Origin of the sequence: Paenibacillus lupini, from assembly GCF_011761355.1 — a bacterium.
Classification (GTDB): domain Bacteria; phylum Bacillota; class Bacilli; order Paenibacillales; family Paenibacillaceae; genus Pristimantibacillus; species Pristimantibacillus lupini.
The window spans coordinates 1-115,343 of record NZ_JAASRW010000011.1 but is presented as its reverse complement, the minus strand read 5'-3'; the positions used below and the strand labels follow the sequence as shown (position 1 = coordinate 115,343).

At 47.0% G+C, this 115,343-nt stretch carries 99 protein-coding genes and 1 pseudogene (1 of these 100 running past the window's edge); 31 read left to right on the top strand and 69 right to left on the bottom strand.

Translation table 11 applies throughout. From position 1 onward, the window contains the following. From pheS to FHS17_RS27750, 3 genes are all read right to left on the bottom strand, one after another. Window positions 1–387, bottom strand: the beginning of a protein-coding gene (pheS, locus tag FHS17_RS27760; protein ID WP_167282285.1) for a phenylalanine--tRNA ligase subunit alpha. 645 nt of this gene lie to the left of the window's left edge; 387 of the gene's 1,032 nt are visible here — the first part of the coding sequence; the start codon lies at window positions 385–387; the stop codon falls past the left edge of the window. A gap of 408 nt (window positions 388–795) precedes the next feature. Then, window positions 796–1,503 carry a response regulator gene (locus FHS17_RS27755; RefSeq protein WP_167282284.1) on the bottom strand — a complete coding sequence of 236 codons (708 nt, stop codon included), beginning with the start codon at window positions 1,501–1,503 and terminating at the stop codon, window positions 796–798. Next, window positions 1,496–2,344 (bottom strand): sensor histidine kinase, encoded by an 849-nt coding sequence (locus FHS17_RS27750; protein ID WP_167282282.1) that lies wholly within the window; start codon window positions 2,342–2,344, stop codon window positions 1,496–1,498. Before FHS17_RS27750 ends, FHS17_RS27755 begins: the two co-directional genes overlap by 8 nt. 196 nt (window positions 2,345–2,540) lie before the next feature. On the opposite strand from FHS17_RS27750, the gene FHS17_RS27745 reads away from it, so the two are divergent. From FHS17_RS27745 to FHS17_RS27735, 3 genes are all read left to right on the top strand, one after another. Further along, window positions 2,541–2,687, top strand: a complete 147-nt coding sequence (locus tag FHS17_RS27745) for a hypothetical protein (RefSeq protein WP_167282113.1) — start codon at window positions 2,541–2,543, stop codon at window positions 2,685–2,687. 277 nt (window positions 2,688–2,964) lie between these two features. Further along, window positions 2,965–3,420, top strand: coding sequence for a MarR family winged helix-turn-helix transcriptional regulator (locus FHS17_RS27740; protein WP_167282280.1), 456 nt, complete (start codon window positions 2,965–2,967; stop codon window positions 3,418–3,420). 70 nt (window positions 3,421–3,490) lie between these two features. Then, on the top strand, window positions 3,491–4,771 hold the full coding sequence (locus tag FHS17_RS27735; protein WP_167282278.1) for an MFS transporter: 1,281 nt from the start codon (window positions 3,491–3,493) through the stop codon (window positions 4,769–4,771). A gap of 57 nt (window positions 4,772–4,828) precedes the next feature. Here FHS17_RS27735 and FHS17_RS27730 read toward each other — a convergent pair whose 3' ends face one another. The 8 genes from FHS17_RS27730 to FHS17_RS27700 all read right to left on the bottom strand — a co-directional run bounded on the left by FHS17_RS27730 (window position 4,829) and on the right by FHS17_RS27700 (window position 11,436). Further along, a complete protein-coding gene (locus tag FHS17_RS27730; RefSeq protein WP_243865574.1) occupies window positions 4,829–5,968 on the bottom strand; it encodes a methyl-accepting chemotaxis protein in 1,140 nt (379 codons plus the stop codon). Between the two features lie 15 nt (window positions 5,969–5,983). Further along, the gene (locus FHS17_RS30755; RefSeq protein ID WP_243865573.1) at window positions 5,984–6,520 is read right to left on the bottom strand and encodes an MCP four helix bundle domain-containing protein; all 537 of its coding nucleotides are present in this window, start codon (window positions 6,518–6,520) and stop codon (window positions 5,984–5,986) included. Window positions 6,521–6,676: 156 nt separating this feature from the next. Next, window positions 6,677–6,865 carry a hypothetical protein gene (locus FHS17_RS27725; RefSeq protein ID WP_167282276.1) on the bottom strand — a complete coding sequence of 63 codons (189 nt, stop codon included), beginning with the start codon at window positions 6,863–6,865 and terminating at the stop codon, window positions 6,677–6,679. 103 nt (window positions 6,866–6,968) lie between these two features. Continuing rightward, window positions 6,969–7,385: a gamma-glutamylcyclotransferase family protein gene (locus FHS17_RS27720; RefSeq protein WP_341805929.1), complete on the bottom strand. Its 417-nt coding sequence runs from the start codon at window positions 7,383–7,385 to the stop codon at window positions 6,969–6,971. After that, window positions 7,378–8,175 (bottom strand): LamB/YcsF family protein, encoded by a 798-nt coding sequence (locus FHS17_RS27715; protein ID WP_208420601.1) that lies wholly within the window; start codon window positions 8,173–8,175, stop codon window positions 7,378–7,380. Before FHS17_RS27715 ends, FHS17_RS27720 begins: the two co-directional genes overlap by 8 nt. Window positions 8,176–8,194: 19 nt before the next feature. Then, complete coding sequence (locus tag FHS17_RS27710; RefSeq protein WP_243865572.1) at window positions 8,195–9,289, bottom strand: 5-oxoprolinase subunit C family protein; 1,095 nt, start codon at window positions 9,287–9,289, stop codon at window positions 8,195–8,197. 21 nt (window positions 9,290–9,310) lie between these two features. Beyond that, the gene (gene pxpB, locus FHS17_RS27705) at window positions 9,311–10,006 is read right to left on the bottom strand and encodes a 5-oxoprolinase subunit PxpB (RefSeq protein ID WP_167282273.1); all 696 of its coding nucleotides are present in this window, start codon (window positions 10,004–10,006) and stop codon (window positions 9,311–9,313) included. 143 nt (window positions 10,007–10,149) lie between these two features. Continuing rightward, window positions 10,150–11,436, bottom strand: a complete 1,287-nt coding sequence (locus FHS17_RS27700) for a VWA domain-containing protein (protein WP_167282271.1) — start codon at window positions 11,434–11,436, stop codon at window positions 10,150–10,152. Between the two features lie 151 nt (window positions 11,437–11,587). Here FHS17_RS27700 and FHS17_RS27695 point away from each other — a divergent pair, with 151 nt between their 5' ends. Together FHS17_RS27695 and FHS17_RS27690 are read left to right on the top strand one after the other, a co-directional pair. Next, a complete protein-coding gene (locus tag FHS17_RS27695; RefSeq protein WP_167282269.1) occupies window positions 11,588–11,890 on the top strand; it encodes a hypothetical protein in 303 nt (100 codons plus the stop codon). Between the two features lie 37 nt (window positions 11,891–11,927). Further along, window positions 11,928–12,356 carry a GNAT family N-acetyltransferase gene (locus FHS17_RS27690; RefSeq protein ID WP_208420600.1) on the top strand — a complete coding sequence of 143 codons (429 nt, stop codon included), beginning with the start codon at window positions 11,928–11,930 and terminating at the stop codon, window positions 12,354–12,356. 811 nt (window positions 12,357–13,167) lie between these two features. On the opposite strand, the gene FHS17_RS27685 is transcribed toward FHS17_RS27690, so the two are convergent. The 3 genes from FHS17_RS27685 to FHS17_RS27675 form a co-directional block, all read right to left on the bottom strand. Beyond that, window positions 13,168–14,130: an aldolase catalytic domain-containing protein gene (locus tag FHS17_RS27685; protein ID WP_167282267.1), complete on the bottom strand. Its 963-nt coding sequence runs from the start codon at window positions 14,128–14,130 to the stop codon at window positions 13,168–13,170. Window positions 14,131–14,231: 101 nt separating this feature from the next. Beyond that, window positions 14,232–15,224: a hypothetical protein gene (locus FHS17_RS27680; protein ID WP_167282265.1), complete on the bottom strand. Its 993-nt coding sequence runs from the start codon at window positions 15,222–15,224 to the stop codon at window positions 14,232–14,234. A gap of 123 nt (window positions 15,225–15,347) precedes the next feature. Beyond that, a complete protein-coding gene (locus FHS17_RS27675; protein WP_167282263.1) occupies window positions 15,348–16,088 on the bottom strand; it encodes a GTP cyclohydrolase II in 741 nt (246 codons plus the stop codon). A 292-nt stretch (window positions 16,089–16,380) separates the two neighbouring features. Between FHS17_RS27675 and FHS17_RS27670 the strand changes: the two genes are divergently transcribed. Beyond that, window positions 16,381–16,713 carry a winged helix-turn-helix transcriptional regulator gene (locus FHS17_RS27670; protein ID WP_167282261.1) on the top strand — a complete coding sequence of 111 codons (333 nt, stop codon included), beginning with the start codon at window positions 16,381–16,383 and terminating at the stop codon, window positions 16,711–16,713. A 229-nt stretch (window positions 16,714–16,942) separates the two neighbouring features. Further along, a complete protein-coding gene (locus FHS17_RS27665; RefSeq protein ID WP_167282259.1) occupies window positions 16,943–18,304 on the top strand; it encodes an arsenic transporter in 1,362 nt (453 codons plus the stop codon). 78 nt (window positions 18,305–18,382) lie between these two features. Here FHS17_RS27665 and FHS17_RS27660 read toward each other — a convergent pair whose 3' ends face one another. The 3 genes from FHS17_RS27660 to FHS17_RS27650 are packed head-to-tail and all read right to left on the bottom strand — an operon-like array spanning window position 18,383 to window position 21,155. Beyond that, the gene (locus FHS17_RS27660) at window positions 18,383–19,144 is read right to left on the bottom strand and encodes an ABC transporter permease (protein WP_167282257.1); all 762 of its coding nucleotides are present in this window, start codon (window positions 19,142–19,144) and stop codon (window positions 18,383–18,385) included. After that, window positions 19,141–19,893, bottom strand: coding sequence for an ABC transporter ATP-binding protein (locus tag FHS17_RS27655; protein WP_341805928.1), 753 nt, complete (start codon window positions 19,891–19,893; stop codon window positions 19,141–19,143). The genes FHS17_RS27660 and FHS17_RS27655 overlap by 4 nt, the downstream gene beginning before the upstream one ends. A gap of 26 nt (window positions 19,894–19,919) precedes the next feature. Then, a complete protein-coding gene (locus FHS17_RS27650) occupies window positions 19,920–21,155 on the bottom strand; it encodes a DUF445 domain-containing protein (RefSeq protein WP_167282252.1) in 1,236 nt (411 codons plus the stop codon). A gap of 82 nt (window positions 21,156–21,237) precedes the next feature. Between FHS17_RS27650 and FHS17_RS27645 the strand changes: the two genes are divergently transcribed. From FHS17_RS27645 to FHS17_RS27630, 4 genes are all read left to right on the top strand, one after another. Further along, window positions 21,238–22,599, top strand: coding sequence for a TrkH family potassium uptake protein (locus tag FHS17_RS27645; protein ID WP_167282250.1), 1,362 nt, complete (start codon window positions 21,238–21,240; stop codon window positions 22,597–22,599). Between the two features lie 156 nt (window positions 22,600–22,755). Beyond that, window positions 22,756–23,982, top strand: coding sequence for an aspartate aminotransferase family protein (locus tag FHS17_RS27640; RefSeq protein WP_167282248.1), 1,227 nt, complete (start codon window positions 22,756–22,758; stop codon window positions 23,980–23,982). A gap of 51 nt (window positions 23,983–24,033) precedes the next feature. Next, on the top strand, window positions 24,034–24,426 hold the full coding sequence (locus FHS17_RS27635) for an acyl-CoA thioesterase (protein WP_167282246.1): 393 nt from the start codon (window positions 24,034–24,036) through the stop codon (window positions 24,424–24,426). A 292-nt stretch (window positions 24,427–24,718) separates the two neighbouring features. Further along, on the top strand, window positions 24,719–25,012 hold the full coding sequence (locus FHS17_RS27630; protein WP_167282244.1) for a CD3324 family protein: 294 nt from the start codon (window positions 24,719–24,721) through the stop codon (window positions 25,010–25,012). 76 nt (window positions 25,013–25,088) lie between these two features. Here FHS17_RS27630 and FHS17_RS27625 read toward each other — a convergent pair whose 3' ends face one another. Further along, the gene (locus FHS17_RS27625) at window positions 25,089–26,537 is read right to left on the bottom strand and encodes a TolB family protein (protein WP_167282242.1); all 1,449 of its coding nucleotides are present in this window, start codon (window positions 26,535–26,537) and stop codon (window positions 25,089–25,091) included. Between the two features lie 70 nt (window positions 26,538–26,607). Between FHS17_RS27625 and FHS17_RS27620 the strand changes: the two genes are divergently transcribed. Both FHS17_RS27620 and FHS17_RS27615 read left to right on the top strand, forming a co-directional pair. Further along, window positions 26,608–27,624, top strand: coding sequence for an N-acetylglucosamine kinase (locus FHS17_RS27620; protein WP_243865571.1), 1,017 nt, complete (start codon window positions 26,608–26,610; stop codon window positions 27,622–27,624). Window positions 27,625–27,639: 15 nt separating this feature from the next. Further along, window positions 27,640–29,268, top strand: coding sequence for a glycosyl hydrolase (locus FHS17_RS27615; RefSeq protein WP_167282240.1), 1,629 nt, complete (start codon window positions 27,640–27,642; stop codon window positions 29,266–29,268). A gap of 171 nt (window positions 29,269–29,439) precedes the next feature. Here FHS17_RS27615 and FHS17_RS27610 read toward each other — a convergent pair whose 3' ends face one another. Genes FHS17_RS27610 through FHS17_RS27595 form a run of 4 tightly spaced genes read right to left on the bottom strand, consistent with a single transcriptional unit; the run spans window position 29,440 to window position 33,901 of the window. Further along, the gene (locus tag FHS17_RS27610; RefSeq protein ID WP_167282238.1) at window positions 29,440–29,868 is read right to left on the bottom strand and encodes an RbsD/FucU family protein; all 429 of its coding nucleotides are present in this window, start codon (window positions 29,866–29,868) and stop codon (window positions 29,440–29,442) included. A 26-nt stretch (window positions 29,869–29,894) separates the two neighbouring features. Continuing rightward, window positions 29,895–31,379, bottom strand: a complete 1,485-nt coding sequence (locus FHS17_RS27605) for a rhamnulokinase (RefSeq protein ID WP_167282236.1) — start codon at window positions 31,377–31,379, stop codon at window positions 29,895–29,897. A gap of 40 nt (window positions 31,380–31,419) precedes the next feature. Continuing rightward, window positions 31,420–32,079: a class II aldolase/adducin family protein gene (locus FHS17_RS27600; RefSeq protein WP_167282234.1), complete on the bottom strand. Its 660-nt coding sequence runs from the start codon at window positions 32,077–32,079 to the stop codon at window positions 31,420–31,422. A gap of 31 nt (window positions 32,080–32,110) precedes the next feature. After that, complete coding sequence (locus FHS17_RS27595) at window positions 32,111–33,901, bottom strand: L-fucose isomerase (RefSeq protein ID WP_167282232.1); 1,791 nt, start codon at window positions 33,899–33,901, stop codon at window positions 32,111–32,113. 135 nt (window positions 33,902–34,036) lie between these two features. Between FHS17_RS27595 and FHS17_RS27590 the strand changes: the two genes are divergently transcribed. Next, window positions 34,037–35,050, top strand: a complete 1,014-nt coding sequence (locus tag FHS17_RS27590; RefSeq protein ID WP_167282230.1) for a LacI family DNA-binding transcriptional regulator — start codon at window positions 34,037–34,039, stop codon at window positions 35,048–35,050. 36 nt (window positions 35,051–35,086) lie between these two features. Here the strand turns inward: FHS17_RS27590 and FHS17_RS27585 are convergent, their stop codons facing one another. Further along, window positions 35,087–36,964 (bottom strand): PAS domain-containing sensor histidine kinase, encoded by a 1,878-nt coding sequence (locus tag FHS17_RS27585; RefSeq protein ID WP_243865576.1) that lies wholly within the window; start codon window positions 36,962–36,964, stop codon window positions 35,087–35,089. A gap of 114 nt (window positions 36,965–37,078) precedes the next feature. On the opposite strand from FHS17_RS27585, the gene FHS17_RS27580 reads away from it, so the two are divergent. From FHS17_RS27580 to FHS17_RS27565, 4 genes are all read left to right on the top strand, one after another. After that, window positions 37,079–38,059 (top strand): substrate-binding domain-containing protein, encoded by a 981-nt coding sequence (locus tag FHS17_RS27580; protein WP_167282226.1) that lies wholly within the window; start codon window positions 37,079–37,081, stop codon window positions 38,057–38,059. Continuing rightward, entirely contained in the window at window positions 38,056–39,516 is a 1,461-nt protein-coding gene (locus FHS17_RS27575; RefSeq protein ID WP_167282224.1) for a sensor histidine kinase, read from the top strand. Before FHS17_RS27580 ends, FHS17_RS27575 begins: the two co-directional genes overlap by 4 nt. Then, on the top strand, window positions 39,517–40,875 hold the full coding sequence (locus tag FHS17_RS27570) for an AraC family transcriptional regulator (protein ID WP_167282222.1): 1,359 nt from the start codon (window positions 39,517–39,519) through the stop codon (window positions 40,873–40,875). A 290-nt stretch (window positions 40,876–41,165) separates the two neighbouring features. Then, entirely contained in the window at window positions 41,166–42,506 is a 1,341-nt protein-coding gene (locus FHS17_RS27565) for a sugar porter family MFS transporter (RefSeq protein ID WP_208420605.1), read from the top strand. Window positions 42,507–43,210: 704 nt separating this feature from the next. Here FHS17_RS27565 and FHS17_RS27560 read toward each other — a convergent pair. The 8 genes and pseudogenes from FHS17_RS27560 to FHS17_RS27525 form a co-directional block, all read right to left on the bottom strand. Continuing rightward, window positions 43,211–43,843 (bottom strand): annotated as a pseudogene (locus tag FHS17_RS27560) (hypothetical protein); the annotation flags it as partial. 103 nt (window positions 43,844–43,946) lie between these two features. Beyond that, complete coding sequence (locus FHS17_RS27555; protein ID WP_167282220.1) at window positions 43,947–45,341, bottom strand: glycoside hydrolase family 32 protein; 1,395 nt, start codon at window positions 45,339–45,341, stop codon at window positions 43,947–43,949. A 112-nt stretch (window positions 45,342–45,453) separates the two neighbouring features. Further along, complete coding sequence (locus tag FHS17_RS27550; RefSeq protein ID WP_243865570.1) at window positions 45,454–46,305, bottom strand: GNAT family N-acetyltransferase; 852 nt, start codon at window positions 46,303–46,305, stop codon at window positions 45,454–45,456. Between the two features lie 226 nt (window positions 46,306–46,531). Next, window positions 46,532–47,986 (bottom strand): ABC transporter substrate-binding protein, encoded by a 1,455-nt coding sequence (locus FHS17_RS27545; RefSeq protein WP_167282218.1) that lies wholly within the window; start codon window positions 47,984–47,986, stop codon window positions 46,532–46,534. A 115-nt stretch (window positions 47,987–48,101) separates the two neighbouring features. Next, window positions 48,102–48,974, bottom strand: coding sequence for a carbohydrate ABC transporter permease (locus tag FHS17_RS27540; RefSeq protein WP_167282216.1), 873 nt, complete (start codon window positions 48,972–48,974; stop codon window positions 48,102–48,104). Continuing rightward, window positions 48,971–49,894, bottom strand: a complete 924-nt coding sequence (locus tag FHS17_RS27535; RefSeq protein ID WP_167282214.1) for a carbohydrate ABC transporter permease — start codon at window positions 49,892–49,894, stop codon at window positions 48,971–48,973. The genes FHS17_RS27540 and FHS17_RS27535 overlap by 4 nt, the downstream gene beginning before the upstream one ends. A gap of 96 nt (window positions 49,895–49,990) precedes the next feature. Continuing rightward, the gene (locus FHS17_RS27530; protein WP_167282368.1) at window positions 49,991–51,325 is read right to left on the bottom strand and encodes a response regulator; all 1,335 of its coding nucleotides are present in this window, start codon (window positions 51,323–51,325) and stop codon (window positions 49,991–49,993) included. Beyond that, the gene (locus tag FHS17_RS27525; RefSeq protein ID WP_167282212.1) at window positions 51,318–53,126 is read right to left on the bottom strand and encodes a cache domain-containing sensor histidine kinase; all 1,809 of its coding nucleotides are present in this window, start codon (window positions 53,124–53,126) and stop codon (window positions 51,318–51,320) included. Before FHS17_RS27525 ends, FHS17_RS27530 begins: the two co-directional genes overlap by 8 nt. A gap of 268 nt (window positions 53,127–53,394) precedes the next feature. On the opposite strand from FHS17_RS27525, the gene FHS17_RS27520 reads away from it, so the two are divergent. Then, complete coding sequence (locus FHS17_RS27520) at window positions 53,395–53,994, top strand: DJ-1/PfpI family protein (protein WP_167282210.1); 600 nt, start codon at window positions 53,395–53,397, stop codon at window positions 53,992–53,994. Between the two features lie 72 nt (window positions 53,995–54,066). Here FHS17_RS27520 and FHS17_RS27515 read toward each other — a convergent pair whose 3' ends face one another. Further along, on the bottom strand, window positions 54,067–54,909 hold the full coding sequence (locus FHS17_RS27515; RefSeq protein ID WP_167282208.1) for an AraC family transcriptional regulator: 843 nt from the start codon (window positions 54,907–54,909) through the stop codon (window positions 54,067–54,069). 201 nt (window positions 54,910–55,110) lie between these two features. On the opposite strand from FHS17_RS27515, the gene FHS17_RS27510 reads away from it, so the two are divergent. Both FHS17_RS27510 and FHS17_RS27505 read left to right on the top strand, forming a co-directional pair. Then, window positions 55,111–55,626: a hypothetical protein gene (locus tag FHS17_RS27510; protein WP_167282206.1), complete on the top strand. Its 516-nt coding sequence runs from the start codon at window positions 55,111–55,113 to the stop codon at window positions 55,624–55,626. Window positions 55,627–55,653: 27 nt separating this feature from the next. Further along, a complete protein-coding gene (locus FHS17_RS27505) occupies window positions 55,654–56,853 on the top strand; it encodes an MFS transporter (protein ID WP_167282204.1) in 1,200 nt (399 codons plus the stop codon). Between the two features lie 129 nt (window positions 56,854–56,982). Here FHS17_RS27505 and FHS17_RS27500 read toward each other — a convergent pair whose 3' ends face one another. The 21 genes from FHS17_RS27500 to ilvB form a co-directional block, all read right to left on the bottom strand. Then, window positions 56,983–57,690 (bottom strand): DNA alkylation repair protein, encoded by a 708-nt coding sequence (locus tag FHS17_RS27500; RefSeq protein ID WP_167282202.1) that lies wholly within the window; start codon window positions 57,688–57,690, stop codon window positions 56,983–56,985. A gap of 119 nt (window positions 57,691–57,809) precedes the next feature. Next, window positions 57,810–58,934 (bottom strand): NADH-dependent flavin oxidoreductase, encoded by a 1,125-nt coding sequence (locus tag FHS17_RS27495; RefSeq protein WP_167282200.1) that lies wholly within the window; start codon window positions 58,932–58,934, stop codon window positions 57,810–57,812. Window positions 58,935–59,116: 182 nt separating this feature from the next. Further along, complete coding sequence (locus FHS17_RS27490) at window positions 59,117–60,676, bottom strand: glycoside hydrolase family 43 protein (RefSeq protein WP_167282198.1); 1,560 nt, start codon at window positions 60,674–60,676, stop codon at window positions 59,117–59,119. Window positions 60,677–60,788: 112 nt separating this feature from the next. Further along, complete coding sequence (locus tag FHS17_RS27485; protein ID WP_167282196.1) at window positions 60,789–62,852, bottom strand: alpha-glucuronidase family glycosyl hydrolase; 2,064 nt, start codon at window positions 62,850–62,852, stop codon at window positions 60,789–60,791. A 92-nt stretch (window positions 62,853–62,944) separates the two neighbouring features. Then, window positions 62,945–63,865 carry a carbohydrate ABC transporter permease gene (locus FHS17_RS27480; protein WP_167282194.1) on the bottom strand — a complete coding sequence of 307 codons (921 nt, stop codon included), beginning with the start codon at window positions 63,863–63,865 and terminating at the stop codon, window positions 62,945–62,947. A gap of 38 nt (window positions 63,866–63,903) precedes the next feature. Next, window positions 63,904–64,851 carry an ABC transporter permease gene (locus tag FHS17_RS27475; protein ID WP_208420604.1) on the bottom strand — a complete coding sequence of 316 codons (948 nt, stop codon included), beginning with the start codon at window positions 64,849–64,851 and terminating at the stop codon, window positions 63,904–63,906. A 109-nt stretch (window positions 64,852–64,960) separates the two neighbouring features. Next, entirely contained in the window at window positions 64,961–66,673 is a 1,713-nt protein-coding gene (locus FHS17_RS27470) for an ABC transporter substrate-binding protein (RefSeq protein WP_167282190.1), read from the bottom strand. Window positions 66,674–66,806: 133 nt separating this feature from the next. Then, on the bottom strand, window positions 66,807–68,540 hold the full coding sequence (locus FHS17_RS27465; RefSeq protein WP_167282188.1) for a sensor histidine kinase: 1,734 nt from the start codon (window positions 68,538–68,540) through the stop codon (window positions 66,807–66,809). A 15-nt stretch (window positions 68,541–68,555) separates the two neighbouring features. Then, complete coding sequence (locus FHS17_RS27460; protein ID WP_167282186.1) at window positions 68,556–70,124, bottom strand: response regulator; 1,569 nt, start codon at window positions 70,122–70,124, stop codon at window positions 68,556–68,558. A gap of 334 nt (window positions 70,125–70,458) precedes the next feature. After that, the gene (locus FHS17_RS27455; RefSeq protein ID WP_167282184.1) at window positions 70,459–71,973 is read right to left on the bottom strand and encodes a leucyl aminopeptidase; all 1,515 of its coding nucleotides are present in this window, start codon (window positions 71,971–71,973) and stop codon (window positions 70,459–70,461) included. An 80-nt stretch (window positions 71,974–72,053) separates the two neighbouring features. Continuing rightward, the gene (locus tag FHS17_RS27450) at window positions 72,054–73,433 is read right to left on the bottom strand and encodes an ATP-binding protein (protein ID WP_167282182.1); all 1,380 of its coding nucleotides are present in this window, start codon (window positions 73,431–73,433) and stop codon (window positions 72,054–72,056) included. A 164-nt stretch (window positions 73,434–73,597) separates the two neighbouring features. Beyond that, window positions 73,598–74,875 (bottom strand): anti-sigma factor domain-containing protein, encoded by a 1,278-nt coding sequence (locus tag FHS17_RS27445; RefSeq protein ID WP_167282180.1) that lies wholly within the window; start codon window positions 74,873–74,875, stop codon window positions 73,598–73,600. Next, window positions 74,872–75,666: an RNA polymerase sigma factor SigI gene (gene sigI, locus FHS17_RS27440; protein ID WP_167282178.1), complete on the bottom strand. Its 795-nt coding sequence runs from the start codon at window positions 75,664–75,666 to the stop codon at window positions 74,872–74,874. The genes FHS17_RS27445 and sigI overlap by 4 nt, the downstream gene beginning before the upstream one ends. Before the next feature lie 233 nt (window positions 75,667–75,899). Beyond that, entirely contained in the window at window positions 75,900–76,316 is a 417-nt protein-coding gene (locus tag FHS17_RS27435) for a hypothetical protein (RefSeq protein ID WP_167282176.1), read from the bottom strand. A 377-nt stretch (window positions 76,317–76,693) separates the two neighbouring features. Continuing rightward, window positions 76,694–77,242, bottom strand: a complete 549-nt coding sequence (locus FHS17_RS27430; protein WP_167282174.1) for a peroxiredoxin — start codon at window positions 77,240–77,242, stop codon at window positions 76,694–76,696. Between the two features lie 147 nt (window positions 77,243–77,389). Further along, window positions 77,390–78,469: a 3-isopropylmalate dehydrogenase gene (gene leuB, locus FHS17_RS27425; protein WP_167282172.1), complete on the bottom strand. Its 1,080-nt coding sequence runs from the start codon at window positions 78,467–78,469 to the stop codon at window positions 77,390–77,392. Window positions 78,470–78,604: 135 nt separating this feature from the next. After that, window positions 78,605–79,024, bottom strand: a complete 420-nt coding sequence (locus FHS17_RS27420) for a secondary thiamine-phosphate synthase enzyme YjbQ (protein WP_167282170.1) — start codon at window positions 79,022–79,024, stop codon at window positions 78,605–78,607. Between the two features lie 85 nt (window positions 79,025–79,109). Then, window positions 79,110–80,654, bottom strand: a complete 1,545-nt coding sequence (locus FHS17_RS27415) for a 2-isopropylmalate synthase (RefSeq protein WP_167282168.1) — start codon at window positions 80,652–80,654, stop codon at window positions 79,110–79,112. Window positions 80,655–80,785: 131 nt separating this feature from the next. Then, on the bottom strand, window positions 80,786–81,778 hold the full coding sequence (gene ilvC / locus FHS17_RS27410) for a ketol-acid reductoisomerase (RefSeq protein ID WP_167282166.1): 993 nt from the start codon (window positions 81,776–81,778) through the stop codon (window positions 80,786–80,788). A 142-nt stretch (window positions 81,779–81,920) separates the two neighbouring features. After that, window positions 81,921–82,406 carry an acetolactate synthase small subunit gene (gene ilvN / locus FHS17_RS27405; protein WP_167282164.1) on the bottom strand — a complete coding sequence of 162 codons (486 nt, stop codon included), beginning with the start codon at window positions 82,404–82,406 and terminating at the stop codon, window positions 81,921–81,923. Continuing rightward, complete coding sequence (ilvB, locus tag FHS17_RS27400; RefSeq protein ID WP_167282162.1) at window positions 82,403–84,148, bottom strand: biosynthetic-type acetolactate synthase large subunit; 1,746 nt, start codon at window positions 84,146–84,148, stop codon at window positions 82,403–82,405. Before ilvB ends, ilvN begins: the two co-directional genes overlap by 4 nt. Before the next feature lie 520 nt (window positions 84,149–84,668). Here ilvB and FHS17_RS27395 point away from each other — a divergent pair. Beyond that, window positions 84,669–85,130 (top strand): GNAT family N-acetyltransferase, encoded by a 462-nt coding sequence (locus FHS17_RS27395; RefSeq protein WP_167282160.1) that lies wholly within the window; start codon window positions 84,669–84,671, stop codon window positions 85,128–85,130. On the opposite strand, the gene FHS17_RS27390 is transcribed toward FHS17_RS27395, so the two are convergent. The 5 genes from FHS17_RS27390 to FHS17_RS27370 all read right to left on the bottom strand — a co-directional run bounded on the left by FHS17_RS27390 (window position 85,131) and on the right by FHS17_RS27370 (window position 91,511). Further along, window positions 85,131–85,508 carry a hypothetical protein gene (locus tag FHS17_RS27390; RefSeq protein ID WP_167282158.1) on the bottom strand — a complete coding sequence of 126 codons (378 nt, stop codon included), beginning with the start codon at window positions 85,506–85,508 and terminating at the stop codon, window positions 85,131–85,133. It lies immediately after the preceding gene. A 202-nt stretch (window positions 85,509–85,710) separates the two neighbouring features. Further along, on the bottom strand, window positions 85,711–87,765 hold the full coding sequence (locus tag FHS17_RS27385) for an alpha-galactosidase (protein WP_167282156.1): 2,055 nt from the start codon (window positions 87,763–87,765) through the stop codon (window positions 85,711–85,713). A gap of 120 nt (window positions 87,766–87,885) precedes the next feature. Further along, window positions 87,886–89,517, bottom strand: a complete 1,632-nt coding sequence (locus FHS17_RS27380; RefSeq protein WP_167282154.1) for an ABC transporter substrate-binding protein — start codon at window positions 89,515–89,517, stop codon at window positions 87,886–87,888. A 105-nt stretch (window positions 89,518–89,622) separates the two neighbouring features. After that, window positions 89,623–90,510 carry a carbohydrate ABC transporter permease gene (locus FHS17_RS27375; RefSeq protein ID WP_167282153.1) on the bottom strand — a complete coding sequence of 296 codons (888 nt, stop codon included), beginning with the start codon at window positions 90,508–90,510 and terminating at the stop codon, window positions 89,623–89,625. A gap of 26 nt (window positions 90,511–90,536) precedes the next feature. Continuing rightward, window positions 90,537–91,511, bottom strand: a complete 975-nt coding sequence (locus FHS17_RS27370; protein WP_167282151.1) for an ABC transporter permease — start codon at window positions 91,509–91,511, stop codon at window positions 90,537–90,539. A gap of 174 nt (window positions 91,512–91,685) precedes the next feature. Here FHS17_RS27370 and FHS17_RS27365 point away from each other — a divergent pair, with 174 nt between their 5' ends. Both FHS17_RS27365 and FHS17_RS27360 read left to right on the top strand, forming a co-directional pair. Continuing rightward, window positions 91,686–93,326: a response regulator gene (locus FHS17_RS27365; protein ID WP_167282149.1), complete on the top strand. Its 1,641-nt coding sequence runs from the start codon at window positions 91,686–91,688 to the stop codon at window positions 93,324–93,326. Window positions 93,327–93,343: 17 nt separating this feature from the next. Then, on the top strand, window positions 93,344–95,086 hold the full coding sequence (locus FHS17_RS27360; RefSeq protein WP_167282146.1) for a sensor histidine kinase: 1,743 nt from the start codon (window positions 93,344–93,346) through the stop codon (window positions 95,084–95,086). Between the two features lie 261 nt (window positions 95,087–95,347). Here FHS17_RS27360 and FHS17_RS27355 read toward each other — a convergent pair whose 3' ends face one another. Both FHS17_RS27355 and FHS17_RS27350 read right to left on the bottom strand, forming a co-directional pair. Next, a complete protein-coding gene (locus FHS17_RS27355) occupies window positions 95,348–98,389 on the bottom strand; it encodes a carbohydrate-binding protein (RefSeq protein ID WP_167282144.1) in 3,042 nt (1,013 codons plus the stop codon). 182 nt (window positions 98,390–98,571) lie between these two features. Continuing rightward, a complete protein-coding gene (locus tag FHS17_RS27350) occupies window positions 98,572–100,896 on the bottom strand; it encodes a glycoside hydrolase family 95 protein (RefSeq protein WP_243865569.1) in 2,325 nt (774 codons plus the stop codon). Between the two features lie 196 nt (window positions 100,897–101,092). Between FHS17_RS27350 and FHS17_RS27345 the strand changes: the two genes are divergently transcribed. Further along, window positions 101,093–101,962, top strand: a complete 870-nt coding sequence (locus tag FHS17_RS27345; RefSeq protein WP_167282140.1) for a helix-turn-helix transcriptional regulator — start codon at window positions 101,093–101,095, stop codon at window positions 101,960–101,962. A gap of 98 nt (window positions 101,963–102,060) precedes the next feature. On the opposite strand, the gene rplT is transcribed toward FHS17_RS27345, so the two are convergent. The 5 genes from rplT to FHS17_RS27320 form a co-directional block, all read right to left on the bottom strand. Next, window positions 102,061–102,420, bottom strand: coding sequence for a 50S ribosomal protein L20 (gene rplT / locus FHS17_RS27340; RefSeq protein WP_167282138.1), 360 nt, complete (start codon window positions 102,418–102,420; stop codon window positions 102,061–102,063). Between the two features lie 53 nt (window positions 102,421–102,473). Then, window positions 102,474–102,674 (bottom strand): 50S ribosomal protein L35, encoded by a 201-nt coding sequence (rpmI, locus tag FHS17_RS27335; protein WP_091186665.1) that lies wholly within the window; start codon window positions 102,672–102,674, stop codon window positions 102,474–102,476. A 20-nt stretch (window positions 102,675–102,694) separates the two neighbouring features. Further along, window positions 102,695–103,192, bottom strand: a complete 498-nt coding sequence (infC, locus tag FHS17_RS27330; protein ID WP_167282366.1) for a translation initiation factor IF-3 — start codon at window positions 103,190–103,192, stop codon at window positions 102,695–102,697. Between the two features lie 295 nt (window positions 103,193–103,487). Next, entirely contained in the window at window positions 103,488–104,726 is a 1,239-nt protein-coding gene (locus tag FHS17_RS27325; RefSeq protein ID WP_167282136.1) for a glycosyltransferase family 2 protein, read from the bottom strand. A gap of 350 nt (window positions 104,727–105,076) precedes the next feature. Next, window positions 105,077–106,255 (bottom strand): glycosyltransferase family 4 protein, encoded by a 1,179-nt coding sequence (locus tag FHS17_RS27320; protein ID WP_167282134.1) that lies wholly within the window; start codon window positions 106,253–106,255, stop codon window positions 105,077–105,079. Between the two features lie 313 nt (window positions 106,256–106,568). Between FHS17_RS27320 and FHS17_RS27315 the strand changes: the two genes are divergently transcribed. Then, window positions 106,569–107,132 (top strand): phosphatase PAP2 family protein, encoded by a 564-nt coding sequence (locus tag FHS17_RS27315; protein ID WP_167282132.1) that lies wholly within the window; start codon window positions 106,569–106,571, stop codon window positions 107,130–107,132. Window positions 107,133–107,138: 6 nt separating this feature from the next. Here the strand turns inward: FHS17_RS27315 and trmB are convergent, their stop codons facing one another. Then, window positions 107,139–107,894 carry a tRNA (guanosine(46)-N7)-methyltransferase TrmB gene (gene trmB, locus FHS17_RS27310; RefSeq protein ID WP_167282130.1) on the bottom strand — a complete coding sequence of 252 codons (756 nt, stop codon included), beginning with the start codon at window positions 107,892–107,894 and terminating at the stop codon, window positions 107,139–107,141. A gap of 159 nt (window positions 107,895–108,053) precedes the next feature. Then, complete coding sequence (locus FHS17_RS27305) at window positions 108,054–108,260, bottom strand: hypothetical protein (protein ID WP_167282127.1); 207 nt, start codon at window positions 108,258–108,260, stop codon at window positions 108,054–108,056. Window positions 108,261–108,545: 285 nt separating this feature from the next. Here FHS17_RS27305 and mnmL point away from each other — a divergent pair, with 285 nt between their 5' ends. The 4 genes from mnmL to FHS17_RS27285 all read left to right on the top strand — a co-directional run bounded on the left by mnmL (window position 108,546) and on the right by FHS17_RS27285 (window position 112,676). Further along, window positions 108,546–109,511, top strand: a complete 966-nt coding sequence (gene mnmL / locus FHS17_RS27300; protein ID WP_167282125.1) for a tRNA modification radical SAM protein MnmL/YtqA — start codon at window positions 108,546–108,548, stop codon at window positions 109,509–109,511. Window position 109,512: 1 nt separating this feature from the next. Continuing rightward, window positions 109,513–110,091: a tRNA 5-(aminomethyl)-2-thiouridylate-methyltransferase MnmM gene (gene mnmM, locus FHS17_RS27295; protein ID WP_167282123.1), complete on the top strand. Its 579-nt coding sequence runs from the start codon at window positions 109,513–109,515 to the stop codon at window positions 110,089–110,091. 305 nt (window positions 110,092–110,396) lie between these two features. Continuing rightward, window positions 110,397–111,443 (top strand): ROK family transcriptional regulator, encoded by a 1,047-nt coding sequence (locus FHS17_RS27290; protein ID WP_415639923.1) that lies wholly within the window; start codon window positions 110,397–110,399, stop codon window positions 111,441–111,443. A 6-nt stretch (window positions 111,444–111,449) separates the two neighbouring features. After that, the gene (locus FHS17_RS27285) at window positions 111,450–112,676 is read left to right on the top strand and encodes an MFS transporter (RefSeq protein WP_167282121.1); all 1,227 of its coding nucleotides are present in this window, start codon (window positions 111,450–111,452) and stop codon (window positions 112,674–112,676) included. A 54-nt stretch (window positions 112,677–112,730) separates the two neighbouring features. Here FHS17_RS27285 and FHS17_RS27280 read toward each other — a convergent pair whose 3' ends face one another. Together FHS17_RS27280 and FHS17_RS27275 are read right to left on the bottom strand one after the other, a co-directional pair. After that, window positions 112,731–113,414, bottom strand: coding sequence for a deoxynucleoside kinase (locus FHS17_RS27280; RefSeq protein ID WP_167282119.1), 684 nt, complete (start codon window positions 113,412–113,414; stop codon window positions 112,731–112,733). Window positions 113,415–113,614: 200 nt separating this feature from the next. Beyond that, the gene (locus FHS17_RS27275) at window positions 113,615–113,929 is read right to left on the bottom strand and encodes an ArsR/SmtB family transcription factor (protein ID WP_167282117.1); all 315 of its coding nucleotides are present in this window, start codon (window positions 113,927–113,929) and stop codon (window positions 113,615–113,617) included. Window positions 113,930–114,110: 181 nt separating this feature from the next. Between FHS17_RS27275 and FHS17_RS27270 the strand changes: the two genes are divergently transcribed. Further along, window positions 114,111–115,298, top strand: a complete 1,188-nt coding sequence (locus tag FHS17_RS27270) for an MFS transporter (RefSeq protein ID WP_167282115.1) — start codon at window positions 114,111–114,113, stop codon at window positions 115,296–115,298. The last annotated feature ends 45 nt before the right edge of the window (window positions 115,299–115,343 follow it).

Below are 115,343 nucleotides of genomic sequence, written 5' to 3'. Positions count from 1 at the left end.
TGCAATAGAGTAACCAAGGCCTACGAATACATCTTCGATTTCTTGCGCCACTTTGTTCAGTGGATGTACAGCGCCAGTAGGCAAAGCTTTACCTGGCAGTGTCACGTCGATCGTTTCTGCGCGAAGACGGTTTTCTGTCTCAGCCGCAAGGAAAGCATTTTGCTTCTCATCAATAACGGACTCAATCGCTGCGCGAACCTCATTCCCCACTTGACCAATCACTGGACGCTCTTCAGCACTAAGGCCGCCCATACCGCGCAAAATCTCAGTAAGTGCACCTTTTTTCCCTAAGTATTTGACACGCAAATCATTCAACTGCTGCGGATTATCGACCTGCTGCAGCTCTTGCAGCGCTTCGCCGCGTAGGGCTTCCAAACGTTCTTTCATCGTAAAATCTCGCCTCCATCTTGGATTATAAAAAACAAAAAAAGGCCTTCCTCCCCGTAAGGGACGAAAGACCGTGGTACCACCCTAATTTGGATTGCTGTTCCTCGCTTAACTATAAGCAAACAACACAATCCCTTAAGCCCCGTTAACGGCGGGAACCGGACCTCCCCTACTCACGCTTTGGCAACATGCCGCGGCGGTTCAGGTGTCTGCTCCGGAGTGAACTTCAGCAGCCTGGCTATCGTAAAGACGCTCGCAATCCATGGCGTCTTCTCCCTGTCCGGCAGTTCTGCTTACTTATCTCCATCAAAGCTTTACTCATTTTAAAATATTATAGACACAATAATGCATATTATATGCTTTTCCTTATTTCCTTGCAACTCATGAGTTAAACAAACATGAACTGCCTTACTTTTTCAGCAGCCCTTGCTCGTAAGCATAACGGGTAAGCTGAACTCGGTTATCGAGATGAAGCTTCTGCAAAATGTTCTTCAGATGATTCTTGACCGTATGCTCGGATAATCCAAAAGCCGTTGCAATTTCCTTATTCGACTCCCCCGTCACTACACGCTCAAGAATATCCTTCTCCCTCGAGGTAAGAGGTGTGGTCAGCACAGAAGAATCACTTATTCCCGGCTTAGCCCTGCTGCTTCCGTTCGCCGTGCTGCCCGTTACAGCAGATGAAAACTCCTGCAGCAGCTTAAAGGCAATCTCCTTCGACATAGGCGCTTCATCAACCACAACAGCCCGCAGGTATTCCTTCCAAGCCGAAGGGGCTAAGTTTTTAAACAGATAGCCCTGTGCCCCCCGCTTTATCGCTTCGAACAGATGGGTTATATCATCGGATACCGTGACCATGACAATCTTTAAGGAAGGGTATAGAAACTTTAACTGCTGCGTCGCTTCAAGTCCTCCCATCCCCGGCATATTGATATCCATCAGCACGAGATCAGGTAAAACATCATCGATGCGGGCAATCGCTTCCTCACCACTCGCGGCTTCGCCAACAACGATGAAGTCTGGATCAGAACCAATAATCTCCCGCATACCCTCTCTTCCATGAGGATGATCATCCACCAGAAATACCCGGATTAATGCTTCCTGCTCCTTATTCATTCTTATCCCCTCCTGACATAATACGAATCCGTGTCCCTTCTCCCTTGGCACTTGTAATGTAGAACGACCAGTCCATCTGCTCCGCCCGGTCCTTCATCATTCGGATGCCATAGCGATCCTTCGCTTCGATTTCGCTTGACTCTGCCCCTACTCCGTTATCTCTTATTTCACAGTCAAAATTCCCGTCATCATCGAGCTGATGGCAAATGACCTGTACTTCTGTCGCCTGCGCATACTTCCTGACATTCATCAGTGCTTCCCGAATAATAGCTTGAAGCTCTACCATCTGTTTATTCGTCAAGACTCCTTCCGGAAGCTGCCAGTCAAGCTGAACGTGGACGCCGCTGTTTTGCAGCAAATCAGAGGCAGCACTATGGATTGCATTCAGCCAGGAATCATCTACAACAACAGCCGGAGACTGCAAATTTGCAATCGATTGACGGACATCCTCATACACATGCTTAACCGTCTTACGGATCTGTTCTGTCGTTTCTCTTGCCTCATCATTTAGCTCTGTATGCTCAAGCCGATCAAGCTTCACCGAAAGTAAAAATAAGGATTGCGAAATGCCGTCATGCAGTTCGCGCGCCAGCTGCTCACGCTGCTGGAAAGACGCTTTTGATAACCGCTCCCTTTGCAGTGCCTCCTGCATCTGCTCGAGCTTGGCAAACAGCCCTCTTGTTAAAGTTAAGGTAATAAGAAATACAAGTGCAGGAGCAAGAAAGTTGCCAAGCTCCATCGAGATAAAAGGCAGCAAAAAGACATGCCGCACGTACTCCCATAATCCAACCACAATCACAGGCAGCCACATGATAAAAAACTTCAGCCATTTATAAGACATCGGGTGAACCCTCCGTTAACATCATGAATCATTAATGCAAACAACAATTTCCCGGGTAATGTAAATTAAAAGGATAAACCTAAGATAATCTCCTCAAGTGTACTAAAGGCTTTCGTAAAGAACAACGAGCGATTCGTATAAGAAGCTTCGCCTGCGAGCAGAATGAGGAATATATGTGAAGATTGGAGGAATAACGGTGATGACAGAAACTTATTTTAAACTTGCAGAGCTTGGGAGTCACGTAGATGCTCTTGAGGAGATTCGGAATCTAGAGCAGAAGCTGACGGATCAATTTGGCTCCACAATCAGCTTAATTGCTTATGAGGCAGAGGAAGACAACTAATTTAACGGATATGACACCGGCATAAATTACGCATCCATTGGCTGGAGTGAGGTTGCCTCACTCTTTAGTGAGGCCTGCCTCATATTTTGATTGTTCAGCATAGTTGAGAAAGCCCTTAAAGCAATATGACTCATTAAATAGTGAAGTTCCATCACTAATGTGCTTATAGGCATTTTCCATCCTCCTCCAAAATTCTATTGACAGAGTCCCCTTTTTTTATTATTTTAGTTGTACATACAAAATAGAAGTCATCACATATACGAGGAGGGCATATCGTATGACAAACGAGAACCTCACGAACGAAGCCGACGATAACGAGTCTTTTTTGCATAATTGTCTCTATTTCACGACGAATCGCTTGAGCAGAGCCATTACCCGCATGGCTGACGAAGCCTTCGCAACAACGGGGCTTGCTCCTGCATACGGCTATGTAATCCGGTTGGTTGTAGCAAAGCCTGGCATTACGCAGAAGGAATTGTCCGAGAAGCTGTATATTACTCCCTCCACCCTTACTCGATTCATCGATAAGCTGGAAGGCAAACGTCTCGTGGAGCGCAAGGTACAGGGCAAGACGGTCCTTGTCTACCCAACAGAGAAAGGCCGGGAGCTGGAACCAACTATTCGAGCCGCTTCCAAGAAGCTTCTTCAAACGTATCAAGACATTCTTGGTGTCGAAGCTGCTGTACTATTGACCCAAACGCAAGAGTCGACGAGTGATCAATTAGAGAGATAAGTTAATTTCTTGTTTTATCAAATTTTTTTTATTCATACGTTTGTATGTACAAACAAAATAGAGGTGTAAAATGACGAATCAAGTACAAGTAAAAAGCAAGTTTTATTACGGCTGGATTGTCGTTCTGCTTACTTTCGTTACCCTGTTAGTATCCGCAGGTATTCGCTCCATGCCAAGTGTATTGATGATTCCCTTCCAAGAGGAATTTGGCTGGAGCAGAGGCGAAATCTCCAGTGTCGCTTCAATTGGGATCTTACTTTATGGGCTTGTTGGTCCCTTCTCTGCTGCCCTCTTACTGCGCTTCGGGATTCGGAAGGTTGTCCTGCTGTCTCTGTCGATATTAGCGGCAAGCCTTGCGGTTACGCCATTCATCACTGCTTTATGGCAGTTTGATCTGCTTTGGGGTCTTGTCTCCGGTCTTGCAACAGGCATGATGGCCAACGTGCTTGGTGTTACCGTCAGCAATCTATGGTTCGTCAAGCGTAAAGGTCTTGTTGTTGGACTATTGACGGCAAGTGCTGCTGCAGGGCAGCTGTTGTTCCTGCCGCTTCTGGCCAGGATGACCTCCGATTATGGCTGGCGGTATGCGATGTATACAGCGGTAGCCGGCATTGTCGTCGTATTTGTTGTTGTAGCCATATGGATGAGGAATCATCCTTCTGATGTTGGAGCTGCTCCTTATGGAACGGATGAAGTGGTTGCTCCAACGCCATTCAGAGGCAATTTATTTCTTACTCCTATTCATAATCTTGTCTTTGCTATGAAAAATAAAACGTTCTGGCTGCTCGCAGGCACCTTCTTCTTTTGCGGATTTTCAACGAATGGTTTGATAGGCACTCATCTTATTGCCGCCTGCGGTGATCACGGAATGGTTGAGGTTGCTGCTGCAGGTCTGCTGGCGATGATGGGCATATTTGACCTATTCGGAACGACCATCTCCGGCTGGTTGTCCGACCGCTTCGACAGCCGCTGGCTGTTGTTCTGGTACTACGGCTTACGGGGTTTGTCACTGCTGTTCCTTCCATTCGCGCTTGATGCTACTCCAGCTATGCTCGTTATTTTCTCGGTGTTCTACGGGCTTGATTGGATTGCAACTGTACCACCAACTGCGAAGCTAGCAGGCGAGACTTTCGGAAAAGAAAAATCAGGCATGATCTTCGGATGGATTGTTGTTGCCCATCAGATCGGCGCTTCAGCCGCCGCTTATGGCGCAGGGCTTATGCGAGATTGGCTTGGCACCTATTCGCAGGCTTTTGTGATCGCCGGCTTTACCTGCTTCTTCGCTTCCTTAATGGCTATTCGTGTTAAAAGACATTTTGCGGAACTCAAGGATCCTGCTGTTCAGGCTTAATGTTTGTATAAAAAAATCCGGCTTCCTTTTTTAGGGATAGCCGGATTTTTTGCAGCATTACACCTTAAACTTCTCGATCTCCAATTGCAGCAGCTCCGCCATTTGAGAAACCGATTGAGCAGCACCGGTAATCCCTTTCATCGATTCCAGCTGTTCCTCCGCTGAAGCAGATACTTGCTGCGCACCGGAAGCCGTATGCTCCGATACCTCCGTAATAGATTTCATCGATTGCACCATCTGCTCAGCACCAGCTGTCATTTGCTGCACAGAAGAAGATACCTCTTGGATCTGTGAGGTCACCACATTAACCGATTGCTGAATGGATCCGAAGGACTCACCTGCTGTATGTACCAATCCGATTCCTTGGATCACTTCCTTCTTCGCCGTATCCATCGAATGGATTGCTCGGCTCGTCTCTTCTTGAATGAATGCAATCAAATCTGAAATCTGCTGGGACGACAAGCTCGACTGCTCGGCTAATTTCCGGACTTCTGCTGCTACAACAGCAAAGCCGCGCCCCTGCTCGCCAGCTCTAGCTGCTTCTATTGCTGCATTTAGTGCAAGCAGATTGGTCTGCTTGGAGAGGGCGGTAATGACACCGCTGATTTGTCCGATCTCCTGGGAACGATCTCCGAGTCCTCGTATAACTTCAGCAAGTTCATTCACCGATTGCGATATCGCATTCATTTGTCCGATGACGGTTTGGATCGAATCCGTCCCTTCCGATGCTTTCGAGTAGGCATCAAGTGTCGATTCTGATACCACTTGCGTATTACGGGCAATTTCCTGTGCGCCTAACGATATTTCATAAATCGTCTTGGACGCTTCTTCGACCGTATTGAACTGATTCTCTACTTCGGTTGCAACAGACTGCATGGTTACAGCTATTTGTTCAGTCGCAAGTGTAGTCTGCTCAGCGCTTGCAGTCAGCTCTTCGGCTGATGCTGCAACTTGACCTGAATTAACGCTGACCTTCTGAATTAACTCTCTAAGATTACGGCGCATCTGCTTAAAGGAAGCGGCTAAATCGCCGATTTCATCTTTATTCTTAATACGAAGCTCCGTTGAAGTTAAGTCGCCTGATGCAATTTTTTCAGCAGCCTTAGAGAGCTCCACAACTGGTTTACTAATTAATCTACCTATATACAACGCAACCGCTAGTCCGATAATTATGGCGAAAAGCCCGAGTAATAACATAGAGGTTTTGGTGCTCTACACTTGTTGTTCCGTATCATGATGACCTTCATCCATAATCGTTTGTTGATATGCCGTTAGTTCGTCCATCTTGCTGTCAAAGACTGAGGCGACCTCATGCCCTTGTGTCGTAACCAGCTTCAAGTATTCATCCGTCTTGTTCTGATCCTTCAATTGCATTTCCTGGGCTGCAATATCATGAAATTGAGACTCCAGCTCGATTAGCTCATGCATCAGCTCCTTCGCTTTTGGAAGAGCGATTATTGCTGTTAGATTATTGCTAAGCTCCAGGAAGTTATCATGGGCTGCTTTGAAATTTTGTGCCGATGCTTCGTCCTTGACGATCAAGTACCCCCGGGCATTAAGCTGCTCCTTCTTGATCGCTACGTTTAGTTCCTGAATCAATATCAGCTTCTTTGCCTTGTCATCGATTAACTTCCCATAAGCCTCATCTACGGATGTAATTTTGGAATAACCAATAAATACGATTGCTGTCAAAATGACGAGTATGGCTAAAAATCCCATGAATAATTTTCTGCTTACGGTCAACTTCATTATCCACCTCTTCCAAATTTAACCTCATTAACAATCCTTATTTTAGGAGATATGACCTATCTTGATCTAGTATAAAATTTGGAATTTTTAGACTTTAGGAGCATAAAAAATGGAGAACATGCCAACTTGGCACATTCTCCATAACATTTCATTCACTTATTTTAAAAACTTGACCAGATCGAGCTTGACCTCTTCCACCCAGACATCGGTAATTTCGGCATCCCTGAAATATTTCCAGCCCTCATAGTAGACCTTCGTCATATAGACGGATACATCAAATCGCCCCATAGGGAATGTTACCTTATAACCTTCAAAGAATTCTCCTGTAATACCATCTTCAGTCATAGTTAACCTCTCCCCGATCCCTATCAAATCTCATACATAATATCTAATTTTAGGAGATTATTTCATTGGAGTCTAGCGAAAAATTAACACTGCATGAAAGCTATTATTTACCAGTAAGTTTTTTCAAATAATCAGGCCAAAAGACTTCAGAAACAGCTGGGCAGCCGCGGTCTGCCGGCCATATATAGACCCAGCCCTCCAGATTGCGATGATGAATATCACGCACCCAGATTCGCTCATAGTCGTTTAATTCCTCTATCCCGTAAAAGTCCTCAAGTTCATCCAATAGGACCAGCCCACTAGGGTCAATCGTTAACCATAGGCCTTGAATAACAGAAGCGCTATTCCGGGAAGCTTGATCTCTGACTGCTGCAGGATATTCTCCTACATCCACGAGTCTGCCTGGAATAGTTCCACTGGCGGTTTCCCTTATGTATGGCAATACAACTTGATGGTTGCTAAGACCCGGGAGTAAGGAGCCATATACAAACACTCTCACTCCTAACTGCCGCTTATTCACGCAGCGTCCTGCTTGGAGACCGGAGAATAATATCGGCCGCTATTAAAGCCTCTTTAATACGGGAAGCAAATAGGGCAGCATGAGCACCATCCCCATGCAGGCAAATGGTATCCGCCTGAACATGGACGGGTGAACCATCCGGCGTATAGGCGATTCCTTGCGCAGCCATAGCAACCGCCTGCGCCGCAGCTTCGTCAGCATCATGAAGAACAGCCCCTGGCTTGCTGCGGGCGGCAAGACTGCCGTCTAGTTCATAGGCCCGGTCTGCAAATACTTCAGAGGCATAAGGCATTCCGAATCGAATCGCTGTATCGAGTAAAAGACTGCCGGATTGGCCGTAAATGATAAGCTGATCATCTATAGCCAGAGCGGCCTTGATGATCGCTTCAGCTATTGCCTTATCCTTGCCTGCCATATGATAGAGAGCTCCATGCGGCTTCAGATGAGTAAGCCGTCCTCCCGAAGCCCGTACGATAGCTTGCAGTGCACCAAGCTGGTACAACGTGAAATCATATACCTCAGAAGCGCTGACCGACATTTCCCGGCGTCCAAAGCCAAGGCGATCAGGCAGGCCAGGGTGTGCTCCGATAGCTGCACCAGCAGCAAGTGCTTGATTGACCGCAGTGCGCATCGTATGAGGATCACCGGCATGGAAACCGCAGGCGATGTTAACGCTGGTAACATATTGAAGCAGCTCCGTATCCTGTCCAAAGGTATAGGTACCAAAGCCTTCTCCAAAATCACAGTTAAGATCAACTGTGCGGATGAGTGAATTGTGGTTGCTTGCCATAATGAAGCTCCTTTCTCTATTAAGGCTGACGGCTGCGAATGGCAGCAGCCAGCATGCGAATGTCCTGCTCGCGCTGGCGATCCAGCCGCTGTGCTTCTGCCAGCGTGACCGGCTGAAACCGGATGGCATCACCCGGTTTCGCCTGCGCTAGCAGCGGCATGTCGACCGTTGCGACATGCGCGATCTTCGGATAGCCGCCGGTTGTCTGGCAGTCGGCGGCTAAGATGATTGGCCCGCCGCCGGGCGGCACCTGGACGGCGCCGGGCGTTACCCCGTGCGAGAGCAGCTCCGCACGGGACAGTCTTGTAAGCGGGGTGCCGATGAGGCGGCATCCCATCCGGTCTGAGGCGGGAGCGATGATATATCGCTCCCGGAACAGGGCTTCACGGGCAGCAACGCTAAACTGCCCGTATTCGCTCCCCGGCATCGCGCGAAGCACGATGCCGTCTTCGCCGTCGCCGCCGCCATAGGCTGCCGGCGGCGCAAACCATGGCGCGGCCGCCCACGGCAGGCGACGGCCCGCGCCTTGCGGCGCTGTTGCGGCAGCTTCGCCAAGCCGCGACAGCGCCGCAAGCCATGCAGCTGCCCACCGGGACGGGGCAGCTGAGCCTTGCCCTGCTCCGCAGGACAGGGCATCGCCGGCGGCAAGGCGCCGCCCGGCGAGTCCGCCCAGCGCGGCGCGCACATCGGTGCTGCGGCTGCCGAGCTCACGCGGCACACCAAAGCCCCCGGCTGCCGCCAAGTAGACGCGGCAGCCACTGACAGCCCGGCCAAAACGCAGCACCGCGCCACGCGGCACAAAGACCGGCCGCCACATCGGCAGCTCTTCCCCATCAACTGTAGGTTCCATGTAGGCACCGCAAGCGGCAATAAGCAAATCGGTATCAATCTCCAATTCAGGACCAACAAGCGTTATTTCCAGACCTGCCTCACCTTCCTCGTTACCTACAAGCAGATTAGCGATCCGCAGGGCATAACGGTCCATTGCCCCTCCGCTCGAAATCCCGGATGAACGGAAGCCGTCTCTTCCCAAATCCTGAAGGGTTGTGAGCAGCCCGGCCTTCACTACTTTCATGCGGCCGCTCAAGCCTTCCGCTTCCGCTTCCACTTCCATACCGATCACCTCTCTCGTCAGTTACATAGGAATAAACCTGATGCGGTCGCCTGCTCTTAGAAGCACCGGCTCACTTCGTTCTTTATCAAACAGCACGATTGGTGTATAGCCAATGAGCTGCCAGCCACCTGGCGTTGCGAGGGGATAAATCCCGGTCTGCTTACCGGCTATACCAACCGATCCAGCTGGAACGACAGCGCGGGGAACTGATTTGCGAGGCTGCTCAAGCTGCTGAGGCAAACCGCTCAAATAAGGAAAACCCGGCATAAAACCAATCATCGCCACCGTATAATCCGCTTTAGCATGCTCTTCAATAAATTGATCAGCCGTCAGGTCTGAACGAGCTGCCGACTCCAGCAAATCTGGCCCGTACCTTCCGCCATAATAAGTTGGAATATCAATCTGCCGTGACTGAATTTCCCGGTCCGAATCCAAAATACCTCTTGCAATAAACCCTCTTAGCTTTCGCTCCGCCAATTCATACGGTACGAGGTCCTGCGTCTCTGAACCTTTCCCAATCTCCTGCCAAAGCACAGAAGGATCATACAAAACCGTCACCGTTTCATAAGCGGGTACAACATCAACAATCCAACCTTCGGCTTGCTGCCTCAAGGCCCATGCAAAATCAGCCATTTGCCTCCAGCCGTCCGCACCTGCAGCTTGTTCCAGTTGAACGACAACCGCCCGGTCGCCAAGCGGCGTTAGTTGAACCGTCATTTCCACCAGCTCCCGACTCTGTTCTTTTCATACATTGTAAAAGAAAACCTGCACGACGGCTATCTCCTGCACAGAGAAAAAGAGATCGCCCCTTATACCAAGCCTGCTGGCTTCGGGTCGATCTCTTCAAACCTCTATTCTATCTACTCCACATAACGATTAATGACCTCTACAAGCAGATCATTAAGCAGCTTTGTCTCATATTCCCCAACAGCCGGCTCCAAGTGATCACTTCCGATCCCGCTGTCATCGGTCAGGAACAAGTATGTTCCTCCTGTTGCAACAGCCGCAAACCGCAGCAAATACTCCGTATCGATATCAATACCGCTGGACGCAACCGGTATTATTCGAATACCTTCCTTGGCTGCCTCAGCCATCACGCTGTGCATCTCTTGGATCATTTGAGTCTCTTGATGCGGAGGAGCGTCCAGCACAAGGAATAGCAGCCTCGCCCGCGCGTTCTCGCTCCACTTATGCTCACTGATAGCATTCCGTAAAGCCTGCTCTACAGCCTCGGGATAATCCCCGCCTCCCTGCGCTTTCTGCTGGGCAATAAGCTGAACAGCCTTATCGATGTCCTTTGTAAAAGGATTCGCCTTTACGACATAGTCATCATGAACATCACGGTAAAAATTCGTACTCATCTGTATATCCAGCTGGTTCGCATGCTGATCGCCTACCCGGCTGATCACATCCTTCAGCTCTGCTTCCAAATAATCCATTTCATCCTGCATGGAGCCAGTCGTATCCACGACAAACATAACATCAGCTTGATCGGAGATGGACATTTCATCGTCCAGATCAACCTTTAACGTACCTTGTCCAGGGACATCAATATCCTGAATCCGCTTTTTTTGCTGGTCAGCCATTACCTCGACGGTATAACGAGTTCTTTGATCGTTCTGCTGCTGATTATCCTGGAATAATCCAGCAAAGAGGTAAGCCCTTCCGTCAGCATTCGTTCTCGCTTCCCATACGACGTCTTTCTGCTGCCCGATCAGCTTCACCTTGGCGTCAGATACGGCCCGGCCATCCGAAGTAACCATCACCTCAAGCCGGTTGAAGCTATTGAACTGCCAATCGGTTAAGCTGATGCTCCCCTCCCTGCTGTTCATTAAATTATCGAACCGCTCCCAGGCCGCAAGATCATCCCACTCGCCTGCTGTAAGCTGTCCTGCTTGAATAGGAGCATCCGACGAACCCTGCCTGCGGACTTCTTCTGTTGCCTTAGTAGGTTCTTCTGCCCGGCTTTCTTCCGTGTGTCCCCGGTCATCCGTTGATGTATTTGATGCGCTGCTGTTTGAACCAGGCGCACCTTTGTTTGCTGCATTAATGTTACGTGACGAAGAACAACCACCCAAAACAAGTAATGCAATAAGCGTAAAAATCATCATGGTCATGAGCTTGCTTTTTGTTTGTAGTTTAAGCATTTTCCACAACCCCCTTTTTTTGTTAATTAGTAAGACGAAGGAAGGCTGGTGATTGTTGCATTAACCAGCAATGAACATTACAATCAAAAGCAGACATCACGGCATACATTTTTTCCACGCCGTTCTATGTCGTTCATGGAGGGCTGCAATAATGGAAACCATTCAATTAAAGGACATTGAAATTGTATACCAACAGCAAATGAAGGAGCTTCCGTTTCAGACAGCCGAGCTTGTATTAGTGTCGGACTATGGCTCCCGGCTTTGGTATGTGGATGTTAATGGAGTAAAGGATATCGAGCTGCTCGAGTGGTTTGGACAAAGCGAGGATATTCGAATCGAGCTTTTCGCAACAGCTCTGGACGGACGAACCTTTAACGGAACCGCCTACCTGCATCCGAATGAGCCTCATCAGGCTGCAGCCATTCGAGGCGACGGAGAGCTTCGCGAAACTTAATGCTTTTTTTGTACATATGGAAGGAGAAATCTACATCATGACCATTACTTCGAGAGTTATTACCAATGAAAAAGATATGCAAGCAGCCTTTGATATCCGTAAAAAAGTGTTCGTTGACGAACAAGGCGTCCCTGCTGAGAACGAATACGATGAATTCGACGCAACAGCCAAGCATGTGCTTGTCCTTTACAATGGCGAACCTGTTGCTACAGGTCGCCTAAGAGAGGTCGATGGCGCTGCCAAGCTGCAGCGTATCTGCGTACTTGAATCCCATCGCAAATACGGCCTTGGCCGCGCAATCGTCGAGGCACTCGAATCGGCAGCTCGTGAAGCCGGTCTAAAGGAAGCCAAACTAAACGGCCAGACTCATGCTGAAGCCTTCTACGCCAAACTCGGCTACCACACCGTCTCCGACATCTTCATGGAAGAGGGCATCCCCCACGTCACCATGAAAAAAAAGCTGTAAAAGGGAGCCTTGACTCCCTCCTATCTCACCAAGGAGCTGCCTATATCAGGCAGTTCCTTTCTCTTTCTCATCCCTCTCCTCCTACCGTCTCATCATCCACCAGTATTCACTAGTATTTCCCAGTATTCTATGCTCATCACAGCTCCCACAGCCTTATCGTCTCCCACCAAACTAACCTTGCTCTTCACCTGCTATAACCGTCCACTTTATCTCCCATCAAGCGCCTTTTCCACCTTGGTCAGAGAGCTAACGAATCGTAGAAGTCTTATTTGGATGAATTGGGCAACGAATAAATCCTAACGAATCCTGGTATCGTTATTTGGCCGACTGACGGCAATAAACGATGTCAAAAGTCTAAATAGCGTTTCTAGGATTCCTTAGAATCCGCAAAGTGACTATTTCGAGCAAATAAGAATACCAGGATTCGTTAGAAGCCCCTTTTCGACAATTTCCAAACCTGCAGCGCAGATGTGCTGAAGTAGAAGGGCGGATCTTTCGCCCTGGTGCCTGCGGCAGAGCCACGCAGGCAAATCCAACTGTCCCCAACACAAAGGGGCTGCCTATTTTAAGGCAGCCCCTTTGTGTTGGGGGTGGTCGATGGTTGGGTTGTGTGCGAAGAGAGGGACTGTATCTCCTGGAAGAGCGCAGCGCCTGCCTTTGCCACTCTGAATACTCGTTACACGAGTTAATTCAATATTCAGAGTGGCAACAGCAGCTGTAAGGAGATACAGTCCCGTCCTGAGCATACACTTCCACCATGAGCATGCTCCAGCAAATAAAATGGCCGCCTTAACCAAGGCGGCCCAAAATACTACTTACTGTGAGCAACCTCAGGAGTCGTCAAACGATCGTAGAAGTCGACACATTTATCTTTGTCTTCGGAATCGCGAAGCGCCATTGCCGAACGAGGATGCTCATCAAGCATACCTGTGATCATGTAAGGGATAATGTAGCCCCACTCTTCCTTCTCACGAAGTGGAATCATGTATTTCTCGATCATGTCGAGAAGCGGACGTACATTGTATTTTACATTTTGCAGGTTAGCTACAAGCAGCTCCGTGTTGCAGTTGCCTGCAGCGCGGCCCATGCCGTATACCGAAGCGTCCAGCAACTCCACACCTTTTTCAACAGCAAGCAGCGTATTAGCGAAGGCAAGCTGCATGTTGTTATGCGTATGAATGCCAAGACGTTTGTTTGGCAAATGATGTTGGAATTTCTCAATCAGGTAGCTGTAATCGTTAGGCTTCAAGCTGCCGTACGAGTCAACGATGTATACAACATCAACTACGCTCTCTTTAATCAGTTGGAACGCTTCAATCAGTTGGTTCTCCATGACATTAGAGAGCGCCATGATGTTAAGCGTTGTTTCATAACCGCGTTCATGGAATAGTTGAACCAGCTCAAGAGCCTTGTCCACATCTTGGATGTAGCAAGCTACACGAATCAGGTCAAGCAAGCTTTCGCTGCGCGGCAAAATGTCATTCTCGTCTACACGTCCGATATCTACAAGTGCGGACAGCTTTGTGTTGCCTTTGTTCGGGATAACTTCTTTCAGGAAGTTGTCATCCAGGAAACGCCAAGGGCCTGCTGTGTCTGCACCTTTCAACAGCTTTGGTGAGTTTTTGTAGCCGATTTCCATATAATCTACGCCAGCTTCGTCCAATGTTTTGTACAGATGCTGAACGAATTCAACGCTGAAATCCCAGTTATTCACAAGTCCGCCGTCACGGATCGTACAATCGACAATTTTACAATGGCTAGTTTTTGTGTTCATGTTCTACTCCTTCTAGTTTTCGTATGTTACATCCCATCATACTTGAAAAGAATGCGGAACGCAAAATAATTTTGTCGTTTTTTGGATGAGTTACGGCCGGATTACAACAGACTTTTCGCTGCCGTCCGATAGTTTTTCTGGAACTGCTCTACCTCCGGCAGAAGCCTTTTCCCGCTGGGCCCCTGGATCAAAACAACGTCTTTGGATGCAGCCAGTATGTACAACAAACGATCAGCCATTTTTGCAGTAACCGTATCCGGATTTTCGCTTGTTATTTTCACATAACTGGCCTTAACCTCTGGTACCACCTTTAAGGTTTCAGAGTTGGCTATTGGTGTATTCGGAAGTCCTTTCAAATACATGCTTAAATACCGGTCCAAATAGAGGTCTTCCACTTCCTGATATTCCGGCGATTCAGGATAATCCCGCAGGAAGGTTTCGGCCATAATGGCTCTATTGGAGAGTTCATTCCAAGAAACGACAAGTCCGGCATCCATTGCAGCAGGTTCGCTCGATTCAGCCGCTTTCAGAGCAATATAGCTGTTTAAAGGCTTGGACAAATACGTGCTGTATATTTGCTGACTGCTGTAATCCACGATCGGATAAATAGAGCCTTCCACCCATACCAGCTTATAGCCGCCGGATAACTTCGTCACAACAAGCTGTCTGATCGCATCATCCGGTATGGATGCTGCATTCGCTGATGTAATCGGCCAGTCCATCTCGGTTAGAACCTTTTGCACATCATCGGCAAAAAAAGCCTGCTGCGACCGCTCCAGATCCTTGCTATAAAACGTATAGAGCTCCCTCACCATTTGATCAGCATTATTCTGCCCTGCTTTATTCATATTCTCATTCAGGAAAGAAACAATATCCGATGCTTCCTTGGCACTGCTGACCACGGTATTAAATTTTTGAATAAGCGCATCCTGATCTGCACTTTTCTCTACCGCTTCATCAGCACCCGGCTGCTCAGACCTTAATTCTTTATTTGCAATTGGTTCATCGGACTTTCCTTTACTGCATCCCATGAGTCCAATGGCAATCCACATAGACAGCAATATATATAATGACTGTTTTAATTGACCATTCATACACACCCAACCTTCCGTTCCATATAGTGTATGCCAGATTGAGCATATCCATTAGACGACTGGATATATGGTTTGGTTTCGGTCCGGCAGCAAAAAAAACAGGCCGATCACTCGGCCTGTTGCTTATTTCAAGGCTAATTTCCGTTCGAAATGACCGGAACGGACAACTTTTGTTGATAAATATTTCTCATTATGAACTGAAGCTTCTCCCCATAGCGGCACTCGCGATAAAATATTCATACCCGCATCACGCAGCGCTTCCACTTTACGAGGATTATTCGTAATGATGGACACCGGGGCTTTCCGCAGCAGCTTCAGGACGCTGATCGCCTCGCTGTAATCACGAGCATCTTCAGCAAAACCAAGCTCAAGGTTAGCATCTACTGTATCGAGCCCTTCCTCTTGCAGCAAGTACGCCATTGCTTTGCTGAATAGACCAATTCCACGTCCTTCATGGTTCGCCAAGTAGAATAAAGCACCCGCTCCATTAGCAATGATCATCTTCATGGATTGCTTAAGCTGGAACCCGCAGTCGCATCGCTGACTTCCGAAGATATCTCCGGTATGACAAATGCTGTGCATACGGATCAGTGCTTCTTCCTCATGCTCGAAATCACCATAGACAAGTACGCTTGATTGCTGGAATTCCGCATAATGTACGGCGTTAAGTTCCGTAATAAGTTCTTCTACTGATTCATTCGTATGATTGTCTCGACGCATCCAGCTATACCATTGGAACGTAACCGTCTCGCCGTCCAGATCCACCGGCAGCTTGATTGGACCAACGACATGGATAGCATGGTCTCCATTGTCGATTGTTTTAATTTTATTTTTTAATATCGATAAGATATGTTGTTTAGTCATCTATCGCACCTTCTTTTTTTAGCTGAATAATAAACCACGAATAATGGACCAAAAACTTGCAGTGAATACCAGTATATTGAGATTTAAGCATAAGCGCAACAGGCAGCTGGTCCTTTATGCCTTTGGCCTACATCCGCCAGTATGGAAAAAATTATCGAATTCTTCGTTACTATTAGTAACTAATTATAAATTCATAAACAAGTGACGTCAAGTTACAAGCCTGACAAAAGTTTGCTTGTATTCATTTAACATAGTGACTATAATGAAATGGAATTCAATCGAGGTGATCTTTATGGAGCAATCTAACCTTTGTCCGCGTCTGCAGAAAGGGATGGATCTCATTGGAAAACGTTGGATCGGCTTAATTATTTACCAACTGTTATCCGGGCCGCAGCGTTTCTGCGCCGTTCAAGCCGCTCTTCCAATCAGTGGCAGGCTGTTATCCGAGCGCTTTAAAGATCTGGAGAACGAAGGAATCGTAATCCGGGTCGTCTATCCGGAAATTCCTGTCCGCATTGAATATTCCTTAACAGAAAAAGGGCGAGCTTTGGAGCCTATTGTGCGGGAAATTCAGAAGTGGTCTCAAGAGTGGATTAATCAGGATCAGGCAGCAACCCTTTCTTAATAAACCTTTTTAGAAGCTTGTTCTTTCCTCTGTGGAAAGAGCAGGCTTCTTTTTGCTTCAAAGATTAGCGGAATTATAGATTAATAGAATCATCTGACTAGTACGCTCTATTAAGAAGGCACATATAAATATACTATCTATATCTACTAGTGATAGTTGTAGTAGAGAATAAGGATGGAAGGAGGCAGGAACCGCATAAGTAATCTGACTGAATTGAGGTGATTCTTACATGCAATCTGCTGCGGTTTCAATTACACTAATTTCCTTTGTCTTTACTTTACTGCTTATTCTTTGGAGACCAAGGGGATTAAACGAGGCTATACCTGCAACCTTTGGCGCTATTCTTGTTATTCTAAGCGGCGCGGTATCGATGCAAGATGTTTTGCAAATAACCACAACGGTAAGCGGTGCAGCTATAACGATTATGGCAACGATTGTAATGGCCATTGTATTAGAAAGCTTTGGCTTTTTTGTTTGGGCTGCCGAAGGACTAGCTATACGGGCACGTGGCTCGGGGATCCGTTTGTTCTGGTATGTCAATCTCCTATGTTTTCTAATGACCTTATTCTTCAATAATGATGGAAGCATCCTCATTACTACCCCGATTTTGCTTATTATGCTGCAGCATTTAGGGCTGAAAACCCGCCAGAAGATTCCCTACTTATTGTCCGGAGCATTAGTCGCCACTGCTTCAAGCGCACCAATAGGGGTAAGCAATATCGTTAACCTAATCGCACTCAAAATTGTTCATATGGACCTGTACATGCAGACCTTAATGATGTTTGTACCTGCAACACTTGGCCTGCTGTTCCTCGTTACTCTGATGTTTATTTACTTTTACCGGCAATTGCCAAAGAAAATCCCACTATCAGTCTCCATCCCTCAGCATCCAATAGCCAGTCATCCTCTTCGCCACTCTATCGATGATCGTTCCAGCCGCAAATTCAGCAATCGCTTTATGGGATATGTCTTATTATTTGTTTTTTTCGTTCGATTAAGCTTATTTGCCGGCTCCTATTTCCACCTCCCAATCGAATGGATTGCGGTTGCCGGTTCTTTACTCTTGCTTAGCTGGCGCTGGATTTATCTGAAGATGCCGCCTAAGGATGTTCTCACCAAAATCCCATGGCATATTCTTATCTTCGCTTTTGGCATGTACGTTATTATTTATGGCTTAAATAATATAGGATTAACCAACATGCTTATCCATGTCTTCCAACCACTTGTTTCAGGGGATCTGTTGAATGCAAGTTTATTGATGGGCGGACTTATTTCCCTGCTATCTACTTTCTTTAATAACCACCCTGCACTTATGGTTGGCACCATGACTCTGACCCACATGGATCTGGACCCTCTTACGCTGAAAATCGCTTATCTGGCCAGCGTCATTGGGAGTGATATCGGATCACTGCTTCTTCCGATCGGGACACTTGCATCACTCTTATGGCTGCACATTCTAAAGCAATATAAAGTGAAATTAAGCTGGAAAGATTATATAAAGGTGACATTAGTCGTTATCCCGCCTACTGTCATATTTACACTGATTTGTTTGGCTTTTTGGATTACCTGGCTGTACCCACTCATTAAGTAATAGGTATTCGCATCCTTCTTGACCAAACCCGAAGGTTTTATCTTCATTTCAATCATTGCTGCAAAGGATGCGAGTACCCTAATCTGCTGGAAGTACAGGCAGTAGTCTGGCATCTTTCGTAAACCAAAGCTTATAGCTGATTAAACTAAGTATCATCGCTGTCATCGCCGCTGAAGACGCTAGAACAAACATAATCAGAATCTGATATCGAACAGCCTCTATCGGATCTGCACCCGCCACAATCATCCCTGTCATCATGCCTGGCAGCTGCACCAGCCCAACCGTCTTCATCCCGTCAATGGTCGGAATCATACTGGCTCTGACAGAACGTCGCAAAGAGCTGTGAATCGCCTGCTTTTCTGTTGCCCCAAGTGCAAGAAGCATCTCGATCTCGCCCCTCGCTGTCTCCATCTCCCGCTTCATTCGATTTAACAATAACCCGCATACAATCATAGAGCTGCCGATAATAATGCCGCTTACCGGAATGATATATTGAGGCGTTGGTGCAATAATGCCAAGCCCCAGCAAGATGCCCATTGTAACGCCTTCCGTACAAGCAAGCGTAATTGCAATTCGCAGCCGAATTCCGCTTATATGCTTTGCTTTTGCCCCGGCATTCCAAGCTGCAACCAAGATCATTCCTGTAATGATGATTAGAATAAAGAACGGATTACTCGTTCCAAATACAAAGTGGAGGACATAGCCGATAAACAGCAATTGGACTGCTGAACGCAATGTTCCGATTAAGATTTCCTTTTCAAGTCCTAGCTTCTGCTTCATGGAGATGAATGCCGCAACCGCAACAAAACATAACGTACAGATGAGCGCCATATTGCTCATGGATGCTTCACCACTTCTGTCTGCAGACCACTCATGAACTGTTTAGCCTGCTTGGTGTTCGGATGTTCGAAGAAAGCTGTTGTTTCCCCCTTCTCAAGCAAACATCCTTCCGCCATAAACCAAACTTGGTTGCTGATTGCGCGAGCCTGCTCCACATCATGCGTAATCCATAAATAAGCTTTAGGCGAGCTTGCTTCTGACACCCATTCCAGCAGCAGCTGCTCCACCGCATGCTTGCTTCCTGGATCAAGCGAGGATGTTATCTCATCAAGCAGAAGAATATCCGGATTTAACATAAGAGAACGGATAAGCGCCAATCTCTGCTGCTCGCCGCCGGAAAGATCAACGGCATTCTTGCCCCAATCGAGCTGCCCGAGCCCTACAGCCTCCATATAGCGCCGGGCAAGCTCTTCTTCAAAAGGCCGATCATGCAATAGGCTGACCGTACGCAAATTATTCTTGATGCTGCCCGTCAGCATAACAGGCTTCTGCGCAACGTAACTCACCTTCTTGCGCCAGCTTTGCGGCTTCCATTCCTTACTTGCTTTGCCCTCCAGGCAAATCCCGCCGTCATCCAACCTCTCAAGCCGTGCGATTATGCGCAGCAGCGTGCTTTTCCCTTGACCAGAACCCCCGATTAGAACAATGTGGTCTTCGGGGCTAATATCTGCCGTTATATCCCTGAACAGCCATTCCTTTTCTTCATCAAATTTATATTTGGACACCTTGTTTAACTGCAATAAGGACACCTGTAATTCCTCCTGCACTCTCCTAGTTAGAAAAAGTAAAGGATAACGCCTACAATAAAGCCGCACACCGCACCATTCACACGAATCCATTGCAGATCGTTACCAATCTTCTGCTCAAGCATGCTGACCAGTGCCTGATCGTCCATCTTGTTCAAATTATCACGGACAAGCAGTCCGATCCGGTAATGATTCTTCTCAATCCAGTTGACCATAAAGGACAGAATAGACTGCTCCCAGCGGTCAAGCAGCTCTTCCTTGCCTTTCGCTGCTTCTGTTAAGAAGCGGAAGCCTCTAACAAGCACACGTCCGCCATTCAGGCACTCATCTTCCAGCTTATCCAGCAGCAGTTGACGCAGCTCTTCAAGACGAAGATGAATAAACCGCTCTAGCTGGACACTTTCCGTGCTGGTTTGCAGCCAATTTTTCAACTGAGCCATCAATTCTTCATTTGCCGACAACGCTAATGCATGCCTTTTCACCTCGTCAAGCAGCTTCTGCCTGTTCGGGTTCCCCGGAATGCTCAGCTCCTTAATACTGGATAACAGCATTCCCTGGATGATTGGACCAAGCTTTTCCGGACTCATAAAGCCAACAAATGCCTGAACGGCAAAGCCCATAAAACCGCCAACCTGCATTTCCTCCATCTTGCTGTGCGCCAGTCTGCCGAAGAATTGCTCGGTTTCCCGCTTCTTGACCCATTCCTTGCCCTGCTCTAATACAAAATCTAGAGCTTTCTCATCCCAGCCGTCGTAAGCGAATTTGTCCGTCAGCTTATCTACGATCGGCACGATATCCTGCTTGCGGACATAGTCAACGGCAAGTTCTTGGATCTTAACGCTAAGCTTCTCGAGTGGAACCTGTTCAATAGAGGATTGGGCAAAACGAAGTACCCCGACCCGTACGCTGCGCCTGCTCAGCAAACCTACAATCGCGGACGCAATTCCTTTAAACAGCTTTAATTCTTTAAGCTTCCTGCTGATGCTTTCCTTGTTTAGAAGCTCGGTTTCCATTGCGGAAATGAGTGAATTAACGATTTTGTCCCTGTTCTTAAGCAGCAATGACGTGTGTGGAATGGGAATACCAAACGGATGTCGGAACAAAGCGGTTACCGCAAACCAGTCAGCAATACCTCCGACCAGCCCCGCTTCAAATCCACTTTCCAGCAGCATGGTCCAATCATTCTCCGGCAGCCACCATCTGGTCACAATAAATCCAATAAACATAATGGCTAGCGATAGACTCGCAATATATCTTGATTTCATGTAACTCTGTCCTCCTGTACCATTTGCCTTTATACTAATTATACCAGATAAACCTAAGAACTTAGAATTTGACGAAGCTTTCATGAAAGGTGATACACGCTTGAAGAAATCCTACTTAACGAAAATAACCCCGCCTCAGCTCTTAACAGCAGGCTTTCTTATCATTATCTTGATTGGTTCCATCTTGCTGTCATTGCCTTCTGCCTCGGCAGACCAAATACATACGCCATTTATTGACGCTTTCTTCACAGCAACATCGGCTGCATGTGTAACCGGGCTTGTTGTTGTGGATACGGGAACTCATTACTCCACCTTTGGTGAAATCGTCGTCTTGATGCTGATGCAGGTTGGCGGTCTTGGCTTCATGACGATGGCGACGTTGTTTGCCCTAGCTTTCCGCAAGCGGATCTCACTAAGAGAGCGGCTCTGGCTTCAAGAATCGATGAGCCATACTTCGCTTGAAGGAATCGTCCGTTTTATCCGCCGCGTCCTTATTTATGCATTTACCATTGAAGCTGTTGGGGCACTGATTCTCACAGCAAGGTGGTCAGCAATCATGCCAGTTGATAAGGCGCTCTATTACGGCGTCTTTCATAGTGTGTCGATGTTTACGAATGCTGGCCTTGATATTATGGGTCCCATTCATGGTCCCTTTAATAGTTTTACCAGTCATGTCGATGATCCAATCATCAATGCCGTGCTTATGATCCTTATTTTTCTTGGTGGTATCGGTTTTATCGTGCTTGGCGAAGTGGTTGATTATCCGAAAATACGCAAGTTCTCGCTTCACTCCAAAGTTGTGCTGACTACATCCGGTATTTTGTTCCTGGGCGGGGCTGTACTACTGTTTATATTCGAATTTACGAATACGCTGCAGCCGCTCAGCTTTACTGGCAAGCTGTTCAGCTCGCTGTTCCAATCCATCTCGCCCCGCTCTGGCGGCGCAAATACACTCGATATTGCAGCCATGCGTAATGCGAGTCAATTTCTGCTTATTATTCTGATGTTTATCGGTGCTTCTCCTGGATCGGCAGGCGGCGGTATTAAAGTAACGACCTTTGCCATTCTGATCGGAGCTGTAATCGCCATGATGCGCGGTAAAGAGGATGTCGTCTTCTTCAAGAGAAGATTAGCGAAGGACCGGGTCCATAAAGCTTTAACAATTACTGCCGTCTCCGTCGCTACTATCGTGTTATTCACGATGATCCTAACAGCCACGGAAGAGACCGATTTCTTAACCGTCATGTTCGAGGTGACTTCTGCATTCGGAACAACAGGCTTATCGATGGGGCTTACCCCTCATTTGACCGATATCGGAAAAATATTAATTATTATCGTCATGTTCATCGGACGGATGGGGCCGCTTACTCTGGCGTATACACTTGTTCCAACTCACTCGAAAGAGCTGTACCGACATCCCGAAGGAAAAATAATTATTGGATAATCGAACGGCTATGCTGCTTATGCAGGATGGCCGTTTTTTATGTCTGCATATTAGAAAAATTTTCTTTTCTTAAAAAGCTTGGATGATTGTTGTATTATTATTCACTATGTTGTATATTAATTCACATCATATTGGATATGGAGGTTCGATCACAACATGCAAACCATGAACAAAACGACCGACAGCTTGCTCGCATCTGCCAAGCAATCGCTGCTTTATACAGCTAACCGTCCTGAAGTAGTCATGACGCGCGGGGAAGGTATGTATTTATGGGATACTGACGATAAGTGCTACTTGGATTTTATCGGGGGCTGGGCGGTGACGAGTCTAGGACATTCCCCTGCTGCCCTGCAGGAGGCTTTGACTTATCAAAGCGGACAGTTAGTTCATGCGAGCCCTGGTTTCTACAACAAGCCTATGGTTGAATTTGCGGACCTCCTAACGGAAGTTTCGGGCTTTGACAAAGTATTCTTTGCAAGCAGCGGTGCTGAAGCAAACGAAAGCGCCATTAAACTTGCCCGTAAGCATGGTGCTCTCCATTTGAATGGCGCCTACGAAATTATTACATTGACCAACAGCTTCCACGGAAGATCATTAGCGATGATGTCTGCCACGGGCAAAGAGGCATTTAAACCTTTATTCGAGCCAAAAGTTCCCGGCTTCATCCATGTACCAATAAATGATTTTGATGCCTGTTTTGCAGCTATTAGTGACCGTACCTGTGCAATTATGCTGGAGCTCGTCCAGGGAGAAGGCGGCGTTCATGCCGTCGACGGACCTTATCTGCAGGCACTGCGTAAAGCATGCGACATTTACAATATTATGTTGATCTTCGATGAAGTTCAGACCGGGCTTGGAAGAACAGGCAAGCTGTTCGCTTATGAGCATTACGGCATAATGCCGGATGTAATGACCTTAGCAAAAGGGATCGGCAGCGGCTTCCCTCTGTCTGCTATGCTGACAACTGCTGAATTTGATCTATTCGAGCCAGGTGATCAAGGCGGCACTTACAGTGCTGCACCACTGGGTATGGCGGCAGGTCATGCGGTCGTAAGCGAGATTATACGGCTTGGGCTGGCAGACAATGCTGCTCTGCAAGGCGATTTGATTAAAGAGAAGCTCACTGCCCTGTCTACGGAATACCCTATCAGCCAAGTTCGTGGCAAAGGGCTGCTCTTGGCATTTGATGTACCGGAGGGCTCAGCTCCCATGCTGGCTGCTGAATGCTTTAAGAAAGGGCTTCTCGTCAATGCCCCTAACCAATCTGCGATTCGGTTAATGCCCCCACTTATTGTGTCAGCTGATGATGTGGAGCAAATGATCTCGATATTGGCGATTGCATTAGAAACGGTTGGTCTGAAAAACGAAGCGATTTGTTCCTGATTTTTCGCAGCGTTATAATAGTGTATATCCGAATCCGATAAGGAGAGAGTTATGGAAACGACACTATCCCTAATCGTCCGCCCTACTGAGATCGATGTGAACGGACATGTGAATAACGCTAAATATTTAGAATATCTGGAATGGGGCCGCGAGGAATGGTATGAAACAGCCAACCTCCACTATGACACCTTAAAAAAACTTGGTATGCAGACGGTCACGGTCAATATTAATATTAACTACCGCAAGGAATGCCGGCAAGGAGATCAGCTTACGGTCATCACCCGCCCCAAATCCGTCGGCCGGACCAGCTTTGTTCTGGAGCAGTACATCGTCAATGCTGCCGATGAGTTGTGCACAGATGCACTGATTACGAGCGTTGCTATGGATACCGTAACCCGTAAGAGTTGTCCGGTTCCGGACCCATTGCGGTTATTGTTTGAGTGAGAAAATACAAATTTAACCGTTTTCGTCCTTGCAGGATGCCTTCCTTATATGCGTTAATATAGATGTCGGGCCGACGAATTGACGGGAAAGGAGGCTGAATGCAATGATTCAGATCCAGGAGGTGGCATTCGCTTAAAGCGAATGTCCCATATAGGGGGAGCCTTAGCCGGTTCCCCCTCCATTACATTTCAAATCCATGCAAGCTAAAATATGAAAGGAGGAGGGTTAGCCATGTTTAACGCAAAACAAGCCAACGAATGCCAATGGAACCATATATCGAAGGAGGGCCTCGATGGGGCGTTACAAAAACGGGAAAGATGTGCTTCCCCCCACTCTGCTTAGGCAAATACAGCAATATATTGATGGCGAATTGCTTTACATTCCGAAACAAAGCGATGAGCGTGCAGGCTGGGGACAGCTTAGCGGCACGAAAGCGCGGATCAATGATCGTAATGATGAGATCTATGCGGAATATTGCAAGGGACGGTCAATCGCTGACCTTGAGCGGGTTTACTTTTTATCCGGGGACAGCTTACGCAAAATCATATGCAAACAACAACAAGCACGTGTGATCAGCGGAAGCTGATGCAGTGCCTTTACAGCTTTACCATAAAGATAGCCTGCCATCGTGGATAACGAGGGCAGGCTATTAGCCGTTTTGACTAATGAATCCATCTGTAATTAAGGTTATCAGCTACCATTGTATCGTTAATTAACTGAAGCTCTTCTCCTAGCAGCTCTTTGAACACAGTCGTTGCAGTGGAATGATCCGCTGGATTATAACGAGTGATTATTGTCTCTCCAAGAGTATAATCGCGAGTCGCCCATATCAATTTCGGATTTCCAGGTTTGGACAGGAGATTTATGGATGTATTCACTTGTTCAGCTGCAGGTGACCAATACAATCCCGCTTCTCGGTCTATGAGCAGGAGCTGAGCAGTACGATTCACAACCGGTACCGGTGATTTCAAATCCTCCACACGTTTTGCGGGATGCAGATCCTTCAGCGTGCCAGCTGCCACATCTGCCAAAGCATATTGAAGATCAGTCTTGCGGGGAACCGCTCCCTCTACTGTATGATCCAGTCGATACCAGGATATAACCCCTTCTCCATCTTCAGAGAGCCAGCCGTTCCAGTCCACATTCGTTAATCCTTCTTTGGGTTTTGCCTGTACTTCCCATCTAAAATCCCCATTCTGATTATATATCGCAACCATTTCAGGAGCGATAATATAAGCATCTTCTCCACCTAATATATTGTCCGGGTTATCACTCAATGTAAAAGCTAATGCTGAATATCGGCTGTCCGGGCTCCATTCGAAAGCCGGATAAGAATGATAGCCAAGCGTGTGGGGAATCTCTTTCAGCAGTTTTCCATCCTGACCATACATCGAGAAATGGTGGTCTTTTTCCTCATGCCAGAACAGCTCTCCATTCGGAGAAGGTGTAAGAAGATACAACGGCCATTCATGATTAAATTCACCCTCGATTGATCTGACCTCACCATTTCCGGTATCTACGGACCACAGGCGACCATCAGAATAGCTGTTCAAATATAGCTGACCCGTCTGATTCATCCAGCCCTTCGCAAAAAAGGACGGGGAGACATCCGGCACGGCATCAGCCGCAATCGTCTTTATTTTCCCTGTATGGACATTAAGCGAGATAACATCGTACTGAACGCTTTCTTTGTGATCGGCCCGCTCCTTCGGCCGGACAAGAACAAGCTTATCTTGTGACTTAAACCCGTAGGCTCTGGCAATAGAATCAACCGAATAATCATCCTTTACTATGACGTCTGCAACCGGATAATTTTTGTAACGTTGTTTGTCTGGCTGAACGATTACGACATCAAGCTGAAATCGTTTGCCACCAGGTTCATCTGTAATTCGGCGGACAAGATGTGCGACAGTATTACCGTCATGAGGTGCTGGAAGCGACTGTACGACGAGACCATTTACTCCTTCCGGGATATAAAGCTTAAACGAGAAGCCATCTTCTTTTTTCACCATATAAATCGGCAGTTTTTCTTCGTTATTCGTTTCTATACTGCAGCCCGTAATTAAAGTAAGCGCTGTTACTAATGCGATTGTCAGAGCGGCAAGCTTCATTCTCCAAAGCCCCCTATATTCAACTTACCTCTTTTAGACGCCATTCCCATAAAAAGGTTGCTCCTGTATAATGAAGCCAATCCTTGGAAGAGATGAGGCAGCTTCGATGAACAACAATGATGGAATTGTAATTGGAATCGACGGGGGCGGGACATCAACCCGCATCTTGGTCAGCGATCTGGAAGGACAAGTACTCTCTTACGTGAATGCTGGCCCCGCTTCAATTCATAAAGATTTGGAAGCAAAGCGCCATGTGAATGAAGGTATTATCCAAGCAGTTCAACTGGCAGACCGACAGCTTGGACAAGTACATGGTCTAGCAGCCGGTATAGCCGGGTATGACTCTCCCTCTGATCTGGAATGGGTTGAATCGTTAACAGATGTGGAAGGTCTCACTTGCCCCAAATGGCATTTTAATGATGCAATAGCCGCTCATTACGGCGCGCATATGACGAAGCCTGGCATTATTGCCATATCTGGAACTGGATCAACTGTAGCCGGGATTACTGAAGAGCGTCATTTTATCCGAAATTATGATTTCTACCATTACGCCGCCAGCGCCGCAAGATTCATTGCTTATGATTGTGTGTATGAAGTATTAGCAGGGCAAACAGATGAGTCGGATTCAGGTATGGTCAACGTGATCCTGCAGCACTGGGGTGTTGATTCTCTTGATTCCTTCTACAAAATAGCTCAAGTAGGATTTGCCGAGGACAGACGAGAACGTGATCGAGTATTTGGGGAACTGGCTCCAGTCATTACAGACGCTGCTTCTGAAGGAAGCCACCTGGCTTGCAAAGTATGCGATCATGCGATGGATCAGATTAAAGTCGGCATTGAACTGCTTGCATCTGCCTTCTCTAGTGATAACGTTGATGTCGCTCTGATCGGAAGTGTCCTGAACAGTGCCTATTTCCAAGAAGGGATGGAGCTGCGTTTGAGGAGTGGCCGAAATAAAAGCTTTGAAATCATACAGCCTCGTTTTGCCCCAGTAGGTGGTGCTGTATTACATGCATTAAATCAGCTTGGTATTCATCCTGACAAACGGATAACCGATAACTTAGAAAGTAATAGACATGCTAGATAAGGAGGGCATCACAACATGGTAATCACACACAAGCAAGGCTGGCGAGGGCTTCGTTATCTTCTCGCTTTTGCACTAATCCTTACATTGGCAGCACAACCTTTTACTCCAATCAAAACCGCTCATGCAGCTGATACGGTCCATCACTGGAAGCATTATACGAATGGTGTTGCCTACATGAATCAAGGCAAAATCAAGCTGGCCATTAAGGAATTTGAACTGGCGGTCGCCCAATCGGAGCAGGCTGGCTACTTGCGGAAGCTTGCTGAATGCTACACCAAGGACAACCAGTTCCAGAAAGCTGCCGATACGTATTACCGGGAAGCCAAAATTCATAAGGCTCTTGGCGGGAAGTCTGGTGATCTGAATACGTATTATGCGGTACTTGCCAAGGCGGATGCGCTAAATACCAACATTGAGCTTTATTTAGAGAAGGCTGGCGCTTCGATTGCAACGAATTCTAATCTGGCGAAATTTGAGCCAGCGTCTGGTATGTACATTGGTGCTTATGTGGAGAAGGACAGCGGTGTTGAGGATAAGAAGGATGGCAAGTTTAATGCCTTCAATACGCTTGCAGGCAAGCAGCATGCTGTATATTTCAACTACCATAAGTACGGCAGTGCCTTTCCTTATCATTGGGCAGAGACTGTCAAGAAAGCAGGCGGAGCCATTCAGCTTGCCCTGCAGCCGGATAACGGTCTAAGCGCAGTTAAAGATGATGTATACTTACGCAAATTCGCAAAGGATGCAAAAGCTGCCGGCGTTCCAATCTTTCTGCGATTCGCCTCCGAGATGAACGGCAGCTGGGTGAAGTGGTACGGTAACCCTTCGCTGTACATTGAGAAATTCCGTCTTGTATCAAAAGTGATGAAAGAAGAAGCTCCGAACGTAGCGATGGTCTGGTCACCTGCTGCCAATCCAAAGCAGAAAATCGCCTCCTACTATCCAGGGGATGACTGGGTTGATTGGGTCGGCCTCAGTATCTATAGTGTGAAATACTTTAATGGCAACGTCAAAGAGCCGGCAGATCAGGTGAATCCGCTCGATTCCATCGATTATGTATACAAGCTGTACGCTTCACGGAAGCCAATTATGGTCAGCGAATTCGGTGCTACCCATTTCAGCAAAGCAGGCAATACGTCTACGGTTAATTTTGCAATTACGAAGATGAACATGCTCTACCACGGTGCTAAGCTGAAATACCCTCGGGTAAAATCAATCAACTGGTTCAGCTTGAACACACTGACAGATTCCTATAGTGCTGAACGAAGCCTTAACAACTTCAGCTTGACGGAGAGCCCAGCATTGCTAAGCTCCTACAGCAAGATGATAAATGACTCCTATTACTTGTCCAAGGTTGTCTCAGGAACCAGCAGTTACACGAAGAGTGTAACCAAGTTTGCGAACCAAGGTAATATCGGCAAACCAGCTACCGGAATCGTGTGGGTAAAAACTTATGACCCTTACATCAGTAAAGTGGTCATTAAGCTCGACGGCGCTGTCGTTCTGACACGCCAGCAGTATCCATATACCTTCTCGATTCAGCCTGATAAATTAAAAGCCGGCAGCCATAAAATCGAGATCGTTGTGTTTGATTCAAAGAACCGCGTCGCATCACGCAAATCGTATACGTTTAAGACGACTTAATAATTAAAACAGGCAGTGCCGAATTTCGGCACTGCCTGTTTTATGTCTATGCCCCCCTCTCGTCTGCCCTTTAACTGCTGCAGTACGGTTTTTGCGACTTATTTGGGTCCGAGCATAATCATCGACACCATAAAAAAAGCTGTCCATTTGGACAGCTTTAGCTGCAGATAGCTATTTAATGACGCCTTTTTTCAGAATCAAGTTCGCGTAGATCGCGCTTTCTCCTGTCGCGACGATCGCGTAGGCTTTCTTCGCACGCTCGTAGAAAGCGAATCGCTCCACTTCCTCGAACGGCTCTTCAAGCCCGCTGCGCTGCACAATAATGGATCTGTATTGTTCCCAGATCGGCGTTTCTGCCGGATCTCCGGGTACCACCTGCATGAGCGCTGCCGGCTTCTCCACGTATTGATCAAGCGGGAACAGCTGAAGAATTGCGTCGAGCAACTCCGGCACACTATGCCCGTCGCAGCGGACGAGACGCTGCGCATGGCTTGCCGCTGGGAAGTTCCCGTCAGCAAGCACAAGCTCATCGCTATGCCCCATCTCCATCAGCACTTTCAGCAGCTCAGGTGAAATGATTTTCGGAATACCATTCAGCATTGCTCCGGGCCTCCCATGTATGCAGCCTACAGCAGCTGCTTGAATCGTTCATAGGTCTCATTCCATACTTCTAGCTCCGACGGTTCGTATACCTCCACCGGGAAAGAAGCAGCAGATAGCTGTCTTGCTTCTTCCAAATCTGCACATTCTCCCAGTGCCATAAATTGCGCCAGCATATTGCCGATCGCGCTAGCTTCTACCGGTCCTGCCCATACAGGACGGCCGATCGCATTAGCTGTCAAGCGGCATAGCAGCTGGTTCTGAATGCCGCCGCCAACCATATGCATCCCGCTATAGCGCTCTCCCGTCAGCTTTTCGATCTGCTCCAGCGCATTTCGATACTTGAGGGCAAGGCTGTCCATAATACAACGTGCCACTGCCGACTCAGTCATTGGAACAGGCTGGCCTGTCTCACGGCAGTATCCTCTTACCTTCTCCGTCATATTGGACGGTCCGAAGAAACGCAAGTCATCTGGATTAATTAAACTCCGAAAAGCTTCCTCTTGCTCAGCCATCACAGCTAATTCTGCAAATGAATAGACGTTCCCCTGCTCATCCCATTCGCGCTTACATTCTTGCAGAATCCACAAGCCCATAATGTTTTTGAGCAGCTGATATTTGCCGCCTACACCGCCCTCATTTGAGAACTCAAGGGCCATCGCTTCTTCAGACAGCAGTGGCTGATCGAGCTCCGTTCCCACCAGCGACCATGTGCCGCATACGAGGTAAGCAAACGGCTCTGCCTTCGCCGGAATGGCCGCCACCGCAGATTCCGTATCATGCGTAGCAACGGCAACTGCCTCCACAGATGGTATACCCAGCTCCTCACACACTTCCTCTGACAACGGACCAATACGGGTACCCGGATAGATGGGGTTAAGGAACATCTCACCCGGAATCCCTAGCTGCTTCATCAAATCGGAATTCCATTGCCGACTTTCTGGATGTAGAAGCTGTGTTGTTGTCGCCATCGAAAATTCGCAAACACGTTGTCCCGTCAATAAATAAACGAGTAAATCCGGTGTCAGCAGCAAAGTCTTTGCAGCCTCCAGCTTAGGCGAAGCTGCCTTCTTCATCGCATACAGCTGATAGACGGTGTTGAAAGGCATAAACTGCAGTCCACCCTGACGAAAAAGTTCCTCTTTGCCAAACCTACCAGAGACTTCTTCAATCAGTCCTTCTGTCTGAGGATCCCGATAATGATAGGGGTTCCCAAGCAGTTCCCCATTGGCATCCAGCAGGCCGAAGTCCACTCCCCAAGTGTCCACGCCAAAAGTGATGGGCTGATAGCCAGCCTGGAATGCCTTACGCAGTGCATGCTTCATCTCCTGGAGCAGCCTCAGTATATCCCAGTGCAGATGTCGTCCAACCTGAACCGCGACATTCGGAAAACGGTGAATCTCCTCTACTTCAAGCTTACGCTCTCCGCCTTCCGTCTGCATCAGCCTGCCAATCAGCGCTCTGCCGCTGCTCGCTCCTAGATCAAACGCCAATACGGTTGTTTGTACCATACGTTACACTCCTCTTGCAGCGGCAGCCGCCGTCCCATTGTTATTGCTGCTTCTGAAGCAGCTTAATCCGGTAAGCTTCACTTTCGAGTGAAGCAATCTCCTCAAACTCTTCCTTCGTCAGCACCTTAGGCTCTTTCACTTGGCTTGCAATAAGGAAAATCTTCGCGCTCTCCTCAACAACCTCTGTCCGGTAATAAGCTTCACGCAAATTACGTCCCGTTGTAACAAGCCCATGATTGCCAAGCAGAATGCTGCTTGCCTCATTCACCTTAGGAGCAAGTGCCTCCGCCAGCTTTTCCGTTGTTGGCAGTACATATGGAATATAGATTGTCTTGCCAACAAGTGCCGCTTGGTCAGGGAACATAATCGGAAGATTCTCTTCCACTAATGTAAAAGCGATGCAATACGGCGGATGCGTATGCACGATAGCGCCAATCGACGGGTTCGCACGATAAGCATAGAGATGCATCAGCACCTCAGAGGAAGGACGAAGTCCGTTATCCTCCACCGCCCCCGTCTCAATATCAACAGCTACCCATTGCTCAGGTTCGATCTCATCAAGGGCAAAGCCGCTTGGCGAAAGATACATCTTCCCTTCATGCTTCGCACTAATATTGCCGCCGGGTCCAACGACCAGTTTATTAGCTACAGTCTTTCTTGCATATTTGCAAAGCTCCTGCCGAATCTCCAATGCTCTCATCCCCTAAAAGAATTTCAGAATTCCCAAGTTTTTATTTGTACAATGGTCCAAAGTTCGAGCAAGCACGATAATCAGCAGCCTCTTTGTCGTTAGTTCCGAACAATCCCCATGCCCGTGGACGGAAAATAGCTTCTTCCGACACATTGTGCATATTGACCGGAATACGCAGCATCGAAGCGAGCGTAATCAACTCGGCGCCAATATGACCAAAGCTGATCGAGCCATGATTTGCTCCCCAGTTATCCATCACATCATAAACCGTGGTAAAAGCACCTTTGCCCGTCAGAATCGGAGCAAACCAAGTCGTTGGCCAGGTTGGGTCCGTCCGGTTGTCGAGCTTAGCATGAACGTCGCTAGGCAATTCAACTGAATAGCCTTCGGCGATTTGAAGAACCGGTCCAACTCCCTTAACGAAGTTGATCCGAGACATTGTCATTGGCATACCTCCGCGGGACAAGAAGTCGGAGGAGAATCCGCCTCCACGGAAATATTCAACGCCGGCTGGCCGCCAAGAGGTTGCTGCAAGGCAATCCGCTGCTTCCTGCTCAGTAATATCCCAGAACGGCTTCATCGCAGGCTTGCCGTCAAGCTGCTGCTCACCTGTGCCATCAAGTGTTGCTGAGCCCGAGTTCAACAAGTGCAAAATGCCATTAGCTGCGTGACCTTCAAGCTTATGCCCTGTTACGCGCTCCACCGAAGCCGGGCTCCAGTAAGTCCGCACATCGGCGAAAATTTGCGGAGTATTCGTCAGCAGATAACCAAACAGCATCACGACACCATTCAGGCTGTCATTTTCCGTAGCTACGATAAATGGAGGACGTATTCCGTTCCAGTCAAAGGATGAGTTCAAGATCGCTTCCATGAAATCGCCGTTCGGGAAATGATCCGTCCATTGCCGCTGCCCTTGGAAGCCGGACACAACCGCGTTATGGCCCATTGCTTCTTCGCCAAAGCCAAGCTCCGCAAGACGAGGGTTGCCGATCATCAAGTCACGTGCGATGATTGTCATTTTCACAACAGTTTCCCAATCCTGATCCTTCTTCTCGCGGGAGGTTTGAATCGCTGCCGGGTTATTGTCCGGTCCTTCCACGCAGTTCTCTTTCACCCAAGACATCGCTTTCTCAAATTCGGCAGGATCATAAATCTGCTCTTCGAAGCGGCGGACGAATTCGGACATATCGATATATTCCGTCCGCATGCCGAGGTATTCCTGGAAAAAGGAATCGCTTACAATTGAGCCCGCAATACCCATGGACACCGAGCCCATTGATAGATAGGATTTGCCTCGCATATAGGCTACAGCAAGACCAGCTTTCGCAAACGACAACAGCTTTCCTCTTACATCATCAGGAATAGTAGTATCTGTTGATTCCTGTACTTCTTCACCATATATACCAAACGCCGGAATCCCTTTCTGGGCATAACCCGCGAGTACGGCTGCCAGATAAACAGCGCCTGGGCGTTCGGTTCCGTTAAAGCCCCATACCGCGTTCGGGATGGAAGCATTCATATCCATCGTTTCCGTACCATAACACCAGCATGGCGTTACAGTTATCGATACCCCAACATTCTCACGTGCAAATTGATCTGCGCATGCAGCAGCTTCTGCCACACCGCCAATCGTCGATTCTGCAATGACACATTCAACCGGCTCACCATTCGGATAGCGCAAATGTTCAGAAATCAGATTAGCTACCGATCTTGCCATGTTCATCGTTTGTACTTCAAGCGATTCGCGAACTCCCTTGCGTCGTCCGTCTATCGTAGGGCGAATACCGATCTTAGGAAAACCATTCTGAAAGCGATAAGCGATGTCCGTCATAAATACCCCTCCAAATAAATGAATAGTGTATATAAAATGTTACCGATAACTCTAATTTAACAAGACCTACTGTTGCTGTCAATCGTTTTCTCTTGTAAGATAAAAGCATGAATTGTCGATGAGGAGTAGTAGTGTATGGTTACAATCTATGATATTGCAGAGAAGGCCAATGTATCCGCAATGACCGTTTCTAGAGTTATCAATAACACAGGCAGAATAAGTGAAAAGACGAGGGCAAAAGTCAAAAAGGTGATGGAGGAATTGAACTACGTTCCTAACCAGATGGCCCGCAGCCTTGTACTGCAGCAGACCCGAAGCTTATTCCTGCTTATTACCGATATTACGAACCCCTTCTATACAACGCTGTCGCGTGGTGCAGAAGATGCTGCAACTAAAAACGGCTATCGCCTGCTGTTTGGCAACAGTGATGAAAACCTCGATAAAGAAGCCGATTATATTAACACGATTCTGACGACTCGCGTGGATGGCGTATTGATTGCCCCGGCGGGAGATCCGTCTCAGCCCCATCTCGAATCGTTACAGCGGCATAACATTCCGTTTGTGTTACTGGACCGAGAAGTACCTGGCGTTGAATGTGATATTGTGCTTGGAGATAGCAAGGAAGGCGCTAGGGGGTTAGTCAACCACCTTGTGCAGCAAGGGCATCAACGAATTGCAATCGTTAATGGTTCGGATACGATATCTAGTGCGAGGCTTCGACTAGAGGGCTACAAGGAAGCACTCATCTTGAATGGACTCACCTACGACGAGAAAATCGTATTCGAGACGAGCTACGGGCCTCGTAATGATCTGTCGGAGATGGAGGCTTGGCTGGATTCGCTTCAACCACTTCCAACCGCAGTTGTCGCCGGCAATAATGTGCTGGCAATTGAAGTCATCCGTCTGCTGCGGAAGCGGAGTCTCCGAATTCCAGACGATATCTCGATCGTCTGCTTTGATGATTTTGGTCCCTACTCCGAAGTGGATCCGTTCATGACGGTTGCTGCGCAGCAAGCCTATCAATTCGGTTATCTTGGCATGCAGATGCTAATTGACCGTATTCAGAACAAAGAGGAAGCCGGTCCTTGGAAAAAAATCGTCCTGCCCGCGGAATTAATTATCCGCCGGTCCGTATCTCCTATCCAATAGATAAAAGGCTGAGCGTAATCGCTCAGCCTTTTTTATCTATTGTTCTTCCATATTTAAAGGCAGAATAATCTCAATCGTTGTTCCTTCGTCAGGAACACTCGATATGTTCATTAGCCCGTGATGAGCTTCAATAATCCGGGAGCTGATCATGAGGCCAAGCCCTGTTCCCTTTTCCTTGGTCGTAATAAAGGGTTGACCAATCTGGCGGATAATCGTATCCGGAATCCCCATTCCCTCATCACGAATCGTAAGCCGCACCTTCTCTTGATCCGGTTCCATAGCTACTGAAATCGTAATTTGTCCTCCCAACGGCATCGCTTCAATCGCATTTTTAATAATATTAATAAAGACCTGCTTTAACTGGTTCTCATCGCAATAGATGGACGGAATACAGTTCTCGAACTCCGTACGGATCGATACATTCATCAGTATTGCCTGCGTCTCGAGAATCGAAATCACCGCATGCAGAATATGATCCAGCCTTCGTGTACTAAATTTGGAGAAATGCGGCTTCGCAAGGGTCATAAATTCATTGACGATAAAATTAATCCGGTCAAGCTCGTTGGTCATAATGTCATAGTAGAACGAGTTCCCCTCTGCTTTCGATTTGAGCAGCTGGGTAAAGCCTTTGAGTGCGGTTAACGGATTACGAATTTCATGAGCAACTCCCGCCGCCAGCTGTCCAATAACCGACAGCTTCTCGGAACGGACAAGCATCTCCTCTGAACGTTTGCGGTCCGTCAAATCCCGAATCACGGTCAAGATGACCATTTTGCCCCGGTAATTATGGATCCGGATGCTCGACATCTCGACATCAATGGACTGTCCATCCTTACATAGCAATTTATTCTCAATAAAAATCGTCGGATCATCGGTATGTATCACTTTGTTCAAGACATCCATAAGGTCGCGGCTGTATGCCGGGTCTACATAATCAAGAATGGGTCTTCCAACCATCTCGGTATCATCTACTGCGCCAATCAGCTTCACTGCTAATTTGTTTGCATAGACAATCTCACCATTGTCGATCAAGACAATCGGCTCAGGAAGGAACTTGATAATCCGTTGATACATATTAGCATTATCGCGAAGTGAACGCTCTCTTTGCTTCTTGACCGTAATATCCTGAACCGTGCCAAGCAGTGCCGATCTCCCTTGGAAAGAAATCAAGCAGGAGTTGCCCTCGAGGTGAACAGGAGAGCCGTCCTTCTTCACCCCAGTAATATTAAAATGATAATAGATCTGCTTTTGCTCGATTAAAGTTTTCTCTGCATCACGCACAACTTTTTCCAGCTCGCCAGGCATCATCAACTGAGCCATATCAACCTGCAGCATCTCTTCATTCGTATACCCATAAAGGGCAGACAGATAAGGATTCGCATACAGAATACGGCCATCCTGCCCGACGAATACGCCCGCAAGCGCACTGTCGGCCAAATGACTATATAAACTTTCCGCTTCGAACAAGGACGCCTCCATCTTAATGCGGTCCGAGATATCTCGTTCGATGCCAACCAATCCAATCAGCTGCCCTATTTCATCCTTTAGGGCGGTAATGGTAAGGCTAATATAGACCAATGTACCGTCCTTGCGCAGCTTAAACGTTTCCTGCTCTCTTAGGGAATCCCCTTGTTTCACCTTCTCGATCATTATTCTTCTTTCTTCCAGAAGATGTACCGGTGTAAAACAACAGGGCTTTCCTATTAGCTCTTCTCTAGACCAACCGTGGAGCGCCTCGAATCCGGGATTTACGTCTAGAACGTTCTCATCCAAATCTATCACGACAATCCCGTCCGGGATATTTTTCCATATGGATTCCATAAAGGAATGCTTCATTATATGACCATGCTTGTCCATTCGAATATTTTCCACCTTTTCGAAGTCAAAGTGATCGCTTTTCAAACTATTCCACATCACGTCGTAATCCCCTGCTAAATAGTACGTTGAATTTACATTAATTTTGGGTTTATAGACCATTCATGTATAATGTGGCTATTATTCAGTCAGCTGAGGAGAGCTTTGAGCACAATGGCAAACCGGAGAAGATGGAACATCGGCGTTCTTCTATTACTAATTATATTTGGATATGTACTCGTACAATTCTACTTGTCTACTGAAAGGATCAGAGGACTTGTAACCCCGCTTGAGGCAAGCGAAGTGGATCACACGAAGCTTCAGATTGCCCTTATTTCACAAGAGCTGGACAATCCGTTCTGGCGATCCGTCGAGCAAGGTGCTTTGGAAGCAGCTACGAAGTTTGAGATGGAACTGCAATATATGGGGCCTTTTCGCATTAATGCAGTAGAGCAGATGAAGCTATTGGAGAAAGCAATCGCCTCTAAGATGGATGCAATTATCCTCCAAGGCATCGGCTCAGAGCAGGATAAGCTGTTAATTGAAAAAGCAAATACGCTTGGCATTCCCGTCATTACAGTAGATACCGATGAGCCAGGCAGTAAGCGACTTGCGTACGTTGGCACGAATAATACCTATGCCGGTCAAGAGATGGGCCGTCTCCTTGCAGGAGGTCAGGACAATCCCAGCGGGGTGATTGGCGTCTTGATCGGAAGCCAGGAAGCTGCCAATCAGCGGCTCCGTCTAGAAGGATTCAAGTCGGTCATCAAAGCCTACCCAGGGCTGTCAATTGCCGATGTGCGCTCATCGAATATTTCACGTCTTCAAGCTGCACAGCAAGCCGAGCAAATGTTGAAGGAGCATCCAGAGATTACTTATATGGCAGGCTTCAGTTCTCTTGATGGAATCGGCATGGCAGAAGCTGTCGCCAGGATAAAACCCGCAGGCGTGGAGATTTATGCTTTTGATGACTTGGAGGATACGCTCACCGCTATACACAATAAGCAGATCAAGTCCTCCATTGTACAGCAGCCTTCTCAAATGGGCTATGAAGCCATGTCTCTCTTAAATGATTATTTCCATGGACATACCGTAACTCCTGAGCAGTACACTCCTATTTCCGTCATTACAGGTAAGGAGATGACTGCCCCATGACACTGCGCAAAAAGCTGCTGCTCTTTATTCCGCTGCTAGTCCTGCTTACAAACGGCGTTACTTTCTTCCTATTCGAAAGCACCAAAACCGTACAGCACAGTTATAACACGATGATGGACCGTATGCTGCTATATACCCAGTCAACGCAAACCGCCGATGATAATGTCCGGGCTTTGTATACCTATTTGTTGAATCCCGAAGAAAGCAGCCAATTGGCACTTCAGCAGCAGCAGGCTGCTCTTGCTCAAATCCAGTCGAGGCTGGCAAGTCAGCAAACCGAAACAGTTATAACAGGTGTGCTGCAAGGATATATTCATATGCTAGAAACGCTTGAGGAGCAAGAGCAGGCAGCACAGTATAAAGCTGATACCAGTAAGTCTGAAGCACTAGCCGAATCACTGACTCATTACGAGGATGCGGAGCAGACAAGCTCTTTTATTAGGGAGGAAGAACGTCGTCTTATTGATCTTGAACTTAGTGCTTATGAGCCGGTATACCGGAGCATTCAATTGGAAATCGTACGAATGGACTGGCTTGGACCTGCTGTGTTTATTATTAATACTCTGCTCAGCATAGTGCTTGCGTTATGGATTTCCAGAAGTATTACTGAGCCTGTAGACCGTCTCGTGCTTACAGCGCAGCATCTGTCCAAGGGGCATCTGGATGCGGATTACCTTCCTGAGCAAACAGGCGATGAACTTGGGATCTTATCTGAAGCCTTCCACCATATGATCAATGACCTGAAAGTGGCTGTCAGCCGAGATAAAGATCGTCTGGAATCTGAGCGTCTTGTCAAAGAGCTTGAGCTTCAGGCTTTGCAAAGTCAAATAAATCCGCATTTTTTATTTAATACCCTTAATGTACTGTCCAAGCTGGCGCTGCTTGAAGGAGCAGATCAGACTAGTGATCTAATTGTATCCATGTCCAAGCTGATTCGTTATAATCTGAGCCAGCTTGATCGTCCCGTTACTCTAGGGGATGAGCTGCGACATGTACAGGAATATTTTACAATACAACAAGCCCGCTTCCGCAATCGGGTAGAGATTCAGCAGCAAATTGATGAGTCTGTACTAGGACTGCTGATCCCGGCTCTAACGATTCAGCCGCTTGTCGAGAATGCCTTTGTTCATGGTGTTGAACGGATGGAATCGGGCGGAGTGATAAAGCTGGTTATGGAACAAGGAGATGAAGGTGTTCGAGTTAGGATAACCGATAATGGAATGGGGATGAGCGCCGCAGAGCGTGATGCTCTGCTTGCCCTTCATGAGCCGCCCGTTCCCGCACCTGCGAAGAAAAACTCCATGGGTTTTGGCACACGAAATGTCATTAAGCGGCTGCGGTTATTTTATAGCAGTCAAGATATTGTCTATATAGAAAGCGAACCAGGACGAGGAACATCCTTTATTCTCCTCCTGCCGGCAGCAGACAACCTAGAGCAGAAAGGAGAGAATGTCTAGATGTATCGTCTATTGATCGCCGATGATGAAGCGCTTGAACGAGAAGGGCTCGAGCATCTGATACACAGAATGCTGCCAGACATGTTCCAAGTCGCCCATGCTGATAATGGCCGAAGAGCGATTGAACAAGCAGAAGAGTTTCGGCCGCATATCGTCATGATGGATATTAATATGCCCGGAATCCAAGGTCTGCAGGCCATTCGAGAAATGAAATCTATGCTGCCCGATGCCAAATTTATATTGGTGACGGCCTATGATTTTTTTGCCTATGCCAAAGAAGCGGTCTCACTTGGGGTGAAGGAGTACATCGTAAAACCTGCAGGACGGGATCAAATCTCCTCTACCTTAACCCAGCTCATTGAAGAACTGGAACGCGAAAAAGGTAAGCGTATCGAGGAGCTTCAGCTAAAGGATAAAGTATCGCAGCTGCTTCCGTTAGTGGAAAATGAACTATCCCTCTTGTTTATGGTTGATCAAGTGATGAACGCAGATGAAGAGAACTTATCCGATTGGCTGGACTTCCCGTTAGACGAGGGCTGTGCGGTTGTGGTCGCCTTTCCTAGGCAGATTTACACCCTGGATAAGAAAAAGTTGTACGAGACATTCCGCAGCTATGCGAAGACTTATGGAATCACCTGTATTGTCAGTTCGTTAATCGACTTACATATGGCTGTTTTCATCCGAAATCATACGCAGGAATCGAGCCTTGTCTGGAAACAAAGCATTAAGCAGTTTGGTGAGAAACTCAGCGGTCTGGCCGAACGGCAATTCCAGCTGACCATTACCGTTGGCATCGGATCTATGCAGACAGGAGCTGATGGCTGGCGCAAATCATACTTCGAAGCCGTATTTGCTTCAGACGATGATAGACATTCAGGTAAGGTCATTGATTTCGAGGAGGTTCTGAAGGAGGGTTCTTCACCAGTTAACGATGGGTCTCTTCGCGCCCCCGCTCCTGAGGACAACTCGGATGATCATCGATCGTATGTGATCTCTGCCCTTCAGCGGATTCGGGAGCAGCGTGAGCAGCAAACGATTAATGTGATCGATAAAGCCAAACAATATATCGAGCAGCATTTTACCGAGGAGCTGTCACTTGAGGATACCGCCGAATATGTTCACCTCAACCCTCATTATTTCAGTAAGGTGTTCAAGCAGCAGGTCGGGGCAACGTTTATTGATTATTTGACCGGACTACGAATTGATAAGGCTAAGCAGTTGATTGTATCGGCCGACGAACTTGCCTTAAAAGAAGTATGCTTCGAGGTTGGTTATAAAGACCCGAATTATTTCAGCAGAGTGTTCAAGCGCGTGACTGGAGTCACTCCAACGGAATACCGCAGTCAAGCAAAAGGATAAGGATATACAGGGAGTTCATGCCAATGGTGCATGGACTTTTTTGTTGGGCAAACTAATAAAATGCTACTCGTTTGAGGTTACTCGTTTCTTGGCTGAGATGCCGCCTCTTCGATGCTGAAACATCACAAATAAGTGCTGTCGAATGCCCCCTAAAGCTTGGAGGTCCGGTGTTATAATGAGGTTCGTTCATAAATAATATAACAGCCATTTATTCAAATCGTCTTGGAAGGGGAATAAATAAAGTGAGCAACCTAAACACTAACCTCTCTGCAAATGCCGGCGGCAAAAGCATGAAGTTTGTTACGCTCGTTTCGATGATTGCCGCTCTCGGCGGATTATTATTTGGCTTCGATACCGCAGTTGTGTCGGGGGCAATTGGATTTATGCAAGACCGTTTCGACTTGAATGAGGTCGCAGTCGGTTGGGCCGTTTCCTCACTTATTATCGGTTGTATCGTTGGCGCTGGCTTCTCTGGCGTACTAAGTGACCGCTTCGGACGTAAAAAAGTACTTATCGTCGCAGCTGCCCTATTCGTTATCGGTTCGATCGGCTCTGCGATTCCGGATACGTTCTCGATGTATATTATCGCTCGTATGATCGGCGGTCTTGGTATCGGGATCACGTCTACCCTTTGTCCGCTGTACAATGCTGAGATTGCACCTGCAAAATACCGTGGTCGTCTCGTTGCCTTAAACCAATTCGCTACCGTAACGGGTATCTTCCTTGTGTACTTCGTAAACTCCGGTATTGCCGGCTATGGCGATGATGCTTGGGATATTGCGAATGCATGGCGCTGGATGTTTGGTGTTGGCGTTATTCCAGGCGTTATCTTCTTCGTCCTGTTGTTCCTTGTACCTGAGAGCCCAAGATGGCTGATCAAACAAGGGAAATCGGAACAAGCATTAAACATCCTGCTTCGAATTCATGGCGAAGCTGACGCGAAGCAAGAAGTGCTTGATATTAAAGCATCCTTCGCAGAAGAAAAAGGCAGCAGGTTCAAAGATATTTTCCGCCCGGGTGTTCGCTTGGCACTGATCGTTGGTGTTGTACTTGCTGTTCTTCAACAAGTTACAGGTATCAATGCGGTTATGTATTACGCACCTGAAATTTTCAAATCGATGGGCTCTGGTACAGATTCGTCTCTTGTCCAAACGATTCTTATTGGTCTCGTTAACTTCCTGTTCACAATCCTCGCGATTTGGTTGATTGATAAAGTTGGCCGTAAAGTATTGCTGCTGGTTGGTTCGTCTGTGATGACCATCTGTCTGGCGGTTATCGGTATTGCGTTCCATACTGGTCATACAACAGGCTCGCTTGTTCTGATCTTCATTCTGATCTATGTTGCGGCGTTTGCTGTATCACTTGGACCAGTTGTATGGGTTGTATTGAGTGAGATCTTCCCTAACCGTGTCCGCGGTAAGGCAACAGCAATCGCGTCCATGGCGCTGTGGATTGCCGACTATGTCGTATCGCAATCGTTCCCACCAATGCTGGATTCCGCAGGTCCTGCAATCACGTTCTGGATCTTTGGCGCGATGTCGCTCGTTACGTTCTTGTTTACGATGCGTGTTGTTCCGGAGACCAAAGGTAAGTCTCTTGAGGAAATCGAAGCGTCCTGGAACGGGAAGTAAAAGAAATAAAAGGGGCATCCGGTTCGGACGGGGTATCTCCTTCGGTCGCTGTTGCCTGCACATTGCTTGAACAATATTCAAAGGTTGCAATGTGTAGGCAAAGGCGAGCGCTTCGCTCCTCAAGAGATACCCCTTTCCTCAACACGATTACCTTTTTAAATATATAAGTTAAAAAGCAGGGCGGATGATTTCCGCCCTGCTTTTATTTTATACAAAACATGGGAGAGCAGCTCTCTACCGCAAATCTTCGTCAATTAGCAATTAGGCCGGTTTACTTCTCATGATCTGTAATCTAACGAATCACCATACGCTTATTATGCCGATCCTGACTGATTTCATTGTCTAACGAATCGTGATATCGCTATTACACCTTATTAGCTGAAGAAGCAGGCTTTTTTTGAGAAATAGCATGATTACAATTCGTTAGAAATCCATAATGCCTCGTTTGAGCCAAATAAGCGTTCTACGATTCGTTAGAATAATCATCCGTCTGTAGATTCAGCCCACTTCATAAATTGCTCCTCGGCTTCTTCATTTGATTTTACATTACAAATGAAGACACCTCTAAAGCCCTCCACATTTGGGTCTACATAAAATAAATCCATCGTACCGTCCACTCTCTCCCAGGCAATGCCTTCTTTATCACGGTCCCAATCACCGACATGAAGATGTTTTCCGGTATAATAAATGTCCTCTCCTGAGAAAAAAACGACCAACGGCGCCAATGGATTGCCGATGGACACCTGTAACTCTTGCGATATTCTTTCGGCAGCTTCCACCATTGATAACTGAGCCACCGAGATTTTCGTGTCTGGATTTAATTCAAAGTGAGCTCTCAAGTAATCAGCTATACCATCACTGTACTGCTCTTTATCGCCTTGCATGAGGAGCTCAAAGCTGTTCTCAATAACACGGGCTTCAATATCAGGTACCGGTTGATTCTGCCAAGAGGCAAATTGCTTCAGCCTGTTAATGGTGCCTTCCACAGTTGCAGGATTCGTAAATAGCAGAATTTGCGGATGCGTTATTTTACAGAGGTGGCTGAAAAAGGGCTCGTCTATTTTTATGATAGGGATAGAAGTCTCAAGGTGTTCCTCTTCGAGGAGCGCGATATAATTTGTGCACGTAATTAGAATTGCATCTACACCAGACTTAGCCATCCATTCGATCTGTTCAATGACTTTATGCTTGGCTTTCTCCAGATCAAAGTCCTTATCATTTGTTATCCTGTTCATTAGACCAGGATCAACAAAGTGAATCAGCTCAACCTTTGCGCCAACAGCCTGCTCGATATATGCAATGTTGGAATGATGCGCGTGCAAACAGCCTATCTTCATCTCGTTCACCTTCCCGCTTCATCTATGACTTAGAAATTATCATACATGATATCAACGCTCCAATAACAATAAAAAGGCACCCTCAATCGAGTGCCCTTATCTATTAAGCGCGAATATCCGCTGCTTTCATCTCCCAAACTTGCATATTGGAGACAATCACTTCACCGCTGCTCGAACGCAGCTCAATGCCATTGCTGTCTTCCAAGGAAGGATAAACTCTAGCCGTGAGGCAGGTTTCGTCATTCACAAACACTTCAATAATCGACTGATCTGCGAAGATTCGCAGCTTGATAAGTTCGGCACCATCTGCAGACGGCAGTTCCCCTTTTACCGGGGACTTATGTACGTTAGGGTATAGACTGGAATGGGTGCGGTCGATCGTGATTGCATTCGATGCCGCATCCAGATGGATATCCGTATGCTCTTGGCCACATGCCGAGGCGAAAATGGATAGAGTCAAGGTGTTGTTTTCCAGCGTACGTGGATCGATCTCAAGTAAGCACTCAAAGGATGTGGAGTGTAATCCTGTGCTTAGCTGACCGACACGAATATCATTAAAGCTGCTGTTCTCGCCTCTCAGCTCCGCAAGCTCTGGAACAGGCACCATAGAGAGAACACCATTTGGCTTCAGATCAACAATACGTGGCAGCGCCAATGCTCCAGCCCAATTCAATTCAGCAGGGAAGTCTTCACCTCGATTACCTTCCGGCACCCATCCCAGCAGAACACGGCGCCCTTGCTCATCAACAAATCCGGTAGAGGCATAAAAGCCGTCCCAGCCGCCATGGTCAACTGTGCCATGCTTCTGAATATCCGTTAGACGATCACCGCTAATCTTCCCGGAAATATATCGTACCTGACTGCTTGGAGAATAGAACAACACCACTCTGTCATCAAAACGGAATAGATGCGGACATTCCCAAATCCCTTCATCCCCTTGATGCAGTAATCCCTTGAAGCTCCAGTTCTCCAATTCGTCAGAATGATAGATCATAGCACAGCCCTTCTCCTCAAAGGTGCCGCCGAGAATCATACGCCATCCATCCTGCTCCTTCCAGACGTATGGATCTCTCCAATCCTTAATTTGAAGCCCCCCGTGCAGATCCGAGGTAAGAACTGGATTTATGTCTGGCTTATGCCAAGTCCGCATATCCGTCCCCTTGGCCATCCACTGCTCGGCACCATGAGTCGGATTTCTATCACCTTCACCAATACTCGTATAGAACAATGCCACCTCATCACCATTTACAACAGCGCAGCCGGAGAAACAATGAGATTCTCCAAGCTCGTAGGAAGGGGCTAGTGCAGGCGATAGATGAGTCCAGTTCACCAGATCAAGACTTACTGCATGCCCCCAGTGAATGTCTCCCCACTCCGGTTTCGAAGGATTATGTTGGTAAAACAAATGATACTCGCCGTTCAACTGAAAAGGGCCATTCGGGTCATTCATCCAATTATGTGGTGCCGTAAAATGATACCTTGGTCTGTAACGATCCATGTTCATCTCTCCTGTCTGGATTGACTATCCACTTCGTATGTTGCTGAAACATTTCGTTTACATACCCAATATATACGACATATTAAATATGTCAATAATAATCTACTCTACATTATTTACCTAACCATGTTGCTCTTGTATAACCGATTCTCAGTCCCGCTCTTTCCATATTATTTTGGCTTGTGGAAGCATAAGCGGCCTGTCCAACAATCAGCTCGCAGCCTGCAAGTGCAGCTTCATAAATTCGCTGATTCAGAAAAGCCGACTGTAAGCCGCGCCTTCTAAATTCCGGGATTGTAGCCGCAAAGGTGAGGGAAGCTATATTGTTATTGATGTACATGACAGCAACACCGGCGGGCTGATCATCCACGTACCCAATGAAGAAGCGCCATCCAGGGCGGTTAAACAATACTCGATTGTTGTCAGCTACATGACCTGCCCCATCCACGTTTAGTCCGGTGCCCAGACAATGTAGTCTTCCGTAAAGCTCGAACTCATCCTCATTTAATTCACGAACCGTAATCCCATCTGGATTGGATGGCTTGTCCACACTTGGAATACCATAAAGGGTTGTATGAAAACCAGCTTGATGAAAACCATGACCAGCTAAACAGTTGAATAAATCTCCATTTGCCTTGCTTGGAATAATCTCCACTTGAAACGGTCGGCTGCGCTCACGGTAGAATTGGATCATCTCATCGATGAGGTCAATCTCCCCTGCACCAATTCCTTTTACTGTATTAAAACTGCCCCATGGCATTTCTTTCACATAATAAGCTGTTGCTTCGCCAAATGGCTGGACAAGAGCCCCCATTGGATTTCCTTCCCGCTCCTTAATGGCAAGCACCCTAGAGGTCATATAGTCAATCTCAGACTGCTCCAAACGTTCAGCCAGTTCTTTCGTTACGACAGGAAAATGCAATACATTCACTCCCTCATCCATTATCGATGTTAAAGAATACATTCTTCACGCATCCAGTTATCCCCTGTTTATTACATAAAACGGCCGTGCAGAGTGAATGACATCTGCACGGCCGTTATTGTTTTTACTGCCAAGGTAAGGGGTATCTCCTGGAGGAGCGAAGCGCTCGCCTTTGCCATTGTGAAATTACATATAAAATTAATTCAGTTTTCCCAATGGCAACCGCGACCGTAAGGAGATACCCCGTCCACGGAGATGCCACGAAACCTTAAGGTTTTATAGCGTCGTAATACTTCGTTTGCATTTCATTTGCTGCAGCGTCGAGCTGGCCTTGAAGGTCGGTACCCTTTTTCGAGAATACTTCTTGGAGAACGTTCGTCATAGAACCGTAGTATTCTTGCGTGTTGTATTGAGCTTCAGGTTTGCCGTCCAGAAGAGCATTGGATTCTGCGTTGTATTTGTATACGTTATCGTATTTGTCGAAGATCGCTTGTGCACGTTTGCCATACTCCGATTCTGGGCTGAAGTAATTAATGTGCGGCGGGATAAAGAATTTGCCTTCAGTTTGACGCGCTTGAATGTCTTTTTCAAGCGATGCCAGGTAATCGTCAGTGAAATAGTCGAATGTGATGTAACGGAATGCCATTTCTTGCTCATCTTTTGTTGCGTTCGGGTTGATGACCAGGTAGTCGCCGCCGAGTACACCTGTATGTTTGCCGCCTTTTTCAGCAGCAGGCATTGGGTACGTCAGAACGTCTTCAATTTTCATGCCGCCTTGGTTAAGAGCTTGCTCAAGTACGCCTTCAGCACCAGCGATAACCATTGCTGTACGTCCTTGACCAAATGCGCCTACTGCATCACCCCAGCCAAGTGCCCAGTCTTTCGGAATCACATCTGCATCCCATCTCAGCTTGTTATAGAAATCAAGTGCTTTCGCGCCTGCAGCAGAGTTGAATGCTGAAGTTACTTTGCCATCAGCGATCGTTTGGATCTCGCCGCCAGCTTCGAACAAGAAGTTAGTCCAGTTCCAACCAGCTTCATTACCTTTACCCATTGGAGCGATACCAGCGATGCCTTTTTTCGAATCGGCTACGCCTTTCGCCGTGTTCAGCATATCGTCCCAAGTCCAGTCGTACGAAGGAACTGCTACGCCTTTATCATCGAGCATTTTTTTGTTCAAGACAGTTGTTGTTACATAACCTTTTTGAGCCACACCGTATACTTTTCCATCAATGATGAATTGGTTTTGGAGTACCGGGTTGATTTGATCTTTGAACTCGTAGCTGTTGTACAGATCTGTAATATCAGCTGCCCAGCCTTTTTCTACGAGGAATTTCGCTTCTGTTGCATAGGTGTTGAAGAACGTTGGCGCTTCGTTCGCTGCCATTTTGATACCAATCTCATTTGGTGCATAATGCCAGTCGCTCTTCACGATCTCAACGTTAGGATATACTTTGTTGAAACGAGCGATCTTGTCATCTTCAAGCTTACGGTTTTCCACTTGGTCAGGAAGCGGATAATAAATGCTGATCTTAACTTTCTTTTGTGTAATATCTTCTGTAGCCGCAGGTGTATCTGTTGCTGTATTTGTGCTAGCGCTCGCATTACTCTCCGCAGGCTTCTGGTTGCTGTTGTTCGAGCCGTTATTATTGTTGCTGCCGCAAGCAGCAAGCATCGAACAAAGTAAAACAACACTTGCTCCCATAACAAAATTCTTTCTCATTGAAACTCCCCTTCTCGAGTTAATTTATTTGCTGCTCCCTCATCATAGTTGAGAGTCGAGGGAGCCTGCGAGGTGTATTCCTATTCCGATCATGTGCACTATTACGATTTGAATACTATCCTTTCACGCCACCAAGATGAAGTCCCCGCATGATATACTTCTGAAAAACAAGGAACACAACAATTGGCGGGATCATTACCATCGTTAATATGGCGAACCGAATATTAAGCGCTAATCCTTTGGCATTTATGACATATTTGTAGATCGCTGTGGCCAGCGGATAGTGACTGTCATTGTGCATAATGAGCGATGGCCAGAACCAATCATTCCAGGATGATGAGAAAATAAAGATAGCGAGCGTTGAGAAAATCGGTACGGAAAGCGGTAACGCGATTTGAATGAAACTTCTCCAGTCCGATGCACCGTCTATACGTGCTGCTTCGAATATTTCATAGTGAATATCATCAAAGAAGTTTTTGAGCAGCAGCAGGAAGAAGGCATTGGCACCCGCCGGCAGCCAGAAAGCGGCAAACGAGTTCATGAGGCCTAGATCCTTCAGGTTCACAAAGTTTGGAATGATATAAGTCGTTGGCGGAATAAATAAAGTCATCATGAAGAAGAAATAAATCCCTCTTCGGTAAGGCACATTGAGCTTAGACAAACTGAACGAAGCAAGTCCAAGTACAACAACCGTAATGACCAGATTCCCACCAAAAATATAAATTGTATTTCTTAAAAACTCGGGCAGATCAATAAAGTTCCATCCCTTATCAAAGTTATCGAAATGCCATACATTTGGCAGAAACTTTGGTGGGAAGGAGTTGACTTCCACATTGGTTTTTAGCCCGTTAAATAATGTCGTAAGAATCGGATAGATCATAGAGCAAGACATAATAATGAGCACGAGCACCATGATCGAATAACCTGCTAGAATAGGCTTCTTCTTAAGGTCAAACGAAGAGAGAATACCTCTTTCCACCTGTTTCATCGAACATCTCCCTCCTTGCCTTGAAGCCTATATTGAATGATAGCGAGTAAGCCAAGCACGATAAACATAAGGACGCCAAGTGCTGATGCAACCCCGTAATTTTGCTGGTTAAATGCATATTTCACAATGAGCAGCGCATATGTCAAAGTCGTATTATTAGGGCCACCGTCAAGCATCGCGAGCTGTGATTGATAGCCTTGCGAGGTGCCGATCAGCTGCAGAATAAGCAGCAAGATAAGCAGTCCCTTAATGGAAGGCAAAGTAATGTAACTGATCCGGTTCCAAACCCCCGCCCCATCAATCTCCGCCGCTTCATACCAGTCTCGCGGAATACTGAGGACAGCCGCTAAGTAAATCAACATAGCTGAACCAAATTGCTGCCAGGATTCCATAATAACAAGTGAAATCATCGACCAGCTTTTATCCGTCATGAAGGCAATCGGCTCATTGCCAAACCACCCTGTAATAACACCGTTAATCGGCCCAACCGGATCGTAGAACCAACGCCATAATCCGTACAGGACAACAACCGGAATAATATTCGGCAAATAAGCAGCCACACGGACAACACCTTGAAAGCGGCGAATTTCCGAGATCGCAATGGCGAATATGATCGGAATCCAGAAGCCAATAACCAGACATAGGAACATATAATAAACGGTGTTCTTCACAGCCGTCCATGCATCCTCATCGTGAAGCGCCACTTTGTAGTTATCAAACCCTACGAAGCTGTTCCCTTTAACAAAGTCAATGTGGTAGAAGCTGTACACGAATCCTTTGATGATCGGGACCCATAGAAACAAAATAAAAATGATGAAAGCCGGAAGCAGGAATAATAGTCCCCAAAAATGCTTCCTTAAAAATACGGCAAATCGGCCTTTACGCTCGAGAGGCGCGTTTGCGGCAGCGTGCTGCTCCATTATGTCTCCCTCTTTTCTTTAACAATCCTCATATCTTATTGTAAAAAAAGGGCCCCCTCGAGGTAATGTGCATATCCAAGGCAATGATGAGTAATTCTACTTCTTTAGCTCGCTTGGGCTCATGCCGTAATATTTTTTGAAAATTTTACTAAAATGTTCCGGTGATTCATAACCTACCTTCTCTGAAATCTCATAACGCCTCATATCCGTATTAAGAAGAAGCCGCTTGCTCTCTTCCATCCGCAGCTTCACCACATATTCCCACAAGTTATAGCCGGTCTCTTTCTTGAAGAGGTAGCTCAAATAATTGGGACTGACATGATTGTTCTGAGCAACCTCATGGAGGGTTAAACCCTTTTGCGTATAATTGGCGTTAATGTACTCCATCGCTTTCTCGACGATTAAGCTGGTTTGGGCTGTGAACTCTTCTTCCGTCGGACGCTGCGAATATTGATTCCAGTTGAAATCCCCGTAATAGAACACATAATGGTCCTTATGCCGTTCGTTACAGCTAAGCGCTTTGATCACCTGGTCATGAAGAACATCAATAAACTCGATGCCTTTCAGAATCTGGCTGATCCCAATGACACTCGTCACACCTAAATATTTCTGAATGTTAAAATGAAGGCTGCGTCCAATCATATCCAGCTCGTTCATAAGGCCAGATGAGGCTGTTTCCCCATATTGAGATTCATTCCATTGCAAAATAATATTGAGATCCCGCTCCGAGGCATAAAAGGCCGTTCGATTCCAATGCTCGTCGAACAGCTCATTGACGATATTAAGCGCCGCATAACGAAGCAGCTTCTCATCAGTCCTCGTCAATTGGCGGTTACGATCCGATAGATTCAGCCGGATGCGGATCATCGAGAAATAAGGGCCCTCCAGCCTGATCCCATGCTTTTCTTTCAGAATCTGGGCAATATCCTGTACTTTCTGTGAAGGGTTGTCACTCACCAGCTGGTTCAGCCATTCCACAGACTGCGGATTAAGCTCATCCATATGAAAATGCTCCTGCATACCTGCAAGCAGCTCTTCTTGTTCGGTTGGCTCGGGCTTACGCAGCTTCAGCAGCACGTTACGAACGGAATCTAGAAACTGCTCGTTGTTAAGTGGTTTGATCAAATAATCTTTTGCCCCAAGCCGGATAGCCATTTGGGCATATTGGAATGTCTCATGTGCAGAGATGATAATTGTCTGCACCCAAGGCTTAATTAATTTTGCCTGCTGCATAAGCTCAATCCCGTTCATTGAGCCCATCTGAATATCTGTAATAAGCAGATCAATATCATCGGTCCGCAGGACATCTAATGCCTCATAACCGTTATGTGCCATATGAATAGCGGAAATATCGATACCTGAAGAAGTCAGTACGCTGCTTAATCCTTTACAAATAAGTGGTTCGTCGTCTACGACCAGTATGTTATACATCACCCTGTTCCTTCCTTTCGTCAGCTGCCGGAAGCACGATCGTTACAACGGTTCCGCCGCCGTTTCTTTTCTTATATTGAATCCCATAGATATTTCCAAAATGCAGCTGAAGCCTCTGATGAATATTTTTAATGCCGTAGCCAAATGTCGGGTTAGCCGTTGGTTCATTTAATAGAGACTCAATCGCTTTATAGTCAACATCCTTAAAGCCATTATCCTCAACCCGAATAAGCAGCTTATCCCCTTCATAATCGGCTGTAATATGAATTTCGCCGTCTTCCCCCATATTTTTGACGCCATGGATCATCGCATTTTCAATTAGCGGCTGAAGAGTTACTTTCGGAATGAGATGATGCATCATCGTGTCTGGAACCGACCAGATAACCTGAAAATCATAATCATAGCGCTTCTGTTGGAGCTTCACATAAGCAGCCGCATGCTCCAGCTCTTCTGCGAGCGTAATCAATTCCCGGCCGCGGCTTAAGCTGATCTTCATCAGCTTCGACAGCTCCTTAATCATTTCTGCGGATTCAGAATTACCCTCCAGTGAGCTTTTCCAATAGATGCTTTCTAGCGTGTTATAAAGGAGATGCGGGTTAATTTGCTGATACAAAATTTGCAGCTGGCTCTCCCGCTGCTTGATCTCCATCTGATATTTGTCATGGATGAGTCCATTTAACCGGCGGGCCATATCATAAAGGGCTCCAATCAATACTCCCACCTCGTCGTTTCTGCCTTTGCCAGGCGTCTCTGGCACTCGCTTGCCAGGCTCATAACGGCGGACAAATGTAGCTAGTCTCTGCAAAGGTGTCATTAAGGAACGCCAGAAATAGAAGATGACTATACAGCCAAATAAAATGTAAGCAACTGATATCAGCTGAATAACCCGTTTCACTTCATTTTGCTGCTGAAGGAGCGACTTAATTGGAATTTTGTAGGTCAGGCGCTGCTGCAGAAGTTCATTGTCACTCGCCATGTAGATGTATTCCGAATTTATAATAGGCTTATCGAGGTTGACCGGCTGATTGCCGGAAGCGGTTGCAGGAAGTTCTACTGTAGTGCCCATCGTCTTTGGATTTGTAGAGGCTAATATATAATTCTGCTGATCTGTGAAATAGATTTCGCCTCCCGGCAGAGAGACGGATCGCATCGATTCTTCCAGCTTCTTATCCATGTTTGTTGCAATCAGTACACCTATTACACTATGACCTTGATTAACGGTATTAACGGCGCGAATATAAGCGAGTGTCCGCTTTTTGACGAGCATATCGTTATTTTCAATAATCTCCATAAAGCCTAGGCCCTTAAGCGAAACAGCCGTATCAAACCACTTCGGCTTATTCGCATCGGTGAAGAAATAGACACCGCTTTGGATCATTTGCACTTTAGGTGCGAAAAAATATTCATTATGAGGATCATAAATATACAGGCTGTAATAGACAGCCTCCCCGCCATTTAAAGCAGTTGAGTAACCAGCAAGCAAAGCGTCCATTTTCTCGTATTTTCTGACGCGTTCAATGACCGTTTCATCGTCATTTGGTACTAGCTGTTGAGCAATCGGGTTCTGGATAATCGTTGTTGTAATCTTATTGACGGTATCAATATCCCGGTCGATCAGCGTATGGTTCTGTTTGTTAAGCTCAGCATAAGCATTCGTGACATGCCTCTTTAATATTTGTTCGGCCTCCGAATTGCCATAGCTGTGCAGAATAAATATCGGGCTGACCATAAGCAGGAATAACAAGAGCAGCTGCTGCTTTACACTTAACTTGGTCATTGGATTAGAAAAGCCCGTTCTCATGATGAAACACCCCCAGCTTCCTTCCTTAAATATAGCAAATATGGTTCCATGCAGTATGGCTATTCTTATTTATTTTATAGGTATTTCCACGCACTTCATAGTTGAAAGAGTAGTAGAATCGAACGATTTCCTTCTCGAGTAAAAGGAAAATATTGACTGATGAGGGAGCGAGGAGCATAATAGCTGTGTTGTTGCTTCACAATTCTTTAAGCTAATGCTTTCGAAGTAAGAATTGCTTCACAATTCTTTTTAGGAGTGATGTGAGCCAATGTCAAACAAAGTGCTGATTGTGACTGGCGATGCCGCGGAAGTTTTAGAGGTGTATTATCCTTATTACCGATTGCTGGAGGAAGGCTACGAGGCTGTCATCGCTTCCCCGAAACAGAAAACGTTACATACGGTTTGCCATGATTTTATTGACGGCTGGGATACGTATACGGAAAAGCCAGCGCATCAGCTGCAATCCCATATTGGATTCGCTGATGTAGATCCATCCGAATTCGCTGCCATTATCATCCCTGGCGGCAGAGCTCCGGAATATATTCGAGGCGATGCTGAGCTGCCGCGTATTTTGCAGCATTTCATTGATGCTGATAAGCCGATTGGTGCGATCTGCCACGGTGCACAAGTGTTCCTGGCACTTCCTGATTACAGCTATTTTAATGGTCGTACGATGACTTCCTACAATGCATCCCGCCTCGAAGTAGAGCGTCTTGGTGCCTGTTATGCGGCGGAGACGCTTCATGTAGACGGCAAGCTGGTGACGGGTCATGCTTGGCCGGATCTGCCGGGCTTTATGCGTGAGTTCCTGAAGCTTGTCCGAGAGGATGCTGCCAAGGCAGCAGGTGCAGAAGCGCTTACCTCCTAATTCATAATCCTATACTGCGCAAGCGGCAGCGTTGGCTCTAAGCCATTAGCTGCCGCTTTTTTGATGAAAAAATTAAGTGTGAGGAAACAGATTCTGCTGATTGCTTTCCCGGAACTGATTGGGAGAAAGACCAGTGACTCTGCGGAATATAATCGAGAAGTAATTTGGGTTATCGTAGCCTAAAAGCTTAGCAACCTCCCATACCTTCATTTCTGTAGATACGAGTAGTCTGGTTGCCTCTCCGATCCGCCGATGTATGGCGTAGTTGATCGGAGAAATCTGATAATAATCTTTAAATACATGAGAGACATAATAAGGGTTAACGTGGAATTGCTGACCCAAATCCTTCAAGCTAATATTTTGCTTAAAATTTCTGTCGATATAATCCTTGATTAGCTCGGCAAGACCGGGATTGGACTCCTGCTCTTTAATATTTTGCTGATTACGGACCGCTCTTCTCAGCAGCAAAATGACGGAATTGATCAAATTACGGCTAATCCTGTCATATCCCTCTTCCTTGATAGCCGATTCATCAACGATCATTTTCATTAAAGCTGCAATTTCCGAAAACACACGGCTGGACCGAATAACGGGCTCGACATCCGGTGGGATGACCCAATCCTCCGCCGGACTTGCAAAAGGCAGAGTAAAGCCACAGTAATAGGTGATGAGCAGATTATCACTCGACGATTGCTCTTCATGCAGTACACCTTTGTTATAAACCAGAATATCTCCTCCGCTTACGCTGAAGGATTGTCCTCCAATTGTAAACGTCCCCTCCCCGTCGCAAACGACGATAATTTCATGCAAATCATCATGCTTATGACTCGGAAAATTCCAGTTTGGCGTATCACTTACTTTTCCCGCGTACAACAAGTGACTTTGTATTTCCTCTCCGGCAGCAGAAGCTGTCATATCCTACTCCCTCATTTCCAAAAAAACCTCAATATCTATTATGGCTAATCATACACGATAACCGCCAAAAAGCAGCATTCCTTTTCATTGCTACAGCAAGATATATCACATTGCAGGAATATACGGCAAGATGCTTAATTGCCGCTTCATGAGCCTTCCATTAAGCTTTGACTGTGGAGAGCAAGTCGAAGAGGTGAAAGTATGCATGAGATGGAATGCTGGGAGCAAAACGGGTTTGTCATATTTCCAAGAGCAGTGACGCACTTTTACGCGCTGCGTTACCTTTTATGGGTGAAGGAACTGCCTGTGGACCAACCTTACAACATCCACCACCAATATTTATGGGATATCCGAATGCATGAGCCCGTCTACCAGGCTTTTAGTAATGTTTTGGGAACAAACGCACTTTGGGCACATCTCTGCCCGGGAGAACCTACACCTGTCAAAGGTGCAGTTTGTTTGCAGCACACGGTTCCGATTCCAGTAGACAAATGGTGCATTGCTCATATCGGCGATTTATTTATATACAACACAGAGGTTTGCAGCATAGATCTGGATGCCGTACCGGATTTCAGCTGGCTTCCGATCACTTACTTCCCGGCAGCACCTGATAATCCGCACTTATTGAAAGAAAGGCTGCGCAGCTGGGACGCTAGCTTGGGTAAAACTTACCTATCCGCAAGAGGTTGTAAACTTCTTGGATCTGAACGTTGGTAGGAGCAATAAATCTGGAGGATACTAAACATGAAAAAAGAAAACCTGCTTATATTTTCATTTACCTTATTAGCCTTTATTCTAGGTACAACCGAATACGTCATAGTTGGTCTGTTGACCCCAATCGCTGACAGCCTAGGCGTATCTGTTGCGCAAACCGGCATTATGGTCTCGGGCTTTGCAATTGCCTATGCGGCTGGAACCCCTTTTGTTATGATGGCTGCCGGTTATTTCACAAAACGCCGAGCTTTGCTCATTGGAGCCTCGCTTGTTGTTTTGTTCACGATAGGGAGCGCGTTATCCTTTTCTTATCCTGTCCTGTTCCTGACAAGGATGGCAACAGCCATTTTTTGCGGCTTAAGCGTATCTCTAGCTGTATCGATAAGTACAGATTACGTCTCACCTGAGCGGAGAGGTCAGGCGCTTTCCTACATCATAGGCGGGTTTACCATTGCCAATGTACTTGGCGTTCCGATCGGAACCTTTGTAGGCCTGCACTTTGATTGGCCTGCTGCCTTCTGGTTGGTCGCGATTTGTGGGATCATAAGCTTGCTGCTCCTTTACAAAATCGTACCAAGAAATTTACCTGCCGTACAAAGCTCGATGAAGGACCAGTTTCGTCTTATGTCCAATCCGCGTGTACTGCTTGCCTTTCTCATCCCGATTATCGGAATTGCAGCTATATTCGTGATCTACACGTATATTAATCCACTTATGCTGGAAGTCATGCATATTTCAGAAGGACGCACCAGCACAATCCTGCTTGTCTATGGAGCGGTAACCATCATAAGCAATTTGCTTGGCGGTAAGATCGCAACAGGTACGTATATGGCGAAGCTGAAAAAGCTGTTTTTGATCCATGCTGCAGTGTACGTTATTTTCGGCTTCACCGTACAATTTACATGGCCTGGCGTCATCAGCTTGATGGCTATTGCTCTCATCTCGTTCACCATTAATGCGGCTTGTCAGCTCTATTTCATTCATCTGACCGAGCAATTTGTCCCAGCGGCCAAAGATTTCGCCTCGTCTCTGCTGCCGATCAGCGCCAATATCGGAATCGCCGTTGGCTCTTCTGCCGGGGCATTCGTAACCGATCATTACGGGCTGCAATATCTGCCTTGGACAGCTGCTGTGCTCGCACTTATTGCCTTTGGCGCCACAGCCTACAGCTATAATCTTGATCAATCGGACAAAAAAAAGGCAGCCTTGCTGGCCGCTCGACAAACATAAGAGGTTTAGAATTTAATAAACAAGTTAAATGCTAACGGAGCAATTCGAATGCGCCGTTTGCAGTACAACCCGAATACAAAGGGGCTATCCTTTCGTCATTTTAATGACATGGGACTGCCCCGTTTTATATCAACAAATACAGGTCTTCTTCTTTTTACCAACTGTTCCTCTCGCTTCTACCTTGGCAATATACTCAGAGGCGAGCGGGACCTTGCAGGCAGTATTACCAACATCGACCTTCACAGCGCCGATTGCATCGGCCACAGCTTTTGCTTCTTCGGTTAATGGCAATACGTAAGACGCTACGCAAATAACAAACGTATTCATCGTATATCTCACGCGGTTCCGCTCCTCATGAACGGTCTTTCGTACCTGTTCCAGAAGCATGCGAATTTCGGTTAAATCCAGCTGCTCATCCGGGGCTATGGTTACATAGTTCGCATAGGTGCTCCATCCGGCGACAGCGATCAGCTCTTCCGGCGACTGGATCCATTCCATCGCGAGCTCCCGAGCGAATGAGCTTTCTGCGGTCACATTAGCTACCGTGTATTCGGCAGGCGAGTACCAATAAGCCTGCTGTACCCAATGCTCCAGCGTTGCTTTCGTTATGCTTTTTGGATCAACGGTCAGTCCAGCCAAATACATCGCATCATTATTGCCGGAATCATACAGCTTGTACACCAGCTCCTGATCCTTCTTAACCTCTTTGACCAGCTTCTTCATATCACCGATCTTCACGCCAAAGAAAGGCTCCTGTGCACCATGCCGCAGATAGGTGCTCTTCGTCTGCTCGCTTCCCATTGCTTCTAAAGCCTTCATTATTTCATCAAAGGTCATCACTTGGCCTCCAATTGTACTCTAATTAATAAGAGTATAACGTTGCAGGAGGGGTTGTGCAAAACAAAAAGGACTGACAAACGGATGCCGTTACTCATCCACTGTCAGTCCCATTTATATTAATCGGTAAATGACAGCCAGCCTTCTCTTGCAGTCAGCATGTGCCATAAACCGTCGGGAATTACAAGTTGCTTCTGCGAGCTTAAGCTCAGCTTCGTTTGAATCTCATCCGCATGTCCGGTTTCGATCTTTTGCACCCAATCCGGATCAGTCAGCAATACACGTCCAATTGCCACTAGAGGAGCCCCTGCTTGCTGAACCTCAATCGCCTCATCAGCTGTATGAATGGAGCCTACGCCAATAACCGGTACAAGATGTCCTACACGCTCCGTAATCCATTCGAGTCTTGTTTTGCTGTCATCAGCGCCACGTGCTGGCTTGGAACGGAAGTCAAAGAGAGATACATGAAGGTAATCCAATTCCTTCTGCGCCAGCTCATCAAGCAGGCGGAACGTATCCTCCATCGTAAGCCCTGGTGTTTCCGGCTCTTCCGGCGAGAAGCGGTATCCCACCAGGAACGGACCTTTCGCATGTTCAGCCGCTGCCCGTTTCACTTCATCAACAACAGCAAGCGGGAAGGTAAGTCTACGGTCGATATCTCCACCCCATTGATCAGTTCTGCGGTTGGAATGCGGAGAGTAAAACTGTTGCAGAAGATAAGTGTTAGCGCCATGAATTTCGACTCCGTCGAAGCCGGCAAGTGCCGCACGACGGGTCGTCTCGCCAAAATCACGGATAATCGATTCAATCTCTTCATGCGACAACTCACGCGGAACAACATCTGGACTCTCCGTCGCTGCAACAGCACTTGCGCTGACCACGTCGCCGTTTGGCACCAATGCGGGAGGTACTCGACGACCGCCATGGAAAATTTGCAGTACAGCCTTAGCTCCCTTGGCTTTAATCGTTTCTGCCAATCGGGTCAAACCTGGAATCATCTCATCGCTATGTCCGGCGAATTCCCCGGGAAATCCTTTGCCGTTAGGCGTGACGTAAATACATGCAGTAAGGACCAAACCTGCTCCTTCGGACCGGCGTGCATAGTACTCAAGCTCAGCATCCGATACCGTTCCATCCTCATTTGAAGACGAGTGCGTCATAGGTGCCATAACAATCCGGTTGCTGACCTCAACACCACTCCGGAATTTAAAGGATTCAAATAATGGTTTATGCTTCTGATCCAAGTTCTCCACTCCTCGTGAACATATCGTATAATTTCGTCGTCCAGTAACTGTAACAACTTTTATTACTGTAATGATATTATACACAGTTTAACGTGTCAAGGGTAGTTTATGTAGTTGCGAGCAAAGTAAAACAAAAAGCCCCGTCTCATACCTTGAGACAGGGCTAACCATTGAGGAAAAAGTTACTCCACGAATCCCTCATATTCAAAGTAATCATAATAAGCTGGAGCTGAGCTGCCCGCTTCTGTTCCCGAAGCAAACATTCCAACACATACGCCGGTAAAAGCGCCATCAACATCAGGGGTCAAATTCTGAGCCGGCATCGCACCAAGGCTTATCCATTCTGCAGTTGTACCGTCCAACGTATACAAGAACTCATAAATATTCTCGTCTGAACGGATCGACAGCCTGACGGGTACTTGAGCTTTTATAGGGGTAAAATAGTTTGTAACCGCCCCTTGTCTCCAAGCTGTTACAAGAATGCCGGCTCGTCCATCTTGCCGAGTTACTCCAATGGAATAATTAGATTTATCACTTAGTCTCGCGGCAATCCCTGCAATCTCACCCTCATGGATCGGCTCATACATCAACCTGGTCTCTATTCTCATGCAATGGTGCTGCTGGCGGCGGCATACAAAAACATTTGCTCCACCTTCTCGAAGACCATTAGCATTGCCGGTTAGCCTGAGGCAGCCTTCCAGCTCCGTCAACGAAACGGCATCCGATCCAGGAATAACACGGGTGTACATCCATTCCAGTCCAAGGCCTTTAGATGAAAATCTCGTCATGACCCTGTTTTTAAAGGATTGGATTGCCCTCTGCTCTCCAATAGCAGGCACCTCCATCTGCAAGGATACATGACCTTCATTATTATCGATCATTGGCCAGCCATCTTCGCTCCACTTCACAGGTGCCAAGAAAGTCTCTCGTCCAAGAACACTGCCTTTTCCGTTCTGCGGCCGAACACCAAGAAACAATGCCCACCAATTACCATGTACATCATCAATTAATTCGACGTGGCCCGTATATTGAATGGGATGATCCTTTAATTGATTATGCGTCAGGATTGGATACGACAGCATCTCAAATGGACCATTTGGCGACTCACTACGGCCAATGATCTCGCGATGCATCGGGCCTGTTCCTCCTGAAGCCGTCATCATATAATAGGTACCATGAATTTTGTACAAATGTGGTCCTTCCACCCATGGACCTTCATCACCTTCCCATACGACAACAGGTTCCGTCAGCGCCTTGCCTGTTAAGATATCAATCTCATATTGAATAATATGAGACGTTTCTCCAAACCCGGCTTGTGCGGACACATACACTTTGCCATCCTCATCAAAGAACAGAGAAGGATCAATGTTGCCATAAGTAATAAGAATAGGATCAGACCATGGCCCTGCCGGATTCGTCGCCGTAACATAGAAGTTGCTGATCCCATACACATCTGTCGTAATCATATAGAACACACCATTATCATAACGAAGGACAGGAGCATAGATGCCCTCCGAGCTGTTGCGCGAAAGAAGGTTCACCTGACTTTCACGAGTTAAGACATGACCAATCTGCTCCCAATGAATAAGGTTCTTGCTATGAAATATCGGCACGCCGGGAAAATATTCAAACGTACTTGTCACCATATAATAATCCTCGCCTACTCGAATGGCGCTGGGATCCGGATAAAAACCCGGAAGTACCGGATTACGATAGGTCATTGTACTAGCTGCTTTTGCCATTCATGAACCCTCCTCATATTCCAAAAACACATAATGAACGGAGCCCCAACTTCGGGCTCCGTTTCACATTCAAGCTTATTTCTGCCAATTGGCGATTTTCCAGAATCCTTTGTTAGTAGATAACACGGTTTTGTGCATCTGGAATGCCGGATTTACGGAAGAAGTACGTATTCACAATATCGCGCCATTGCTTGGCGTTCTCAAGCTGTTTGTTCATACGGCCTGCCACGTGATGGAAGCGATCCTCATCGACAAGACCTTCCAGCTCCAGCCAGCGGCTGATCCAATACTCAACTTGTTCAACCCCTGCAAAATGCGTATCGTAAATGTGTTGAATAATGGTCTTGCCGGATTTCAACTGATGCGTATACGGAACATGATGGAAGAAGAGCAGCAGTTCATCCGGGCAGCTATCCAGGCTGTCATAGATTTCAGCATTTGTCTTCATATATTGGCCGGTGTACCCCGTACCTGTCGCAATTGTACGATCAACACCAATCCCTTTATGATCAGCAAAATGATACGTTCCCCATTTGGAGTATTCATAACCATCGATATCCGGACCGTAATGATAATGTGGTGTAACCATCCAGCCTACACCAAGAGGTGCTGTATAATTCTCATAGATCGACCAGGACTGCAGCAGGAAGTTTACACTAAAATCTTGCACTTTCTCATTGCTGCCGAATGTTTGTGCTGCCCACTCGCGAGCGATCTCCTCCGATGTAAGCTCCGGATTCCAAACCAACCGGCCATAGCCGTACAGATTCGCCTGTGCCAGGTGATGACCCGTCCAATTCTCGTCATTACCGATATTACTTACGGCAGTAATACCGCTATGTGTGTAAGCATGCACTTGTCCTGCTGCAATTTCCTTGACGGTACTGCCTGCCCCTTTGACATGAGTGTCAAAGTTCAGGACTTCTTTCCATTGCGGAATAAGGAAGCAAACATCTCTTTGCTGGCCCGTGTATTCTTGTGCAATCTGGAACTCCATCATTTGATTCGTATGCTCCATAGCGCCAAAAAGAGGAGAGACCGGCTCACGAACCTGGAAGTCCATTGGTCCATTCTTAATTTGCAGGATAACATTATCTTTGAAGCGTCCATCAAGCGGCTTAAAATGATCAAAGGCTGCACGTGCACGGTCAGTCGACCGGTCTCGCCAGTCCTGATGGCAGTTATATACGAAGCAGCGCCACAAGACGAGACCGCCGTATGGCTCCAGCGCTTCAGCAAGCATGTTGGCGCCGTCTGCATGGTCCCGGCCATATGTAAATGGACCAGGACGATTCTCCGAATCCGCTTTCACTAGGAAGCCTCCGAAGTCCGGAATATAACGGTACACTTCTGCCGCTTTATCCTTCCACCAAGCACGTACTCGCTCATCAAGAGGATCCGCCGTTTCCAAGCCACCGATCTCGATTGTGCCGGCATAGTTCACGCTAAGGAATAGCTTAATGCCGTATTCACCAAACACTTCAGCGATACGTGCGACATCCGGCAGCAGCTTTTCTGTAATAAGGAAGGTTTCTTCCCGATGGACATTAACATTATTGATTGCAATTCCATTAATACCGACAGAGGCCATCAAGCGAGCGTAATCGCGAATTCGCTCAGCATCAGACAACACTTTATTGTTCTCGTAAAAGATCGAGCGGCCAGAATAACCCCGCTCTACGCTGCCATCGATATTATCCCAATGATTAATCATGCGCAGGCTATATTTCGGTGACTCTACCAGATCAAGCTGGTCTAGAGAAGCACCTGACTGCATCAGGCGGAGAAGATGGAATGCAGCGTAAAGAACACCTTTCTCCGTAAGGCCAGCGGCCACAATGTATTCCCGCTCGCCTTCGCGGACGGTCTTCAAGATATAGCCTTCATCAGAAATTACGGATACATCTCCCATAACTTTATCTACCCATGTCTCTCCACCAAGCACATCAAGCACGATAAAACGCTCCTGTGACGACTCATGCGTTACGGACGGTGCAGTCTCAAGCAGCGATCGAACACCACGTGAAAGCTCCATTACAGCCGTCTTCAGAACTCCTTCAATCGGTACTCCAGAAGGGATAACGATCTCCTTTGTCCACTCCGCATATTGTGCCGCAAGCTCTGTTCCTGTCACTTCATCATATCTCAGCCATGCTGCGTATCCATTGTTTCCCATTACTCTAATCCTCCTAATAAAAAAAATGGCGTCCGCCCGATTCCATAGGATGTCGAACGGACGCTATCAAACTATTCGTAATTTTCAATCGACTAGCCTTTTACGCCGCCAACCGTCATACCTTTTACAAAATATTTCTGTAAGAACGGATAAACCATAATAATGGGCAAGCTCGCAATAATCGTCATTGTTGCACGGATCGAGGTTGGTGTAACCGCCGTAACCCCGCTTTGACCTGCTGCGAACTGGTCGCCTACATTCGTAGAAGAAGCTGCCGTATTCGATGTTTGCAAAATTTTCATCAGCTCATATTGAAGCGTACTTAGGTTTATGTGCGATGAGTTATACAAGAATACGTCGAACCATGAGTTCCACTGCGATACAGCTACAAACAGGGATACTGTCGCTAGAGCTGGAACCGTAAGCGGCAGCACAATACGCATAAACGTAATGAAATCACCCGCTCCATCAATCTTAGCCGACTCCATGATGCCATCCGGCAATCCTTCAATAAAGGAACGGATAACAATCAGATTGAAGACGCTGATAATGCCTGGAATGATGTACACCCAGAAGGAGTTGATCATGTGAAGCTCTTTGATGAGCAAGTAACCAGGAATCAAGCCACCGCTGAAATACATGGTGAAGATTGCTACAATCGTTACGAATTTACGAAGTACATACTCTTGACGGCTTACCGTGTACGCCAGCATAGCCGTACAGAAGACGGAAACAACCGTTCCGAGAATGGTACGCAAAGCCGAGATAAATGTAGCATGATAAATCGAAGCTTCATTGAAAATATAATTATAGTTATCCCATGTCCACACGCGAGGCCAGAAATAGAGCCCTCCACGAATCGAATCATTCGCATCATTAAACGATAAGGCGAACATATTAATGAAAGGATACAATGTTACGATTACGATGCACAACATAAAAACTATATTAGTTATATCAAAAACTTTATCCGGAACGGAGTTGTACCTTGCTTTGGCAGAACTCTCTTTCATGTCGATAACCTCCTTGCTTAGTCCAGCACGCTATAAATCTAGAACAGTCTACTCTGTCCAAGCCGCTTCGCAATCGAGTTGGCAGACAAGAGGAAGATAAAGCTGACGACCGTTTTGAACATGCCAGCGGCCGTAGCCAAGGAATAGTTGCCCATGTTCATCCCGTATTTCAGAACGAATATATCAAGGTTTTCGGAATAGTCAACGGTCATACCGTTACCGAGCAAGTATTGCGGCTCAAATCCGGATTCCAATATATTTCCTAGGTTCATGATCAACAAGATTACGATAACCGACTTCATACCAGGTAGTGTAATATGCAGGATGCGTTGGAAGCGGTTCGCTCCGTCAATCTCAGCAGCTTCATATTGTGATGGGTCAATAGTTGTAATGGCTGCTAAATAAATAATGGTGTTCCAGCCTACGTTTTTCCATACTTCCGATGCACCAAGGATACCCCAGAAGTAATTCCCTTTACCAAGCCACAAGATCGGTTGATCGATCAGATGCAGCTTCGTCATTAAAATATTGATGACCCCTTCAGGCGCCAGCGCCGAAGAAATAATGTTGGCCGCAACGACCCAAGAAATGAAATGCGGTAAGTAACTGATCGTCTGAACGACCCGTTTGAACATAATGTTGCGTAACTCGTTTAACATAATAGCTAATACAATCGCTGTTACAAATCCAAGTACAAGGTTGATCGAGCTCATCACAATCGTATTTCTTAGAACACGATAGAAGGAGTCATCACTGAATAAGAAGTGAAAGTTTTTCCAGCCTACCCATTCTTGATCAAACAAATCCTTTGCAGGTCTAAACTTTTGAAAGGAGATTGTCCAGCCCCAGAGCGGCACATATTTAAATAGGAACAACCAAAGCACAAACGGTATAGACATCAATAACAGTACTTTTTGTTGCATCAGTTTCTTAAAGAACAGTTGAAGCCGTGATGAGCTTGCTGCTGGGCTTTTGACAACTGGCATAACATCTTGTAGTTTCTCCACCTGCTATTCCCCTCTCTGCCATCTTGCATCCATCATAGATCGGAAGGCCGGTTAAGCTTCATCCGGCCTTCCGTCTACTTTTATTTAATTACCATTTACCATTAATACGGTCTTGAACAACTTTCGTAATGAACGTTTCATAACCTTTTACATCAAGCTTGTTCATTTGGCCTACATAATCGTTCCAAACCGAATCGAAATCGCTTGTTTTAGCAAGAACGAGTTTCGGAATATATTTCTTTTGAAGGTCACTAGCTTTTTGCTCGAAGATTTGCTCTGGTGTACCTTGTCCTTTGTTGATACTCCAAGCTGGGTACCAAGCACGCTCATCCGGTTTCGAGAAGTATTCGGAGAAGGTCTTAGCGCCGTATGCGTCCAGAAGTGCTTTGTCGCCATCTGTGTAACCTGCATAGGCTACTTCTGGCTGATTGCTTACTGCATACGAATTGCCGTCAGCAAGAACGGAGTTGTTGCCGTAACGCGGCCAGCTGTACTCGAAGTACTGCCATCCGATCGAGCGTTTTTTCTCAGGGTCACTACGATCAGAGATTTGTTGAGCGTTCATAATGAAGCGGCCGTTTGCGTCTACGCTATAGTTCTGGTCTTTAACGCCCCATTGAACAAGAACTTGGTTTTCTTCTTTCAGCAGGTTGTCCCAGTACTTGATAATACGTTCTGGATCTTTAGCATTAACCGAAATACCGATACCGCGGTTGTTTACAAAGCTAGGTGGATCTAAGTATTGGTCTTTGGTGTTCTCATCAAATACGATTGGCAGCGGAGCATAACGCTTCTCGTCAATGCCAGCTTTCATCAAGTTGTTCGTCGCATCGCCAACTTGCCATGCGTAGTTGAAGTAGCCAAGAACACGGCCAGAAGTCAGCTTAGCAAGGAATTGGTCTTTGTTCGCTGTAAATGTTTCTGGATCGAACAAACCTTCCGAATTCACTTGGTTCAGCTTTTGCAGCCATTTTTTCTCGTTGTCTGTAGCTGCATATGTTTTTGCTTCATGTGTAGTCATATCAACGATAACGCTGCCGTCATTTGGATAGCCGGCAAGGTGCATGGCTGGGTTGGTAATCGAGAAGAAGCTGTCAGCAGGACCAGCCAGGGAAGCGAAACCAATTGTTCCTTTGCCGTCCACTGTTGGATGCTTTTCTTGATACTGTTTAATCAGATCGAAGTATTGATCAAGTGTTTTGATTTTTGGATAGCCCGCTTCTTTCAGAACAGAACGTTGAATCCAGAAAGCGCCTTGGCTGATACCAGGATCACCAACGTATCCTTGGTTCGCACCAAATGGCAGGAAGTACATTTTGCCGTCTGCTTGTCTGAACTTATCGAAGTACTGGCCATACACGCGTTTAATGTTAGGACCGTATTTCTCGATCAAATCATCCAGTGGAATAAATGCGCCAGCATCAAGCAGTTTGTCGATCTCGCCTTCCGGTACGATAACGTCTGGATAGTCACCAGATGCGATCATTACGCCGGATTTCGTTTGCGGATCGCCAACAAGGAATTCCATTTTCCAGTCTACACCGGTTTGGTTTTGCAGTTCTTTACCGATAACGGTGTCGCTAGCCATTGTGTCTTTCTGGCTGGTGAAGCTGTAATACGAGAAAGTGACGGGTGTTTTGTCTTCTGCTTCAGGTGAAGTAGATGCATTAGCTGCATTACCGCTGTTGCCAGTATTGCTGCTTTTTGGTTCATCGTTATTGTTATTGCCTCCGCAAGCGGATGCGGTAACAGCTAACATCGCAGCAGCTAAGCTGACAGTTAAAAGCTTTTTATTGACCATTCTTTTTCTATCCCCTTTCGTCATTTCAACGCGTTTGTTGTAAGCACTTTCATCATAAAACGAATACGAGTTCTTGATTACCCCTCAAACTTTAGTTCGTACTTTGAAAAGCATAGTTCAATGATTTCGTCGTTTATTGACCATTCATGTCGAGCGGCAGGCGTAATTCGACTATAGTCCCATGACCTTCCTCACTACGAATGTCGAATTCAAAGGAGTCTTTATAGCACAATTTGAGCCTTGTATATACGTTCTTCATGCCTACGTTATCACCAATGGAATCATCCATTCTTAGGTAGTTAAGCAGCTCAGAGAGCTTCGTTTCGGACATGCCGATCCCGTTATCAGACAATCTGAACATCAGCTTATCGCCTGTAATTCCAATATGAATCTGAATGAAACCAATCCCCGGCGAGCCTTCAATGCCATGAATACTTGCATTCTCGACAAACGGAAGGAAGGTCATCTTCGGAATCATTTGGTCGTAGACCGCGTCTTCAATCGTCAGCTGATACTGAAGTTTATCACCAAACCTGTATTTTTGAATTTCCAGGAAGCATTCGGTCAGCTCGATTTCCTCCCGAATAGATACCCAGCTGCGTTTCCATGAAATCGATTTACGGAAAATTTTCGCCATATAGTGAATGGTCTTCGCCGTCTCCGTTTCACCCTTCATCAAGCTGCGCATCCGGATTGTCTCCAGAGAGTTGAACAGAAAATGAGGATTAATCTGACTGTGAAGAGCATGAAGCTGCGCCTGACGCTGCCGGATCTCAAGATCCTTTTTCTGAATATCCGCCAGGTAAACATCCGTAATTAAATTATCGATTCTCTCGGTCATACGGTTAAACTCACCGGTTAATTGACCGATTTCATCACGTGCATCATCAAGCGGAATCGTTTCGAAATGCTGGTTTTTCACTTTTTTCATATGCTTCACAATCTTAACGAGCCGTACATGAATCGATCTGGAGAGGGCAGCAATAATTAAAGAGGGCAGCACGAAATTAATGAGCGCCAAATAGATGACAAAAGCACCTGATTTCCGTACATCATGCAGGAAGCTTTTCTCATTGATCACGCCATGCAGCGACCAATTATTCAAATAATTGTTGTTGGTGTACACCTTGTCGAAAGAAATGGTGTTCTTCGGCTTTGCTACTCGATCAAGCTTAATTTCTTGGAAACGCCAGTCCAATGCATGATCATTCGAATAACGAATCGTACCATCAGGCTTCAGGAAATAAATACTTCCTTCAAAACCAGAGATAGCAAATAGCTGCTTTACAGTCGTCATATTAAGATCAATCTTGATCAGATTGTTATAGCCGTTGCCCTGCGTATAATTAAGCCGTTGAATAAGACTAAAGGTATCATCGGACTGAATTAACAGAGGATAAGACACCTTAGTATTCATAAACTCCCTGTACCAGTCCGTAGCCTTTTCAATATCCGTAAGCGGCATAATAGGTCCCGAGGACAATACGGTCGGATTATCGGTATAAATGATTGTAGAGCTGGTCGTTTTGTACGCCTGCTCGGATTTGTTAAAGACACTTCGGATATTGTTGAACGCTTCAACATATTCAATTTGGGAATCATAATTGTGGTCGAGAAGCTGGTTAAGAAGTGGATCAATGTAATACAAATAGGAGATCCCCGCCGCTTCATCAATGACAGCACGAAGCTCGCCCTGAAGCTGCTCCAGGGCGATATTGGCATCATGTGTTTTCTGATTTTTAATATTGTTGGTTGTTACGTTGTAAAAAATAATATTCGTCAGCACGATCGGAATAAACACGCTGCAAATGTACATTAACAGCAGCTTGTCCCGCAGCTTTAGATGATTCCAATGAAATCTGCCCATCCAATCCCCACCTGTTTATTTTTTGCCCAGCAGCTTGTTGCGATAATCGGTCGGGGTTACTTTCTCCAGCTTCTCGAATTGGGTTACAAAATAATCGGCGTTCTGGAAACCTACCTTCTCCGCAATTTCGTACATCCGGAAATCCGTTTGACGAAGCAGCTTCTTCGCTTCACTGATCCGAATTTGCAGTAGAAAATCATTAAAATAGACACCATATGTTTTGCGGAATAACTGTCCCAAATAAACCGAATTCATATAGAATTTGCCCGCAATACTCTTCAAGCTAATATTCTCGGTATAGCTCACTTCAATGTATTTCTTAATTCGCTCGATACCGCCCTTAGACTGCTCATTACGAAGCTCTGCCAAGTAAGCTGCAGCCTCGTGCAGAAAGTCAACAAACAAGCTCTTAAGATCCTGTAATCGGCTGTAGCTGCCTTGCCAGTCCATAATGAGCGGAAGCTTGCGAAGTCTTTTCTCATCGCCTTCCATCTTTCGAATAATATTGATGATCCCGATTACGAATCGGGTAATTGTATTTGCGACAGCATTTGGAGCAAATCTTTTCTCAACAAACTGACGGAACAACAGCTCGATATCCTGCTCATACAGCTCAGCATTATTTTCTTCCAGACGCTCAAGCAGCCTGCTGTATACTTCGGAATCGACGTCGAAATAATACAGTGGAGTTCCCTGAACCTGGCTGGCATAAATAACGGACGCACCATTCTCTGCATATTTGTAGGACATCGTTTCGTTAGCAGAGCGGTAGGATAGATTCATCTCCTGTAGATGATCGACGGGTTTACCGATATACAAAGTTACAGGTCGGCCCGAAGCTTTTGTTATTGCAGCATGCAGGCTGAGATAAGCGGATTCCAGCCTTCCTTCCGACGTGACGAACTGCTCCAAATCGACTAACAGGCCATATAATCCACTGATTTGTTCATACACAGGTACTTTACTAACTGGATTCGCCATCACCGATTGCATAACTGCAGTCAGCTCTTTAGCCGTCCACTCTAAACTTGGTGTATTCGGGTTAGTATGAAGCTCGACCAGCACGTATTGAAACCGGGAAATTTCCGGCATTTGAAGAGCAGCAGACAAAGCCCCTTTATCTTCTTCGGAAAATTGGCCCTGCACCAGCGTTTCCACAATAGAATCGGTAACAAAGCTGTCTCCAGCAAGCGTCGTCAGCTTTTTAAGCCCCAGCGTACCGGAAAGCGCCTTCAATGTCGTCTCTAATTCAACCTCATCTATTGGTTTCAATATATAGTCATGTACGCCATATCGTAATGCACGCTGTGCATACTGAAAATCATGATAGCCGCTGACAATGATGAAAGTCGGACGATAAGCACCTTCCTCGGTAACTCTGTGTATCAACTCCAAACCATCCAGAACCGGCATACGGATATCGGCGATAACCAGATCGGGTTCAAGCAGCTGAATTTTCTCGAGTGCTTCCTGTCCATTACCCGCTTCGTCACAAATCTCGTAGCCCAGCGATTCCCAGTCCATTAAATTTTTCAAGCCTTTACGAACAAAAATCTCATCATCCACTAATAATACTTTGTACATACGTGATGCCCCCTGACCCATAAATCGTAAAAGCGTAATAAATCAATTCCAATAATTAACGATATTAACTATTATAGAGACAAAACTTTATGAAAAACATCCTACTATGGTTATCCGTATTCTTGTATTATTAGGAAATTCCATCTTAATTAATATAAGTGAAAGCGATTTCATTAAAATAATGTCCGGTGTACGCCGATGATTATACGGCTGTTGAGCACCTATTAATACCTAAAAACTATAGTTCTTTCTTTGTAAATTAAACAAAAAAAGCTAGTTATGGCAGGCTGATGTTCAGCCTTTCATAACTAGCTTTATGAGTATTTACTCGGAACTAGCTTTGGCTATTTGTCACCAATTCTACAAGTGTGCGAACCATTACGCCGGTTGCGCCTTTCGGCTCAATCCCGCGGCTCTTATCCAGATAAGCTGTTCCAGCTATATCCAGATGAACCCATGGCAGGTCTTCTGCAAACGCTCCAATAAACAATCCGCCTGTAATCGTTCCTGCATATCGGCCGCCGCTGTTTTTCAAGTCGGCTGCATCGCTGCGCAGCTGTTTCTTATATTCCGGATAAGTCGGCATCTGCCATACCCGTTCGCCGGAACGTACTGCAGCTTGCTGCAGCTGCTGCATCAATGCCTCATTATTGGTTACGACGCCTGTAGCTTCTGTACCAAGAGCAACAAGTACTGCACCTGTTAATGTGGCTACGTCAACCAACTGCGTTGCACCACGGCGAATAGCTGTCGTCAAGCCGTCTGCTAGGACGAGTCGTCCTTCCGCATCGGTATTAACGATTTCTACCGTGAGACCATTCATCATTTTAATGACATCGCCCGGCTTAAAGGCTTGCGCAGACGGCATATTTTCCGCTGTAGGAATAACTGCAATAATATTTACTTCCGGCTTAAGCTCACCAATAATGCGCATTGCACCAAGTACTGCTGCAGCTCCGCCCATATCGGAGATCATATCTTCCATTCCAGGCCCCTTCTTCAAGGAAATGCCACCTGTATCAAACGTGATACCTTTACCGATCAAGCCCCATGCTTCCTCCTGATCAGGTGCTCCTTTATAATGAAGCACGATCATTCTTGGCGCGTGAATGCTGCCTTGGCCAACCGCAAGCAAACCGCCCATCCCTTGCTCTGCTGCACTCCATTCATCCAGCACTTCAATATCCAGATCATATTCACGAGCCAGATCCTCCGCATGTGCTGCGAGGACTTCCGGTACCAGCTTATTACCCGCCATATTCGTCAAGTCACGAGCAACAATTACGCCTTCCGCATACACCACTCCAAGAGCAACACCCTCCATCCACTGCTCCGCAGCATCTGTGGGCAAAGCAACACCTGCTGCCGGTACAAAGGATACATGTGATAAGGAGTAACGCTGCTTCGGTTGACGCAGATCAGGCAGACGGTCATAGACAGCTAAAGTAAGACCTTCTACCAACGACTGTGCCGCTTGCTGCAGTGTATAATCTTCTGTCGATACAATGGATTCCGGCAATCGTACTTGAGCCGTTTGCGCTTTGATCCGCTTTAATGCATTGGCTGCTGCAGCGGCAGCAAGCCGCAAGCCGTCTATGCCATTTTTATCATCATAGCCTACGAATATAATATGGCCAGCGGAATGTAGTCCGAGGGTCGATAAGACTTCTGTCTGCTCCGGTTCAGCCTTAAACAAGCCCTTCGCATAAAGCCCTCTGATGGCTTCGTCAATCTGCGGCAATATCCATTGCGCCGTGCCCTGCTTAAGCTCCGCAGCGCTGATCAGCCTTACAATCGCATCTGCAGACCCTGCTGTCGCAGCTGCTTCATATGTAAAATGTGTTTGCATGAATAAATTCCTCTCTCTCAATGACAAAATCGGGGATTCGCAAGATCTTAAGATCAAGCGCCTCCCCCGATTCTAATCGTTTATTCTGCTAATGGCAAATAGATCAAGAACGAAGTTCCACTTCCTTCGGTACTGTCTACACGGATCGACCCATTATGATTACGGATAATCCGATAGCTGACCGATAAGCCAAGTCCCGTTCCAGCTTCCTTCGTTGTGAAGAAAGGATCAAACAAACGGGCAAGCGTCGCTTTGTCCATTCCTTTGCCATTATCCTTTAATGTAATTTCTGCAAAATGCCCTTCGGATCGCACAACAAGATCAATTCGGCCTCTTCGTGCTTCCTGAAGTGACTCAATGGCATCGATTGAGTTCTTGACAATATTCAAGATCACTTGCTTAATCTGTTTCACATCAATCGATACCATCAAATCACTGTCATTCTCATAGGTTTCGAGTTGAATATCGCAGTTACGCATTAAAGCTTCGCTCTCCGTCAGCAGAATAACCTCTTGAATCAGACGATTAATCGACACTGATTTCTTCATTGGAGCCGATGGCTTGGATGAATTTAAAAACTCGAAAATAATATCATTGGCACGATCAATTTCCGTCAGGATAATCCTGGCATACTCTTCCTTGCCAAGCTGCATCAAGTAAGGGCGGAGCAGTTGGATGAAGCCTCGAATTGATGTGAGCGGATTACGAATCTCATGGGCGATAGCAGCGGCAATACGGCCCAGCATGGCCAGCTTATCGTTCTGTAAAGCGGTCTGCTCTATTTGCTTATATTCGGTTACATCCTTCACACTGATGAGAAAATCTCCGTTCATCTGCTCGCCATTCGTAAAGGTGACAAGCAAATGCTTGCCATCCTTATCTTGAAACTCGTAATAAACACTACGCTTCAAGATCATTTCCTTATACAAGCGAAGAATGACGCGCCTTGTCGATCGCTTCAGCAGCGGATGCAGCAAAATCTCCCTCAAATTGCAGCCAACCAGCGTTTTCCGCGGAATATCAAGCAGCCCTGCCATCCGGACATTAATAAACGACAGGATGCCGTCACTGTCAAATAAGGCAATGCCGCTATCCATATGCTGGAGGACATTCTCATACTTATGCTTGACCATCTCAAACGACCGATTGGAAAGAAATAGTCGCTCCCGCATATCCGAAAACTTTTGCTCCACGGTATCGATAGGCACTTCATTCATACGGTATGCAACCATCACTTCTATAAGAAACATGAACGATTGATTATAAAGTTTAACCGCTTCCTCTGATTCCACGTTGGCTGCCAAATATTGAATACTCTCTTCGTGAACAGCAATAATCTCCTCAGGCTTGAAGCTTTGCATGTATTTACCGAGTTCAGATGCTTTGTAGAGGGACTGCTCCTCGCCGTCACGAATATATTCGGCAAGCGCCGGGAAATAGCGCTTTCTAATGGAATGCATCTTCAACCCTCCCCGGCAACATCAATAGACAACAATTAACAACATAACATATCACTATTATCATAGGATCTATTACCAATAGCTGTCAATCGGAGACTTTGTCGAAAGATAGGTCATTTCCAATCGAAAAAACGACTAATTTCCTGCGTCTATCGCCCTACCCTTTATCTATTCCGATCACGACGGCTATCTGTATCATCCCGCTTGTTATCCCAACGATCATCATCGTCATCATTATTGTTATTATTGTACCAAGACCATTTCTCCAGCTTATTTGAGCTGCTTTCGTCCTTATTCTTACTAGAGTCGCCTCTCTTGTCATCCTCAGAATCGTCATTTAGATTCCATCTGTTATTAGACCAATCCCCGTTCCGCTTCTTATCCTTATCCGAGCTAGAAGGCTTGGCAGGAGTAATCGGCTTCACGGGGCGATTTGGTTTATGTGACTTATCATCCTTAGACCAGTTTGGTCGTTCCGATGGATTTGGTTTCGTTGGCAGCGTTGGCCGTGTTTCATTTGTTTTTGGCGATTCGGCTTTAACCGTGCTCTTCACTGGTGTTGCTGTCGGCTTAGCAGCTTGCGCTTTATCTACAGCAGGTGTTGCTGAAGCTTGCTTTTTGTTTTGCTTTTCCTTTTGAGCAAGTTCTTTCAGCTTTTCTTTGCTCGCACCCTGTTTGACAATTTTCTTCACACCGCCAATGGATTCTGTTGCATCCGCAATCGATTGAACCTTTAGTTCTTCAAGCTCAATATCGAATCCCTCATCCTTGGCCATCAAATAAACAGCCATTTTACCAGAAGAGATGCCGTTTGCAGCTGCTTCCTCCCGAACTTCCGTAGGGACTGAAAGTACAGTCACATTGGGCTCATTGTTCGCATCCAGTTGCTTGATTGTTTCTTTTACTTTCTGATCAAGCGCTTTGGCTACCATTTGCTCGAGATCATTAGCTGGATTATCGCTATCCAGTATTAAACTTGTGATTACGATATCTTTATCTGGTTTATCCAAATAATGACCTTTCGCAACCGTACTCATAATCGATGCTGCTACAACATCAACCGGCTTACCCTTATAGCTCAGACCACTAATAATGGCTTTCCCATCGCTATTGAGTCCTTTGAGCTCCTGCACTCGCTGCTCTTTATCTACTCCCATTTCGATGCTTGGATTAATATCCAAGCTTACGTAGGCAACCACAGGATGGGCCTCCGCTGTTGTAAGAAAGAAGAAGGGGATAATAAACAGCAGAATCGCTGCAGCTGCGCCGGAATACCAGAAGGCTCTTTTTGGTGCACGCTTAGGCACCTTCGACTCTGCCTGAATTGAAGTTTCTTCTCCAATTCGCATGTGGGCTTCGTGCGGGACTGAAATGAATTGGCCGTCTGCAGTCATTAGGACAGCCTTCTTGTTTTCTATGGAGAGAACAATTCCTCGTTTCATAATCCCGCCTCCTTCCCTTGCTTTGGTATTGTAATGTTTAAGTAGTCCGATAAATAAGGATATGTACCGTTCATAATAAGTGAAATCGCAATAATATATTTCCGGTTGCGCTCAACTGTTTTTCTAGATACGCCGCATAGCTCTGTAAGCTCTTTGACCGGGAGTTTACCCGTCACATAGAGCTGTGCAAACATATCACGTTGACTTGCAAGTGTCTGGGCGATTCCCTGCAGCAATTGGCGGGAATCAGCATGCTTTGGTGAACACTCCGCAAGTTCCATAAAGGAAATCTGGAACTGCATCAATTCCTTCGTATATTCTTCAATCTCCAGACGCCTGTCATCACCGTCTTGCTTGAGCTGATAGGCATGCAGAGCCATCTTCGTATCTAAAGGATTATAAATTTGTTCCTCTTCATCCTGCTGATCAAATGCTGTATAGGGCACTGTCTTTAAATGACGCTGCTCCTTACGCACATAGTCAATCAGCCTGCGGCGCATGACCGTTTCTGCAAAGCTAAGGAAAGATCTACCTGATTCAGAAGAAAATTGTGTGATAGCCTCATTAAATGCCGTTAAAGCGATACTAAACTCATCATCTCGAGTTGGATCAACGTATCGTTTGCAGAATCCGCTTGTAACCTTCGCTACATACGGCCTGTAATCAGCAATGAACTTCTCTCTTAGCTGTTCATCGCCCTCTTTAATTTGTTTAATGATTTGCTCAGGAGATAGCCTTTCATCATGCGCAGCTTCAGCGGTAGTTTTCTTCCGCAAAAACCGTTTGAACATGAAGAGTATCCTCCTCTCTGTATAAGTTTCGATAGTGCATCTTCTTTTTAAGGGGGTTCCAAGTTAGCAAATGTTAGAAATATGAGAAAAAACATTAGAAACATGTAGAAACGGCACTGCCGTCTTCATTACAGCAAAGTACCGTTTCGCGATGATAGATAATAAGTACTTACAATACCTTATCCATAAAAAAAGCCTCCGGCTCGGAGGCTTAACTTTATTCCATCTAAAAGTTAAACAGACGTTCGTCGCTGCCGTAGTTTATTACGTCTGTCGCTCAACATACCAAGACGTGTCTTTAGCTCATTTTCCCATTCTGAATCGCCAATCTGCTTTGCAAAGCATAACAAGTCCAATGACATGTCAATTTGGCTGAGTACAACATCCATCGGATCCTCATTCTCGTGATTGACGCAGTTTTCATGCAACGCTTTGCCTTCCTGTTCCACATACTCCTGGAAATCAACCTCGGCGGCGCCGTCCCCGTGTGCATATTCAGCCAGTATTTCATATTCATTCTCGATTAAGTAATGAATTTCTACACGGTGACAAACAGGACAAAATAAGATAGGTACATTATGAATATGAGTTCGCATATGCTTCAAAGTGCCTTTCGTTCCGATCATACTCGCTCCACAACAAAAGCTCATCGGGCACAACCTCCTCAAAAGAATTTTCGCGGTCTTTGCGATAATTCTTACCTCGTAAGGATCAGCTTAAAGAATTTCGCGGTCTTTGCGATAATTCTTACCTCGTAAGGATCAGCTTAAAGAATTTTCGCGGTCTTTGCGATAATTCTTACCTCGTAAGGATCAGCTTAAAGAATTTTCGCGTTGCGATAATTCTTACTTCGTAAGGACTAACTTCACTAGCGCATGCTTACTTCTCAAACTTATTCGCTTTCCTATACCGAAATTCCTGCTTTTCAAGCAGATTCCTGCGCCTTTCTACACAAAACGGGGAATAAGCGTATAAAAAATAGCCCGTACCACCTAAGTGGTACGGGCTATTTGTATGGATTAATCGATTATTTCGCAACCAGAGTTTGTTGACCTGGTTTCCAGTTCATTGGGCACAGACCGCCGGATTGCAATGCTTGCAATACGCGAAGAGTCTCATCCACGCTGCGACCTACGTCGTTGTGGTTAACAACTTGGTATTTCACTTCGCCTTCTGGATCGATGATGTACAGGCCGCGCAGTGCTACGCCTTCTTCTTCGATCAGGACGCCGTAGTCACGAGCAACGCTCTTCGTGATGTCAGCAGCAAGCGGGAAGTTCAATTGGCCAAGGCCATTGTCGTTAACTGGTGTGTTGATCCAAGCGCGGTGGCTATGTTTGCTATCAACGGAAACACCAAGAACTTCTGTATTCAGGGCTTTGAATTGCTCGGAAGCAAGGCTCAAAGCTGTAATTTCAGTAGGGCATACAAATGTGAAGTCAAGTGGATAGAAGAACAATACCAGCCATTTACCTTTGTAATCAGCAAGTGTTGCTGTTCCGAAATCTTTACCGTCACCTGTAGCTGTATCCATTTTGAAATCTGGAGCCGGACGGCCAACCAAACGCTCTGCCATAATAAAATTCCTCCTTAACCAATCCAACAATTTTATAGTTAATGTCACTATCAAGTCGTGACTTACTTATAGAATAGTAACATCAGTCTATAATAAAGTCAATATTGTAATCAATATTTATTTATAATAATTATAATTAAGAGCTTCCTATTTTGTCATTGCTGCAACGATCAAATCGCCCATTGCAACTGTACCGATTGCTGTACTCTTATCAACTGCGATATCACCTGTACGGTGACCAGCATCAAGGACATTTTTAACCGCATCTTCAATCACTTGAGCTGCTTCATGGTAGCCAAATGTCAGGCGGTACATGAGTGCAACGGAAAGGATTGTTGCGATTGGGTTAGAGATACCTTGTCCAGCAATGTCAGGAGCGGAGCCGTGTACCGGCTCGTACAGGCCGAAGCTGCCTTCGCCAAGGGATGCAGAGGACAACATACCGATGGAGCCTGTCAGCATAGCTGCTTCGTCGCTCAGGATGTCGCCAAACATGTTCTCAGTAACGATTACGTCAAAGCTCGATGGACGGCGAAGCAATTGCATTGCGCAGTTGTCGACCAGTACATGCTCGAGTTCAACTTCCGGATACTCAGGAGCAATCCGGTTAACCACTTCACGCCACAGACGGGAAGTTTCAAGAACGTTAGCTTTATCAACCGAAGCCAGACGTTTGCTGCGTGTCATTGCGATTTCGAATGCTTGGCGGACGATACGCTCAATCTCTTGCACGTTGTATACGCAAGTATCAACCGCTTCTTCACCGCTCGCACCCTCACGACGGAATTTCTCACCGAAGTAGATACCGCCAGTCAGCTCACGAACAACGATCAGATCTGTACCTTCCAGTACTTCTGGTTTCAGTGTCGATGCTTCTTTCAGGCAGTCAAATACGTTTGCAGGGCGGATGTTCGAGAACAAGCCCAGTGCTTTACGAATACCGAGCAAGCCTGTTTCAGGACGAAGCTCTTTCGAGTTGTTATCCCATTTCGGGCCGCCTACAGCGCCGAGCAATACAGCGTCAGCATTTTTACAAATATCAAGTGTTTCTTGCGGCAGCGGAGTACCTTTCTCATCAATAGCAATACCGCCGAACAAACCATGCTCGAATTCAAATTGGAAACCGAACAATTCCTCGGTTTTTTTCATTACTTTGATTGCCTCGCCAACTACTTCTGGACCGATACCGTCGCCGGCGATGACAGCGATTTTTTTAACTTCTGACATAATTAAACACTCCTCTTATTCGCTCTAGTAAGCTATTCTCATTCTGTTATCATTTGTACCACATTTCTAGCACGAAAACCAAGATATAAAATCTATCATCTTTATAGGTACTGCTTATAAAGGCTATAGCCCTGCTTATCCATTGATTACCTTCACATGAAAATGTCGATTACGCGGACCATCAAATTCGCAGAAATAGATGCCCTGCCACGTACCAAGCAGCAGCCGGCCTTCACTAATGATCACGGTCTGGCTTGTCCCTGTTGTGAGCGCCTTCAGATGAGAGGCCGTATTTCCTTCTGCATGACGGTATTTCGGATGCTCCCAAGGATACACCTCGTCAAGACGCATCAGAATGTCGTGCTTAACATCCGGATCTGCATTCTCCTGAATCGTAATGCCGGCTGTTGTATGAGGACAGTATATAACCGCAAGACCATCCTTCACCCCTTCACGGGCTACTATGGATGCTACTTTACGTGTAATATCGACCATTTCATCTCTTCTGGCCGTTTGCAGTGTTTCAGTAAACAATAGTATTCCCTCCTTCTTCATTTATTCAGCCAATTGACCACAAAAGCCAAACTGAGAAAGTCTGAATAGACTTAGTCCGTTTGGCTTTTGTCGGTACTCTTGTTTGTTAGATCAAGCTCATCTTATCGCGGCGTCCAGGGGACTTGCGCTTCTCGATGAGTCGGTTCACTGCGTCGATATAAGCACGTGCGCTTGCTTCAAGAATGTCTGTGCTAAGGCCGCGGCCTTGAGCAGACACTTCATCCTGCTTCAAGACGACATGCACTTCACCTTGCGCATCCTTGCCTTGCGATACGGACTTGATGGAATAATCCTCAAGCTCAACCGCTTCTGCCGTTACTTTATCAATCGCATTGTAGATTGCATCTACTGAACCATTGCCGATTGCAACTTCCTCGCGCGTCTCGCCTTCTGCTACGCGGATGCGAACAGATGCGCTAGGCGTCGATTGGTTGCCGTAGCTCACTTGAATCGCCTCAAGCGTAAATACTTCAGGCGTATCGATGAGCTTCTCTTCCAAGAAGGCACGGATATCTTCATCCGTTACATGCTTCTTACGGTCAGCCAAATCCTTGAACTTCGCGAAAGCTGCGTTAACCGCTTCTTCATCCAGTTCATAGCCAAGGTCGATCAGCTTCTCGCGGAATGCAGCACGACCGGAATGCTTGCCAAGAACAAGCTTCGAATCACGAAGACCAATCGTATCCGGAGAAATAATCTCGTAAGTTGTTTTCTCCTTCAGCATACCGTCTTGGTGAATACCGGATTCATGCGCAAATGCGTTCGCACCAACAATCGCTTTGTTGCCAGGGATAACCATACCGGTCAGCTTGCTCACAAGACGGCTTGTTTTTGCAATTTCCTTCAAGTTCAATGTCGTCTTCGCATCAAAGTAATCGAAACGAGTCTCGAGCGCCAGCGCAATTTCCTCAAGTGCTGTGTTACCTGCACGTTCACCAATACCATTGATCGTACCTTCGATCTGGTCGGCGCCGTTCAGAATTGCAGCGAGGGCGTTAGCTGTTGCCATACCAAGATCGTCATGGCAATGTGCGCTCAGCTGAATTTTTTCGATATTTGGTACGTTTTCTTTCACTGTCTTGAAGATGTTGCCGTATTCAAGCGGATTCAAGTAACCAACGGTATCCGGAAGATTCACGACAGATGCACCTGCGCGAATCGCCATTTCTGTCATTTGGCAGACGAAATCAAGCTCGGTGCGTCCTGCATCTTCAAGCGAGAATTCGATCTTGCTGAAATACTTCTTCGCGTAAAGGATCGCGCGTTCAGCCGTTTCCAGCACCTGCTCCTTCTCCATCCGCAGCTTATGCTTGCGGTGAATCGGACTAGTAGCAAGAAACACGTGAATAGATGGATCCTGCGCGCCTTTCAGCGCTTCACGTACCGCGTCGATGTCCTGTTCGCGGGAGCGTGACAAGCCAATAATCGTAGCATTCTTAACTGCGCTCGCAACCGCATTAACTGCCGCGAGGTCACCTGGGGAAGCCGCAGGGAAACCAGCTTCAATCCGGTCTACTCCGAGTTTCTCAAGCTGCAGCGCGATCTCAACCTTCTCTTTTGTGTTCAGGTTAACACCGGGAGACTGCTCTCCATCACGAAGCGTCGTGTCAAAAATATAAATTTTTCGCATTTGTGCCTTACACCTCCGAGAACAGAATCATCCCGGACCACTCAGAGCGCGTGCCGGATAGGTTGGAACCTAACCTACTCGCACTCCGGCGAACCGGGATAACATCTTTTTATATGCGGGTTATGATCTTATTACTTTTTGATCCAGTGCATCAGTTCGCGCAGCTGTTTACCAGTTTGCTCGATTGGGTGAGCAGCCTCGTTACGACGAGTAGCTGTCAGCATAGCACGGTTCGATTGGTTCTCAAGAATGAAGTCGCGAGCGAAGCGGCCGGATTGGATGTCTTCCAGAACGCGTTTCATTTCTTTTTTCGTTTCTTCAGTAACAATACGTGGACCAGTTACATAGTCGCCGTATTCAGCTGTGTTGGAGATCGAGTCACGCATTGTAGCCAGACCGCCTTCATACATCAGGTCAACGATCAGCTTCAGCTCGTGCAAGCACTCGAAGTAAGCCATTTCTGGAGCGTAGCCAGCTTCAACCAAAGTTTCGAAACCTGCTTTAACGAGCGCGGAAGCGCCGCCGCACAGTACAGCTTGCTCACCGAACAAGTCAGTTTCTGTTTCTTCTTTGAAGGAAGTTTCGATAACGCCTGCACGAGTACAGCCGATACCTTTTGCATAAGCAAGACCAATTGCTTTCGCGTTGCCGGAAGCATCTTGGTGGATAGCGATCAGACCAGGAACGCCGAAGCCCTCTTGGTATGTACGGCGAACCATATGACCAGGGGATTTAGGAGCTACCAGGAATACGTCTGTATCTCTGCTAGGCACGATTTGACCGTAGTGAATGTTGAAGCCGTGGGAGAACATCAAAGCCGCGCCTTTTTTCAGGTTTGGTTCGATTTCTTCTGCATATACTTTCGCTTGGGTTTCGTCAGGGAGCAAAATTTGAACAACGTCAGCAACTTTAGTAGCTTCAGCTACAGTCAACACTTCGAAACCGTCTTTTGCTGCAACGTCTGCGGATTTACCCGGACGAAGGCCGATAACAACTTTCAGGCCGCTGTCGCGAAGATTTTGCGCTTGCGCATGGCCTTGGCTGCCGTAACCGATAACTGCGATTGTTTTACCTTGAAGTACGCCTTGATCTGCGTCTTTTTCATAATACAATGTAACTGCCATTTTAATGATTGCCTCCTTTAATTTAACCCTTTTGAACGGGTGTTTAAGCAGAGAAAATCTCAAACTTATTTCGGAAAGTTCTCCCCTTAAACTCCCGTTCAAAACGGGATATAGCTTATTATAAATGGTATTGCATATGTTATTAACGTGCGTTACCGCGGTTAAGTGCTGTTACGCCAGTACGCGAAAGCTCACGGATGCCGTAAGGTTTAAGAAGTTCTACCATTGCATCGATTTTCTCTGTATCGCCGATAACTTGAACGATAAGTGAATGAGTGCCAATATCAACTACTGCAGCACGGAAAGTATCTACTACGCCAAGAATTTCTGGACGAGCAGCAGGCTCTGCACTTACTTTAATAAGCGCAAGCTCGCGGGATACCATTGGATTCGAGCTGAGGTCGATAACTTTAATAACGTCGATCAGCTTGTACAACTGCTTTGTAACTTGCTCGAGCGTATGGTCATCGCCAGAAGTGACGATAACCATACGGGACAAGCCCTGCTCTTCGCTTGCACCTACTGTAATGCTCTCAATATTGAAGCCGCGGCGTCCAAACAGGCCGGAAACACGCTGCAGAACGCCGGGCTGATCGTTAACGATTACTGCGATCGTGTGCTTTTTCATTCTGCATCCCCCATGATCATCTGGTCGATTGTGCTGCCCTGTGCAACCATTGGATACACATTCTCGTCTCTGCGAACGACAAATTCTACTACTGCAGGTCCTGGATGATTCATTGCCTCTTCCCATACTGCTTTTGCTTCATCTTTGTTCGAAGCACGGAAGCCTTTAACACCGTAAGCTTCTGCAAGCTTAACGAAGTCCGGGCTGCCTGCAAGATCGATATGGCTGAAGCGGTTCTCGTGAATCAGTTCTTGCCATTGACGAACCATGCCAAGCACTTGGTTGTTCAGAATAACAACCTTAACCGGAATATTGTTGATTGCACAAATCGCAAGTTCCTGTGCACACATTTGCATGCCGCCGTCACCATTGATCGATACAACGACACGATCCGGGTTAGCCATTTGAGCACCAATCGCGGATGGGAAACCAAAGCCCATTGTACCAAGACCGCCGGAAGTTACCCAAGAGCGTGGTTTGTTAAATTTATAATATTGCGCAGCCCACATTTGATGCTGGCCTACGTCAGTTGTAACAATTGCGTCGCCGTTTGTTGTTTCATGGATCATTTCAACAACCCATTGCGGCTTCAGCTCAACATCCGAATCTTTGTAGCTGAACGGATATTGCGCTTTCGATGCTTGAATCTGCTCACGCCAAGCGTCTGCTTTGTCGGCCCGTTTCGCCAGTTGGTTAACCTGCTGCAGAACCGTTTTCACATCACCTACGATAGGGATATCAGTAGGAACGTTCTTGCCGATCTCTGCCGGATCAATATCGATATGAACGATCTTCGCAAGTGGCGCAAAGCCGGCCAGCTTGCCCGTCACGCGGTCATCGAAACGCGCGCCGATATTAATGAGAAGATCCGCTTTTTGAATGGAAGTATTGGCCGTGTACGTACCGTGCATACCTGGCATGCCAAGCCACAGATCATTACCGCTTGGGAAGCCCCCAAGACCAAGTAAAGTTGTTGTGATTGGAATTTCCGTCTTTGTTGCAAACTCCAGCATTTCTTCATGTGCCCCGGAGTATACAACACCGCCGCCTGCAAGAATCAGTGGACGCTCCGACTCTTCGATCGCTTTGATCAATTTGTCGACTTGCAGTTTGTTAGGTGATACCGTCGGGTTGTAGCCGCGGATGCTAACTTCCGTCACCGGCTTGAACAATGTTTTCTTAGCCGAAATATCCTTCGGAATATCGATCAGGACTGGACCCTTACGGCCAGTATTGGCGATATGGAAGGCTTCATGGATAATGCGAGGAAGATCCTCAACATCACGCACCATGTAGCTGTGTTTCGTAATAGGCATTGTAATACCTGTAATGTCAGCCTCTTGGAAAGCATCGGTGCCGATCAGGGACGAAATAACATTACCTGTAATAACAACGAGTGGTACAGAATCCATATAAGCGGTCGCAATCCCCGTTACGAGGTTAGTTGCACCTGGACCGGATGTGGCGATACATACGCCGACCTTGCCGCTAGCACGGGCATAGCCGTCTGCTGCATGAATTGCGCCTTGCTCATGCCGTGTGAGCACATGGTTGAAATCGGAGAATCCGTGCATTGCATCGTAGATATAAAGGACGGCACCGCCCGGATAACCAAATACGCAATCGACGCCTTCCAGCACCAAACTACGGAGTAATATTTCGGAACCGGAAATTACTTCAGGTTTTCTCATCCGTTCCATAACTTCTTCTTTTGACTTCAGCGTTGCACTTTGCGTGACCATTAGTCATCCTCCTCTCGAAAACAACAAAAAAACCTCTCGTTCCTCCAGCTTCAATAATTGAAGCCTGAGGGACGAAAGGTTATATCTTCCGTGGTACCACCCAAATTCGTTATACATCTTGCGATGCATAACCTCCATAAGGTAATGAACGTGTGCGCACAGTACGCCCATACCTTTGACACAATAACGCGTGTCTTGCGATTTTCCCTAATAACCAACATTTGACGATGTTGCTTTTCAGGAAAACAGCTCCGAGGTGAGCTCGTAGAAAAGGGGTTTTGGCGATGGTTGCAGCTGATCCATCCGCTCTCTGAGCAAAAGAGCCCTTAACACTTCGTCCTCATCATTGCCGATAACATATGCTTGGATAAGATTTTCTTTATTATATGCCTTGGTTACCTATTCGTCAAGCTAAACTGCCTAACAATTGCAAAAAATAGTGAGGCGCATAATCTGCCTGCTATTCATAGTATAACTTAGCCCATATTCGGCAATTTCATTCGGTCAGGACGGATCGCTGATGATACGAGCACGTAATCCAAAAACGGATGACACGGAAATTTTCCGCCTCATCCAAGCCGAGCTTATTCCGATGTCTCATACCGCCCATCCCTTAGATGCCCAAACGATGCGAGAACTCCCCATACGATTCCGGCGGGGAGTCACCTATGTAGCCGCAGAAGGAAAAACAAGCAAGCCCTATGGCTTTATTCGATTTGAAATCACAGGCGAAATCCTGTATCTCGATATGCTTGTCGTTCACCCGGATCACCGGAACCGGCAATGGGGCAGAAAGCTCCTGCTCGCGGCTGAAGCTTACGGTACAACCCATAACTGCAGAGTCTCCAGACTATTCGTGGATGATATTAATACCAAAGCGAGAAATCTGTACAGCCGCCTTGGCTATCAAGCGATCCAGTATTATCCGGAACTCCGCTGTTATGAGATGATTAAACCTCTAGCTTCCTTGCCTTATTACTAATTAATAAAAATTGCCGCCGCCGTATCCTCCGCCGTAGCCACCACCATAGCCGCCGTCGTATCCTCCGCCGCCGCCATAGCCTCCACCGTAGCCACCACCGAAACCACCGCCGCCGCATCCGCCGCAGCCAAAGCTGCCGCATCCACAGCCACCACCACCGCCGCTCCAGAGTCCGATGGCAAGCAGTTCAAACAATACCAATGGCAATATCGCTTTTGTTTTAACTACTTTCCCCTTATCTTTCTTCAGAGGTGCCAGTACGAGCTTGTTTTGCCGCAGTTCCACCAGCTTGCCTGTAACGACAGATCCATCTTTGCGAACCGCATAGATTTTTTTGCCGACCAGCTTCCGTGCTTGTTCTTTGGAAACTTTGCTCATGTTTGTATCCCTCCCTTCCCGTTGTTCTTTAGTTTATTCAACGGATACTAAAGCTGCCTGTTTGTTTGTCCTTGGAGGTTATTTGCAGGCTCTTCCTATTTGGAGTCAACTGATAGATTACTATTAATAGATATAAAAAAAGGACGTTCCCTCCGATCGGAAGGAACGTCCTTTTAAAGATATATAAATGCTGCTTAACGTGCTAGACGTAGAACAGCAGCTTCGATTCGGCAGGCTCAAGCTCCACCAGATGTTCCGCCGTCCCAGGTTTCAGGCTGAAGGACTCACCACTCCATAGATCGCGTACCGTCAGTCCCTTTGTTCCATCAATGCCAACGCGGGATAAATCAATCGTTTTCGACTTCCCATTCCCTGCATCGAAATTAAAGACCGCAACCCAGGTGCCGCCATCGCCAGACAGCGAGTACAAGTCCTCACCGCCGGTGCCGCTTCTGCCTTCTGCTGGACGGAAGGTTTCTCCACGTCTTGCAAGGGACATTACTTCCTTGTTTGTCATCCATGCTTTAGCGCGGGCCGCCGCTTCTTCCATACGATAATCATCTCCGAGCAGCAGCGACGTGCCTGCTATGACACCAGAGTTCAAACGGCTTCTGCCTTCATGGGCAGAAGTTGCTTCCTGATTATAGCTTTTGAATAATACAATATGATCCGGATCATTAAAGCGGTACAAATTGTCGCTGATCCACCAGCCGTATGTTAGCGCATTTAACATATATTCCGTATCGCTGATCATCCCAAAGGCGTCACAAGAGACACGTCTGCTATGCGCATAGCCATGCGGGAACAGTGGTGCAATCGACAGGTTGATCAGAAACGGACGGCCGATTCGCTCTGGGCTTAGTGCTTCCGCAATAGCCGCCATACCGTAATTGTACGCCTGGATACCCGTACGGAACGAAGGATCGTAATGTTCCCCCTCCATCGCACCATGTGCCAAAAAGTCCATTTTCAAATAGTCAAAGCCGTCAGCAACGACTTCATCAAGCTTGCGCATAATACGGGCAATCGCTTCTGGGTGCGTCGGATCTATCGGCATGGCGCCATCCAGCCTCGGCAGCGGTCTGCCTGCAGCATCCTTCAGCAGAATATCCCGGTACATGACCGAACCATCTGTTCCTTCAACCGGCGTATCCGGGTCTTTCCCCCAGAACGCAAACGGCGTATAGTACGTTCCCGGCTTCTGGCCGTTTGCCTTTACCCGGCGAACGGCATCCTCAAGCTCCCCTTCCTTTAAATTGGTCGAGAAAGCATCGAAGTTAACGTACAGGCTGTCTTCCTGATCCGCAAAGCCATTCTCTTGAAGCTCCTTCGCGAAAAAATCAGATGTATGTGTATAGACTTCATAATCAAGCTTCGCCATAACAGCAGACCAGCTGTTCCAGCCCATTGGTACACCGCCAAACCAAGGCAGCGCAGGCTGTATAACTGTATTTGCTTTGCCGTAGGCTTCCATACCTTCACGGTAATCGCTGTAAGCGCCTACAAATATCGTCGAAGATACAATTGATGTTCCCCTCATCGAGCCGTGCGGCACAGTATCACGAGTCTGCAGATCAGAGGCACCGGCCAATACCCGCAGACGTCCAATTGCTTCAGAGAAAGTGCCTTCCACGTCAATCGCCGTTTTCCACGTATCATGGGTTACTGATCCAATAACAAAGCCCCGTCTAGAATATGCTCGGTAGATCGCAGTCACCTCGTAGCTGCGCACACTGCCCGGATTAGCCTGGGAGCCGAACCGTACCCACTTGTCATTATCAAAAGGAATAAACAGAGAGCGGATTTCTTCCTTCGAACCGTCGCCAAAATCAAGTATGCCATCATCATTCAGGTAAGCTGCGAGCGGAGTTAATTCATTCGTCTCCCACTCTTGCGTATCTTCCGCTTCCAGCTCAATCAAGGCGTAAGGCAGGTTCTTATACAAGCGAATCTGCTGCTTAAGCGTCGGCTTACCCGGCTCCGCATGCTCAAAGCTGAATCGAAGACCTTCACCGAAGCCATCCTCAATCGATTGAACCGCTGCTTCAGGAACAGTATGCGAGCCGTAATAGGTTGAACGAACGACAGCTCCACCAACACGAGCTTCAGCGAACAGGCCTGTCATCATCTGACCGTCTTTCCAGGCGAGCTCCAGAGTACCGTCTTCCGTATTTGCTGTCACCTTAAGAATGCCGTTATCCGCCGTAAACGTCCCGGATACTTGCTCCAACTTGAATTGTCCCAAATCCGTCGTCATGATTGATCCGCTCCCATTCTATTATTGGTTCAAATTCTATTCTACGCTTTTATAGCTTGCTATGTAAGGGAAAAAGCCAGCTCCGCTGGCCCTCCCCTGCTCTCATTTCTTCCGACAATATTAATTCCAAAGTTGTTTTCGGGCAGCATAATTGCTAGAGTATACGGCTTCAACTTTGTCGTCGCCTGCGCCCTTCATATCAGACAGCATTTTATCAAAAATCGAGCTGGCTTCATCGGCCGAAGGTGCCATAATCGCTTTCGTGATTGCCTGTTTCATAATGTCGCTAATCTTCTGTTCGCTCAGCGCTTCCGGTGTACCGCCCTGTGGGCTCAAGCCATCATAAATGGCTGTATCAAACACTGTATCGGACAAGTTTTTGATCGCCATCTGGTCGACCGGTGCACGCTCGTAACGACCTGGAAGATCATAAGGTGTGCCGTCAGTACCCGGACCATTCTTAATAAACCAGGTCCATTTGCGAATACCAGTTTCTTTCGTATATGCAGCCCAATCGTCTTTGAAAGCTTGCAGTGTTTCCGGACGCGGCACATGCTTGCCGTCCTTCATATCCCAATGCGTGCCTTCGATGCCCCACATAAGCAGGTATTGACCTTCTTCGCTTGCAAGGAAGTTAATGAATTGCATCGTACGTTCTGGATTTTTGTTCTTCTTCGTAATAGCAATCGCATCCCAGCCGAGTGAGCTGCGGCCGCCATACGTCGTCTTCGCAGGGTCTACGCCATCTGCCACAACTTTATAGGCAAACAGCTGTGACTCTTCACCTTTATCCTTTTTGAGGATGGTGTTGGAGTTGCCCAGGTCCCAATAAGCGCCTGTTGAAGAGAAGATCGTGCCTGTTGCGATTTTTTGCTCCCATACTTGGCGTTTGTTAATCGCCCATTCTTTGTCCATCAGACCGGAGCGGTACAAGTCGTTCATGTACAAAATCATATCTTTGTACTTTGGATCCTTCACGTCATATTGCAGCTTGTCGTCATGCTCGTAATAGCCATTCAGACCAAACATTCCTTTGAAGGTGCCAAGCGTACCTCCCCAGTTCTCGCCGTCCATCGTCAGAGCGATCGAGTCCTTACCGTCAATTTGCGGATATTTCGCTTTGAAATCGGTCAAGAGCTGCTTGAATTCGCTTTGTGTGAATGGAACTCCGCCTTCCGCTTTATCCGGTGCAAGCTCCTTCACGATATCCTTACGCATGTTGAAGCCGAATACCGGCTCATGCTCTAGACCATACCAGTTGGACAGGTAGTAGTTTTTACCGTCTTTGTAACGTGTTTTGTTCAGCACATCGCCGTACATTTCAGTTACATCTGGACCGTATTGCTTAATCAGATCATCCAGCGGAATGATCGAGCCCGCTTCAATATACTTCGCCACCAGATCACTGGAGCGATCGAACATAATCATATCCGGCAAGTCATCGCTCGCCAGCATCAAGTTCAGCTTTTCCGTCGGATTGCCCGTTGGCTGTTGGATCTCAATCGTTACGCCGGTGCGCTTCGTAATCTCTTTGGCGATGGCGTTATCGAATTTGTCACCTGTGTTTTTGTCAAAGAACGTAATCGTAATTGGATCCGTGCCTGGTTCCTTTGTTTCACTGTTACTTCCCGTTTCGGTATTCGATTTTCCCATGTTGCTTGGTTTATTAGATGAATTGGAAGAACATGCCGATATTACGGAAATCATCATTACAGCTGTAAGCATAGACAGCATCCATTTTTTTGCGTTCATATGAAATCCCCCTAATTCAATAATTGTACGCTAATCATAAAAGCTGTTCGGCCTTCTTATGCCGGGCCGCACCTCCCCATAAGTAATCTGTAATGTCCAGTCGGATTAACTTTTAACTGCGCCTAGTGTCATACCTTTAACGAAATATTTTTGCAGGAACGGATACACCATAATGATAGGAAGCGTTGCGACCATCGTCGCAGCCATCCGGATTGTGTCCGGTGACACCGCCAGACGCTTAGCTGAATTCGCCATAGCCTGTGCATCGCCTACCATAGAGCCCGTTTGATACTGATTTAAAATTTTGACGAGTACAGCCTGCAGCGTTTTCAAATCCGGATTATAGGTAAACACATAAGAGTCAAACCAGGAATTCCAATGGCTGATCGCCGTGAACAAGCCGATTGTTGCGAGTACTGGCGTCGTCAGCGGCAATATAATCCGGAAGAAAATCTGAATGTAATTTGCTCCGTCCATTTTCGCCGATTCATCCAGCTCCTGCGGCAGTCCCTGCATAAAGGTCCGGATGATGATCATATAAAACACATTCATTAAACCCGGCACGATAAACACCATGAAGCTGTCGATCAGATGATAGCTTTTGAGCACCATATAGTAAGGAATTAGTCCGCCGCCAAAATACATCGTAAAGACGAAGTATAACGTCCAGAAGCGGTTTGCGACCAGCTCCTTTTTACTAAGTGCAAATGCCAGCATACTAATCGTGATAACCGCCAGCGGCGTACCGATGACTGTCCGCAGCAGCGTAACCCGGATCGCCATCCAAATCTCGCTGTCGCTCAAAATCTGCGTATAGCTTGCAAGACTAAACTCTCTTGGCCACAGATACAGGTTCCCCCGCAGCGTGTCCTCTGCACTGTTGAGCGAAATAATGAAGACATTCCAGAAAGGATAGAACGTCACTATAAATATCGCAACGATAAATGTGTAAACGGCGGTCATAAAGAGAAAATCTTTTTTGTCTTTCACCATGACGTGTTCTCCTCTTCCGTTTTGTACTAGAACAGCGACTGCTCTTCCGTCTTTTTGGCCATCTGGTTAACGGTGATGACAAGTAGGAATGCCACAACCGATTTGAACAAACCAACTGCAGCACCGTAGGAGAACATCCCGTTCTGCAAGCCGTATTTGTACGTGTACGTATCGATGACTTCCGAGTATTCCATAACCGTATTGTTCTGAAGCAGGTACTGCTGGTCAAAGCCTGCGTTCAATATTCCACCAACCGCGAGAATGGCCAAAATGATAATGGTCGGACGAATAGAAGGAAGCGTAATATGCAGCATTTGCTTCAGACGACTCGCTCCATCGACCTTCGCCACTTCGTACAGCTCGGGGTTAATTGCCGCTATCGCAGCCAGATACATAATGGCATTAAAGCCCATGTCCTTCCAGGCATTCGAGAAGGCGATAATCCACCAGAAAAGATGGCCCTTCTGCATGAACTGGATCGGCTCGTCAACAATATGAAGTCCGGTCAGGATGTTGTTGATGACCCCACCCGATGAAAGCATTGTAATAATGATGTTCGCTGCGATAACCCACGAGATAAAATGCGGCATGTAGGAGACGGTCTGGAATGTTCGCTTGAACCAGCCGTTGCGCAGCTCATTAATCATTAAGGCCAGAATGATCGGCATCGGGAATCCGAACAGCAGCGACAGGAAGCTTTGCGCCAGCGTGTTACGCATAATCCGCACGAAATCGCCGTTAGTGAAGAAGTAATCAAACCACTGCAAGCCAACGAAGTCTGTTGTGAAAAATTGCTTGAAAAACGATCCGCCCCCCGGCTGATAGTTAATGAACGCCATATACAGCCCGAACATCGGCACGTAGGAGAACATCAAGGTCAGGATGATCGCGGGCAGCATAAGTACGTAAAGCAGCTTCTGCTCTTTCAATCTATCAAGCAGTCCACCTCTTTTCCGCTTGACGGTAAGCGCTTGTGGATGCGCTTTCGTTTGTATGTTCATCGTGTTGCCCTCCCATGAATGGATTGCGTTGTCATCGCTTTGTGTCCTTATTATAGGCCGGGCAAAATAGCCGTTCTATAATAAGATCTACCGATTCATGCTCGAAACCCACACACTTCCTTTTGCTCCATTGTTGAATAACGGCATAGCCGTTAAACTAGAGAAACATGAAGCATGAAAGTTATTATTCTACCGAGAAAGGCTGGTGCCGTCATGTATTCTGTGCTTCTGGTAGACGATGAAGCGATCGAGCTGGAGACGATGGAGCATTATGTTCCTTGGGAGCAAGCCGGCATACAAGTCGCTGGAACGGCGCGTAACGGAAAGGAAGCGCTGGCCAAGCTGACCGAGCTCAAGCCGGACATTATCGTGACAGATGTGCGTATGCCCATCATGGACGGACTGGAATTTGGACGGCGTGCGAAGCAAATCGATAAGAGCGTCAAGCTTATTTATTTAAGTGGACATAATGAATTTCAATATATTAAGTCCGCCCTTAATATCGAAGCCGCAGGCTATTTGCTCAAGCCAATCGACATGGAAGAGCTGCTTGTGCTTCTGGAAAAAGTAAAGAAGAAATGCGAGGATGAGCAGCTTGCCAGCGAAGGCGGCGGCTGGCAGCTTGAGAAGCTGCTGCTGCGCATAGTGCGCGAGTCATCCGTGCAGCGACGGCTCGAATGGATTCGGCAATGGGAGAAAGCCGCTTCCGGCTTTCTCCCTCATCAATCTTTTGGAGCCGCTTACATGACTTTCGAGCATCCGGCATTTCGCAGCAAATCGGCTGATGGTGCAGCTGTAGACAAAGCACAGCAGCCATCCTCCTCCATTCTGCCCGCAGACGCAGCAGAGACTGTGCGGGATTTGCTCAAACGGAGACTAGACGCCGCTATTGTTCTGGAGACCGGACCAAACACGCTGTTTGTTCTATTCCAAGGAAACCCTCAGCAATGGGACATTGCTTATTGGGAGCTGCTCCGAGAGGAGCTGCTGGTAGTAACAGCGCAGGGGGAGGCCTTTGCGACCATTGGCTTGTCCGGCCCTTACAAAGGGTTCCATCTGCTGAAGGACGCGTATGAGGAGTCACAGCGCTGTAACGAAGAGAAGTTGTACCGGCAAGCCGGCTCCGTCATTCGAAGCGGCAGCGATGAGATAGTGAGGCAGACCGATATCCCTGTCGAGGGCGCAGCAGCTTCCCTTATTGCCGCCGTCCAAGCAGGCGATGCGGAGCGTGTGAGCTTGGTGCTGGACGACTGGTTTTGCAGCATGCGGCAGGAGCGAATCGAACGTAATTTCGCCGTTCGGGCGGTTATCCAAATATTGACCATTCTGGAGCAGCACTTCACATCCTTCATGGTAGGGCCGCTTCGCGATCAACTATTGGCGGATCACTGGAAGGAGCTGTCGTCACTCCCTACGATCGCCCATTATCACGCTTATGCGCTTCGATTCTGTTCGGAGCTGGTGAAGGCTGCAGCCGAACGTGATGTCGATCGCCATCAGTCGGTTGCTGAGCAGATTATGAAACTGATTGCGGAGCGCTATCATCTGCCTCTTACGGTGGAGGATATCGCCAAAGAGGTCTATTTGTCACCAAACTATGTCCGTACTATCTTTAAAGAAAAGACCGGCGAGACGATCCTTGATTACTTAACCCGAATCCGGATGAATCATGCGTCTGAGCTGCTGAAAGACCGTTCGCTGAAGGTGCGCGAGATCGCCCATCGGGTCAGCTATGAGAATGTATCCTATTTCTGCTCGGTATTCCAAAAGCATAAAGGCAGTACGCCTAACGAATACCGCAAATTGCAACTTTAGGCTGGAGTGGTCTGTCAATGAGGAAGCTTGTCGGATGGCTGATTAATCCCTTTTACAATTGGCGGCTTCGCGAGAAGCTGTTTGTCATGTTTTTGCTCGGGGGCATTCTCCCTTTGCTCTTTTTCGTTCAATATTCCTATTCAACGATTCGCAGCGAGCTCTCCTCCCAGATGGTAGCGAATACTGGCTCTACGGTAGCGCAAATCAATTCCAACCTGGAAAATAAGCTCGATACGTACACGAAGCTGTCTGCAACGCTGTACTTAGACTCCTCGCTGCGTGCCTATTTGACGAATGATTATTCGAAGGATCCGTCTCTGTTTGTGGATGCCTACAAATATATCAACAATTCTTTCGTCAACATGCTGACGACAAATCCAGACATTGATTCGATGACGATCTTTATTAGCAATGAAACACTGCCCACCGATGGTATGTACATCAAAGAAATGGATGACAGCTTTATGAGCTCCTTGCCCTACAAATCCCTGCGAGGAAGCTTTGGGGATGTCCGGTTTGTCACGTCGCCGCCTTTGCCCGACAAGCCGCCGATGTTCACACTGACACGTCTGCTGAATATTAGCAGCATGAACAACCCGTATGGCGTGCTGACGATTAATATTTTGGAATCTGATATTTTCCGGCTGATGGAGAAGGAAGCCAATGACAAAACAGTGCTGATCCTCAATGAAGAAGGTGTTGTTATGTCAGCCAAGGATAAAACGCTCCTTAATCAGCCGATTGACTTGCCGGATACCTTCCCCGAAGAGACAAATGGCAAATTCGACAGCACATATAAAGGCGAGAGAGTACTTGTCGTCTACAATACAACCAAATATGGCTGGAAAAGTGTATCGCTTATTCCATACAGTAGTTTTCTATCCAAAGCTCATTTGACGGCCAAACGCATACTCACATACGCGTTAATCAGCCTTGCACTCATGGCGATTATGATCTATGTGACTGCCCGGCTGTTCACCAAGAGGATGGAGAAGCTTGTCGGCATGATACGCCGCATCGAAAAAGAAGACTTCGAGCTTATCGACATTCGCCCGCTAGGACGAGATGAGATCGGTCAAATCGGCAATGCACTGCGGAAAATGGGCCAGCGTCTGAACTCCCTGATCTCCGACGTGTACATGAAGGAAATCGATAAGCGAGAGGCCGAGCTGAACGTGCTGCAAGCGCAGATTAACCCGCATTTCCTGTACAACTCGCTTGCCTCAATCTCGTCGCTCGCTATACGAAACACCGATCCAAGAATGAACAAGATGGTGACCGATTTGGCGAAGTTTTACCGTATCTCGTTAAACAAAGGCAAAAACACGCTGTCGGTGCATGAGGAAATTCAGATGACCCGCTATTATGTATCTATCCAACAAGTGCGGTTCGCCAATCTGCTCCGGGTTCACTACGAAATTGATGAATCAGTGCTGGCCTGTCCTATCGTCAAGCTGACGCTTCAGCCTTTCGTGGAAAACTGTATCAACCATGCGATATGGGATCATGAGCACGGCATCAATATTATTATTAGAGCCTATCGCGATGGTCAGGATATCCTGCTCAATGTGATTGATGATGGTATGGGGATGAGAATGCAAAGTGGTCTCCTGCCAATAAGTGAGGATACGTTGTCGGGCTATGGTGTGCGGAACGTGGATAATCGGATTAAGTTGTTGTTTGGCGAGACGTACGGGGTGACGATATTTAGTCGGCTTGGAATTGGGACGACGGTGACGATAAGGATTCCTGGTAGATAAGAACAAATTTAGGTTAAACGGCAACTGCACAATTAAATGTTCTTCCGATCGCCATTGCTCGGGGTTTCCTTGGAACAATTCCAATAGGATTGGAATCCCCTCACAAAAGCGACCACTACGTTTCTACAGAATCATTTAATTGTTCCGTTTGCATCTAACCTTAAACGCGTTCTTAAATTACCAAGGAAAAAGTACGTCACCAATATTGGGTTGACCGTTAAAAAAACGGCTGCGCTGGGTTTCCCCGGCACAGCCGTTTTGTTATTTCTTCAGTTTTACTTTGAAGAGCTTCGATTGAGCGCCTTCCAGGCTCACTTGGAGAGTGTCTTTGGCTTCGACTTTGGAGTTGGTCCATGCGTCTGTGAGCTCTACCATGGATGATGCTGATACGCCTAATGCCCGCTTCAGATCGACCGTTTTGACTGTTGGGTCGTTCGTGTAGTTGAACACAGCGAGGTAATAGTCCTGTTTGTCTTGGAGGACGAATACGTCCGCTGCGGAGTTGCCTGTGTTGCCTTCAACGGGACGGAAGGCTTCGCCGATCAGGGCAATATCGTTTACGTTTTTATTTGTCAGCAGCGATTTCATCAGCTTTTGTGTTTCCACATTGCTTACGTCATCAGAGTTCATGTAGACCGTGCCGGAAATAGCCGCGGAGTTAACCCGCGTCTGCGCCGCGTTATATGAGCCGCCTTTTGCGAGGGTCACATAATCCGGATCGGTGTAAGCATAGATGGTGCCGTTCTGCCACCAGCCATAGGTCAGATTGTTAAGCTGGTATTCCGTGCGGCTAAGGCTGCCATCAATATCACAGGAAATGCGTCTTGCATGCGCATATTGGCTAGGGAACATCGGTGCGATCGAAGCGCTGATGAACATTTTACCACCTAGTGTCTTGTTGATATGAGCCATTCCCTGGTTGTAAGCTTGAATACCGGTTTGCACCTTAGGATCATAATGCTGGCCTTCGAAGGAGCCGTGGCTCAGGAAGTCGATCTTGATGTATTCAAATCCGTAATCCAGGAACTTCTTGAATACATATTCAACGCGCTGCTTCGAGCCCGGATGTGTTGGATCGATGGCATATGCGCCATCCACCTTTGGAAGGATGTTGCCTGCGGCATCCCGAAGCACGATATCGCCGTAAGTGTACTTTCCGTTTGTCCCTTCTACAGGCTGGGACATATTGTCGCCCCAGTATACAAATGGACCATAGTAAATACCGGCTTTTTGTCCGTTTTTACGAATCACCTTCACTGCGTCACGCAGCTGCTGCTCGGACAGGTTATCCCAGTAGGAGTCCATATTGATATAGACGGTACCCTTGTTTGTGAAAGACTTTTGCAGATTAGCCTTAAAGAAATTGGATACCTCAACAACTTTATCGTAGCTGAGTGAGCTTTCATATGCTCCCCAGCTGTTCCAGCCAACCGGTACGCCGGAAGGTATACCTTTCTCGAACTTGAGAGGTGGAGCAACAGCCGCATTAGCCTCCCCGTAGTTCTCCAGCCCATCACGGTAATCCGCGTAATAACCAACAGCAATTTGAGGTGAAGTAATGGTTTTGCCCGATACTTTGCCATGCCTAATGCTGTCATGCGTTGATGTGAGCGATGTAAAACCGCCATACACCTTCAATTTATTTATCTTGTCGTTTGAACCACTCCAGAAAATACCCGTTTTCCAGACATCATGGGTAACCGAACCAATTACGAGACCACTGCGGCTGGTGTTATCATAGATGGCCGTCATCTCGGAGCTGATATAGTTATTATTATTGAGCGATGTATTGATCGTACGTGCCTGATAGCGGGACCATGCGTCATTGTCATATGGAGTAATCAGTACGCGGTTATCTCCATAGCTGCCAAGATCAACGCCACCGCTCGCATTCACAACAAGCGGAGCCATATCATTCGAGCTGACCGTAGAGCTGCTCACTACTTGCTGCGATACGAGGAAATAAGACTGATCCTCATACAGCTGGTAAATTTGCTTCATCGTCGGCAAGCCCTCACTGCGATTCTCAACCGTAATACGGACGCCTTTGCCATGTCCATCCTTTATTTTCTCAACTTCACTCAGCTTAAAGCTGTGGTCGCTGTATTTACTGCTGTCGAGCAGTTGATCTTCCAGCTGCGCGCTCGCATAAGCGCCTTTAACAAGCGTTTTGCCGTTCCAAGCGAATGCCGCAAGCCCTGATTCCGTATTGTACGTAACGCTGTAGGAGCCGGATACGAAGGTAGCTCCTTTTTCATGTGCCGTTACTTTGATAGAACCGTATTTTTTCGAATCAATCACTTTGCCAATCAAGCCAATGTTGTCTACCGGTCCTGGATCTTCGCCCGGATCTTCCGCAGCTGCAATCTCCAGCTTATCGATATCTGGTGACCAGCCACCGTCATCGTTGAAAGTAATCGTATTTGCTCCTGCTTTCAACTCAATCTCCAGCTTGAACACGCCAAGCGTATCCCAGTTTTCCGTCTTTGGCAGCGCGTAATTTTCTAAAGCGCCGTCATTGACGGCAATGGATACCGGACGTGGATCCCCCGAAATATAAGAAATGCTAAGCGTGTACACGCCTGCTTTTTCCGCCATTACATCTCGGAATTGCAGCGTAGAGCCGCCCCACAGATTACCCACCTTCTTGCCTCCTGAGCAATCGGTAGCCGCTGAACAGCCACTAACAGATGCATTACCCGTTAATACATTGATTGATGATTCTGCCTCGTATGCAGTACCCTCTACCGGCCCACCAGGACCATCAGATAACCGGAGCTCGATCCGGTCAATGTCTGGCGAGTAGCTGCCTTCATCATCCAACCGGATCGTGTTCACTCCTGCCTTTAATTCAAGCTCCAGTTCATAAACACCAAGCGTGTTCCAATCAACTGTACTCGGCAGATCATAGTGATCCACGTTACCATTGTTGATACTTACCCCAACCGACCTTGGATCTCCAGAAATATAGTGCACCGTCATCGTATATACACCAGCTGTCTCTACCGTCACCTCGTTGAAGGTCAGTGACGAGCCGCCCCACAGCCCTCCAACCAATTGCCCGCCCGAGCAGCCTACAGCTTCTTCGCAAGCTTTGATCTCTGCTTTGCCTGTAAGTGTATTGGCGGCCGCTTCTGCTTCATATGAATAGCTCCCATCAGCAGCTATAGAAGTGGTCGATTCCACACTTGCGGCGGCCTCAACTTCCCGCCCAGACGTTCCTCCAGCTAATTGGACAATCAGGACTGCAACCAGCAAGAGGAACAAGCCTTTACCGGACCATGCCCCATACTTCCTTTTCATTACATCAAGCCTCCTGTTCGTATCGAAAATGATGAAGCGCTTTCAAGATGCATTTTCAATGTAATTCAGAGAAGAGGCTTGAACAATCCCAATATTTAACGAAAAGTACGACAAACCGCCAAAGTTTGAAGCGGAACCCCTGCTCGCTCTTCCTTTGGCGGTTAGGTAACGATAAATAGGAATTAGGCCGTTTCAACCTCAACCAGCTTCAGCCGGTCATTCAACCGATAGCGCTTGCCTGCTTCCATCTGCAGGCTGATCTGCCTGCCTCCACATTTGACGATTGTCTCCAGATCGGAATACGCCGTTATTACCGCTTCAGTCAAACGGCCATCCTGCCAGGATGCCGCTGCTTCCGCATTCCCCTTTGCCCGCAAACCTTGATATGAACCAGCCGACCAGTCCACCGGCAAGGCGGGTAACAAATGAATGGAACCTGCATGACTTTGAAGCAGCATGTCGGCAATCGCTGCCGTACCACCAAAATTGCCGTCAATGACAAATATATTTGTCTCGGCACCAGCTACACCCGGCTTGGAATAGGACAGCAAGTTATCAAAGCAGAGCTCTCCGATCAAATGCCGGACATGCTTCACAGCCTGATTACCATCATGCAATCTGGAAAAACCAAGAGCGAACAACGCTGCCGTAAATTCAATATCTTCCCGCTCATCAAACAGCATCCGCCCCAGCAGTGTTTGCCTCATAGCCTCACTCAGCTCTGGCGTTTGCTCTGGCGTAATCTGGTTGCCGGGATAAACACCATACATGTGGGAGAAATGCCTGTGCTGCGGCTGCGCCTCAGCATAATCCTCCAGCCACTCCTGCAGCTGGCCACGCTTACCGATTTGCAGCGGCGGCAGCAGCTTAATCGCCGATCTCAGACGTTCTTGCAGCTCCACATCTGTCTCCAGCAGCTCCGCCGATTCCAGCACGAAGTCAAACAAATCGCGGACAAGCATTTGGTCCATCGTTGAGCCCATAGAGAGCTGCTGCTCCCCCTGCTCAGGAGGACCTGGATAGAAGCTATTCTCCGGCGAGGTTGACGGCCCAGTAACAAGCCAGCCGTATTTCGGATGCACCGTCATATAATCCAGGAAAAACAACGCCGCTTCCTTCATCACTGGATAGGCCTGATTCGATAAAAACTTACGGTCCATGCCGTATTCAAAATGCTCCTTCAGATGAGTCGCAATCCATAAGCCGCCCGTCACGTTTAAGCCCCACGATCTTCCCCAGCCAGGCGATACAAATCCCCATGCATTGGAGAACACATGCGCCACCCATCCCTCGCAGCCATAGAAATCTTCAGCAGCTGCGCGTCCCGCCTCTGCAAGCTGCTCAATATAATTCATAAGTGGAATGTGGCATTCCGCCAAATTACTTATTTCCGTCGGATAATAATTCATTTCGGTATTCACGTCAAGGTGGTAGTCGCAGCTCCATGCCATCGCGTTAGCCTCACCGTCATTCCAGATGCCCTGCAGATGAAGCGGCAGGCGCGAGTCATGCCGTGATCCAGCAATCGTCAAATATCGTCCATACTGATAAAACAAAGCGATAAGTCCGTTATCCTCCGAATCTCCAGCCCGCAGCCGTCGAAGCCGTTCGTCTGTCGGCAGAGCATCTAATGTGTCCGAGGAGCCTCCAAGATCAAGCTCTACGCGGCCAAACAGCATTTGATAATCACTAATATGATTGGCCCGCAGCTGCTCGAAGCCTTTTGCCTCCGCCGCTTCAAGCCGCTCCATACTCTCAGCCTTCCACCCGTCATCCATACGGCCATAGTCAGTCGCTGCCGCAAAATAAAGGACCACCTCATCGGCTTGCTTGACGACAAGGGCACCATCCTCGCCGAGTACCCTGCCACCTTTGGCGACAACCTTTAATCCACCTTCACACCAGACCCCGCAAGCTCCGTCGCTATGTATGTTTTCCGTTGCCTGAGTGCGGAAAGCCAGCTTATCCGAACCATCCAGCCAGGTATCAAACGTATTCGTTCTGCCCGATAGGCGCAGCGTAAGCGACACGCTTCCTATCCTATCACCTTGTATATGGGAGACCAGCACCCCATCCGCATGCGTCGCGAACGTTTCCCTGCGGATCGCCGCTCCTGATGTGCTTCTATACGATACCGTTGCGACAGCCCCTTCCAAATCCAGCTCCCGCATCAGTTCACTGCCATCATCATCCCCATAGGTGATAAGAATATCGCATAACGACAGGTTTGTACCGAAGTTTCCTTTCCTCGGCTCTAGCTGTTCTTCTGCGAGCTTGTCTCCAAGCACATAATCACCGCTGAAAAAAGCTTCCCTCATGACGGACAGCTTTCCTTTTGGATCCGGCCCCCCACCAAAGCGCTCCGGCTTACCCGACCAAAAAGTAACCTCTGTCATATTCCAGGTTTCGCTGTTGATGCCACCATGCAGCACAGCACCTAGCTGTCCATTTCCAAGCGGAAGCCCTTGCTTCCAGCTTGTAGCCGGCTGTCTATAAGTCATTTTCATCACAATCATCCTCTCTGGTGTTGGCTAATCATCCGCTTTAACGGTGAGAGCCCTTTCGCAAATTTCGCCACTATTGTAACATTGATCACAATAGACGTATTTGCTCACCAGTCCATTTAGTTGACGATTTATCCGGTAATTTTATGGATGATTGTACCCGAGATGGTGGGTCGATTGCCAAAGCAGGGGGAAAGCGATGAAAAACTTGAATGAATTAAAGCCTTATGTCGGTGATTCCATGCGTTATCTATATGTTGGCGGCTGGAATGAGAAGCTGCGTGTCTGCAATGTGTATGCATTCCATCTGTTTCTAGACGGGCCTGGCGAAATGGAAGTGAACGGGAAGCTGTACCCGATCGACCGGCATACCTTAATTTTCCTGCGCCCGGGTGAGCCCCATGCCTTCCATATTACAAAAGAACAACCACTCTCTTCCTTCAACCTCTATTGCGACATGTGGGCAGATGCATCTAATCCCGTATCTCTTAACCGGGTCTTCATTCACGCGCCGGAGCCATTCTCACTGGAGTCCAGCTCGGTGATGGAGTTATGCCCAGAGCTGGACTCGCTGCCAAGCTGTTTCTCACTCCAGCCCTATCCATGGCTTTACGATTCCTTCGTAACGTTAGCCAAGCAATTCGAAGAAGCTAAGCACTACCGTGCCGAACTGGTAAATAGCTTGCTGTACGCCTGGATGCTTAGCTGGCACAACGTTATTCACACCAGCCAACCAAGTGACTTCCGGATCGTCAAGCTGCTCGCGCACTTGAACGAGCACCCAGAGATACGCTCTTCCGTAGAGGAATGGTCGGGGATGTGTGGTCTGAAACGATCCTACTTCCATTCCCTCTTTCTGCGCGAAACGGGATATACACCAAGCGTCTACCGCCACAGACTGCTGATGAAGCAGGCTGCTCAACTACTCGTTGAAACGAATTATTCGGTGACAGCTATTGCCGAACGGCTTGGCTATCTATCCATACACCCGTTCACTCGCCATTTCAGCGCATTCCACGGTGTCAGTCCGCGAGCATACCGGCTGCAGCCATCTCCAGTCCTCATCTAACCTACTGTCACTTTTCGAATAGATGTCCAATCGTCTTAATATACAAAAAGAGGTTGTCCCCATTAAGGGAACAACCTCTTTTATATCACGCTTAGAAACTAAGCGTTGATTTTCTCTTTTGCAACGCCAGCAAGGGAGTTGAACGAGTTGATGTCGTTAACAGCCAGATCAGCAAGCATTTTGCGGTTTACTTCGATGCCAGCCAGTTTCAGGCCGTGCATGAATTTGTTGTAGGAAAGACCGTTCAGACGAGCAGCCGCGTTAATACGAACGATCCACAGTCTGCGGAATTGACGTTTGTTTTGACGACGGTCACGGTATGCGTAAAGAAGCGATTTACCAACTTGCTCCTTTGCTGTTTTAAACAGACGGTGTTTCGAACCGAAATAACCTTTTGCTAGTTTAAGAATTCTTTTACGACGACGAGCGCGGACAAAACCGCCTTTAACTCTTGCCATGAGTGGAAACCTCCCGTAGGTTGAATTGGATTATCTTATCTGAACAATTGCTACTATTTAAGGTTAGCGAGACCTTGTTGAATACGACGAACGTCGCCAGCTGCCATCAGTGGTTGGCCAGCAAGTACACGTTTTTGACGACCGGATTTGTGGGAAAGCAAGTGATTTCTGAACGCTTTATAGCGTTTTACTTTACCAGTACCAGTAATTTTGAAGCGGTCTTTCAGACTGCTGTGTGTTTTCATTTTAGGCATGTCGATTATCCTCCCTTTATTTAAGTGTTGCTTTTTGGTGCCAAAATCATAATCATGCTCCGGCCTTCCAGCTTCGGTGCACGTTCTACGCTGCATATTTCGGCAACCTCTTGCGCCAGACGATCCAGAATTTTCTGGCCGATCGACGCATGGGCGATTTCCCGTCCGCGGAAACGTACGGAAGCTTTAACCTTGTCGCCTTCACCCAAAAACTTAACGACATTACGGAATTTCGTTTGGTAGTCATGCTCGTCGATGTTGGCACGGAACCAAACTTCTTTAAGGTCGACGATCTTTTGATTCTTGCGTGCTTCTTTTTCTTTCTTCTGTTGCTCGTAACGGAATTTACCGTAGTCCATAATCCGGCATACCGGTGGTTTAGCCGTTGGTGCTACATTCACCAGGTCCAGACTAAGATCAATTGCCATTTGCATAGCTTCACGGATCGATTTGATGCCGATCTGCTCACCTTCCGCGCCAACAAGTCGTACTTCTCTGGCCCGGATCTCATCGTTGATTTGATGTTCTCTGCTAATAACGTGCCACCTCCAAGATAGGATGTTTATGTTTGTTTACAAAATAAAAAATGCGGGTTCGCACGAACCCGCATTGTATAACCGTTCATTATGGCCGCCCTTGTTACTTCACAAGGGAAGCAACTCGTTAACCTTAGTCGATTATCGCGAACCAGTCGGCTGTACCGAAAGGTGAGAAGCGGGTGCTTCTGCTTGTGCAAATATGTTTGTCAAAAACGTTACCGACATACTATAACATAATGGATTTATATGTGTCAACCCATTATATCACGTGTAATTATAGCTGTTTGCTTTGCACGTCCTCGAGACGAATAACACGTGTGTGCTGTGTGTGGCTCCACTTCTTGTTGTTTTGCGTGAAGAACGCGTGAACCGTAATTGGCCACCACGACAAGGTGAACAGCAAGAACGTTGGAATCCGCAGATACAGCTTCCATGGCACCTTCGCCATATACATCGAGAGCGGAATCTGAATAAATACGTAAGCCATGTAAGGCACACTCAGCCAAATCGGAAGCAGATTGTACACCGATTCCACGTCGTTGCCGCCAAACAGGACGATATCGCCCCAGATGATCGCAGCGATGAAGAAGCCGGCCAAATAGTTATATGCGTTAAAAACGTAGAGCGCAGCGTCAATCTTTGTCATGCTGCGATCTTTAATCCCCTGCCACAATAGCGGCAGCATGTATTTGCGTGTAACATCGAAATGTCCTTGCATCCAGCGCAGCCGCTGACGTGCCGATGCCTGGAACGTAATCGGCTTCTCGTCGAACACTTTCGCTTCGAAATTAAACTTCGGATAAATTCCCCGCTGAATACAGCGGACTGTAAACTCAAGGTCTTCTACGAGACTTGTTGCGCCCCAGCCCATTTCCTGCAGCAGCTTGGCATCAAAGCACATGCCCGTGCCTCCGAGGAAGTTAGCTAGACCAAGATTCGTGCGTGGCAGTTGCCAAAGTCGGTTACAGAACCAGTAGTTGATCGCATTAGCCGAGCTGATCCACGAGTCGTTCGGATTTTTTGTATCCAGGTAGCCTTGAATAACCCGGTGTCCATTAATCAAGTCATTGTTCATGTACTGCAGGAAGTCTGTTGCCACCAAATTGTCAGCATCAAAAATAGCGACGCCGTCATAACTTTTAGGCATTTTCCACAGTTCCTTCAGCATCCATTCTACTGCATAGCCTTTACCGCGCTGGCTTTTGTTATTACGAACGCAGGCATAAACGCCTTCATAGCTGTTCACAATATCGACGGTGCGGTCGGTACAATTATCGCAGATAACGAAAATATCGAACAGCTCGCGAGGATATTTCATTTTCATCAAGTTTTCAATAAGCGCCCCGACAACCTGTTCTTCATTATGCGCCGCGATAAGCAAAGCGAATGTCTTTTGCGGAGGATGGGATACATCTTCTTTTTTTCGGTGCCAGCCAAAACATGTCAAAAACAGTTGGTACAAGCCCAGCAATGCAAAGACAATTTGGAACACTAGCATGATCGTGTTGAACATTTTTCGGTACTGCCCCCTTGAGACCCCTTTTTAATTGCCCGTTCTAATCATCCTCATTCGGACGCTGACAGGCTCTTTACTATCATTTCTCTCATGTGTCCTTACGCCGCTTTTTTATTTGTATCAGCGATTCGTGAGACCTTTTTGATTTTCCACACAATGCTTATCTTTGTCAAAACCGCTATATCCCGCCATTACCGATTATCCAGCCATTAAAACGCTTGCATGCCAATCAGATGGTTACATTACCTCCTATTCCGCCCTATCGCCCTTATTTTCATCCATTTACTAATTTTTTAGCCCTTACGTCCAATACATACGTGCAAGCTTGAGACAATGTTCCCAGTTCATCACTTTGCTTTGTGACGAATCTGTGGCTGAATAGGTGTCGAATACCGCTCAAAGCTTGAAGCCAGCTTGTCGAAAATAGCCTCCCACGATTGTTTGAGGCCGTATAATCGGCCTTGCTCAGCCATTGCTGCACGCCGTTCGACATTGTTATAGAGCAGCTCCATAGCTTCCGCAAATGAATGTGCATCGGTCGAATCGCATAACATTCCTGTTACACCGTGCGAGACAGAATCGGTCACGCCGCCTTTGTCCGCACAGATAACTGGTGTTCCGCAGGCCATCGCCTCCAGCACAACATTGCCAAATGTTTCTGTCGCCGACGGAAACAAGAACAAATCCGCGGAAGCATACCACTTTTGTAAATCAGGCAGCGCCGTAAAACCAATAAAACGAGCATCGATTCCTTCACGGCGGCACCGTTCCTTAAGTGCATCTGCCGAAGGTCCATCGCCAGCGATAACAAAGACTGCTTCCGGACATGTATGGCGCCGAAAATCTGCAAAAGCATCAAGCGCGATATCGACATTTTTCTCAGGAGCTAGTCTTCCAACGTAAAGCACAACAAATCGACTGCTGTCGATTCCTTGCTGACACAGCCACTCCTCCCGGTCAACATTCGGATGGAAGACTTCCGTATCCATGCCTCGGCTCCATATTTCAAGCCGGCTGGCATCCCAGCCTTTATCCAATAAATCCTGATGAGTCGAATGAGAAGGTACATAAATGGACCGGCAATCTTGATGAAACCATTCCATATATCTCCATAACAGCTTTGCCATCCATTGCAAATTGTAAAACGGCAAATATTGATCAAAATGGGTATGATAGGACGCAACAAGCGGAATGTGAAGCTTGCGGGCATAATGAATGCCGCAAAGGCCGAGGTTAAATGGGGTAGCGACATGAATAATGGTCGGAGAAAACTCTTTTAACGCTCTGCGGATATGAATGGGATTAGGCAGTGCCAGACGGCACTCGGGGTATAAGAAGAATGGGAGACTTGCGAAGCGTTCCACTGAGCTTGACGTTTTGCCGCTTAACTTGCCGGAAGCCGGATCCGGCGCCAGGACAAGCACTTCGGCACCTTGCCGCTTCAAATAGTCCGTCCAGCGGCCAAGCGTGCGTGCCACACCGTTCACATCGGGCTCAAAGGTGTCGGTAAAAAGCGCAACTCTCATACAGGACGCCTCCTTATAATGAACCTTGATCGGTTCCAGTCTACAGAAGGACTGTTAGGCGATAATCAACCTGATTTTAAAAGTTCGTGAAGCTTAGAAAATATAAGCCTTCGTATAAACTTAAAACTTGCACAAGCTTCATTATTGAACAATAATAGGCAGATATCGATTATAATGTGTGGGAAAATGCTTACGAAGTAAGAATTGCTTCGCAATTCTTAAGTTAATGCTTACGAAGTAAGAATTGCTTCGCAATTCTTAAGTTAATGCTTACGAAGTAGAATTGCTTCGCAATTCTTTTAGGAGGAACCGGATGAGAAGAATGATTGGGTGGTTAAGATCAAGAGAAATGCAAATGATCCTGTGGGCGAATCAACGTCGTTCACAAAGCAGGCTTCATCGATGTCTTGGGCTATGGCTGAGCACGGTGACGCATGTTGGAGGAGCGTCATTTACACTCATCAGCTCATTCCTCGTTGCCATGTTTGCCCCAAACCCTTGGAGCTTAACTGGCTGGCAATGCTTTACGGCTGTATTCTTAAGTCATCTTCCTGTCTATGTCGTCAAACGAAAAATGAAGAGGCTGCGTCCTTATCAGGCATTAAACGGGGTAAATACGGGGAAAAAGCCGCTTGTTGATTCTTCTTTCCCTTCCGGGCATACAACAGCCATATTTGCATATATTATTCCCATTATTTCGGCAAGCGGGGTTTGGTTCCCGGTTGTCATGCCGATCGCAGCATTGTTAGCCCTGTCGGTCGCATGGTCCCGTATGTATCTTGGCCTGCATTATCCATCTGATGTCGCCGCCGGCGCGCTTGTCGGCACGCTGACGGCATTGACAGTTGAATATGGCTGGACTCTTACGTTATTTTAGAAAAATTTAATCTTCGGATTGGTCGCTTTGCTCGGCAGCTTCGGCTTCCTCGCGGAGCGACTTTTCTTTTTTACCGGCACGATATTCTTGCAGCACGGCTTCACCAATAACCGCTTCGAGGCGGAAAATCGGTTGGCCTTTCTCCATAAACTTCATCTCATATTCCGTAAAGACAAGATCCTCACGCGGTCCGTTTTTATGAAGATTAAGCGAGATATTACGAAGCTGCATCTCCACTTCTGCAAAGCTGTTCAAGGAAAACTCAAAGAGCGATTCCGAATCCGTCTTGAAATGGATTTCCCCACGCTCGCTCAGCAGCTGCGCATACTTCATCAGGAAGCGCGGATGTGTCAGCCTGCGGCGTGCATGCTTGCTTTTTGGCCATGGATCACTGAAATTAAGGTAAATCCGTTCGATCTCACCTGGCTCAAACATCTCTTCGATATGCTCGATATTCGCACGAAGCAGCGCCAGATTCGGCGGATCCTCTACCCCGCCCTCTTCCCAAATATCACGGGCTTTTTCGCTTGCACGACGAATAAGCTCATCATACATATCAACACCAATGTAGTTATTATCCGGGTTGCGGAAGCTCATATTGCTAATAAAACGGCCCTTCCCCATGCCAAGCTCCACATGGATTGGCTTATCATTGCCAAAAAATTCGCGCCACTTGCCTTTGAGCGGCTTTGCGTCGAGTACGACCAGCTCCGGCTGGGCCTCGATCGACTCGCGAATACCTTTTCTACCTCTTAAACGCATCTTGTATTGATCCTCCTACTAATTAAGCTAGTCCTTATTGTGCCCAAGATACACCGCCTTGTAAAGATGCAAGGTGCAGGAAGGCAAAAGAAAAAGCCTTCACGATGTGTAGAATCGTTAAGGCTTTACGTTTGTATGGATATTGTCATCGCTGTAAGTTTAAACAAGCAGTTGATAATCAATTGGTCCCTCAGATTGAATATCTCGGCAAGTATTCTCAATTACTTCATTCAATTTTTTGCGTGCCGATATTTCAATATTGTGATTATTATGGAATCGAATTCCTGAAAGCGCCATCAATTCTTTTACTGTTAATTCAACCGTTACCTTCTCATCACCATGCGGAATTCTTGTTTGTTGGCTCATTAAGATCACCTCATCGATTTATTTTACATTATTTCCAGTTTATCGACGTTTTATGACGATGGCTACGAATAAAGCATGTAAGGTTTTTTTATTGATATGTCGCACTTTTAATATAACAGTTCATGTAAGGTTTTTCAAGCCCAAATCTGACTTTTTGAAAAATAATTTCCAGCTCGTCTTCGTTCCTAATATGTCCTATTACGGTCCTATAATCCGGCGTGGCATTTCCCCCTTGTTTCCGATAAAATTGAGGTTGCAATTCTTATCGGGAAAAAGGAGAACGGCATGAACACTAATTTATTGCAATTAACGCCTGATCAGCCACAGCTGTGGGGCGATAAACGATTTCATACATGGAACTACGAGATGCGCGAGCAGTTCGGTGGCAAAGTATTCAAAGTCATGCTGGATGCCGGCTTCACTTGTCCGAACCGCGATGGCTCGATCGCAACAGGCGGCTGTACATTCTGCAGCGCCCGCGGCTCAGGTGATTTCGCCGGGAGACGGCGTGATGATCTTGTGACCCAATTCCATACCATTAAAGAGCGTCAGCATCAGAAATGGCCGGAAGCCAGCTACATCGGTTACTTCCAGGCCTATACAAATACGTACGCCCCCGTTGAAGAGCTGCGGGAATATTACGAAGTAATCCTGCAGCAGCCAGGCGTTGTTGGCCTGTCCATCGCAACACGGCCGGATTGCCTGCCGGATGATGTCGTTGATTACTTAGCTGAACTTAATGAGCGAACTTACCTCTGGATCGAGATGGGCCTTCAGACGGTACATGAGTCAACTTCTCAGCTGATTAACCGTGCCCATGATACGGCTTGTTATTTGGATGCCGTACGCCGCCTGCGCGAGCGCGGTATAAGGGTATGTGCACATATTATTTATGGCCTGCCGCAGGAGACGCATGAGATGATGCTCGATACGGGGCGTGCAGTCGCTCAGATGGATGTGCAGGGCATTAAGATTCACCTGCTCCATCTCATGCGCAAAACGCCAATGGTGAAGCAATATGAAGCTGGTCTTCTCCGGTTCCTGGAGCTGGAAGAGTACGTGAAGCTGATCGTTGACACCCTGGAATTCCTGCCTCCTGAGATGATTATCCAACGGCTTACCGGCGATGCTCCCAAAGATCTTCTCATCGGGCCGATGTGGAGCATGCAGAAATGGGTTGTGCTAAACGCCATTGATGCGGAGCTGAAGCGCCGCAATACTTGGCAAGGCAAGTTATGGGGGGCGATTTAATATGGGTTTTTTATCGATTCTCAGCATGGCGCATAAATGGATTGCCGAGCGCGTTCAGCCTGGCGATACCGTTATTGATGCTACGGCTGGCGGTGGAGTCGATACACTGGCACTTGCCGAGCTTGTAGGGCCACGCGGCACCGTACATGCCTTTGACATCCAGCAGGATGCGCTTGACCGGACACGGGAGCGGCTTATCTCCTATACTCATCAGGACAAGCTTGCTCAAGTCGAGCTGCATCTGGCAAGCCATGCCCTTATGGCAGAGGCTGTTGATCCTTCCGCAGCAGGTACGGTTGCAGCTGTAATGTTCAATCTCGGCTATTTGCCTGGCGGCGATGAGACAGTTATTACCGTCCCGGAAACAACAATTACCGCTCTCCATGCAGCGCTGTCTTTGCTGCGCCGCGGCGGCATTGTCACCGTCGCCTTGTATCCGGGACATCCCGGTGGTGCGGACGAAGCAGATGTCGTCGCCGATTGGGTCGCAAACCTGCCGGGAGCTTCCTATACCGCGGTGCTGTATCGGCAGCCACAAAGAGACACCGCGCCATATCTGATTGCAGTGGAGAAAAGATAGGGCTAGATGCTGGTTAACAGCTATTCCTCTCCCCTCCCATCAACCCTGAAATCCGACTGAAATTCGTCGATAAGGCCCTTTGGGGGCCTTATCTTCCTCGATTTGGTCAGTCTGTACAGCTTTAAGGAAGGTCCTTAAAGGACCTTATGACTGCACCCCCTCCGTTTTAACAGCAACTCCGCTCTGGCTCCCTAGTAATTAGTCCTGTTCATAAGTAAATAAATTACTCCCGCTCCACATCTTGCTCTTCAGATTATTTTCTGATACGCTCATATCAACTTATTAAAGATGTTTAATAAGTCTCTATAGAGGAGCTGTTCATCTTGCAAACAACGCCAAAAGATATGAAAAACATCATTCTCCATGGCCTGCGTTCCACTCTGCTTACGCTTGGAAGTGCTACGAAAGCGGAGCTTAGCCAAAAGCTGGGAATCAGCTTTCCGACCATCAGCAAGTTTCTAACGCAAATGGAAGCAAGCGGTGAGCTTCTTCTTGTTGGTCTCGACGATTCAAGCGGTGGAAGAAGAGCGCAGCGCTACTCCTATAATCCGGAGTTCATGCTTGGACTTGCAATTGTATTCGAGAAGTCTGATTTGAGTTATACGATATTTAACTGTGCGGGTGAAGTGAAGGAGCATGGCACCACCTCCAGCGCTTTCATCAATGACGTCCCCAGCTTAACGGAGCACATCAAACAACTCATCAAGACCCATCCAAAAATCAAATCCATTGCCATCGGCGTACCAGGCGCGGTCAACAACGGACGAATTATTCATATGCCCGATTACATCCACTTTCAGAATTTCGATTTGAAGCGTCATCTGGAAGAGCAATTGGCGCTGCCCGTCGTCGTTGAAAACGATATGAATGCCGCTGTCCTAGGGTACTACAAGACCGTCGGACAACAGGCTCATTCATCCCTGGTCTATCTATACTTCGGACAATTTGGTCCTGGTGCCGGCATTATGATTAATGGAGATGTAGTTAGAGGAAGTACGTTTTTCTCCGGCGAGGTATCTTATGTGCCTCAATACGATGACCGTAATTTTCAGCAAGCGATGCATAAGAAGGCCGATAACGATAGGCTTGATGCCATCAGCAGACTGATTGCTTCCTTTACAGCGATTATTAACCCGCACGCCATTATTTTTAACAATGCCGAGGTTAACAGCTCCGTTCTTGAGCAGATTGCAAGGCAAAGCGCTGTATATATCCCGCAAGAGCATCTCCCGTTGCTGACAACTAGTGATCTGAAACAGGATTATATGAACGGCTTGTTGAGCCTTGGGCTGGATCTTATGATTACCGAAACTAGCAGCAGTACAGGAAAAAATGAATATAGAAACAGGTGAAACCGTATGGCTACTTTCTTTTTGATTATTATTTATTTAGCTTTCATCAGTTTAGGTCTCCCGGATTCCTTGCTTGGATCCGCATGGCCGGTTATGAGGCCGGAACTTGACGCCCCTCTTGGAGCAGCAGGCCTGCTTTATATGACAATCGCTGCAGGTACCATTGTATCCAGTCTTGCGAGCGGAACTATCTTAAGACGCTTTGGTACGGGAAGAGTGACGCTTGTCAGCTGCATCATGACCGCCGGCGCATTACTCGGATATTCCACCTCCCCTTCCCTGGCATGGCTGCTTGTATGTGCTATTCCGCTTGGGTTAGGTGCAGGAGCAGTTGATGCTGGCCTAAATAATTATGTAGCTGCTCATTATAAAGCTCATCATATGAGCTGGCTGCACTGCTTCTGGGGTGTCGGGGCAACACTTGGTCCGGTCATCATGGCTCAGTTCATTTCGAATAACGCCTGGAGATACGGCTATCTGACCGTTGCTGCAATCCAATGTGCACTTGTTGTTATCTTGTTCTTCACCCTTCCTTTATGGGATAGGGTCGCTAAGATTCATAAAGCCAATGCAAACTCAGATCATATGGAGATAACAGATGTACTCCCGGATGAGGACTCCTCAACACCTCCGCTGAAGATCAAAGGCGTCAAGCTTGCACTTGTCTCTTTCTTATTGTACTGCGGCATCGAAGCAACCATTGGTCTATGGGGCGCAAGCTTCCTCGTGAATATGAAGGATGTGTCCGCGTCAACAGCAGCCCAATGGGTGTCGCTTTACTATGCAGGCATCACAGCCGGCCGGTTTATAACAGGCTTCATCACCTTTAAAGTAAGCAACCGCAATCTTATACGCGGAGGCCAAGTGATCGCCTTGATTGGTGCTCTGCTGCTCTTCCTTCCGCTGCCTGACAGCTTCTCATTTGCAGGATTTATGATTATAGGATTTGGTCTCGCACCAATCTATCCTTGTATGCTGCATGAAACGCCCGTACGGTTCGGGAAAAAGCATTCGCAGACCATTATGGGCTATCAAATGGCTGTTGCTTATACTGGCAGCACGCTGATGCCGCCGCTATTAGGCCTGCTTGCTTCTTCGATCACAATTGGAATCCTCCCGATGTATCTTGTCATTTGTGCAGCAGCGTTGCTCTTGTTCTCCGAGCGGTTAAATGCTTTTTTGAAGAAAAAGGTTCAAACTGGGCAAATTGTAAACGAATCGATCTCATCCTAAACACAAAAAAACAAAAAAAACTGCCGAGAATCCCGGCAGTTTTTTTGTGTTTTATTACACCAATAGTCCGTTTACTGGAGCTGCTGCTGCTTTCGCCTGCCGCGACGCTTTGACCGCTTCCCCAATTTTCTCGATAATACCGTCCATCGATACAGGGTCATTGACATCGTATTCGTCAATATTTAGCCGGATCACCGGACACGCATTAAATTCACCGATCCAAGCCGCATAACGTTCATGCATACGCTCCCAATAGGTACGTTCCGTCTGAATTTCCATTTCCCGTCCACGTACTTCGATCCGATTCAGAATAGATGGCAAGCTGCCTTCCAAGTAGATCAGCACGTCCGGATGTGGAAAATACGGAGTCATCACCATCGCTTCGAACAAGCTGGTGTATGTCTCATAGTCAGTTGAGCTCATTGTCCCCTGGTCCGCATGCATTTTCGCGAAGATGCCGGTATCCTCATAAATGGAACGGTCCTGTATAAAGCCTCCGCCTGCCTCAAAAATCGTCTTCTGCTCCTTAAAACGCTCGGCCAAAAAATAAATTTGCAGATGAAAGCTCCATCTTTCAAAATCATGATAAAACTTCTCCAGATACGGATTATGATCGACTTGCTCCAGCGAAGTGTTAAAGCCCAGGCGCTCAGCCAGAGCTGAAGTTAGAGTCGATTTGCCGACACCAACCGTACCAGCAATAGTGATCAGCGAGTCAGAAGGAATAAAATGATTCATATAAATAGCTCCTTTGTACATGCATAAAAGGCTGCACCGTCCTTAGGAGGGCAGCACAAAAAAACATTCCACACAGCTTCTTATTTTATCATATGGGTAACCGGGAGCAATGGTTTAATATCCCTGAGTTCTGGAGGGTTCTGAAAAAGAAGAAAGCACAGTCTCCTCATCCTTTTGAGGGTCTGTGCCTTTTTGTTATCTTATTCGATTAGTTCTGGCTTTACATTTAACACAGATGTCATCAATCCCGGAAATATCTGCTCAAGGTCGTCTGTCCGTAAGGAATAAAAATGCTGCGTCCCTTCAATTCTTACCTTGGTCACACCTGCCTCCCGAAGGACTTTTAGATGATGAGTAAGTGTCGACTTGGGCATCAAGTCATGATAGATCGTACAATTTTGTTCCTTCTGATCTTGAAGGCTGAGCACAATCTGCAAGCGCCGCGGATCGCTTAAGGCGTGCAGAACCGTTGATAAACGAATTTCGCTTGTTTGTGGTTGATATTGTTTTCTCATATGACAAGAATAACATATAAACACGTACCATTCAAATTACTAATGTACCAAAATACTAGTACTTTAAAATAATGGTTGACTTCCTGCGTTCGTATGTTATTATCCTATTGTACTAGAAAATTCGAACAAAAAGAAAATTCAACCAGCTGCCCAAAAACGATTGTAAGGAGAGGGATAGACTATGGCTAAATATTTTATTATTTACATTCTTGCCTTTGGTGTCTTTGGTATTATCAATACAGAAATGGGGGTCATCGGAATCATGCCCCAGATCTCTCAGCAATTCGGCATAAGCGCCTCTCAAACCGGCTTGCTTGTCAGTCTCTTCGCCTTAGCTGTTGCAATTGCAGGCCCTGTGATGCCCTTACTATTCTCGGGAATGAATCGTAAGAAAGTGATGCTTCTTGTTATTGGACTTTTTGTCATCTCCAACGTCGTTTCCGTTTATGCCCCTAACTTCACCGTACTCTTAATCGCTCGCATCGTCCCCGCTTTCCTCCATCCGGTCTTCTTCTCGGTAGCATTTGTAGCAGCCGCTAATATGGTCAGCAAAGAGAAGGTCACTCAAGCGACCTCCAAAGTATTCATGGGCGTCACTGCCGGAATGGTCATTGGCACGCCGATCTCCTCTTTTATCGCTGACACCATTTCCCTTGAAGCTTCGCTCTGGTTCTTTGCAGTCGTCAATGCCATTACCTTCACAGCGATCAGCTTCTTCGTTCCATCGATGCCTGTACAAGAGAAGCTAACCTACGGTGCACAATTAAGTGTCTTGAGAAAACCTCTGGTCTGGATTAGTATAGCAACCGTCATTTCCATAAACTCGGCTATGTATGCCATGTACAGCTTCTTCGCGGAGTATCTGAATGACGTAACGCATATGTCGGGCAAACAAATCAGCCTCATGTTAATCCTGTTTGGTGTAACAGGTGTTGCAGGCAATCTGCTAGCGGGCAAATCTCTTCACCAAAAAGCGATTCCAACTGCTCTCGTTTATCCTCTTGTTTTTGGAGTCATCTACACGCTCGTGTTCGTCTTCGGACATTATTCAACGCCAATGATTATCCTTATTGCGGTATGGGGAGTCCTCTTCACCCTGGGACTTAATATTTCTCAATATTGGATTACTTCAGCCGCACCGGAAGCGCCTGATTTCGCGAACGGTTTATTCGTAGCCTTTGCCAATCTGGGTATTACAGTTGGTACGTTTATCGGTGGAGCCTTCATCACAGGGATGGGCACACAATACACGGCGATAGCCGGCTTAATCTTCCTCGCGGTTAGCCTCGTCCTGATTATTGTGAGAGCTTCACTCTACAGCCCTAAACAACAAGTGAAAATAGGAGAGAGTTCGGTTGTAAACAGCTGAAGAAGAAACAAAAAAAGAAACAAAAAAGAAGCCGCTCTTAGATAG

Excerpts from the sequence above, each read along its gene's own strand:
- FHS17_RS27755 (WP_167282284.1), bottom strand. The coding sequence starts at position 1,503 with ATGAATAAGGAGCAGGAAGCATTAATCCGGGTATTTCTGGTGGATGAT.
- FHS17_RS27750 (WP_167282282.1), bottom strand. The coding sequence starts at position 2,344 with ATGTCTTATAAATGGCTGAAGTTTTTTATCATGTGGCTGCCTGTGATT.
- FHS17_RS27740 (WP_167282280.1), top strand. The coding sequence starts at position 2,965 with ATGACAAACGAGAACCTCACGAACGAAGCCGACGATAACGAGTCTTTT.
- FHS17_RS27735 (WP_167282278.1), top strand. The coding sequence starts at position 3,491 with ATGACGAATCAAGTACAAGTAAAAAGCAAGTTTTATTACGGCTGGATT.
- FHS17_RS27730 (WP_243865574.1), bottom strand. The coding sequence starts at position 5,968 with ATGTTATTACTCGGGCTTTTCGCCATAATTATCGGACTAGCGGTTGCG.
- FHS17_RS30755 (WP_243865573.1), bottom strand. The coding sequence starts at position 6,520 with ATGAAGTTGACCGTAAGCAGAAAATTATTCATGGGATTTTTAGCCATA.
- FHS17_RS27725 (WP_167282276.1), bottom strand. The coding sequence starts at position 6,865 with ATGACTGAAGATGGTATTACAGGAGAATTCTTTGAAGGTTATAAGGTA.
- FHS17_RS27715 (WP_208420601.1), bottom strand. The coding sequence starts at position 8,175 with ATGGCAAGCAACCACAATTCACTCATCCGCACAGTTGATCTTAACTGT.
- FHS17_RS27710 (WP_243865572.1), bottom strand. The coding sequence starts at position 9,289 with ATGGAAGTGGAAGCGGAAGCGGAAGGCTTGAGCGGCCGCATGAAAGTA.
- pxpB (WP_167282273.1), bottom strand. The coding sequence starts at position 10,006 with ATGACGGTTCAACTAACGCCGCTTGGCGACCGGGCGGTTGTCGTTCAA.
- FHS17_RS27700 (WP_167282271.1), bottom strand. The coding sequence starts at position 11,436 with ATGCTTAAACTACAAACAAAAAGCAAGCTCATGACCATGATGATTTTT.
- FHS17_RS27695 (WP_167282269.1), top strand. The coding sequence starts at position 11,588 with ATGGAAACCATTCAATTAAAGGACATTGAAATTGTATACCAACAGCAA.
- FHS17_RS27690 (WP_208420600.1), top strand. The coding sequence starts at position 11,928 with ATGACCATTACTTCGAGAGTTATTACCAATGAAAAAGATATGCAAGCA.
- FHS17_RS27685 (WP_167282267.1), bottom strand. The coding sequence starts at position 14,130 with ATGAACACAAAAACTAGCCATTGTAAAATTGTCGATTGTACGATCCGT.
- FHS17_RS27680 (WP_167282265.1), bottom strand. The coding sequence starts at position 15,224 with ATGAATGGTCAATTAAAACAGTCATTATATATATTGCTGTCTATGTGG.
- FHS17_RS27675 (WP_167282263.1), bottom strand. The coding sequence starts at position 16,088 with ATGACTAAACAACATATCTTATCGATATTAAAAAATAAAATTAAAACA.
- FHS17_RS27670 (WP_167282261.1), top strand. The coding sequence starts at position 16,381 with ATGGAGCAATCTAACCTTTGTCCGCGTCTGCAGAAAGGGATGGATCTC.
- FHS17_RS27665 (WP_167282259.1), top strand. The coding sequence starts at position 16,943 with ATGCAATCTGCTGCGGTTTCAATTACACTAATTTCCTTTGTCTTTACT.
- FHS17_RS27660 (WP_167282257.1), bottom strand. The coding sequence starts at position 19,144 with ATGAGCAATATGGCGCTCATCTGTACGTTATGTTTTGTTGCGGTTGCG.
- FHS17_RS27650 (WP_167282252.1), bottom strand. The coding sequence starts at position 21,155 with ATGAAATCAAGATATATTGCGAGTCTATCGCTAGCCATTATGTTTATT.
- FHS17_RS27645 (WP_167282250.1), top strand. The coding sequence starts at position 21,238 with ATGAAAGGTGATACACGCTTGAAGAAATCCTACTTAACGAAAATAACC.
- FHS17_RS27640 (WP_167282248.1), top strand. The coding sequence starts at position 22,756 with ATGCAAACCATGAACAAAACGACCGACAGCTTGCTCGCATCTGCCAAG.
- FHS17_RS27635 (WP_167282246.1), top strand. The coding sequence starts at position 24,034 with ATGGAAACGACACTATCCCTAATCGTCCGCCCTACTGAGATCGATGTG.
- FHS17_RS27630 (WP_167282244.1), top strand. The coding sequence starts at position 24,719 with ATGGGGCGTTACAAAAACGGGAAAGATGTGCTTCCCCCCACTCTGCTT.
- FHS17_RS27625 (WP_167282242.1), bottom strand. The coding sequence starts at position 26,537 with ATGAAGCTTGCCGCTCTGACAATCGCATTAGTAACAGCGCTTACTTTA.
- FHS17_RS27620 (WP_243865571.1), top strand. The coding sequence starts at position 26,608 with ATGAAGCCAATCCTTGGAAGAGATGAGGCAGCTTCGATGAACAACAAT.
- FHS17_RS27615 (WP_167282240.1), top strand. The coding sequence starts at position 27,640 with ATGGTAATCACACACAAGCAAGGCTGGCGAGGGCTTCGTTATCTTCTC.
- FHS17_RS27610 (WP_167282238.1), bottom strand. The coding sequence starts at position 29,868 with ATGCTGAATGGTATTCCGAAAATCATTTCACCTGAGCTGCTGAAAGTG.
- FHS17_RS27605 (WP_167282236.1), bottom strand. The coding sequence starts at position 31,379 with ATGGTACAAACAACCGTATTGGCGTTTGATCTAGGAGCGAGCAGCGGC.
- FHS17_RS27600 (WP_167282234.1), bottom strand. The coding sequence starts at position 32,079 with ATGAGAGCATTGGAGATTCGGCAGGAGCTTTGCAAATATGCAAGAAAG.
- FHS17_RS27595 (WP_167282232.1), bottom strand. The coding sequence starts at position 33,901 with ATGACGGACATCGCTTATCGCTTTCAGAATGGTTTTCCTAAGATCGGT.
- FHS17_RS27590 (WP_167282230.1), top strand. The coding sequence starts at position 34,037 with ATGGTTACAATCTATGATATTGCAGAGAAGGCCAATGTATCCGCAATG.
- FHS17_RS27585 (WP_243865576.1), bottom strand. The coding sequence starts at position 36,964 with ATGTGGAATAGTTTGAAAAGCGATCACTTTGACTTCGAAAAGGTGGAA.
- FHS17_RS27580 (WP_167282226.1), top strand. The coding sequence starts at position 37,079 with ATGGCAAACCGGAGAAGATGGAACATCGGCGTTCTTCTATTACTAATT.
- FHS17_RS27575 (WP_167282224.1), top strand. The coding sequence starts at position 38,056 with ATGACACTGCGCAAAAAGCTGCTGCTCTTTATTCCGCTGCTAGTCCTG.
- FHS17_RS27570 (WP_167282222.1), top strand. The coding sequence starts at position 39,517 with ATGTATCGTCTATTGATCGCCGATGATGAAGCGCTTGAACGAGAAGGG.
- FHS17_RS27565 (WP_208420605.1), top strand. The coding sequence starts at position 41,166 with ATGAAGTTTGTTACGCTCGTTTCGATGATTGCCGCTCTCGGCGGATTA.
- FHS17_RS27555 (WP_167282220.1), bottom strand. The coding sequence starts at position 45,341 with ATGGATCGTTACAGACCAAGGTATCATTTTACGGCACCACATAATTGG.
- FHS17_RS27550 (WP_243865570.1), bottom strand. The coding sequence starts at position 46,305 with ATGTATTCTTTAACATCGATAATGGATGAGGGAGTGAATGTATTGCAT.
- FHS17_RS27545 (WP_167282218.1), bottom strand. The coding sequence starts at position 47,986 with ATGAGAAAGAATTTTGTTATGGGAGCAAGTGTTGTTTTACTTTGTTCG.
- FHS17_RS27540 (WP_167282216.1), bottom strand. The coding sequence starts at position 48,974 with ATGAAACAGGTGGAAAGAGGTATTCTCTCTTCGTTTGACCTTAAGAAG.
- FHS17_RS27535 (WP_167282214.1), bottom strand. The coding sequence starts at position 49,894 with ATGGAGCAGCACGCTGCCGCAAACGCGCCTCTCGAGCGTAAAGGCCGA.
- FHS17_RS27530 (WP_167282368.1), bottom strand. The coding sequence starts at position 51,325 with ATGTATAACATACTGGTCGTAGACGACGAACCACTTATTTGTAAAGGA.
- FHS17_RS27525 (WP_167282212.1), bottom strand. The coding sequence starts at position 53,126 with ATGAGAACGGGCTTTTCTAATCCAATGACCAAGTTAAGTGTAAAGCAG.
- FHS17_RS27520 (WP_167282210.1), top strand. The coding sequence starts at position 53,395 with ATGTCAAACAAAGTGCTGATTGTGACTGGCGATGCCGCGGAAGTTTTA.
- FHS17_RS27515 (WP_167282208.1), bottom strand. The coding sequence starts at position 54,909 with ATGACAGCTTCTGCTGCCGGAGAGGAAATACAAAGTCACTTGTTGTAC.
- FHS17_RS27510 (WP_167282206.1), top strand. The coding sequence starts at position 55,111 with ATGCATGAGATGGAATGCTGGGAGCAAAACGGGTTTGTCATATTTCCA.
- FHS17_RS27505 (WP_167282204.1), top strand. The coding sequence starts at position 55,654 with ATGAAAAAAGAAAACCTGCTTATATTTTCATTTACCTTATTAGCCTTT.
- FHS17_RS27500 (WP_167282202.1), bottom strand. The coding sequence starts at position 57,690 with ATGACCTTTGATGAAATAATGAAGGCTTTAGAAGCAATGGGAAGCGAG.
- FHS17_RS27490 (WP_167282198.1), bottom strand. The coding sequence starts at position 60,676 with ATGGCAAAAGCAGCTAGTACAATGACCTATCGTAATCCGGTACTTCCG.
- FHS17_RS27485 (WP_167282196.1), bottom strand. The coding sequence starts at position 62,852 with ATGGGAAACAATGGATACGCAGCATGGCTGAGATATGATGAAGTGACA.
- FHS17_RS27480 (WP_167282194.1), bottom strand. The coding sequence starts at position 63,865 with ATGAAAGAGAGTTCTGCCAAAGCAAGGTACAACTCCGTTCCGGATAAA.
- FHS17_RS27475 (WP_208420604.1), bottom strand. The coding sequence starts at position 64,851 with ATGCCAGTTGTCAAAAGCCCAGCAGCAAGCTCATCACGGCTTCAACTG.
- FHS17_RS27470 (WP_167282190.1), bottom strand. The coding sequence starts at position 66,673 with ATGGTCAATAAAAAGCTTTTAACTGTCAGCTTAGCTGCTGCGATGTTA.
- FHS17_RS27465 (WP_167282188.1), bottom strand. The coding sequence starts at position 68,540 with ATGGGCAGATTTCATTGGAATCATCTAAAGCTGCGGGACAAGCTGCTG.
- FHS17_RS27460 (WP_167282186.1), bottom strand. The coding sequence starts at position 70,124 with ATGTACAAAGTATTATTAGTGGATGATGAGATTTTTGTTCGTAAAGGC.
- FHS17_RS27455 (WP_167282184.1), bottom strand. The coding sequence starts at position 71,973 with ATGCAAACACATTTTACATATGAAGCAGCTGCGACAGCAGGGTCTGCA.
- FHS17_RS27450 (WP_167282182.1), bottom strand. The coding sequence starts at position 73,433 with ATGCATTCCATTAGAAAGCGCTATTTCCCGGCGCTTGCCGAATATATT.
- FHS17_RS27445 (WP_167282180.1), bottom strand. The coding sequence starts at position 74,875 with ATGAAACGAGGAATTGTTCTCTCCATAGAAAACAAGAAGGCTGTCCTA.
- sigI (WP_167282178.1), bottom strand. The coding sequence starts at position 75,666 with ATGTTCAAACGGTTTTTGCGGAAGAAAACTACCGCTGAAGCTGCGCAT.
- FHS17_RS27435 (WP_167282176.1), bottom strand. The coding sequence starts at position 76,316 with ATGAGCTTTTGTTGTGGAGCGAGTATGATCGGAACGAAAGGCACTTTG.
- FHS17_RS27430 (WP_167282174.1), bottom strand. The coding sequence starts at position 77,242 with ATGGCAGAGCGTTTGGTTGGCCGTCCGGCTCCAGATTTCAAAATGGAT.
- leuB (WP_167282172.1), bottom strand. The coding sequence starts at position 78,469 with ATGTCAGAAGTTAAAAAAATCGCTGTCATCGCCGGCGACGGTATCGGT.
- FHS17_RS27420 (WP_167282170.1), bottom strand. The coding sequence starts at position 79,024 with ATGAAGAAGGAGGGAATACTATTGTTTACTGAAACACTGCAAACGGCC.
- FHS17_RS27415 (WP_167282168.1), bottom strand. The coding sequence starts at position 80,654 with ATGCGAAAAATTTATATTTTTGACACGACGCTTCGTGATGGAGAGCAG.
- ilvC (WP_167282166.1), bottom strand. The coding sequence starts at position 81,778 with ATGGCAGTTACATTGTATTATGAAAAAGACGCAGATCAAGGCGTACTT.
- ilvN (WP_167282164.1), bottom strand. The coding sequence starts at position 82,406 with ATGAAAAAGCACACGATCGCAGTAATCGTTAACGATCAGCCCGGCGTT.
- ilvB (WP_167282162.1), bottom strand. The coding sequence starts at position 84,148 with ATGGTCACGCAAAGTGCAACGCTGAAGTCAAAAGAAGAAGTTATGGAA.
- FHS17_RS27395 (WP_167282160.1), top strand. The coding sequence starts at position 84,669 with ATGATACGAGCACGTAATCCAAAAACGGATGACACGGAAATTTTCCGC.
- FHS17_RS27390 (WP_167282158.1), bottom strand. The coding sequence starts at position 85,508 with ATGAGCAAAGTTTCCAAAGAACAAGCACGGAAGCTGGTCGGCAAAAAA.
- FHS17_RS27385 (WP_167282156.1), bottom strand. The coding sequence starts at position 87,765 with ATGACGACGGATTTGGGACAATTCAAGTTGGAGCAAGTATCCGGGACG.
- FHS17_RS27380 (WP_167282154.1), bottom strand. The coding sequence starts at position 89,517 with ATGAACGCAAAAAAATGGATGCTGTCTATGCTTACAGCTGTAATGATG.
- FHS17_RS27375 (WP_167282153.1), bottom strand. The coding sequence starts at position 90,510 with ATGGTGAAAGACAAAAAAGATTTTCTCTTTATGACCGCCGTTTACACA.
- FHS17_RS27370 (WP_167282151.1), bottom strand. The coding sequence starts at position 91,511 with ATGAACATACAAACGAAAGCGCATCCACAAGCGCTTACCGTCAAGCGG.
- FHS17_RS27365 (WP_167282149.1), top strand. The coding sequence starts at position 91,686 with ATGAAAGTTATTATTCTACCGAGAAAGGCTGGTGCCGTCATGTATTCT.
- FHS17_RS27360 (WP_167282146.1), top strand. The coding sequence starts at position 93,344 with ATGAGGAAGCTTGTCGGATGGCTGATTAATCCCTTTTACAATTGGCGG.
- FHS17_RS27355 (WP_167282144.1), bottom strand. The coding sequence starts at position 98,389 with ATGAAAAGGAAGTATGGGGCATGGTCCGGTAAAGGCTTGTTCCTCTTG.
- FHS17_RS27350 (WP_243865569.1), bottom strand. The coding sequence starts at position 100,896 with ATGAAAATGACTTATAGACAGCCGGCTACAAGCTGGAAGCAAGGGCTT.
- FHS17_RS27345 (WP_167282140.1), top strand. The coding sequence starts at position 101,093 with ATGAAAAACTTGAATGAATTAAAGCCTTATGTCGGTGATTCCATGCGT.
- rplT (WP_167282138.1), bottom strand. The coding sequence starts at position 102,420 with ATGGCAAGAGTTAAAGGCGGTTTTGTCCGCGCTCGTCGTCGTAAAAGA.
- rpmI (WP_091186665.1), bottom strand. The coding sequence starts at position 102,674 with ATGCCTAAAATGAAAACACACAGCAGTCTGAAAGACCGCTTCAAAATT.
- FHS17_RS27325 (WP_167282136.1), bottom strand. The coding sequence starts at position 104,726 with ATGTTCAACACGATCATGCTAGTGTTCCAAATTGTCTTTGCATTGCTG.
- FHS17_RS27320 (WP_167282134.1), bottom strand. The coding sequence starts at position 106,255 with ATGAGAGTTGCGCTTTTTACCGACACCTTTGAGCCCGATGTGAACGGT.
- FHS17_RS27315 (WP_167282132.1), top strand. The coding sequence starts at position 106,569 with ATGAGAAGAATGATTGGGTGGTTAAGATCAAGAGAAATGCAAATGATC.
- trmB (WP_167282130.1), bottom strand. The coding sequence starts at position 107,894 with ATGCGTTTAAGAGGTAGAAAAGGTATTCGCGAGTCGATCGAGGCCCAG.
- FHS17_RS27305 (WP_167282127.1), bottom strand. The coding sequence starts at position 108,260 with ATGAGCCAACAAACAAGAATTCCGCATGGTGATGAGAAGGTAACGGTT.
- mnmL (WP_167282125.1), top strand. The coding sequence starts at position 108,546 with ATGAACACTAATTTATTGCAATTAACGCCTGATCAGCCACAGCTGTGG.
- mnmM (WP_167282123.1), top strand. The coding sequence starts at position 109,513 with ATGGGTTTTTTATCGATTCTCAGCATGGCGCATAAATGGATTGCCGAG.
- FHS17_RS27285 (WP_167282121.1), top strand. The coding sequence starts at position 111,450 with ATGGCTACTTTCTTTTTGATTATTATTTATTTAGCTTTCATCAGTTTA.
- FHS17_RS27280 (WP_167282119.1), bottom strand. The coding sequence starts at position 113,414 with ATGAATCATTTTATTCCTTCTGACTCGCTGATCACTATTGCTGGTACG.
- FHS17_RS27275 (WP_167282117.1), bottom strand. The coding sequence starts at position 113,929 with ATGAGAAAACAATATCAACCACAAACAAGCGAAATTCGTTTATCAACG.
- FHS17_RS27270 (WP_167282115.1), top strand. The coding sequence starts at position 114,111 with ATGGCTAAATATTTTATTATTTACATTCTTGCCTTTGGTGTCTTTGGT.